The sequence below is a fragment of the Caulobacter sp. X genome (assembly GCF_002742635.1).
In the GTDB taxonomy this organism is placed as follows: Bacteria; Pseudomonadota; Alphaproteobacteria; order Caulobacterales; family Caulobacteraceae; genus Caulobacter.
Genome location: NZ_PEGF01000002.1, coordinates 1117132 through 1229112, shown reverse-complemented (window position 1 = coordinate 1229112; position 111981 = coordinate 1117132). Strand labels below are relative to the sequence as shown.

Here is a 111981-nt window from a genome sequence, read left to right as displayed (position 1 = left end):
CTCGAGCGTCCAGCATCCGCAAAAGAAATAGGCCGCCTGGCATGGGGTCCAGGCGGCCTGATCGCGGCCGTCGCGGCGGTGGGGCCGCGGGCGTGTTGAAGGCGGGGACCGCCCGTGGCTGAGGCGAGGGCCGCGAAACCCTGGATCGTTTCCGATCGGAAACGATCCAATCTCTTGCCTGAACGCATTTTCTGGCGACGAACCGGTATCCACTTCGTCGGAAAATGCTTGAGCGCGAAGGCTATTCCTCGTCGCCCTCCTCCGGGCCGCCGACCAGAAGCTCTTCCTCGATCTTCTGCGACGACTTGCGGACGGCCGCTTCGATGCTGCTGGCGATGTCCGGATTGTTCTTCAGGAACTCGCGGACATTGTCGCGGCCCTGGCCGATGCGCTGGCTGCCGTACGAGAACCACGAGCCGGCCTTCTCGATGATGCCGGCCTTGACGCCCAGGTCGATGACCTCGCCCAGCTTGGAGATGCCCTCGCCGTACATGATGTCGAACTCGACCTCGCGGAACGGCGGGGCCACCTTGTTCTTGACGACCTTCACGCGGACGTTGTTGCCGATGATCTCGTCACGAACCTTGACCGAGCCGGTGCGGCGGATGTCCAGGCGCACCGAGGCGTAGAACTTCAGCGCGTTGCCGCCGGTGGTCGTTTCCGGGCTGCCGTACATCACCCCGATCTTGTGACGGATCTGGTTGATGAAGATGACGATGGTGTTGGCCTTGTTGATAGAGGCGGTCAGCTTGCGCAGCGCCTGGCTCATCAGGCGCGCCTGCAGGCCCGGCAGGCTGTCGCCCATCTCGCCTTCGATTTCGGCCTTCGGGGTCAGGGCCGCCACGGAGTCGACGACGACGATGTCGACCGCGCCCGAGCGAACCAAGGTGTCGGTGATCTCGAGCGCCTGCTCGCCGTTGTCCGGCTGGGAGACCAGCAGGTTGTCGAGATTGACGCCAAGCTTGTAGGCGTAGGACGGGTCCAGCGCGTGCTCGGCGTCGACGAAGGCTGCGGTGCCGCCGGCCTTCTGCACCTCGGCCACGACGTGCAGGGCCAGGGTGGTCTTGCCCGAGCTTTCCGGACCGTAGACCTCGACGATCCGCCCCTTAGGTAGGCCGCCGATGCCGAGCGCGATGTCGAGACCGAGCGAGCCGGTCGAAACCGACTCCATCTCGACCTTGCCCTTTTCGCCCAGCTTCATCACCGAGCCCTTGCCGAACGCGCGGTCGATCTGGGCGAGAGCCGCCTCTAGCGCGCGTTGCTTATCGCCTTCTTCCTTGGCCACGAGTTTCAAAGCCGCCTGACTGGTCATTGTTGGTCCGCCCTCTATCCCATGATTCCGGTGGGTCGCCCGGCGCTTCCAGCGCCCTGTCGAAACGACCTGTGGAACACCCTTAATGCGTACCGCCTTTGTTCCATGTTCGCAAGATGTTCTCACACGCAGAAACGTCCGTTTCTGTCGTAGACCGCGCGCCCTTGAAAAAATGGGCTGGGGTTGAGCCCCTAAACCCAGGGTTTGCAACCGGTCCTTAAGCCAATTGTGGAAGCTTCCAGGTCAGTCTTGGAGAAGGCCGCCTTGTCGATCGATCCCCGCCGCTTGTTGGGCCTCGCCTTCGCCAGCGCCGACCTTCTGGTCGAGCTGCGGGACGGCCAGGTTCGCCTGGTGCTCGGCGCGGCGCAGCGGATCATGGGCCGAAGCGAAGCGGCCTTGACCGGCGCGGCCTGGACCAGCCTCTTCCATCCCGATGATCGCCCGCTGATGGCGTCCGTGCTGGCGTCCGCCGACGATGGCCAGCGTCGCGGTCCGATCGTGCTTCGCCTGGCCGACGACGAGACGCGCCATGTCGGCGTCATCCTGCGCGCGCTTCCCGAGAACGAAGGCCGCATCTCCTGCGCGGTCACCGTCGCCCACGCTTCGGCCCCGGCCCTGAAGCCTGGCGAACTGCAGCCGCGCGAGTCGTTCGACGACATCGCCAAGGGCCTGTTCGAGGCGGCCCGCGCCACCGGCATGGAGCTGGAGCTGGCGATGGTCGAGTTCGCTGGGCTCGGCGCCATGCGCGACGGCCTCTCGCCCAGCGAAGCGGCCGAGCTGGACGTCCGCGTGGCCGGCGCGGTGCGCGCGGAGGCCCACGGCGGCTCGGCGGCGACCCAGCTGTCGCAGGACCGCTTCGCTCTGGTGCGGTCTCGCGACGAGCAGTCCGAGACCATGCTCAAGCGTCTGAGCCAGATCGTGAACACCGAGGCCAAGGCGCATGTCGTGCCTCTGGACAACGCCTCGCCGCCGTCGCGAGCGCTGCGAGCGCTGCGCTACGCGCTGGATGATTTCCTGCGCGGCGGCCTGAAGGACGGCCCGCCCGCCAATCTCACCGAGGCGATGAACCGCTCGGTCAAGCGCACCCTGGCCCAGGCCGGCGCGCTGAGCGCGGTGATCACCCAGCGCCGCTTCAGCCTGGCCTTCCAGCCGGTCGTCGCCATGGCTACGGGCCTGGCGCATCACCACGAGGCCCTGGTCCGCTTCGAGGACGGCGCCAGCCCCTTCGCCATGATCCGCATGGCCGAGGAGTTCGACCTGATCGAGGAGCTCGACAAGGTCGTGGTGGAACAGGTGATCAAACGCCTGGCCAACGACTACGACGGCAAGCTGAAGCTGGCGGTGAACATCTCGGGCCGCACGATCGTCTCCGAGACCTTTGTCGATCATATCGACCGGATGCTGGCCCGCTTCGACGAGGTGAAGGGCCGCCTGATCTTCGAGATCACCGAAACCTCGGCGATCGACGACCTGCCGTTCGCCAACCAGAACATCCAGGCGCTGCGCTCGATGGGCTCGATGGTGTGCCTGGACGACTTCGGCGCCGGTTCGGCCTCGTTCGCCTATCTGCAGCAGCTGAACCTGGACATCGTGAAGATCGACGGGCGCTATGTCCGCGAGCTGGCCGACAACAGCCGCGACGGGGCCATGGTCCGTCACCTGGTGCAGATGTGCCGGGACCTCAAGATCCGCACCGTGGCCGAGATGGTCGAGACGCCGGAAGTCGAAGACATCGTCCGCAACGCCGGCGTCGACTTCGCTCAAGGCTGGCTCTACGGCAAGGCGGCGGAAAAGCCCTCCCCCGCCCTGCGAACCACCACCCCCGTCCGCGCCATGGCGCGGCGCGCGGGCGCTTCCGAGAGCTGGGGATAGAGGAGCGCCTCCCCTTTCGAGGAGGCGCCATACCCCTTAGGCCTTGCCGCCCTTGGAGACGATGTAGTTATCGACGACCTGTTCGAGCACGGTCAGCGGCGTGCTGCCCGATAGCAGCGCGGCGTCGTGGAACTCGCGGATATCAAACTTCTTGCCCAGCGCCTTCTGGGCCTTGGCGCGGGCGCGCAGGAAGACGATCTTGCCGATCATGTAGCTGCAGGCCTGGCCCGGCCACACGACATAGCGCTCGATCTCGGTGGTCGTGCCGCTTTCCTCGTCGCCCATCGTCTCAGCCATGTACTTGATGGCCTGTTCGCGGCTCCACTTCTTGTGGTGCATGCCGCTGTCGACGACCAGGCGCACGGCGCGGAACAGGGCGTCGTGCAGCATGCCGATCTGGCCGCGCGGATCGTTCTTGTAGATGCCCATCTCCACGGCGAGCTGCTCGGAATAGAGCGCCCAGCCCTCGGCGTAGCCCGAGAAACCGACGATCTTGCGGATCAGCGGCAAGCCCTGGGCCTCGTTGGACAGCGACAACTGCAGGTGGTGCCCCGGGACGCCTTCGTGCACCGTCAGGGTGGTCAGGGTGTACTTGGCCTGCTCCTTGGTGTCGCGCAGGTTGATCCAGTAGATCCCCGGGCGCTTCCCATCCAGCGAGGGCGAGTTGTAGTAGCCGCCCGGCGCGCCCGCCTCGATGGCCTTAGGCACGCGGCGGATTTCCAGCGGCGCCTTGGGCAGCTGGCCGAAATAGGCCGGCAGCTGCTTCTGGATCCAGGCGGCCTTGGCGTTGAGATCCTTGATCAGCTGCTCCTTGGCCTCGTCGGTGTTCGGATAGAAGTCCTCGCCCAGCTTGCGCATGCGGTCGCCGACCGTGCCCTTCGTCATGCCGATCTTCTTGAACAGCTTGTCGGCCTCGGCCTCGATCGACTTGACCATGTCGAGGCCCAACTGGTGGATCTCGTCCGGCGTCAGGGTCGCGGTCGTGTAGTTCTTCAGGGACAGGGCGTAGTAGTCCGCGCCGTCCTTCAGCCGCCAGACCCCCGCGTCATGCGTGGCCTTGGGACGGATGCTTTCCATCAGCGCTATCTGGCGCTTCAGGGCCGGCAAGACCGAGTTCTCATAGATCTTCGAGGCCTCGCCCGCCCAATCGCCGGCGATGTTCTTTTCCTTGGTCCGGCGCGCGATCGACTTGACCAGCGGCGCGTCGGCGGTCGGCGTGTTCGCGAAAGCCCGCATCTGGATCAGGGTCTTGTCGATGATGAAGTCCGGCGGGATCACGCCATCGGCGATGTCGCGCTTGGCGATCGCCGTCTCCTGGTCCATCAGCCGCGCGAAGCCTTCCATCCGCGCCAGATAGGCGTCGGCGTCGGCCTTGGTCTCGATGCTGTGCTGGGTGTCGAGGAAGTCGGGCATGTACTGGTAGCTGCCCGTCAGCTGGCTCAGCACATAAGGCGCGCCGGAGCCGCCGCCCGCATAGGTGAACTTCCGATTGCCTTCGTCCTGGACGGACATCACGAACTCGACCGTGTCGTAGTTCACCGCGTCCATGCCCTTCAGGGCGCGGCGGTCGATGGCGCGCAGGGCCGCCAGCTGCTTGCTGGTCATGGCCGCGCCCGCTTCGATCGCGGCGAACGAGCGGTCGCCCAGCAGCCCCTTGGTCCAGGCCAGATCGCCGCTGTCGAGGCCCAGGCCTGTGGCGGTCTCGGGCGACTGGCGAAGCTGGATCGCCATCATCTCGTCGAACAGGGCGTTCAGCTTGGCGACCTCGCCCTCGCGGGCAAGAGCCAGGGACGGCAGGCCGCCGGTCGCGGCGAAGCCCGCGGCGGCCGAGGCGAACATCATTTGACGGCGATTGAGCAAGGCTCTTCCTCCCCAGGACATATTTGGAGGACGAAGGCGTAAGGCCGCCGCCCAGCGCGGCGAAATTAATTCCGAGTCATGTGGCCGCGTCCAGCCTTGTTGGTCACGCCAGCGTCACGAAGAGCTCGTTCTCGATCACCCATTGGCCGGTGACCTTCTTCCAGGTCGCCAGATAGGTCCCCGACTGTTCGGGCGCGTCCGTCCACGACCCGACCCAGCGCCCGCGCTCGGCGGCGCGAGTCCCGTCGGCGTTCAGGGCGATGTCCTCGGTCGTGCGCACATAGGCCACGAATCCCCTCTCGGCGAACTGGCCGGCGAACGCCGCCAGGACGTCCTCGGCGCCCAGCAGCAGCGAGCCGTCGCCGGCGATCACCGTGACGCGCGGATCGAAGAAGGGCTTAAGGCGGGCGGCGTCCTTGGCGGCGATCAGCTTGTTGGTCAGCTTGCGGCGGGCGGCGATGGCGTCGACGGGCGAGGTCATGGGCTCTTTCCTGGAGGGTTGGTCCGTGTAGCTTGCGGCGCATCCGATCCGCAAACCCTACCGGCCGATGCCCGCTCCCACCCTGACCACCGCGCGCCTCACCCTGTCGCCGCCAACCCTGGCCGATTTCGAGGATAGCCGCGCCATGTGGGCCGATCCTATCGTCACGCGCCACGTCGGCGGCCGGCCCTTCACCGAGGAAGAGAGCTGGACGCGGCTGATGCGCGCGCGGGGCCTGTGGGAGGTGTTGGGCTTCGGCTATTGGGCCGTGCGCGAGACGGCGACCGGTCGCTATGTCGGCGAGGTCGGCTTCGCGGACCTGCGGCGCGAACTGGAGCCCAGCCTCTACGGCCTGCCCGAGATGGGCTGGGTGCTAGCGGCCTGGTCGCACGGACAGGGCTTTGGGACCGAAGCGGTCGAGGCGGGCCTCGCCTGGATCGACGAGGCCCTGGCGCCGCCATCTGTCCCCTGCATCATCAATGTCGAGAACGCGCCCTCGATCGCGCTGGCGACCAAGGTCGGCTTCCGCGTGAAAACCCACGCCACCTACAAAGGCTCGCCGATCCTTGTGATGGAGCGGCGACCCGGTCGGGGCTAGGCTGTCGCGGGTTCGCTCTCGACGCCGGCGGCGAAGCGCTTGGCCTGGGCGATCCAGGCGTCGCGTTCGGCGCGTCCCTTCAAGCCCAGCTTCAGGTCGATCTCGGCCAGCTCTTCCGGCGTCCAGGCGGCGATCTGGCTGAAGGTGGTGACGCCCAGTTCGGCCAGCGAGGCGGCCAGCTTCGGCCCTACCCCGACCAGACGCGTCAGGTCGTCGCCGGCGGAAATGAGCGCCTCGGTCACGGCCTCCGCCTCCGCGAGCGTCGCATCCGGCCCGGCTTCGACGGTCGGGAGTTCGGCGGGGGCGGCGTCAGCGGCCTGGACTTCGGCGATCAGGGGTTCGGCTTCCGCCTCGGCCACAGCGAGGACCTCAGCCGCCTCTTCGACCGCGACAAGCGTCGCGTCGTTGGCCGCCTCCGCCAGGGCGCTCGACGCTTCGGCGAGCGTCTCGACAGCGTCCTCGGCCGCGTCCAGCAACACCTCCGCCGTCTCGACCGCCTCGGCCACCGCTTCGACCACCGGCTCGGGAGGGGTCTCAAGGATCGCTTCCGCCTCGACGGCGGGCGCGACGGGTTCCGGCGCCAGGGCCAGCACGGCTTCGAGGTTCACCGCCTCGCGCCAGCGCGAGGCCCACCACCAGTAGGCCGCGCCGGCGGCTGCCGCGCCGCCGAACATCAGCCACAGCGGCGAGGCCGCGCCGACCACGAAGCGAGGCGCGGTCTGCGGCTCGATCTTGTCGGTATTGAAATCAGGAAAAAGGGAGGACGAGGAAACCATGGGGGCGCTCCTGGCTACCGCGATTTTGTGCATCGCAGCATAACACAGAAACCGCGTTCGCAAGCGCGAAAATAATAACGTTACGTCAACCTAGTCCGATCGCCCTCAGCAGCACCGCCGCGATGATCAGAACCGCGATCATCGCCAGCATCGGCAGGCGGCTCATCAAGGCCAAGGCCAGGGCCACGAGGCCCAGCGCCGCATAGTCCAGGCTCGCGAGATCGGGCAGAAGGATCCGCAGGAGCCCCGCCTCCAACGTGTGGCCCGAGCGGAACAGCAGGTGCAGGGCGAACCACAGGGCCAGTTGGCCGATGACGCCGACGGCCGCGGCCGAGATCAGCGCCAGGGCGCGCGCGGGACGCGGCCGACGGCCCCAGCGCTCGAACAGGGGCCCGCCCGCGAAGATCCAGAGGAACGACGGCGCGAAGGTGGTCCAGGCGGCCATCAGCCCGCCCAGCACCGCCAGGACCCAGGCCCACTCCGGCGGCGCGGTCTGGAAGGCGCCGACGAAGCCGACAAAGACGAAGACCAGGATTAGCGGCCCAGGCGTGGTCTCGGCCAGGCCCAGGCCGTCCAGCATCTGGGTCGCCGACAGCCAGCCGAACGCCCCGGCCGCCTGCCCCAGATAGGCCAAGGCCGCATAGGCGCCGCCGAAGCTGATCGCGGCGAGGCCGCCGAACGCCAGGCCCATCCAGGCCAGGGTCGAGCCGGGCGCCAGCAGCCAGGCCAGACCGATCGGCGCAAGCCACAGGACGAGGCAAGCCACGGCGGTGCGCCCCTGCCCCTTCCTCGGCGCCGCGGGCGCGGCGACGGGCTCGACGGCGTCCTTGGCCGTCAGCCAGCCCAGCAGGCCCGCGCACAGCACCACCAGGGGAAATGGCGCGGTCGTGAAGGCCAGCAGGGCGAAGGCCACGCCGCAGACGAAGGCCGACATCCGATCCTTTACCGCCCGCTTGCCGATCTTCAGCAGCGCTTGCAGCACCAGCGCCACCACCGCCGCCTTCAGCCCCAGCAACACGGGCGCGGCCCAGTCCGAACGGCCGTGGACGATGTAGAGGGCCGATAGCCCCAGCATCACCAGCAGCCCCGGCAGGACGAACAGCAGACCCGCCGCGACGCCGCCTCGGACGCCATGCAGACGCCAGCCCAGCCAGGTCGCCAGCTGTTGGGCCTCTGGCCCAGGCAGGAGCATGCAGAAACTCAGGGCCCGGGCGAACTCGTCCTCGTCGATCCAGTCGCGGGACTCGACCACCTCCTTATGAAGCAGGGCGATCTGGCCGGCGGGACCGCCAAACCCCAGCAGGCCGATCTTCAGCCAGACCGGCAGGGCTTCGGCGAAGCTGGGAGCGGCCCTGAGCTGCAAGTCAGGCGCGCCAGACGCGCGAGCGGCCGCCGGCCTCGCCGAGGCGCGCGGCGATCCAGTCGCCGGCTTCAGCAGCCGCCGCCTCGACGCTGGCGGGCGCTCCGACCATCACCATCGCGCTGCCGTTCATCTTCATCGGGTCGATCAGAGGCCTCAAGCGAAGCTCCGCGACTAGCAGGTCCTTGGTGACGGTTTCCATCGCGCGAATGAAGGCGTCGAACGTTTCGAGATCCTTGAGCGGCAGCCAGATCGCCAGGGCGGCGTCCGGCGCGCGCTTGAGGACGGCGCGGGTGGTCTCGGCGATCCGCGCATAGTCGTCCGGGCGCTCGAACGGCGGATCGATGATCACGAACGCCCGCCCGCCCCTGCCCGCCTGAGCCGCGGCGGTGGCGAAGCCGTCGGCCTCCAAAGCTTGGGCGTTGGCGTACGGAGCCAGAGTCTTGCTCAGCAGGACCGCGTCGTCGGGCCGCAGCTCGCAGCCCGCGTAGCGGTCGGCCTTGCGCAGCGCGCGCGCCATCAGCAGGGGCGAGCCCGGATAGAGATCGCCCGCCTGGCCGCTGTTGATCTTCAGCACCGCCGCCAGCAGCGGCCCGAACACCGCCGGCGCGTCGGTGGCCGCCTTCAATCGAAAGACGCCCGCCTGCGCCTCGCCCGAGCGCCGCGCCATCTCGCCGGAGAGGTCATAGGCGCCCGCGCCCGCATGGGTGTCGATGACCGACAAAGCCCCGCTCCGCTCCTGCAAGGCCGACAGCATGGCCAGCAGGATCGTATGCTTGTGCAGGTCGGCGAAGTTGCCGGCGTGGAAGGCGTGACGGTAGTTCATCCCCGTCCCTACCACGCCCCGTGCGCGCGGCCAGCCTCGCGCAGCTCCTGGATCATCATGTCCTTCAGGACCTGGGGCCCGACGATCTCGATGTCGCCGCCCCAGGTGAAGAGGTGCCAAGACAGTTCGCGCATACCGCCAGCGCGGAAGGTGACCACCACCGAGCCGTCCTCCTCCTGGATCACCTTCTGAGTGGCGTGGAAGCGCCAGCGCAGGGCGTCCTCGGCGCGGCGTTTGTCGATCCGCAGGATCACGTCCTGAATCTCGTCGTGATAGATGCCGAAGCTCTCGTCGGCGAAGGCCTGCAACGAGAAGTCCTCGGGCGGCGACGCGGGCCTGTCGAGCACCTTCAGGTCGCTCATCCGGTCAAGGCGCCAGGAACGCGGCTTGCCGCCCTTGCCCTCCATCGCCACCAGATAGTTGCTGCGGCCGAACAGGACGCCCAGCGGCGTCACCTCGCGCGTGCGGCCCGGCGTGCTGCCGCCTTCGTAGCGGAACGACAGCGCCTGAAGACCCTTGATGGCGGCGCGGATCGCGGCCAGCACGGCCTCGTCCTCGAACGGACGGGGGCCGGCGTGGATCGCGATGGTCTCGGCCTGGACCAGGGCCTCGACATCCGGAGCCACGCGTCTGCGCGCCGAGCCGCGCAGCGCGGCCAGCAGCTTGGCCTCGAGCGCATAAAGAGACGCCGCGCGCGCGTCGGCGCCGGAGGCCTTGTAGCCGTCGGCGGCCCCACGCAGGGCCGCCAGCTCCTCGGCGGTCGGGGTCTGGAACACGCCGTCCAGCCCAGACGGGATACGGAACCGCTTGGTCGGCGGATCGTCGATCGCCTCCATCTGCGGGAAAGCCGTCCAGACCGCGTCGCGCATCCGCTCGGCGGTGCGGCGCCCCACGCCCAGGGCATGGGCCATCTCATCCAGGGTCAATCCCTCGGCGGATCCGGCCAGCATCCGGGCCAGATCCAGCAGGCGGGTGGCTTTCTCGTGTCGCATCGCGTCAGCTTATACGACCGTTTCTGTCGCAGCGCGCGGACAATCTTCAAGCGTCGAGATTGGAGAGGAGCCCCTGATGTCGCGCTTCGCCTGTTCCCCCTGGGCCGTCGCCCCCGTCAACGCCGCCATGATCTCGGCCGTGCTCGACTATGCCGACATTCATCGCGACCTGGGCGGCGGCCGCACCCTGCGCCGGATCAGCCACGAGCGCGCCGCCAAGGCCGACATCTTCCTGCTTCTGGGCCGCGACGCCGAGCGGGTCACCGACATCGGCCTCGTCTGGAACGACCGCGAGGACCAGATCGTGCGCGTCACCGACGACGCCGAACTGCGCGATTCCCGCCTCACCGCGTGGGAAGAAGCCTTCGATTTGTTCGAGACCGAAGAGACCGACGAGATGGCCGAACCCATGCGCCTTTGCGCGTGAGCGGGTGGACCCGGACACGCTCCGCGTGACTTCCGGCCACGAACAAAAACGTCGTTCTGCCTAAAATCCGAGATTAACCGCCGCGCAAAACGGCGCCCGCTGGGCGTCGGCGCGGTTATCGGCGTTTCCGACCGCCCCCGCATTGCCGAACGCCGAAACTTCTCCCCCCATGAATAGATCGGCCAGTTGCCGGTGTTTTTCAGTGCCCGCGTCAAAAAATATAATCGTCGGGAGAAAATCGCCATGGATAAGGGAATCTAATCGCTTTAATAAACAGAATGAGGGGGTAGTTTATGAATCGGCGTTTTAAACCCGCACTGTTGGCGGGTATTTCCGCCCTGTCGGTTACTATCGGATACTCTGCCAGCGCCTTCGCCGCCGACGCGGCGGCCACGCCGCCCGACCAGACCGAGGTCGACACCATCATTGTCACGGGCACGCGCCAGACGGGCCTGCGCGTCATTGACAGCCCCGCCCCCGTCCAGGTCGTCGACACCAGCACGCTTGAGCGCACCGGCACGGTGGACCTGCGCCTCGGCCTCGCCAATCTGGTGCCGTCGTTCAACGCCCAGGCCTTCGGCGGCGACACCGCCAACCTGACCCTTTCGGCCCGCCTGCGCGGCCTTTCGCCCAACCAGGCCCTGGTGTTGGTCAACGGCAAGCGCCGCCACACCACCGGCAACCTCGCGGTCCTGTCGGGCGTCTATCAAGGCGCCGCCGCGGCCGACCTCGGCTTCATCCCGATGGCCGGCATCGGCCGGATCGAAGTGCTGACCGACGGCGCCGCCGCCCAGTACGGCACGGACGCCATCGCCGGCGTCGTCAACATCATCCTGAAGAAGAACGCCTCGGGCGGCTCGATCTCGGCCACGGGCGGCGAATACTTCGACGGCGGCGGCAAGACGGCCGGCGGGTCGGTCAACATCGGCATGGCGCCGACCGAGACCAGCTACCTGAACCTGACGGTCGAAGCCAAGTATCACGGCTTCTCGAACCGCGGCCTGCCTGACCAGCGGGTGTTCAACCCCGCCAGCCCCAGCTACTCGGCCGCCAACAACGCGATCGAGAGCAAGATCCCCGGCTATCCGAACCTGAACCTGATCTCGGGCGACGCCGAGTATCGGATGCAGAACGTGGCCTTCAACGCCGGCGCCGAGCTGCCCGCCGATTTCGAGCTCTATTCGTTCGGCACCTACGGCCACAAGGACGCCTCGGCCTACGAGAACTATCGCCGCTACAATCGCATCCAGGGCAAGCAGGGCGCGGCCGACCGTCCGTTCCCGCTGGGCTTCAGCCCTCGTGAGCGCATCATCGAAGACGACTACGCCCTGACCTTCGGCCTGTCGGGCAAGGTCGTCGGCTGGGACGTCGACCTGTCGTCGACCTACGGCAAGGACGCCATCGAGGTCCGCGTCGAAGACTCGGCCAACGCCAGCCTCTACGCCGACACCTCGACCCTGACGGCCAAGGGCTTCACCCCGACCTCGTTCCACGCCGGCAGCTGGGGCACCACCCAGTGGACCAACAACCTGGACGTCCGCCGCGGCTTCGACGTCGGCCTGTCCGCGCCGGTGGACGTCGCGTTCGGTTACGAGCAGCGTCGTGACACCTACCGCATCGGCGCGGGCGACGCGGCCTCGACCTACAAGGAAGGCTCGCAGTCGTATCCGGGCTTCTCGAAGACCGACGCCGGCGGCCACGCCCGCACCAGCTGGGCCGTCTATACCGACGTCGCCGCCACGCCGGTCACCGAGTGGAAGATCGACGCGGCCCTGCGCTACGAGAAGTTCAGCGACTTTGGCGACACCACCGTCGCCAAGCTGACCAGCCGCTATGACTTCAGCGAGAAGTTCGCCCTGCGCGGCACGGTTTCGACCGGCTTCCGCGCGCCGACCCTGGCGGAGTCCTTCTACTCGGCCACCAACGTCTCGCCGACCAGCGCCTTTGTGCAGTTGGCCCCGAACTCCAGCGCCGCGCGTCTGCTGGGCATCGACAAGCTGAAGCCCGAGAAGTCGACCAACCTCAGCCTCGGCGTCGTGGCCCATCCGCTGCCCAAGCTGACGGCCACGATCGACGCCTACCAGATCAAGCTCAAGGACCGGATCTTCGGCTCCAGCTCGGTCTACGGCATACGTAACGGCGTGATCGTCAACCCGAACGTCAACGCCGCGATCGCCGCCAACGGCAACGTGCTGGACAGCACGGTGACCAGCACCGGCATCAACATCTTCTCGAACGGCCTGGACACCCGGACCCAGGGCATCGACGTGGTGATCTCCTACCCCACCGAGCTTGGCGATTATGGCCGGATCGACTGGACCCTGAGCGGCAACGTCAACAAGACCAAGATCACCAAGGTCAAGTCGGCGCCGACCGCCCTGGGCGTCACCAGCACCGCCTTCCCGACCGGTCAGGTCCTGTTCGCCGGCAACGCCGCCTCGCTGCTCGAGAAGGCTGCGCCGAAGTACAAGGTCGGCCTGAACGGCCTCTACAGCTACCGCAAGCTGACCCTGAACGTGACCGAGACCTTCTACGGCAAGGCGTCGGCCCTTTCCGATCCCGGCACCGGTCCGCTCCTGAACACCGTGGCCAGCGCCACGGCGATCACCGACGCGGAGCTCTCGTACAAGTTCCCGAAGGGCGTCGTCGCCGCGATCGGGGCCAACAACCTGTTCAACAAGTATCCGGACAAGTTCACGGCCGCCTATCAGGCCGCTTGCGTCGCCTCCGGCGGCGGCTGCGTCACCCAATATCCGTCGTTCTCGCCCTACGGCATCAACGGCGGCTACTACTATGGTCGCCTGACCTTCTCGTTCTAAGCGAGAGTCCGGAAGCCAACGCGAAGGGGCGGATCGAAAGGTCCGCCCCTTTTGCTTTGGTGTCAGAGCGCCTTGCCCATCCGGATCAGCGGCACGCGGTAGCCGGACGAAGTCTCGGCCTCGAACGGCTCGATGTCGTGATAGCCGCAGGCGCGGTACAGCGGGACGCCGCCCATGGTCGCGGCCATCTCGGCGCGCGTAAAGCCTTCACTTCGCGCGGCGGTCTCGCAAGCGTCGAGGATCATCCGCCCGACGCCTTTCCGCGTGTGATCGGGGTGGGTGTACATGGCCCGCACCCGCGCCGCGTCCTTGGCGGGATCCAGCAGTGCCGCGTCGCGCCCCACCGAATGGTCGCCGCCGAACAACGTGGCCCGGCGGCTCCAACCGCCGCAGCCCGCGATTTCCTCGCCATCCTCCACGACGAAATAGGTCCCGTCGGCGATGAGCTGCGTGTCCAGCCCCATCACCTCATAGGACGCCTTGACGCCTTCGGGCGGCAGGAAGGCCGGCAGCAGTTCGCCGATCGCCCGATCCATGAGGGTCGACAAGACCGGCATGTCCTCGGGTCGGGCGAGACGCAGGCGAAGGGCGGGTGCGGACAAGATCATCAGGCTCCATGACGCGGCGCGGGCGCACGAGGAAAACAAGGATTCGGCGAGTCCGGCCCGATCTTTCCGCCTCGCCCATCGATCGCTCAAAGCCTGCCCCAGGCGCCCAATGGTCAGGCGTCCAAGATGTCAGTCCACGTCTCGACTGAAAACGGATTGCGCCGCGCAGGCGTGAATTTCGAGATACCGTCCGTTCCGGTCAGTGCGGCCGGCGCGACGCCGAACGCGGGATCGCCGTTCGGCCAAAGACAAGGGCGGGGATTGATGAGCGGATTGGATGCTGTAACGACGGGTGGCGTTCTCACGCGTCGGCGTTTCTTCGAAAGCCTGGCCGCGGTCGGCGGCATGTCGCTGGTGCTGTCGGGCATGGAGGCCCTCGGCTTCTCCCAAGCCTCGGCCACCGAGCTGCCGGCCGAGCTGAAGGGCGGTGCCAAGAACACCAAGATCATCATCCTGGGCGCGGGCCTGGCGGGCATGACCGCCGCCTATGAGCTCAGCAAGGCCGGCTATCAGGTGCAGGTGCTGGAGGCCCGCTCGTTCGCCGGCGGTCGCTGCCAGACCGCGCGCAAGGGCTTCAAGCACACCGACCTGATCGGCAACAGCCAGACCTGCGAGTTCGACGAGGGCCACTACATCAACCACGGTCCCTGGCGGATCCCGTATCACCACCGCTCGACCCTGCACTACACCAAGCAGTTCGGCGTGCCGCTGGAGAGCTTCGTCAACGACAACGACGCCTCCTACGTCTATTTCGAGAAGGCCTCGGGCCCGCTGGCCGGCAAGCCGGTGCGCAAGGGCGAGATCGCCGCCGACATCCGCGGCTATACGGCCGAGGTGGTCGCCAAGGCCGCCAGCCAGGGCCAGCTCGACGCCCCGCTCTCGGGCCTCGATCGCGAGAAGTTCATCGCCTACCTGGTCAACGAAGGTCGCCTGTCGAAGACGGACCTGACCTACAAGGGCACCGAAGGCCGCGGCTTCTCGGTGCACCCCGGCGCCGGCGTCGATCCGGGTCCCGGCAAGGAGCTGCCGCCGTTCGCCTTCAAGGACGTGCTCGACAGCAACGCCTGGCGCGTCCTGAGTTCGGTCACCGGCTACGAGCAGCAGCGCACCATGCTGCAGCCGATCGGCGGCATGGACCAGATCGCCAAGGCCTTCGAAAAGCAGGTCGGCCCGATGATCCGCTACTCGACGGTCGTCGAGAAGATCAAGCAGTCCCCCAGCGGCGTGACCGTCTCGTTCAAGGGCGCCGACGGCAAGGCTGGCGAGGTCACCGCCGACTACTGCCTGTGCACCATCCCGCTCAGCGTGTTGAAGCAGATCGACCTCGACGCCTCGGCCCCATTCAAGGCGGCGATGTCGGGCGTCTCCTATGCGCCGGTCAACAAGATCGGCCTGCAGATGAAGAACCGCTTCTGGGAAGAGAAGCACCACATCTACGGCGGCCACGTCTATACGGACCTGCCGGGCATCAACTCGATCACCCTGCCCTCGTACGGCTGGCAGGGGCAGAAGGGCGTGCTGCTGGGCTACTACGCGTTCGGCGGCGAAGCGGCCAAGATCAGCGCCAAGAGCCCCGCCGACCGCGCGGCTTTCGCCGTCGCCGCTGGCCAGAAGATCTTCCCCGAATACGCCGAGAGCTTCGAGAACGCCTTCTCGTTCAGCTGGCACCTGGCGGAGTACAATCTGGGCGGCTGGGCCGAATGGAGCCCGACTGGCCGCAAGGAAGCCTATCCCGTTCTCTGTGAGCCCGACGGTCGCCTCTATCTGGCCGGCGAGCACCTGAGCTACCTGGGCGGGTGGCAGGCCGGCGCGATCGAGTCGGCTTGGCAGCAGATCGCCAAGATCCACGCCCGCGTCCAGCAAGCCTAAGAAACCACCGGGGAAACGTATGACCTTCGCTTATCGCCTCGCCGCCTTGGCGCTCGTCGGTGGCCTCGCCGCGCCGGCCATGGCGTCCGCCGACGGCAAGTCGCTGTTCATGGACAACTGCTCGGCCTGTCACCAGGCCACCGGCAAGGGCGTCAAGGGCGCCTTCCCGCCGCTGGACGGTTCCGTGCTCGTGAAAGGTCCGCCCAAGGTGGTGATCACGACGGTGCTGAACGGCCGCGCCGGCATGCCCGCCTTCAAGGACGACCTGTCCGACGCCGACCTGGCGGCCATCCTGACCTATGTCCGCTCGTCCTGGAGCAACAAGGCCCCCGGGATCAAGCCGGCCGACGTCGCCGCCGCCCGCGCGGCCGCCAAGGCTCAGGCCAACGCGCGCGGCCTGCAGGCCCACTGACCTCATTCTAAAGGGAGAAGACCCATGAAACGCCTGATCGCCCTCGCCGCCGGCCTTTGCGCCCTCGCCGGCGCCGCCCACGCCCAAGACATCGTCCGCGGCGGCGACCCCAAGTCGCCGATCGCCAGCGTCGTCACCGTGCCGGCCGGCTATGACACCATCTATGTCTCGGGCATGACCCCGCCGGTCATCGACGACAAGGCCACGGGCGTCGCCAAGTTCGGCGACACCAAGACCCAGACCCTCGGCGTATTGGGCCGCATCGAGGCTGCGCTGAAGACCCAGGGCGCGACCATGGCCGACGTCGTGATGATGCGCGTTCTGCTGGTCGGCGACCCCGCCAAGGAGGGCAAGATGGACTTCGTCGGCATGATGGAGGGCTACAAGACCTACTTCGGCACCGCGACCCAGCCCAACAAGCCCGCCCGCATCACCAGCCAGATCACCTCGCTGGTCCAGGACGGCATGCTGGTCGAGATCGAGGTCCAGGCGGCGAAGAAGAAGTAAGCGGCTGAACTCTCATTCCGGATCGGCGAAACCAGACGCCGGTCCGGTGCCGGATGCGATTTCACCGTTCCGCGAAATAATTTTCCTGACAACGTTGTCGGGCGCGATTCAAACAGCTATATGGAACTCAGCCCTTTCGGGCGTTTCCTCCCAATGACTCGGCCGCCTTCTCCTCCTGGAAGGCGGCCGTTCTTTTTTGGGTCATGCGGTGAACACTCGCCCCTCCCGCGCCTCGACCGGCCAGGGCGCGAGCTTGGCCCCCACGCAAGGCCCGCCGACGCAGGCGCCCTCCTCCACCGTGAACACCGCGCCGTGCCAGGAGCAGGCGATCAGGCCGCCGTCAGGGGTCAGGTACTGATCCAACGCCTGCGCCAGCGGGAGGCCGGCGTGCGGGCAGCGATCGACATAGCCGAACACCGCCTCGCCCTTGCGCACCACGAAGCCGTGGAAACGCTTGTCGCCGATCTGCAGCACGTAGTTGCGCGCGCCGCCATCCTTGATCAGGTCCAGCGGGCCGAGATTGATCCCGGCGCGCGTCTCCCAAATCCTGCCGATGGCGATAGCGGCCTCCTCGCTCAAATCCGCTCGACCGTCTGTTCGATGGCGCCGAAGATCGAGTGGCCCTTGGCGTCCTTCATCTCAATGCGGATCGTGTCGCCGCCCAGCAAGAACGGCGTCTTGGGCGCGCCGTGCAGGATGGTCTCGACGGTGCGGAGCTCCGCCAGGCACGAATAGCCCAGCCCGCCCTCGCTGATCGGCTTGCCGGGGCCGCCGTCGGCGTCGCGGTTGCTGACCGTGCCCGAGCCGACGATCGTCCCGGCGCTGAGCGACCGCGTCTTGGCCGCGTGCGCCACCAGGGTCCCGAAGTCGAAGGTCATGTCGACGCCGGCGTCGGCGCGGCCGAAGTCCTTGCCGTCCAGCTCGACCAGAAGCGCGCCGTGCAACTTGCCGTCCTTCCACGCCTCGCCGAGAGCGCTAGGGGTCACGGCGACGGGCGAAAAAGCGCTGGCCGGCTTGGACTGCAGGAAGCCAAAGCCCTTGGCGAGCTCGGCGGGGATCAGGTTGCGCAAGCTGACGTCGTTGCAGAGCATGACCAGGCGGATGGCGGCCAGGGCCTCCTCGCGGCTGGCGCCCAGCGGCACGTCGCCGGTGATCACGGCCACCTCGCCCTCCAGGTCGCAGCCCCAGCTGGCGTCAGCCAGCGGGATCGGATCGCGCGGATTGAGGAAGCCGTCCGACGCGCCCTGATACATCAGCGGATCGGTCCAGAAGCTCTCGGGCATCTCGGCGCCGCGCGCCTTCCGCACCAATTGCACGTGGTTCACGTAGGCGCTGCCGTCGACCCACTGATAGGCGCGCGGCAAGGGGCTGGCGGCGTCGTGCTCGTGGAAGCGCTCGCGCGGCACGGCCCCGTGCTCGAGACTCTCGGCCAGGCCGCGCAGCAGCGGCTCGCAATGCTCCCAGTTGTCGAGGGCGGCCTGCAGGGTCGGCGCGACCGTGCCGGCGTCGGTGAACCAGGCGAGGTCGTTGGAGACCACCACCAGCCGGCCGTCGCGGCCGCCCTTGAGAGACGCGAGCTTCATCGGCGCTTCCTTCTTGTTGTTGTTAGACGAGGCGAGCCTTGGGGAAGCCCGACCAGCAGGCGTCATAGTCGTCCTGAAGCGCCGAAGTCTCCAGCGCGAACTTCGTCGGCCGGATCACCCAGCGGCTCTCGAACATGAAGGCCAGGGTCCCGTCGATCTTGTGCGGGGCCAGTTCGGCCTCGGTGGCCTTGCGATGGCTGGCGACGTCGGGGCCGTGGTCGCTCATGCAGTTGTGCAGGGACGCCCCGCCCGGGACAAAGCCGCCCTCCTTGGCGTCGTAGGCGCCGTGGACCAGCCCCATGAACTCGCTCATCACGTTTCGATGGAACCACGGCGGGCGGAAGGTGTGCTCGGCCACCATCCATCGCGGCGGGAAGATCACGAAGTCGCAGTTGGCCACGCCTGGCGTATCGCTGGGCGAGGTCAGGACCGTGAAGATCGACGGATCGGGGTGGTCGAAGCTGACCGTATTGATCGTGTTGAACCGCGACAGGTCGTAGCGGTAGGGCGCGAGATTGCCGTGCCAGGCCACGACGTCCAAGGGGCTGTGATCCCACTCGGCCGCCCAAAGCGCGCCCTGGAACTTCTGGATCACCTGCGTCGGCGCCTCCACGTCCTCAAAGGCCGCCACCGGCGTCTCGAAGTCGCGCGGATTGGCCAGGCCGTTGGCGCCGATCGGGCCCAGCTCCGGCAGGCGGAAGGGCGCGCCGTAGTTCTCGCAGACATAGCCGCGCGCGGGCCCCTCGACCTCGACCCGGAAGCGCACGCCGCGCGGGATGACGGCGATGTGACCCGGACCGGCGGTCAGCGCGCCGAACTCGGTGACCAGGGTCAGCACGCCCATCTGCGGCACGATCAAGAGCTCGCCATCGGCGTCGTAGAACACCCGGTTCTTCATCGAGGCGTTGGCCAGATAGACATGGACGCCGACGCCCGACAGCGTGGCGGCGTCGGCGTTGCCGGCCAGGGTGACGAGGCCGTCGACGAAGTCGGTCGGCGCGGCCGGGATCTCCAGCGGGCTCCAGCGCAGGCGGTTGGGCGTCACGGGCCCGGAAAAGGTCGAGACCAGCTTGTCCTGCGCATAGGGCCTGTAAGGCCCATGCCCGGCGCTCGGCCGAAGTCGATAGAGCCAGCTACGGCGGTTCTCGTGGCGTGGCGCGGTGAACGCCGAGCCCGACAGCTGCTCGGCATAGAGGCCGAAAGGAACCTTCTGCGGCGAGTTCTGGCCCACCGGCAGGGCGCCGGGATGCGCCTCGGTCTCGAAATAGGAGCCGAAGCCGGTTTGGTAGCGGAGGTCCATGTGCGTTCCCGTGCCTTGCTCAGCACTTATCCCATGTCATCCCGGAAGCCTCGAAGAGGCTATCCGGGACCCAGAAGTGGCGCGCGCGGCGCTCTGTCGCCCCTGGGTCCCGGCTCTACGCTACGCTTCGGCCGGGATGACGCCGAAGAGTATCTTCGAGGCTCGCCTCAAGCGTCGACCGTGATCACCCCGCGGCGGATCTGGTCGAGCTCGATGCTCTCGAACAGGGCCTGGAAGTTGCCGTTGCCGAAGCCTTCGTTGCCCTTGCGCTGGATGATCTCGAAGAAGATCGGGCCGAACAGGTTCTCGGTGAAGATCTGCAGCAGCAGGCCTTCCTCGCCCACCGCGCCGTCGATCAGGATGCGGTTCCTGCGCAGGCGCTCCAGGTCCTCGCCGTGGCCGGGGACGCGCTTGTCGACCAGCTCGTAATAGGTCTCGATCGTGTCCTGCAGCTTCACGCCCCGGGCGCGCAGCTTCTCGACGGTGTCGTAGATGTTGTCCGTGGTCAGGGCCAGGTGCTGGATGCCCTCGCCATTGTACTGGCGGATGAACTCCTCGATCTGGCTCTTGTCGTCCTGGCTCTCGTTCAGCGGGATGCGGATGGCCTTGTCGGGCGCGATCATCGCTTGGCTGAACAGGCCGGTCGCCTGGCCCTTGATGTCGAAATACTTCTGCTCCTCGAAGCCGAAGACCTGATTGTAGAACGTCGACCAGGTGCGCATCTGGCCGCGCTTCACGTTGTGAGTCAGGTGGTCCAGCAGGTCGAGGCCGACATTGTTCTTGGCCTCGGCCAGGGCCGCGCCCGGCACCTGCTCCCAGCTGTCATAGATGGTGCCGGCGTCGCCATAGCGGTCGACGAGGTAGAGCAAGGAGCCGCCGATGCCTTCCAGCACCTTGGCGCCCTCGCCCAGCAGCGAGCGGCTGGCGTCGGCGGGCTTGGCGCCGCGCTTGATCGCGTCGGCGTAGGCCTGCTCGGCGTTCTCCACGCGGAAGGCCATGCCGTTGGCCGAGGGACCGTGCCCGGCGCGGAAGTCGGCGACCTGGCCGGCCGCCTCCTCGTTGACGATCAGGTTGATGCGGCCCTGCTTGTAGCGGGTCGCGGCCTTGGTCGGGTGCTTGCTGGCGGCGACGAAGCCCAGTTGCTCGATCAGCGCCTTCATGGCGGCCGGATCGGGGCTGGTGAACTCGACGAACTCGAAGCCGTCGAGGCCCAGGGGGTTCTGGTCGGTGACGAGGGTCATGGCGGTTCTCTCCCTAGAGGCTTCTTATTTCGCCAGCGCCGTCGGCAAGGCGGCGATCAGGGCGTCGTTGTCGGCGGGGCGGCCGATGGTGATCCGGACCCAGCCGCCGGCGACCGGCGTCGGGCGGATGATCAGCCCCTCCTGCAACAAACGCGTGGCGGTCGCGTCGGGCCCCGCCGGCGCGCGCAGGAAGACGAAATTGGCTTCGCTGCGGGTGTGCTCCACGCCCAGGTCGGCCAGCGCGGCCTCGACGCGGCGGCGTTCGGCGATGGTGAGGGCGACGGTGCGGGCCAAGTGTTCCTGGTCGTTCCAGGCGGCCAGGGCGGCGGCCTGGCTGACGGCGGTGACGTTGAAGGCCGGGCGCAGGCGATCCAGATAGCCGACCAGCTCGGCCGACGAAGCGATCCCGTAACCCACGCGCATGCCAGCCAGGCCATAGGCCTTTGAGAAGGTGCGGGCCGACACCCAGGGACCGCCCCAGGCGTCCAGCAGGGCGAAGGTGTCGAAGGCCTCGTGATACTCGCGATAGGCCTCGTCGACGAAAACGAGGGTCGAGCGCGGCGTGACCGACAGGATGTCCTCGATGTCCGAGGCGCTCAGGGCGTTGCCGGTCGGGTTGTTCGGCGTGCACAGGACCAGCAGCTTCGGGCCCCGCGCCGCCGCGGCCTTGAAGGCGGGCACGTCGAGGTCGAAGTTGGCCAGGCGCGGCACATCGACAATCCGAGCCTCGGCGCAGCGGGCGAAGATGTCGTAGGCCGGGAAGGTCGGGCTGGACAGCAGGATCGCGTCGCCCGGGTGCAGCACCGCGCGGAACAGGTAGTCGATCAGGGCCTCGGAGCCCGGCGAGACCACGACACGCTGCGGGTCGACGCCCAGGCGGCCGCCGATCGCGGCGCGCAGCGTCTCGCAATAGGGATCCGGATAGAGCTCGGGCTCGGCGATGGCGGCCGCGACGGCCGCGGCGACCTCGGGGCTGGCGCCCAGCAGGTTCTCGTTGCTGGCCAGCTTTGAGAACTGGGACCGCCCCGTCCGCTTGCCCGCCTCGGCCAGGGTCATGCCGGACTTGTAGGCCTGGACGCCCTCGAGGGCCGGCCGCATGGGCGACGCCGGCGCGGCGGTGACGGGCTTGCGATCCAGGACGAGCATGCGGCCGCTCCAAAAAGACGAGAGCGGGCAGCTTATCGCGAAGGCGAAGTCAGAACGTGGCGATCATGACCGGCTTAAACGTCATTCAGGTCACATCATGCCAATATGGACGCTTGATTATCGTCAAAGTGATCAGTCGAGATAGTCCAGCGGCAGGGCCGTGGAATCCTTAAGCGTGTCGAGCACGAACGAGGAGCGGATGTCCTTGACCGCCGGCATCTTCAGCAGGCGCTTCATGGTGAAGTCGGCATAGGCGTCGAGATTGGGCACGGCGACCTTCAGAAGGTAGTCGTAGCCGCCGGTCATCACGTAGCAGCCGACCACCTCGGGCTCGCGCAAAACGGCCTGTTTGAAGGCCTCGGCGGCCTCCTCGCTGTGGCGGTCGACCTGCACCTCGACATAGGCCAGGACATCCAACTTGGCCTTTCGCCGGTCCAGCAGCGCGACATAGCCGCTGATCAGACCGGAAGCCTCCAGTTGTTTGACTCGTCGCAGGCATGGGCTGGGCGACAGCCCCACCCGCTCGGCCAACTCGACATTCGAGATCTTGCCGTCCTGCTGCAGGATCTGGAGGATCTTTCGATCGGTTCGCGTCAGCTTCATCGTGACCGGATTACGCCGAAAGTTGGCAGATGGCGCCAAGATACACCGCCTTCGGTGTGATGCGCAGCTTTCGAGTTCAGTTCGGCGCCGCCGGCGGCGTGTCATCACGCAGCCTGGCGCGGAAATCGTTCAGCCGGGCGCGATAGCCCTCGGCGTCGCCAAATTCCAGGAATTCGTAATAGCGCCGATGCGGGTCAGTGACCTTCACGGCATGCTTGATCGGGCACCAGTACTGCTCGGTCCGACTGGCCACCTCGCGCACATAGCCGATCACGCCGTTGGCGTAGCCGCAGAAGGTGCAATTGAGCCGCTCGATCACATTCAGATAGCCCAGCCGATCACGGTCGAGCGCGATGTAATCGCGACGCTGGACCCTCGGGATGCCATAGGCGCGAAAGCAGATCGCCTGATAGGCGCTGACCCATACGTCGACGAGCAGGAGCGGAATGATCAGCGAATAGATCACCGGCGCGGTCAATACGACGGCGGGCGAGGTGCGGCCAAAGAACTTGACCAGGTTCAGCCGCAACCGGCGATGCTGGGCCGCCACGCCCATTTCGAACTCGCCGATCTTCTCGGAAAGGGTCCAGCCTAGCGCCCTGCGCCGCCGCTCGATCTCGCGGTCAAGTTCCGCCTGGAGGCCGACGATCTCGTCGGCGATTTCCTTCATGCGCTGGGTCATGGACGGCTTCTTCCAGATGGCCGGCGAACAGTATGCGCGGCGCCGCTAAAGCAAAACGCCCCGGAGTTTCCTCCGGGGCGTTTGAGTTATCGAGGTCCCCGTTTGGGGTCCGCCTTTCAGTTGGCCAGGCGACGCAGGAAGGACGGGATTTCCAGGTCCTCGCCATCGTCGGTCTGCGGCGTTTCCACCGGCGCCAGCTGCGGGCGAACGCTCTGGGTGGTGCGGGCTTGCGGCTGCGGGGCCGAGGCCTGCTGCTCGTAGCGTTGACGACCGCCGCCGAACATCGAGAGCCAGCCGCCTTGCTTTTGCGGACGACGCTCTTCGTAGTAGTTGCCGGTTTCCGGGAACAGCGGCTCGTCGGCGACCTCATCGACCAGCGGGTCGACGATGCGGTTCACTTGCCGGGCCGCCGGCTGGGCCACGCGCGGTTCTTCAGCTACGGTCGGCTCCTCATAGTAGAGCTCGGCTTCCGGCTCCGGCTGAGGGGCCGACATGACGATCTCGGGCTCGGGAGCCGGGGCCGGCGCGGGTTCCGGGGCGAAGGCCGACGAGAACGCCGCGGAGGGACGCTCCGCGGGACGCGCGGCTTCGTATCGGGCGGTCGGACGGGCCGGTTCCGGCTGCGGCGCCGGACGGGTGGTGTCGGCGATCAGCGGCTGGGTGGTGGTGTTGCGGGTGACCGGCTTGGGCTCGATCTGGGCGATCGAGGCGCCGTCCATGCCGGTGGCGACCACCGACACGCGGATCACGCCTTCCAGCGACGGATCGAAGGCCGCGCCGAAGATGATGTTGGCTTCCGGATCGACCTGGTCCGAGATCGCGTTGGCGGCCTCGTCGACTTCCAGCAGGGTCATGTCCATGCCGCCGGTCACGTTGACCAGCACGGCCTTGGCGCCCTTCAGCGAGACTTCGTCCAGCAGCGGGTTGGCGATGGCGTTCTGAGCGGCCATCAGGGCGCGGTCTTCGCCGGTGCCCTCGCCGGTTCCCATCATCGCCTTGCCCATCTCGGTCATGACCGTGCGGACGTCGGCGAAGTCGAGGTTGATCAGGCCCGGCAGGACCATCAGGTCGGTGATCGAGCGGACGCCCGAGTGCAGGACCTGGTCGGCCATGCCGAAGGCTTCGGCGAAGGTCGTGCGTTCGTTGGCGACGCGGAACAGGTTCTGGTTCGGGATGACGATGAGGGTGTCGACGTAGCGCTGCAGCTCCTGGATGCCGCTATCGGCCAGGCGCATGCGGTGACGGCCTTCGAAGTGGAAGGGCTTGGTCACGACGCCGACGGTCAGGATGCCGCGCTCGCGGGCGCACTTGGCGATGATCGGGGCCGCGCCGGTTCCGGTGCCGCCGCCCATGCCGGCGGTGATGAAGACCATGTGCGCGCCGTCGAGGTGCTCGCCGATCTCCGGGAAGGACTCTTCCGCGGCGCTCATGCCCACTTCCGGGTGCGCGCCGGCGCCCAGGCCTTGCGTCACTTGCACGCCCAGCTGGATCCGCCGATCGGTCTTGGCGAACTGCAGCTGCTGAGCGTCGGTGTTGGCCACCACGAACTCGACACCCTCGAGGCCCGCCTCGATCATGTTGTTCACGGCGTTGCCGCCAGCGCCGCCGACCCCAAAGACCACGATGCGCGGCTTCAGCTCGGTCGTACGCGGCGCGGAAAGAGAAATAGCCATGGGACCCTCGCGTCCTTACGCCGAAATCGTCAAATTAGACCTCGGCGACACCCAATCGCCGGGGATGCCTCGACGATCGTGTTAACAGAACAACCACCATCGTTAATCGGCAGTTAACTGCATAATCTGAGTCGGGGTCTGGTCGAGCGCGGCCTTGGGATAAATTGTGGTCTATCAACAGAAAACCCAAGCGAACCAAGGGCCCGGACAGCGTCCACAGACATCTGCGACCGAACGCCGCTGAGTCTCTATTCTGGCGAATAGCCACGCTTTGAGCAGCAAAAAAGGCCCGTCCGAGGTGCTCGGAGGGGCCTTTAAAGTTAAACAGTAGAGTTAATCACGCTTAAGGTTTGAAGGTCGAAGCGGCCTCGACCTAGAGGTTGTCGCGCAGCCAGGCGGCGGCGCGCGAGATGGGGCTGGCGTTCGGATCCAGCGGACGCTTGCGGGCCACGCCGCCGGCCAGGGCCTTGGACGAGACGGCTTCGCGCGGACCAAAGGCCGTCCGGTGCAACGTGCCGGCGGCCGCGCAGAAGGCCGGGCCCGAGGCGGCGTCGGCCAGGTGCGGCACCCGACGCGGACGGCCCAGGCGAACCGGACGATCGAAGACGCGCACGGCCACTTCGCGCACGCCGGCCAGCTGGCTGGCGCCGCCGGTCAGGACGATGCCCGCGCCCGGCTCGACCGGCGCGCCCGAGGCCTTCAGGCGCTCGCGCAGCAGTTCCAGGGTTTCCTCGACGCGCGGCTGGATGATGCCCTTCAGCAGCGAGCGCGGCGCGATGACCGGACCCGCGCCCGGATCGTCGCCGCGCGGCGGGGCCTCGATCATCTCGCGGTCCTCGTTGGCCGAGGCGATGGCGCTGCCGTGCAGGGTCTTGATGCGCTCGGCGCCGACCACCGAGGTCTGCAGGCCGCGCGCGATGTCCTGAGTCACGTGCCCGCCGCCGACGGCCAGGCTGTCGACGTGGCAGAGCGCGCCGTTGTTGAACACCGCCACCGAGGTCGAGCCGCCGCCCATGTCGATGCAGACCGCGCCCAGGTCCATCTCGTCCTCTTCAAGCGCGGCGAGCGCGGAGGCAAACGGCGCGGCGACGATGCCCTCGAAGGACAAGTGAGCGCGTTCGACGCAGTGGGCCAGGGTGTGGAAGATGTTCTCGTTGACCGAGACGACCAGCAACTCCAGCCCTAGCGAGCGGCCGAACATGGCGCGCGGGTCGCGGATGCCGCGCTGGCCGTCGACCGACCAGGCGATCGGCAGCAGATGGATCGGCTTGCGGCCGGGGATGCGCACCTGGGCCAGGGCCGAGGCGATGGCGCGCGACAGGTCCCCGTCAGAGATCGGGCGGGCGCCCAGCGAGACCTGGGCGTGGACGCGGTGGCTGGCCAGCTGGCCGCCGGCGGTGCAGACGCTGACGCCCTGGACGTTAACGCCGGCCACGGTCTCGGCGCGCTCGACGGCCTGGGCGATGGCCTGGGCGGCTTCGTCGAGGTTGACGATCGCGCCGCCGCGCACGCCGCGCGACTGGACATAGCCGACGCCGGAGGTCGTCAGGGTGCGGTTCTCACGGTGGATGCCGTCGGGCTTCATGATGAAGCACGTCACCTTCGACGCGCCCAGATCGACGGCCGCGATGGCGGGCTGGCGCACAAGCGTCGCCTTCAGGCCCTCGCGAGCCTGTTTCCGGTCCTCCATTCGCGACATCGCTATCGTCACCTCAGCCCATCAAGTCCATTACGCCCCGCCGGCCGCGGGCTGCCCAGGCAGCGCCGCGTCGCGAGGTCTCACAGCCACCATTTCGGGGTCGCGCAGATCGATCCGCGCGAAACCCATGTCCAGGATTCTCTGCCGCTGGTCGAGCTGATCCAATTGAATCAGCGCGGATTCTTCGTCAATGGCCGGAAGCTGGATCAGCGATCCGTCCTTCAGCCGAAGATCCCAGCGGCGGTCGTCCACCCGCACCATCGCCTCAAGACGATCCCGAAGGCGCGGACGCGAGGCCACCGCCGGCAGGATCAGGCCCGCGGCCTGGTCGGCGCCCTGCCCGACCACCAGCGGCAGCTGCGGGAAGCGCGCGGGGTCGGCCTCGTTGATCACCCGCCCCTCGGCGTCGATCACCTTCATCCGGCCCTGGTTCTGCCAGACCGCCAGCGCCGGCCGCTCCTGGACGGAGATCAGCACGGTGTCGGGCAGCATGCGCACGACCTGGACGTCTTTCACCCAGCCCACGCCTTGCACCCGCTGGCGCACGCCCGCCAGATCCATGCCCAGCGTCGGCTGGTCGAGATAGAGGCCCGAGGCTTTCAGGATGTCGGCCTGGGCGGTCGAAGACGCCCCGCGGATGTGGACCGTCTTCAGCTTGAACCCGGCCGAGGCGAACGCGCCGTCGACGCCACGGGCCATCGACGCGCCGATACGCTCGGCGCGGTGTCCTGTAGCGAGCATCACCACCAGTCCGAGGCCCAGAGCCGCGCCCGCGACGCTCAGGGCGACCGTGGGCGAGAGGCCCACGCCCTTGGCGGCGTGCAGCTTGGCGGCCGGCTGCGCGCCTCGCGGCGCGGCCCGGCCCTTGCTCGGACTTGCGGGCGCTTCGGCCCGAGGTCGCCTAGGCTTAGGCGGTCCCCCCCGCGTTACGGCGGGCATAAGCGTCCTCCACGATCCATAGAACCAACTGATCAAACGGAATCCCGACGTGGGCGGCCTGCTCGGGAGCGAGCGAGGTCGGAGTCATGCCGGGCTGCGTATTGACCTCTAGAAGGACCAGAATGTCGTTAATGTCGTCATAACGAAGGTCGGACCGAGTCACACTTCGACAACCAAGAGCGGAGTGCGCCAACTCGGCCATCCGCATCGCGCGATCCCTTACGCCATCAGGGATTGGGGCCGGCAGGACGTGGATCGAGCCGCCTTCCGAGTACTTGGCCTCGTAGTCATAAAAACCTGTGGATGCACGAATATCGGTAACCGCGAGGGCTCTGGGACCATTCGCCTCACCCATCACGGCGACCGCCAGTTCCAGGCCGCGAATGTACGGCTCGACCATGACCTCCTCGCCGAAGGTCCACGACGGAGCGCCGACTTCCTCGGGCGGACGGTTGGCGCCTTCCTTGACGATGAACACGCCCACCGAGGAACCCTCGGCGTTCGGCTTGACCACATAGGGCGGCGGGATGACGTGGTCGCGGGCCACCTCGTGACGGTTGAACAGGCCGCCGCCGGGCACGACGACGCCGGCCGCCGCCAAGACAGCCTTGGCCTTGGCCTTGTCCATCGCCAGGGCCGAGGCCAGCACGCCCGAGTGGGTGTAGGGCAGCTTCAGCGTCTCCAGCACGCCCTGGACGCAGCCGTCCTCGCCCCATTCGCCGTGCAAGGCGTTGAAGACGAGGTCCGGCTTGGTCGCCGTCAGCACCTGGGCGATGTCGGGCCCTGCGTCGATCCGCGTGACCTTGGCCCCCAGCCGCTCCAGCGCGTCGGCGCAGGCGGCGCCCGAGACCAGGCTGACCTTGCGTTCCGACGAGGGACCGCCCAGCAGGACGGCGATGTGGCGGCCGGAGAGAGGCTGGTCGGTCATTTGGCGCTCTAAGAAGCCCTCCCCCTCGATGGGGGAGGGTTGGGTGGGGGTGATCGCGCCGCTTCGGACGCCTTAGCGCCCTTCCTAGAGAGGCGGACAGGCCGTGCCAACACCCCCAATCCCTACCCTTCCCCCATCGAGGGGGAAGGGAGAGCCTTGGTGGTAGACCTTAGTGCGACGCCGCCGGGGCCGGCGCGCCGGCCGGCTTCAAGGCGCGGAAGTCGATGTCGCTGTCGGCGACCAGATAGATCAGGCTGGTCCAGGCGGCGACGTTCTGGGCCAGTTCATTCGGGCGCACCTTGTTGAGGGTGTCATCCATGGTGTGGTGGTAGTCGAAGTAGCGGCTGGCGTCCTGGCGCATCTCGACCGACGGAACGCCGGCCTGCTCCAGGCCCGAGATGTCGGCGCCGCCGCCGCGGGCCGGATCGCGCGACACGATGATCTTCAGCGGCGACAAGACGTTGGCCACCGTGGTGGCGAACGGCGTGCCTTGCGCGCCGGCCGGCAGCTTCAGCGCGAAGATGTTGTCGGCGCCCTCGTCGCTCTCGCCGGCCAGCACGATCTTGGCGACCTCGTCCTTGTGCGCGGCCAGATAGGCTTCCGACGAACCGCCGCTTTCTTCCGAGCCGAACATCACGACGCGGATCGTGCGCTTGGGATGCTTCGGCAAATCGCCGATCAGCTTGGCGGTCGCGGTGGTGATGGCGATGCCGGTGGCGTCGTCGAGCGCGCCGGTGCCGACGTCCCAGCTGTCGAGGTGGCCGCCGATGACGATCACTTCGTCCGGCTTCTCCGAGCCCTTGATCTCGCCCGAGATGTTCCAGGCCACGTCGTTGGGATCGGTGGTCGAGGCCAGCTTCAGCTTGATGCGCAGCGGGCCCTTCTTGGCCAGACGCTCCAGCTGTTCGGCCTCCGGCACGCCGATGGCGGCCGACGGCACGGTGACGACGTCCGGGCCAAAGGCGGTGACGCCCGTGTGCGGCACGGTCGAGTCCGAGGTCGAGATCGAGCGGATCAGGATCGCGACCGCGCCGCGCTTGGCGGCCTCGGTCGGGCCGGCGCGACGCGAAATGCCCGCGACGCCGTAGCCCGAGGCGTCCTGGGTGCGGACCATCGGCTGGGTGATGACGACGATCTTGCCCTTCACGGCGCTTTCCGGCGCGGCGACCAGATCGGCGAAGGTGCGGAAGAGAGCGACGTCGGCCTCGATCCCTTCGGGCGGGGTCGGGACCGTCCGGCCCAGGCCCAGGACGTTCAGCTTCATCGGATAGGGCGCGACCAGCTCGCCGCTCTCCTCGCCGCGCGTCCAGGACGGCTTGGCGAACTGCTCGACCTTGATGTTGGTGAAGCCCAGCGCCTTGAACTTGGCGACGCCCCAATCCTTGGCGCGCTCCATGGCCGGCGAGCCGACCAGACGCGGACCGATCGTGGTGGTGAGATCTTCGGTGATCTCCCAGGCGGTGCGGTCCAGCAGCGCCTTGTCCCGCAGCGTTTCAGCGGTCTTGACGTCTTGAGCGTGGGCGGCGCCCGAAAGCAGGGCGAAAACGGCCGAGGCGGCCAGTAAGCGACGGTACATGAGCAAGGACTCTCCCCAATGGCATGGGAGTCATAGCACCGGTTCGCGCCACGGGGAGTCAGCAAAGGCGCTACGGGCGCCATAGGGCCTGCAAGCCTAGGAAGTGAACAGGCGCGCGACTTCGCCGCTTCACGCGGCGGGCCGCTGAAGGGTCGGAAGGGGATGCGGAGCGCCCGGACATTCGTCCGGATGAGGATAGAGTTGTTACCGTTTCGACGAAGCCTGAGCGCTCCGCGCGATCGTTATCCGGTGAGCCTTCGACGCGCGGGGTTTTAACCCGCTTCCGAAAGAGGCCCCCGGCGGGCGGGCCGGGCTGGCGACCCGGTCCCCGGACCGTCCGGGCGATTTCAGCCCGAACCTTGTCCCGCTCGACCACCCCCGACGGCCGTCGCGATCGCCGGCCGGACGTCCCTTCCAAGCCATCGGGTGAGGAAGAGTATGAGGCGGGATTCAACGCGGATCACAGAGCGGCGTGTAAAAGTGGGAAGTCTTTGAAATCGTTCGGTTCGATTCCGGATACGCGGATCATAGAGCGCCGCGAACGCTCGTACTTTTCCTCTCCTCCCCCTCTGGGGGAGGGGGACCGCCGAACGGCGGTGGAGGGGCCAGCCGAATTGGCGACGGTCTCAGTCAGTTCAAAGGCGCGAACTCAACAGCCCACAGGATGTAATCCCGCCGCACAGGGGCCCCTCCACCAGCTTCGCTGGTCCCCCTCCCCCGGTGGGGGAGGAGAGTTAAGCCCCTACCCCGCCCGCCCGATCCGCTTGATCTCCCAGTCCAGCTGGACGCCGGTCTTGGCCTTGACGTCGGCGCGCACCGCCTCGCCCAGGCCTTCCAGGTCGGCCGCCGTGGCCTCGCCGGTGTTGATCAGGAAGTTGCTGTGCAAGGGTGAGAACATCGCCCCGCCGAACAGTTTCCCCCGCCAGCCGGCCTCGTCGACCAGCTTCCACGATGAGTGGCCCGGCGGGTTCTTGAAGGTCGAGCCGCCGGTCTTTTCGCGGATCGGCTGGGTGGTCTCGCGCCGGGCGGTGATTTCGGCCATGCGGGCCTTGATCGCCTCGGGCTCGTCCGCCGTCCCCTCGAACACCGCGTCCAGCACGATCACCGTGTCGCCGTCCTGCAAGGCGCTGTGGCGATAGGTGTAATGCAGGTCCTCGACCGCCAGCTCGCGCACGACGCCGGCGCGGTCCATGACCCGCACCGACTTGACCACGTTGACCGTCTCGGAGCCGTAGCAGCCGGCGTTCATGATCACCGCGCCGCCGATCGTGCCGGGGACGCCGACATAGAACTCCAGCCCCGCGATGCCCGCCTCGGCCGCCTTGCGGGCCAGGATGGCGTCCGGCACGGCGCTGCCAGCCCGGATGCGGTTGCCGCCGAGCGGTTCGACCGCGTTGAAGCCCTTGCCAAGGCGGATGATCACGCCGTCGACGCCGGCGTCGCGGACCAGCAGGTTCGATCCCACGCCGATCGCCATCACCGGGACCGACGGGTCCAGCGCCTTCAGGAAGTCCGACAGGTCCTGCTCGTCGGCCGGCAGGAACACGACATCGGCCGGACCGCCGACCCGGAACCAGGTGAACGGCGCCAGCGGCTCGTCGATCAGCAGCTTGCCGCGGACGGTCGGGAGGTTGGCCTTCCAGCTCACTTGGACAGCGCTTCCAGCTGCCCCGGCAGCGCATAGGCCCAGGTGGTGATGTCGCCGGCGCCCAGCAGCACGACAAGGTCGCCGCTGGTCGCTTCGGCGGCGATCAGGCGCGGGAGGGCCGTCGGGCTTTCCAGCGGGATGGCGCGGCGGTGGCCGAACTTCTTGAGCCCCTCGACCAGGGCGTCGCGGCTGACGCCCTCGATCGGCTGCTCGCCGGCCGAATAGACGTCGGCCACGATCACCGTGTCGGCGTCGTTGAAGCAGCTGGAGAACTCGGTCATCAGGTCGCGCAGGCGGGTGTAGCGGTGCGGCTGGACCACGGCGATCACCTTGCCGGTCGACACCGCGCGGGCGGCCTTCAGCACGGCGGCGATCTCGACCGGGTGGTGGCCATAGTCGTCGACCACGCGGATGCCATTGGCGACGCCCGTGGTGGTGAAGCGGCGCTTGACCCCGCCAAAGCCGGCCAGGCCCTTGCGGATGGCCTCGGCGTCAACGCCCAGCTCGCGCGCCACGGCCACCGCGGCGGCGGCGTTCAGCACGTTGTGGTGGCCGGCCATCGGCATCTTCAGGCCGTCATAGCGGACGACCTCGCCGTCGCGCGGCGAGACCACGATGTCGAACTTGGCGCCGTCGGAGCCCATCTCGATGTTCGAGACTCGCACCTCGGCCTGCGGATTGGTCCCGTAGGTCACCAGGCGGCGGTTCTCGATCCGCGAGGTCAGGGCCTGCACTTCCGGATGGTCGATGCAGACGGCGGCGAAGCCATAGAACGGGATGTTCTGGATGAAGTCCTGGAAGCCCTTCTTCACCGCGTCGAAGTCGCCCCAATGGTCCAGGTGCTCGGCGTCGATATTGGTGACGATCGCCACCGTGGACTTCAGGCGCAGGAACGAGCCGTCGCTCTCGTCGGCCTCGACGACGATCCAGTCGCCCTCGCCGACCTTGGCGTTGGTGCCGTAGGCGTTGATGATGCCGCCGTTGACCACGGTGGGATCCAGGCCGCCGGCGTCCAGCAGGGCGGCGACCATCGAGGTCGTAGTCGTCTTGCCGTGCGTGCCGCCCACGGCCACCGAGAACTGCAGGCGCATCAGCTCGGCCAGCATCTCGGCGCGACGGACCAAAGGCAGGCGCTTGTCGCGGCCGGCGACCATCTCGGGGTTGTCGGCCTTCACGGCCGTCGAATAGACGATGGCCGAAGCGCCCTCGACGTGGGCGGCGTCATGGCCGATGAAGATGCGCGCGCCGAGCTTCTCGAGCCGTTCGGTGTTGGCGCTGGCCTTGGCGTCGCTACCCTGAACGGTGTAGCCGATGCGCAGCATGATCTCGGCGATGCCGGACATGCCAATGCCGCCGATGCCGATGAAGTGCACGGGGCCGAGTTCGAAGGGGACGGGGCGTCGACGCTGGATCATGACGAGCCGATTAGACCAATTCCGCGCGGCGCGAAACGCCCTGATCGCCCTCAGTTTGTGGACGGGGCCGGCTATGGCCCAAGCGCCCTCCCCGCTTGAGCTTCGGCTGGCCGACGTGGGGCGCTTCGCCGTGTTCGTCGACATGGGCGGCGTCCAGTGGACGGGCCGCGTGGCCAAGCTTCGCGTGCTGCAGGTCGCGGAGGGCGGCTTCAAGGCGGGCGCGGAGGAATTCTGGGGCGGCTGGCGTCACGAGGTGATCGACTGCCAGGCCCGGACGATCGCCCACGCGGGCTTTTCCAGTATCCGGGCCGGCGGCCGCGAAGGCCCTCTGACCGGCGACCAACGACCGGCTCAGCCGTTGCCGGCGGGAAGCACGGACGAGGCGGTCGCCAAGGTGATCTGCGACGGTTGGCGGCCGTTCGCCAAGGTCCCGGTGGCGACCAGCGTCGAACAGGCGGTCAACCTCGGCCGCCCTCTGATCGAGACCGGCGCCGAACCCTGAACACGAAAAAGCCCCCGCCAGCGGTCCGGCGGGGGCTCTTCATTTCGTAGGCTAGGCGACGCTTACGCGCCGGCTCGCCAACCTAAGCGATGCTTACGCGCCGCCCGGGAAGCGGAAGGGAACCTTCACCGAACCGGTCTTGGCGCCCATCGGCAGCTTTTCGGCGATGCACATGGCGGCCTTGTCGAAGCCCTTGCCGGCGGCGCTGTTGTCGACGACCTTGCAGTCCGACAGCTTGCCGTCGGCCGCGTTGCACTCCAGCATCACCTGGGCGGCGTCGCGGGTGTTGGCGAATTGCTGCAGGCAGCGGCCCATTTGGTCTTCGAAACCACCGGCGGCCGAAGCGGCCTGAGCGACGAAGAAGCTGCCGGCGAGACCCGCCGCGATCGCGATAGAGAATTTCATAAGACGCCCATCCCTTGTGTGCGGCGAACCAAACTGATGTGCGGTTTGTCGCAGAGAAGAGCTAATGAACGGCCAAGCATCGCGGTTAATTGTTCGCGAATATGGTGAATGGCGCGCGGACGTTAAGCTTAAGCCGCGCGCCGCCGGACCGGGCGTTTAGCGCGCCGCCTTTTCCACCAGATCCGCCAGGGCCTCGGCCGCGTCCGGCTTGGCGGCCGAGCGCGCGCCCGCCGCCATCCGGCCCAGGCGCTCGGGATCCTTGAGCAGGGCGTTGAGCGCGCCGGCCATGGCGTCGACCGTCAGCTCGTCCTCCAGGCACACCGCCGCGCCGCCCGCCTCCTCCAGGAGCTTGGCGTTGAAGCGCTGGTGGTCGTCGGCGGCGATCTTCAGCGGCACCAGGATCGAGGGCCGGCCGGCCACGGCCAGCTCGGTGCAGGTCGAGGCGCCCGAGCGGCCGATCACCAGATGCGACTGGCGCAGATAGCCGGCCATGTCGCGGAAGAACGGCGCGACTTCGCAATCGACCATGGCGTTGCGGTAGGTCTTGCGGGCCTGCTCCATGCTCTCGGGCCGGGCCTGCTGGAAGACCTTCAGGCGCGAACGCAGGTCCTCGGGCAGCTTGGCCACGGCCTCGGGGATCAGCTCGGACAGCAGGCGCGCGCCCTGGCTGCCGCCCGTGACCAGGATGCGCAGCTGCACCTCGGGCGGCATATACGGAACGTCGTAGAGCGCGCGAACCGGCGGACGGACCGGGTTGCCGACGACGTGGGCGCGGGCCTTCACGGCGGGCTTGGCCATCTCCAGGGTCGGGAAGGCGCAGGCGACCTCGTCGACCCGCGGGGCCAGGAAGCGGTTAACCCGACCCAGCACCGCGTTCTGTTCATGAATAACGGTGGGCCGTCCCTGGCTCAGCGCGCCCAGCAGGGCCGGCAAGGCGGGATAGCCGCCGAAGCCCACGACCACGGCCGGATCGAGACGCTTGAACGCCGCCCGCGCCTCGAGCACGCCTTGCAGCACGACAAAGCCGGCCTTGACCATGCCCAGAGGATCATTGGCCTTGGCGGTGGCGGCCGAAAGGGCCAGGCGCTCCTGGGCCGGGAACTTGTCGGCATAGAGCGCGCCGCGCTCGTCGGTGGCCAGCACGATGCGCCAGCCGCGGGCGGCGAGCGCCTCGGCCAGGGCTTGAGCGGGAAACAGGTGCCCGCCGGTACCTCCGGCGGCGACGACAGCAAGCTTGTTCATGTCAGGCGTAGGCGCCCTGAGGGGCGAGCTCGCCCGTCACGCCGTAAGCGCCGGGACGCTTTCGCACCAAGGCCAGGGCCATGCCCAGCGTCAAACCCATCGCGAGCATCGAAGAGCCCCCGTAACTGATGAACGGGAGCGTCATGCCCTTGGTCGGGATCATGTTCAAGTTCACCGCGATATTGATGATGGCCTGCTGACCCAAAAGCACGAAAAGACCGGCCGCCGCGACCTGTTCGAAGGGATCGTTCAGCTTCATGGCCTTGTAGAGGCCGCGCACCACGACGAAGGCGAACAGGGCGATCAGGGCCCAGGAGAACACCAGGCCATATTCCTCGGCCGCCACCGAATAGATGAAGTCGGTGTGCAAGTCGGGCACGTGGCGCTTCATCACCCCCTCGCCCGGCCCCCGGCCGAACAGGCCGCCGGCGCGGATGGCCTCGGCGGCGCGGGTGATCTGGTGGGTGTCGGCCTGGTCGGGGCTGAGGAACTTCTGCACGCGGGCGTGCACGTGGTCGAACAGGAAATAGGTCGAGCAGAGGCCCGCGATCGCGACGCCGCCCAGGCCCATGATCCACGAGATCGGCACGCCGGCCATCCAGAAGGCCGCGCCGAACGCCACGGTGATCAGCACGGTCTGGCCGACGTCCGGCTGCACCAGCAGCAGGGCCACGGCGATGAAATAGAGCAGGAAGGCGATCGAGACGCCCGGCACCCCCTCGCCCTTCTGGCCCTCGGCGAACATCCACGAGACCAGCACGATCAGCGCCGGCTTCATGAACTCCGAAGGCTGCAGGGTGAAGCCGCCGAACTGCAGCCAGCGGGTCGCGCCCTTGGCGTTGTGACCGATGAACGGCAGGGCGATCATGATCGCGATCGCGCCGATATAGATGAAGAAGGCCGCCCGCCGGATGCCCTTGGGCGACAGCATCGAGACGACCAGCATCAGCACCGACGAGGCGCTGGCGAAGAAGCACATGCGGATCGCGAAGTGGAACTGGTCGTCGATGCCGATGCGCTGAGCCGCCGCCGGACTGGAGGCGAACGACAGCAGCATGCCCAGGGTCGCCAGGATGGCGGTCGCGCCCAGCAGCCAGCGGTCCGTCGTCCACCACCACAGGCCGAGCGCGGTGCGGTCGGTGCGGGCGAAGGCGTGTGTCGCGTTGGAGGCCATGGGCGGAGAGTCGGATCGCAGGGTTAATCAAACCTTGCTTGACCAGAGTCATGCGGTGGAAAAGCGGCGGATAGGCGGGAGACTCCGCCCATCGCGGCTTCAGCGCAACTCGAAATAGGCCGTATCGCCGCCTTCGGTGTGAGCGATCACCGCCACCCGCAGCACGACGCCGTCATCCAGGGTCAGTCGGCATTCGCCGGCCCGAAACGCGCGCCTCAAGATCTCCGCCTCGGCGACGATGCTGCCCTTGCCGCCCTTCTTGGCGCTCTGGCCGTCGGCGAACAGGACCGAGAAGGCCACCGCTTGCTCCTCGCCCGCCAATCCCAGCGCGCCCTGCCCCGTGCGCGGCGTCTTGGGGATCTTGTTGAACGCCATCAATAAAAACCTCGAAATCGGAGGCGACTTCCTACACCCTTCGGAGAGCATTTCACAAAATATAAATCAGAAAAACGCCGCCACCTTTGAGCGAACTATTCGATCTCGGCGCCTAATTGATTAGCTCGCGCGGCGATTATCTGTTAGATTTCTCGAACGTGCGGCGCGCTTTTTCATGCTCGCGCCCCGAAATGCCGAACGAATTCCGTTCGCTCTCACGAAAGACCTCATGTTTTCATCGCAAGATATCGACCACTCGCAACGACAGAAGACGGCCGCTGACGCCAAGGCCGCTTTGCTGGCCAAGTTCAAGCCGCGCCCCGCCAATACAGACCCGCGCTTCGAGGAACGCGCCGCCCTGCGCGCGGCCGAACTGGCCCAGGTGCGGCAGGCGCGGAACGAAGCCCGCGACGCCCGCCGCCAGTCGGTCGCCGACGCCGCCCAGGCCGTGATCAACGCCGAAGCCGCCCTCGCGGCGGAAGCCCTGTCGGCCAAGCGCGGCGAGCGCAAGGAACGCAAGGCGCTGTCCGCCGCCGAAGCCAAGGCCAAGCGCGACGCGCGCTACGCCGCTCGCAAGGCGCGGTGATCCATGGCTCGCAAACCGAACTACGATTTCGAGCGCAAGGAGCGCGAGCGTCAGAAAGCCGCCAAGGCGGCCGAAAAAGCCGCCGCCAAGCGACCGCCGGCCAATGACGAAGACGCCTCCAACAGCGACGCCTAGACGGTGGAGCCTTGCTCTGGCGAACATCCGGGCAAGGCTTCGCTTGAATTCCCACACGGGAAGGTAATCATGCTCTCATAGCGGGAGCGATTTGTGGCCGACGGCGGATCTGACGAGACAATCCTCGAGGGCGCGGGCGCTTACTTCCTAAGCGTCATTGAGGCCAGCCAGGACTGCATCCGCGTGATCAGCGCCGAGGGTCATGTGGAATACATGAACGCCCGCGGCAAACAGCTGCTCGAGATCGAGGATTTCGAGGGGCGCAACCGCAACCGCTATTGGCCGGACATGTGGCCCCCCGAGAGCCGCCAGACCGTCGAGGACGCCCTGCGTTCGGCCCTGGCCGGCCGAGCGGTCTCGTTCCAGGCCTTCAACCCGACCGTGAAGGGCGCGCCGCGCTGGTGGGACACCACGGTCTCGCCCATCGTCGTCGAGGGCAAGGTCGTCCGGGTCCTGGCAACCTCGCGCGACGTGACCGGCGCGCGCCTGGCCGAGAGCCACCGCCAACTGCTGGTCAACGAGCTGAACCACCGGGTGAAGAACACCCTGGCCACGATCCAGTCGATCACCAAGCAGTCCCTGCGCAACGCCGGCGTCGACACCGCCGTGCGCGACGCGCTGGAAGGCCGGCTGATGGCGATCGCCGCCACCCACAACGTGCTGACCGATCAGAACTGGTCCGCCGCCAGCCTGCGCCAGATCGTCGACGGCTCGGTGATCCCCTATCGCTCGAACCCCGGCCAATTGACCGTCACGGGCCCCGACCTGAAGGTCTCGCCCAAGACGGCCGTGGTCATGGCCCTGGCCTTCCACGAACTGGCGATCAACGCGCTGAAGTACGGGGCTCTATCGACCCCGACGGGCCACGTGAACGTCGCCTGGACGATCGAGCCGGAAGATCGCCTGCACATCGAATGGCGCGAGAGCGGCGGCCCGCCCGTCCGCCCGCCCGAGCGACGGGGCTTTGGCGCGCGCATCATCGAGGCGGCCCTCCCCGGCGAACTGGCCGGAACCGTGTCGGTGAACTACCGCGCCGAAGGCCTGCGCTGCGCCATCGACGCCCCGCTGTCGGCGCTGGACAAGGCGGATGCGTTCATGCCGCTGGGGTGAGATCACCCCGTATCCCCCGTCAGCTCCCGCCGCGCCTTCTCGAGCTCTTCGGCGTAGCGCCGCGTCACGTGGGCTTCGGTGATCAGGCCGATGACCTCGCCGCCTTCATCGACCACGGCCAGTTCGTCCGCGCCGGTCTCGTCGAAGGCGGTCATGATCGCCTTGATCGACAGCTCCGGCGTCAGGGCCACATCGGCGTTGGCGGCCAGCGAGGCGAGCGGCGCTTCGCTCTCGGGCGGCTGGGCGTAGACGGCGGCGGTGGCGACGATCCCGGCATAGCGGCCGGTCTCGCCGGTCAGCACCGCCCGCTTGGTCGAGCCCAGCGGGAAGCGGCGGCGGAACTCGGCCAGGGTGGTGGCGGCGGGGATGGTCTTCACGTCGCGACGCATCATCCGGCCGGCGGTCAGGTTTCTCATCCACGACACATCGTGGGCGCTGCGGATGGTCTCGCCGCGCAGGTGCAGGCGCCAGGTCGAGAACGAATAGCCGAAGGTCTCGCGGACCACGGCGCTGGCGATCAGCGAGGCGGCCAGGGTCGCGGCCGTGATGGTGAAGTCGCCGGTCGCCTCCAGCACCAGGAACGACATGGTGAAGGGCCCGCCGACAATGGCCACGCCCAGGGCGCCCATGCCGACCAGCGAGGCGGCGATCGGGTCAAGTCGCCCCGCTCCGATGACCAGGTCCACCGCGTCCGAGAACGACTGGCCCATCAGCGCGCCCAGGAACAGGGCCGCGAAGAACAGGCCGCCCCGGAAGCCAAAGCTCAGCGAGATGATCGAGGCCACCGACTTCATCAGGATCAGGATCAGGATCATCTTCAGCGGCAGGTCGCCGTTGAGATCCAGGTGCAGCGCGCCGTGGCCGCCGGACAGGGTCTGGGGCGTGACCATCGCCATGGCCGCGAGCGCCAGGCCGCCGATCGCGGGGCGGGCCCAGCGGGGCGGCGCGGCCTTGGCGACCCAGCGGTCGGCGACCGCCACGGCCCGCATCAAGGCGACGCCGAACAGGGCCGCCACCAGGCCCAGCAGGCCGTAGAGCAGGTAGTCGGTCCAGGACGAGATGGCGACGACCGACGTCTTGATCAGATAGGGCGTCGAGCCCAGGGTCTTGGCCACCAGCACGCCCGCCAGGGCGGCGGCGGCCACGGGGGCGATGTTGGCGACAGTGTAGGCGCCGATGACGATCTCGAACGCGTAGAAGGCGCCTGTCAGCGGCGCGCCGAACGCCGCCGCGATCGCCGCTCCGGCGCCGGCGCCGACCAGGATGCGCAGGTCGCCCCGGCGCAGGCTCAGCTTCTGCCCCACCCACGAAGCCACCGCCCCGCCCGCCTGGGCGTAGGCCGCTTCCAGGCCCACCGAGGCGCCGCAGCCGTTGGAGATCAGCGTCTGGCCGCAGATGAAGGCGCTGTCGCGGACCGACAGCCGCCCGCCGTGCAGGGCGTTGGCCTCCACGGGGTCGACGGCGGGGCTGGGGCGGAAACGCAGCACCAGGGCGGTGAACAGGCCCAGCAGCAGGCCGCCCAACGGAATGGCCAAGAGGCGCCAGGGTTCGATCATGGCCTGGGCGGACAGGCGCTCGTTCGGGTCGAAGGCGAACAGCCAGACCTGGACGCCGTGCGCGATCTTCTCCAGCAGCACCGCCAGAGCGCCGGCGGTCGATCCCACGACCGTCGCCACGGCGATCAGCCAGAGTTCGGAGGAGCGCGTGCGGCGGCGCAGCCAGGCCAGCCACGGCAAGGCCTGGCGGCGAGCGTCGCGAAAGGCCGCGCGCTCGGTCAGGGCGGTGCGCAGCACCTGTCGCCAATGACGGGACTCGGCGGCGGGATCGGGCTTGGTCGTCTCCGCCGGCTCGGTCATGGGCGTCTAGGCCACGGCGGCCTTGCCGCCGGCCACCAGGCCGTTGACGGCGGCCCGGAACGCCTCGCCCCGCTGCTCGAAGTCGCTGAACTGGTCGAAGGAGGCGCAGGCCGGCGAGAGCAGGACGATGGCCTCCTCGTCGCTGGCCGCGGCGTCGGCATAGGCCTGCTGGACGGCGCGCTCCAAGGTCCCGCTCATGGCGACCTCGGCCTTGCCGGCCAGGGTCCACGAGAACGGCTCGGCCGCCTCGCCGATCAGATAGGCCTTGGCGACGCGCGGGAAGAGGTCCTTCAGGTCGTCGATGCCGCCCGCCTTCGCGACGCCGCCGGCGATCCAGTAGAACTTCGGATAGCTGGACATCGCCTGGCGGGCGGCGTCGGCGTTGGTGGCCTTGCTGTCGTTGACGAAGCGGACCTTGCCGATCTTGCCGACCGTCTCCATCCGGTGCGCCAGGCCCGGGAAGGTCATCAGGCCGTCGACGGCCTCCTGCATCGGGATGCCGATCGCCCGCGCGGCGGCGTAGGCGGCGGCGGCGTTCTGCCAGTTGTGGCGGCCCGGCAGGCTGCGGGCGCGCAGGAGATCGGCGACCTCGACCACGCGCTCTCCGGTCGCGTCATAGAGCACGCCCTGCAGCGCGTAGACGCCCCGGCCCATGGCCTTGCCCGAGCTGATCGGCCAGATGGTGCGGCGGTTGGCGGCGGTGATCTCGGTGCAGATCTGCTGGCACCAGGGATCGTCCACGCCGATGATCGCGGTGTCGCCCTTGCCCTGGTTCAGGAAGATCCGGCGCTTGGCGGCGATGTAGCCGTCCATGCCGCCATGGCGGTCCAGATGGTCGGGCGAGATGTTCAGCAGCACCACGGCGTCCGGGTGCAGGCTGGAGGTCAGGTCCAGCTGGTAGGACGACAGCTCCAGCACATAGACCGCGCCGCCGTGCATGTCTTCGAGACCCAGGACGCCCTGGCCGATATTGCCGCCGATCCGCGTGTCGCGGCCGGCCGAGGCGCACAGGTGGCCGATCAGGGCGGTGGTCGTCGACTTGCCGTTGGTGCCGGTGATGGCGATGATCTTCGGGCGCTTGTGGACCGGCGCGGCGGCGACCGTGCGGGCGAAAAGCTCGATGTCGCCCAGGATCTCGACGCCGGCGGCCTTGGCTTTCTGCACGGTCCAATGCGGCTTGGGGTGGGTCAGCGGCACGCCCGGCGACAGCATCAGCGCGTCGAACTGGCGCCAGTCGGCGGCTTCCAGATCGACGACCGGGAAGCCCTCGGCGGCCGCCGCCTCGCGGCTGGCGACCTTCTCATCCCAGAGGGCGACCTTCGCCCCGCCCGCGATCAAGGCGCGCGCCGCCGTAAGCCCGGTGCGGCCCAGGCCGAACACCGCGACGGTCTTGCCTTCGAAACCACGGACCGGGATCATCGCGCTCGCCTCCCCTACCGCAGCTTCAGGGTGGCGAGGCCGACGAAGGCCAGGATCATCGACACGATCCAGAAGCGGATCACGACGGTGGACTCCGGCCAGCCCAGCTTCTCGAAGTGGTGGTGGATCGGCGCCATCAGGAAGACCCGCTTGCCGGTCTTCTTGAAGTAGGCGACCTGGATCATGACGGAGAGCGCCTCGGCCACGAACAGACCGCCGACGATGCCCAGGACCAGCTCGTGCTTGGCGCAGACGGCGATCGCGCCCAGGGCGCCGCCCAGGGCCAGCGAGCCCGTGTCGCCCATGAAGATCTTGGCCGGCGGCGCGTTGTACCAGAGGAAGCCCATGCCGCCGCCGATGATGGCGCCGCACAGCACCGCCAGCTCGCCGACGCCCGGCGCGAAGTGCAGGTTCAGATAGTCGGCGAACTTGTAGTTGCCCACGAGGTAGGCGATCAGGCCGAAGGTCGAGGCGGCGAACATCACCGGCACGATGGCCAAGCCGTCCAGGCCGTCGGTCAGGTTCACCGCATTGGAGAAGCCGGCGATCGTGATCGCGGCGAACACCACGTAGAACCAGCCCAGATTGATCACCAGCGCCTTGAAGATCGGGAAGATCAGGCTGGTCTCCATGCCCGGCGTCATCGGCGACTTGGGCGCGAACAGGATCAGGATCACGGTGGCCGCGATCGCGACGATGAACTGGGCGATCAGCTTCTGGACACTGGAGAGACCGGCGGTGGTCTGCTTGGTGACCTTGGCGTAGTCATCCATGAAGCCGAGCACGCCATAGCTGCCGGTGACCAGCAGCACGACCCAGACATGGACGTTGCGCAGGTCGGCCCACAGCAGGGCGCCGACGAACAAGCCGGCCAGGATCATGAAGCCGCCCATGGTGGGCGTGCCGGCCTTCTCGGTGACGTGGCGGGCGATGCCGTCGGTGCGGATCGGCTGGCCCTTGCCCTGCTTGGTCTTCATCCAGCGGATGAAGCGCGAGCCCATGGCCACCGCGACGATATAGGCCGTCAGCATGGCCATGCCGGACCGGAAGGTCAGGTACTTCAACAGGTTGAGCATCGGCACATGCTCTTGCGAGCGCGCCAGCCATTCATACAGGAAGTACAACATCAGACCCGTTCTCCGAGATCGAGCGCCGCCAGGGCGCTGGCGAGCGCGCCAGCCCTGGAGCCGTTCGACCCCTTCACCATCACCACATCGCCAGGCCGGATCGCCCCCGCCAGCTCAGCCGTTAACTTTTCGGTAACCACCGCGTAACCGCCTCGCCGAGTCGGCGGAAGCTGCTCCCACAGCGATTTCATGTGGACGCCCGCGAGAAAAACCATGTCAACGTTTGCAGCCGCGATCGGCGCCGCAAGCTCCGCGTGAAAGCGCGCCGAGTCCTCGCCCAATTCGAGCATGTCGGTCAGCGCGACGATCCGGCGTCCGGCGACCTTGCGCGCGCCCAGCGTCTTCAGCGCCGCCTGCATCGAGACCGGATTGGCGTTGTAGCTCTCGTCGACCAGGGTGAAGGCGCCGCCGTCGATCCGGACGGTCTTCTCCGCCCCTCGCCCCTCGATCGGGGCGAACGCCGCCAGCGCCGCCAGCGCCGTCTCGCGCGGCACGTCCAGCGCTTCCAGCATCAGCAGCACGCAAAGGCTGTTGGGGCCCCAGTGCACGCCGGTCTGGCGGATCGGGAAGTTCAGCGCCTCGCCGCGCAAATCGACGGAGACGGTCGCCCCCTCGCCTTCCACGGCGAAACCCGTCAGGCGCGCCGTGGCGCCGGCGGCCTCGCCGAAGCTCCAGACGGTCGCGCCAACCTTTTCGGCCTCGCCCTTCAGGAAGTCGAACCAACGATTGTCGGCGTTCAGCACCGCGATCCCGCCTGGTAGCAGCCCCGCGAGGATCTCGGCCTTGGCGCGCGCGACGCCCGCCTCGCCGTCCGGGAAGTTCTCGATGTGCACCGGGCCGACCGTGGTGATCGCCACGGCGTGCGGCCGGACGAAGCCCGACAGCGGCGTGATCTCGTCGGCGTGATTCATGCCCACTTCGAACACCGCCCGCTGCGTGTCGCGCGGCATCCGCGCCAGGGTCAGCGGCACGCCGATGTGATTGTTGTAGCTCTTGACCGAGGCGTGGGCCTTGCCCGCCAGGCGCAGGCCTGCCTCGACCGCGCGGGTGACGCTGGTCTTGCCGACCGAGCCCGTCACCGCGCCGCGCTTGCACTGGGGGGCGCGCTCGCGGGCGGCGACGCCCAGGGCCTCCAGCGCCTTGAAGGTGTCGGCGACCATCACCGCGGGAGCGTCGACCGGCTTGGCGGCCAGCACGCCAGCCGCGCCGTTCGCCACGGCCTGCGGGACGAAGTCGTGACCGTCGCGCGCGCCGACCAGCGGCACAAAGAGGTCGCCCCGCTCCACCGAACGGGTGTCGATCGAGACTCCGGTCGCGGCGAAGTCGCCGGCGACCTGCCCGCCGGTGGCGGCGGCGATCTCGTCAGCGGTCCAGAGAACGTCAGGCATCGACACCCTCCAGCGCGGCGAGGGTCTCGGCGACGTCGTCGAACGGATGCACGACGCCGGCGACGATCTGCCCCTGCTCATGGCCCTTGCCGGCGACGACCAGCACGTCGCCCTCGGCCATCATTTCGACGGCGGCGCGGATGGCGGCGCGGCGGTCGCCGATCTCGCGCGCGCCCGGAGCGGCTTCGAGGATGGCGGCGCGGATCGAGGCGGGGTCTTCCGAGCGCGGGTTGTCGTCGGTGACGATGGCGATGTCGGCCAGCTTCGCGCCGATCGCGCCCATCAGCGGGCGCTTGCCCCGGTCGCGGTCGCCGCCCGCGCCGAACACGGCGATCAGCTTGCCGCGCGTGTGCGGGCGCAGGGCTTCCAGCACGGTTTGCAGGCCGTCGGGCGTGTGGGCGTAATCAACATAGGCCTCGCCGCCCTTGGGGCCACGACCCACGCGCTGCAGGCGACCGGCGGCGCCTTCCAGGCTCTCCAGCGCCTTCAGCACCTTGGCGACGTCCTCGCCGGCGGCCACGCACAGGCCGGCGGCGACGAGCACGTTCGAGGCCTGGAAGGCGCCCGCCAGCGGCAGACGGATCTCGTAGGTCTTGCCCTGGGCCTCGACGACCAGATCCTGGCCGGCCGGGGTCGGGGTGCGCGAGATCAGGCGCAGGCCCTGGCCGTCCTCGCCGACCGAGAACACGCTCTGGCCAGAGGTGACGGCGGTCGAGGCGAAGGTCGGGAAGGCCTCGCTGTCGGCGTTCAGCACCGCCGTCGCGCCGGCGGGCGTCAGGGTGTCGAACAGGCGCAGCTTGGCGGCGCGATAGGCTTCCATCGAGCCGTGATAGTCGAGGTGGTCCTGGGTGAAGTTGGTGAAGCCGGCGGCCTTGAGCTTCACGCCGTCCACGCGGCGCTGGTCGACGCCGTGCGAGCTCGCCTCCAGCGCAAGATGGGTGACGCCCATGTCGGCCAGGCGCGCGATCATCTCGGCGACATCGCCGGCGTCCGGCGTGGTCAGGCCGGGGGGCGTGAGTTGCTGGTCGGGCTGGCCGGCCTCGCTGACCACCACGCCCAACGTGCCCATGCTGGCGGCCTTGTGGCCCAGCTGAGCGAAGATCTGGCGGCAGAAGCCGGCGACCGAGGTCTTGCCGTTGGTGCCGGTGACGGCGACGCACATGGCCGGCTGCTTGCCCCAGAAGGCGGCCGAGGCCAGGGCGTAGGCGCGGCGGGCGTCCTCCGAGCGGACCACCGGCACGCCAATGCCTTCAAGGCCGCCCTCGGGGGCCAGGATGGCGGCGGCGCCCTTGGCGACCGCGCCCTGCGCGAAGTCGCGACCGTCGACCTTGGTCCCCGGCAGGGCGGCGAACAGCCAGCCGGCGGTGACCTTGCGGCTGTCGGCGGTGACGCCGGCGATCACCGGGTCGTTGGCGAAGGAGCGGTTGAACAGTTCGGACAGACGCTTGGTCATAGGCCCGCCTCCGGAGCGGCGTTCTTGTTAGGAGCGGCGAGGGTCACCAGGTCCTGCTTTCTCTGCACGCCAAGGAACGGCGCGATGCGCTCGATGACCTTGCCGGCCGCCGGCGCGCCGACCCAGCCGCCAGTCGAGAAGCCGTAAGAGGCGGCCGTGCCATGCGGCTCGTCCATCAGGATCAGGACAAAGTAGCGATCGGCCTCCAGCGGACCGTCGGTCGGGAACACCGCCGCGAACGACGAGACCTGGCGCTGGTGGTTGTAGCCGCGGATCGAGGGGTCGTACTTCTCGCCGGTGCCGGTCTTGCCGCCGACCGACAGGCCGGGCACGTCGGCCTTGCCGCCGCTGCCGCCCTCGCCCGGGATGACGTTGGCGCGCATGATCTTCAGCATCTCGGCCGAGGTGGCTTCCGAGAGCACGCGCGTCCCTTCCGGACGCACGCCGTCGGGCATCTTCTTGATGGTGAGCGGCAGCATCTTGCCGCCGTTCAGCAGTGCGCCCATCGCCTGGGCCAGGGCCAGAGGACTGACGTTCATGCCGTGGCCGAACGAGGTGGAGGCCACCGCGTCCATGTCCCACTTGCGCGGCGTCAGCGGGCGCGCGGACTCCATCAGCTCGACCTTGGCCGGCTTGGTCAGGCCCAGGGCCGTGAAGTAGCGCGACAGGCGCTCGCCGCCGATCTTCTCGGCCAGCATGGCGGTGCCAATGTTCGACGAGTGCTTGAACACCTCGACCAGGGTCAGGATGGCCTTGGCCGCGTGGTAGTCGTGGATCGTGCGGTAGCCCAGCTTGTAGGGCTCGCGGGCGTCGAAGGTCGAGGCGGGGGTCGCCACCCCGGTGTCCAGGCCGATCGCGACCGTGAACGCCTTGAAGGTCGAGCCCATTTCGTAGACCGAGGCCGCGGCGCGGTTGAGGCGCTGATCGTCGGTCGCCTCGCCGGCCTTGTTGGCGTCGTAGTCCGGCAGGCTGGCCAAGCCCAGGATCTCGCCGGTGTGGACATTGGTCACAAGGCCAACGGCGCCCTTCGGCGTGAACTCGGCGGCGGCCTTGCGCAGCTCGTCCTCGAGCGCGGCCTGCACGCGGACGTCGATCGACAGCTGGACCGGGCCGCCGCCGTCGCCGCCCACGGCCTTGCGGATCGGATCGTCCAGCGCGCGCTCGGCGCCGGCCAAGCCCTTGCCGCCGCTGTCGACGAAGCCGACCAGATGCGCGGCCGTCGGGCCCAGCGGATACATCCGCCGCTCCTGCTCCTCGAACGAGACGCCTGGCAGGCCCAGATTGAAGATGGCGTCCTTCTCGTCCGGCGTCAGGCCGCCGACGACGAAGGTGCGGTGATCGCCGAACACGATCTTGTCCAGGCGCTTGGCCGGCACCTGCGGCAGCGCGCGGCCCAGGGCGCGGCGAGTCTCCTTGGTGTCCCAGATCTCGCGCGGATCGACGTAAAGGGCGTAGTGGGCCAGGTCGACGGCCAGCAGCTTGCCGTTGCGGTCAACCAGATCGCCGCGCGCGCCGTCCGCGCCTTGGGCGTAGCCGTTGCCGCGCCCGGCGTTCGAGAACAGCGCCGCCCAGCCCGCGCCCAGGCCCACGCCGACGAAGCACAGCCCGAAGAACACCATCACCAGGAAGATGCGAATGCGGGTGTCGTCCTGCGGCTTGGCCGCGGCGCGCGAGCGCTCGAACGCGTGCTCCAGCCGCCAGACGCGCTCGACCAGCCAGCGCCAGGCCGGAGAATGGAAGCCGCCGGGACCGAGGTTCGACAGGCTCATCGCGGACCTCCGGCGGGAGGCGGCGGAGGCGGCGGGACCTCGTCCGGCAGAGCCTCGGGCGCGTCGGCGGCCAGGGCGTCGGTGGCTTCAGGAACCGCCGTGACGGGCGCGCGCGGCAGCTCGCGGCGGCGGGCGACGTCGATCAGGGCGTCCTCGGTGATCTCGTGATCCGGGGCGATAGGCTGCAGCTGCATCATCTGCGCCAGTTGCTCGATGCGGCGGGGCTGCTCCAGATGGGCCACCTCGGCCTCCAGCAAGCGCTTGCGCACCGCCTCGTCGTCGATCTCCTGCTGGATGCGGGCGATCTCCTGGCGCTCGCGGCCGGCGAAGGTCTTGGCCAGATAGACGCTGGTGACCAGGGTCAGCAGGATGCCGAGGCCGACGACCTCGACGACCCGAAAGCCGCGCACCCGCTTATTGAAGAGCTCCATGAAGCTCATGCGGCGGCCTCCCAGACGGGGGCTTCCGTGCGCACGGCCGCGCGCAGCTTGGACGAGCGCGCGCGCGGGTTTACCGCCAACTCCGCCTCGCCCGGCGCGATCGCCTTGTTCGAGATCAGCTGGAAGCTGGGCGCCGCGCCGGCCTGCACCGGCGGCGCGTGGCGCGAGCCGCCGGGCGTCTTCCCCGCCCGCTCGGCCAGGAACGCCTTGACGATGCGGTCCTCCAGCGAATGGAAGGTCACGACGACCAGGCGGCCGCCCGGCTTGAGCACTTTTTCGGCGGCGACGAGACCCGCCTCCAGCTCGCCCAGCTCGTCATTGACCGCGATCCGCAGCCCCTGGAACGAGCGCGTGGCCGGATGGACCTTGGCGCCCTTGCGGCCGCCGACGGCGCGCTCGATCACCTCGGCCAGGTCCAGCGTGCGCTCGAACGGCTTTTCCTCACGGCGACGGATGATGAAGCTGGCGATGCGGCGGGAGGCGTGCTCCTCGCCATAAACGTAGAGGATCTTGGCCAGCTCGGCGTGATCCAGCGTGTTGACCAAATCGGCGGCGGTCGGGCCCGCATCGCCCATCCGCATGTCCAGCGGCCCGTCGCGCATGAACGAAAAGCCGCGCTCGGCCTGGTCCAGCTGCATCGACGAGACGCCGAGGTCCAGCATCACCCCGTCGACCGACTCCGGACCCAGCTCGTCCAACATCTCGGAGAACCGGGCCTGGACCAGGCGGAAGCGGTCGGCGGGCAGGCCTTCGGCGAATTGGCGGACGGTCGGGTCGCGATCGAAGCCGATGACGCTGGCGCCCGTGGCCAGCACCGCGCGGGTGTAGCCGCCCGCGCCGAAGGTGCCGTCCACGACGACGTCGCCGGGACCGGCGCCCAGCGCCTCGACCACTTCGTCAAGCAGGACCGAGATGTGTGGCGCGGCGCTCACGACACGACGCCCAGTCGAGCGGCGCGCTGCTGGGCGCGCAGGGCGGCCAGACCTTCGCGCGCCAGGTCGCGCTGCGCCGCGCGATGGGCCTGGAAAGCCTCGCGGGACCAAATCTGGAAACGCTCACCCATACCGACGACAGCAACCCAGTCCGTGAGGCCGCACATTTCGCACAAATGGTCGGGTAAGGTAATGCGACCAGCCGTATCAAATGACAGCTTGGCCATGCCGCCCAGCACGCTGAGCTCCAGCGCCGAGCGCGTCGGATCGCCGAACGGCAGCTCCTCGATCACGCCCACATAGCGATCGAACAAGGCCTTGCCGCCCGCCTCCAGGCAGTCGGCCTCGATGGAGGGGAAGCAGAAGATGCCGTCGAACATGCCGGAGACGGCCGCGCGGAATTCCTGCGGCACAACAATGCGCCGCTTGCTGTCGAGCTGTTTCTCGAAGGTCGAGAGAAACACGAAGCCGAACCCCGCCAGATCCACGTCGGTCGGCGACCCGCCACATCGCCCCGACGCAATTGGGTTAACATGGGATGAATTGGGATACAATGACACCGAATGCCATTTCATCGAGATTTCAAAGGTGTCGCACCGGCGTTCCACTGAACCCGGAAGTTAATCAACAGAACATACACAGAACTGTTCAGTGAACGGCGTGCGCGGTATCAGTTGAGCCCATTGGGAGGCAAGGAAGAGCGATGCTCCCCCGCGATGCGGGGGAGCTGTCGCGGAGCGACTGAAGGGGCGAGCTGGGCGAACGCCGCGTTAGCCCCCTCCGACCCTCCGGGCCACCTCCCCCGCGTCGCGGGGAAGGAACTAAAAGGGGACCAGATGATCTGTAAGCCGGGTTCTGTTCCGCCCCCGAAAGGACGGCGACGATCATTCCTCTAGGCCGGCCATTGCTGGACGGCTCTCGCGACCTACCCGGACCCTCTCAGCCAGTGACGGCCTATCCGACGCGAGGTCGGCGCGGGGTCCCTATTCGGTCTTGCTCCAGGCGGGGCTTGCCATGCCGTCCCTGTCACCAGGTCCGCGGTGGGCTCTTACCCCACCCTTTCACCCTTACCGTCCTCGAAAGGAAGGCGGTTTGCTTTCTGTGGCGCTATCCCTGGGATCGCTCCCGGTGGGCGTTACCCACCGCCTTGTCACCGTGGAGCCCGGACTTTCCTCGGCGTCCGAAGACGACGCGACCGCCCGACCATCTGGTCCGGGACGGTGTTTGACGGGGGAACCGCCTCAGGTCAACCGCATCAGCTTGGCGATCGGATGCTTGCCCAGCCCCTTGGCCGCGCCCAGGCGGTCGGCGTCGGCCTTGTTCTGCGAGAGCTTGAAGGTCCCTTCCAGCCGCTCGACGAACAAGCGCCCGCCCATGATGCCGCGCAGCATCGCTTCGAACTTGCCGGCCTTCATCTTGTCGCGGGTCCAGGGCGTCTTCGGGAGAAGCCGCGCCTCTTCCTGGGCGGACAGGTCGTCGAGCAGAGCGATCAGCTCCGCCTCGTTCAGCGGCGCGACCGAGCCCTCGGCCTCGACGGACTGGTAATTCCAGGTCGGGACCTGGTCGGCGCTCTCGTACCAGTCGGGGCTGATGTAGGCGTCCAGGCCGCTCGCCAGCACCACCGCGCGAAAGCCCTGCGTCAGGTGCGGCGTCAGCACGTTGCCGCGCGACAGGTGGAAGTCGAGGGCGATCTCGCCGTCCAGCTCGCGGATCACGACCGGCGACTGGGCGACCATCGGCCGCCCGCCGACGCTGGCGGCGATCGTCACGAACGGATGCGCCCGCAGGAAGTCGAGCAGGACCGCGCGGTCCTCGACGTGGAAGGCCGGAGCGGGATGCATCAGTCGGCCGCCGCGCGCAGCAGGCCGACTAGGCGGGCCCGGGTCTCGCCGTCGGCGACGCCATCGAAGCGGCTTTGCAGCCAGTGGCGCTGGAAGGCCGCGACGACGGTCGTGGTCCATTCGTCGTACTGGCCGGTCGGGGCGCAGTCGAAGCCCAGGCGCGTCAGGCCGGCTTGCAGCGCGAAGACGCCGGTCCCCTCCTCGCCCTGGCCCAGCGGGGCGCCGGGCGAAGGCGCGGGCTCGATCCACAAGCCGTGGCCGCTCTCGGACAGGCGCTTCCAGGGGAAGAGCTCGCCGGGATCGACCTTGCGGGCCGGTGCGACGTCGGAGTGACCTAGGATGCGGCTGTCGGGGATCATCCAGCGCGAGCGCACGTCGGCCAGCAGGTTGATCACGGACGCGATCTGGGCGTCGGGGAACGGGCGATAGCCGAACTCGTGTCCGGGATTGACGATCTCGATGCCGATCGAGGCCGAGTTGATGTCCTTGACGCCCTTCCAGAAGGCCGCGCCGGCGTGCCAGGCCCGACGCTCTTCAGGGACCAGGCGGAAGATCCGGCCGTCTTCCTCGACGCAATAGTGCGCCGAGACCTTGGCGTCGGGATCGCGCAGCCGCTCGATCGCGCCCTCGCCGGTTTCCATGCCCGTATAGTGCAGGACGACCATGTCGGGCACGGCCTTGCGGGCGTCGAAGTTGGGCGACGGGGCCTCGATAAGGGACAGGCTCATTGGACGCGGTTCCGGATCGACATCAGCAGCGGCATGACCTGATTCCGCCGAAGCGCGATGATCAGAACGCCGAGCAGCGCCAGGGCCGCGCCGATCCCCATCCGCAGATCGAAGTGGTCGTGAGTGACCACCACGCCCATGCCGATCGTGAAGAGCGGCGTCATCAGGGTCAGCGGCGCGATCAGATTGGCCTCATAGCGCTGGATCAGGCCGTAATAGGCCGTATGGGCCAGGACCGAAACCACCAGGGCCGAAAACACCACCGCCGCGAGGAAGGGCCAGCCGGCGTGGAGGCCCGCCGCGATCTGTCCCGGCTCCATCACCGCGCTCATCAGCCCCAGCGGCCACAGCGAGGAAAAGCCCACCCAGGCCTGGAACTGCAGCGGTTTGACGCCCTCGATCTGCTTCATCATCACCGCGCCCAGCGAGCCGGTGAAGGCCGCCGCGACGATCAGCCAGAGGCCGGGCGACAGCTCAAAGCCATGCGGGCTCCACATCACCACGACGGCGCCCAGCAGGGTGAGCGCTATGCCGACGCCGCGCCGCCAGCGGATGCGCTCGCCCAGCATCAGCACCGACAGCACGGTGGTGAACGGCACGCCCAACTGGATCACCACCGCCGCCGCCGAGGGCGAGGCGGTGGTCAGGCCCATGAACAGCAGCGCGAAATTGCCGCCGCCCATCAAGAGGCCCACCAGCACCATGCGCCAGGTCGGCCTCGGCGCGGGCAACAGCCAAGGCAGCGTGATGGCCGCCACCAGCGCGAAACGGACAGCCGCGTAGTACAGCGGCGGCACGCCCCAGTGCGCCACGACCAGCTTCGAGACGATGTTGCTGCCCGCCCAGGCCAGGCAGATCAGGACCAGAAGGCCGAAGTCGCGCAAAGACATGAGTTACCGCTTAAGCCTCCGCCCCTTCCGTACGCAATCAAAACCCGCACGAGCCCCCAAGCTGAGGCGTCATGGCGGTTGACGTTCGGTCAAAACGGTCGTTTTGTTCCTGAACACTGTTCACCTATCGCCACGCCGGATCAACCGTCGGGCGTCGAACCGGGGCGGAAATCTGATGGAACACGTTGACGTGCTGATTGTCGGCGCCGGCCTCTCAGGCATCGGCGCGGCCTATCACCTTCGCAAGCACTGCCCCGGCAAGACCTACGCGATCCTGGAAGGACGCGAGGCGATCGGCGGCACCTGGGACCTGTTCCGCTATCCTGGCATCCGCTCCGACAGCGACATGTACACCCTGGGCTACAGCTTCAAGCCGTGGAAGGCGGCCAAGGCGATCGCCGACGGGCCCTCGATTCTGTCCTATGTGCGCGAGACCGCGCGCGAGAACGACATCGACCGCCACATCCGCTTCCAGCACAAGGTCAAGCGCGCCAGCTGGTCCAGCGAGACCGCCACCTGGACCGTCGAGGCCGAGCACGACGGCCAGATCGTCCAGTACAGCTGCGGCTTCCTCTACATGTGCTCTGGCTACTACCGTTATTCGGCGGGCTATACGCCGGAGTTCGCCGGGACCGAGCGCTTCAAGGGCCGCATCGTCCATCCGCAGCACTGGCCCGAGGATCTCGACTACGCCGGCAAGCAGGTGGTGGTGATCGGCAGCGGCGCGACCGCCGTGACGCTGGTGCCCGAGATGGCCAAGACGGCCGCCCACGTCGTCATGCTGCAGCGCTCGCCGACCTATGTGGTCTCGCGCCCGGCCGAGGACGGCCTGGCCAACTGGCTGCGGACCAAGCTGCCGGCCATGACCGCCTATGGCATCACCCGGTGGAAGAACGTCATCCTGCAGCTGCTGTTCTTCAACCTGGCCCGCAAGAAGCCGGAAAAGACCAAGGAGCGCCTGCTGGACCTGGTCCGCGAGCAGCTGGGCCCGGACTACGACGTCGCCACCCACTTCACGCCCAAGTACAATCCCTGGGACCAGCGCCTGTGCCTGGTGCCGGACGCTGACCTGTTCGACTCGATCAAGTCTGGCCAGAGCTCGGTCGTCACCGACCAGATCGAGAGCTTCACCGAGGACGGCATCCTGCTGAAGTCGGGCAAGACCCTGAAGGCCGACGTGGTCGTCACCGCCACCGGCCTGCAATTGCAGCTGCTGGGCGGCATGGAGGTCGTGGTCGACGGCAAGGTCGCGGACCTGTCGAAGGCCTTCAGCTACAAGGGCATGATGTTCAGCGACGTGCCGAACCTGGCCTCGGCGTTCGGCTACACCAACGCCAGCTGGACGCTGAAGGCGGACCTGACCAGCGAATACATCTGCCGCCTGCTCAAGCAGATGGACCGCACGCGCACGGACTACTGCGTCCCGCGCGTCGATGACCGGAACATGCCGATCGCGCCTTGGCTGGACTTCTCGTCGGGCTACGTCACCCGCTCCATCGGCATGTTCCCCAAACAGGGCCCCAAGGCCCCGTGGAAGGCGCATCAGAACTACGCGCTGGACCTGATGACCCTGCGCTTTGGCAAGGTGGACGACGGGGTGATGGAGTTCGGCCGCAAGACGGGCGCCGGCGCCGCGCCCCTGAAGGCCGCAGCCTAGTTTCCCTATCGGATCTGACAGGTTGCGGGGATGATCGCCCACGCCGACGTTCTTCCCTAAAGGAGATCGCGCATGGCCGAACCGTCCTCGTACCTGGGCTGGAAGATCGACTACGCCAACCCGCCGGGCGCGCCCGCCTATCTGGAGCCGAACTCGGTCCACTGGCGGGTCTACAAGAACCCGATCGCCCTGGCGGTCGGCGGCGTGGCCGCCGTTCTGCTGGAGTTCGCCGACGCCCGGATCCGCTCGGGGGTCTGGGATCACTCGACCTACAAGGCCGACCCGATCGGGCGCTCCAAGCGGACCGGCGTCGCGGCGATGGTCGGGGTCTACGGCCCGCAGGCGGCGGCGCGACGGGTCATCCAGGGCGTGACCAACATGCATGCGCGGGTGTCCGGCGACACCCCCAAGGGCGAGGCCTATCGCGCGCTGGACCCCGAATTGCTGGACTGGGTCAGCGCCACCGCCGCCTACGGCTTCCTCAACGCCTATGACCGCTTCGTCACGCCGCTGAGCGAGGCCGAGAAGACGCAATTCTATCTTGAGGCCCATCCGATCGCCCGGCTGTATGGCGTGCGCTATTCGCCCAGCTCCCAAGCCGATTTCATGGCGATGATGGAGCGGCTCGCGCCGCGCTTCGAGCCACACCCGATCGTCGAGGAGTTCCTGGGCATCATCCAGTCCGGCAAGGCCGCGCCCAACGCGCCGAAGATCCTGCACCGGGCCCTGGCGCGCGCCTCGGTCTCGCTGCTGCCGCCAATCGTCCGGCGGAAGCTGGCGCTGGGCCCGGAGTACGACCTTGGCCTGGCCGACGGCCTGGCGCTGAAGGCGGCCGGCAAGCTGGCCGACAGGATCGCGATCCGAAGTGCGCCGCCTTGCCAGGCCAGCGTCCGGCTGGGGTTGCCGTACGACTTCCTCTACCGCGGCGAGGCGGAGCGGAAGCGCCTGCTGGCGGCCGCGCAGCAGGCATTCGTTCCCGCGGCGGAATGAGGAGGACGCTCAGAGCGCTGGCGCCAAGAGCGGACTTCTCGGGCGTCTGAGATGGGTGGCGAGCGGCCGCGCTTCAGATCCTCCCCCTGTGGGGGAGGTGGTCGCGGCAGCGACCGGAGGGGGGCGTGGAGCTGAGATTCAGCTGCGCTCCCCTCTCCGTCGTCCCTTCGGGCCGACACCTCTCCCACAGGGAGAGGATTTGTCCGCAAAGGGTCGTGAGCGGAAGGCGGTCCCCTAACGGCAAGCGGACACAGATGTGGGTGACGTAGCTAGCGTTCCGCTATCGGAACGTGAGGGGGAAGCCCCGCCGTTTAGACGAGGCCTCAGTGGTCAGATCCGATACGGCGGCGGATCCAGGGCGGCGAACTCCTCACCGCTCACCATCCGGATACAGTTCGCCGGCTGGAGAGCCAGGTGGCGGTTTTTCGCGTCGACGACGCTAGGGGTAACTTCAGCGATCCAGCGCATCTGACTCCAGGTGTCCAGACAAAGGACGAAGGCTCCGGCTTGCCCACCGCGTCCCTCAAGTATGAAATCGAACATCGTCGTTCTTCCTCAAGCGCCCAGCTAAGTCGTGGGCGCAAGAAGTATCAACCCGGTAGACTGCGCCTCAGGCTGGCGCAGAAAGCCAGCAATTGCTCGGCTTTTAGCTCCGGCGTCGGCTCGCGCCACGAGTCAGTCAGTGATTCTCGTCCCTCTTCAGCAGGTCTCGACGCAGGGGTGATGGGGCTCTGGAAAGCTGACCCAAACGACTACCGCACCGGGTCGGAAGCGGACAGCCCCGCGCTCCTATCCGCCCTTGCGCCTGACGAACCGCAGCGCCGTGTGAGTCTGCGAGAACCCGCAGACCTTGGTGTCCGAGAACCCCATGCCGCGCGCGGCGGAGAGGACATCGGTGTCCTTCAACGGCGCGCCCTTGCCCTTGCGCGAGACGACCCAGATCGCGCCCTTCTCGGCCAGGGCGCCCTTCCAGTCCTCCATGCGATCGAGGTCGGCCAGATCCTCGGCGGCCAGGAACAGGATGTCGATCCCCTCCTCGGCCTCGACCGGCTCGACGCGGGCGCTGAGCTCCTCAAGGAAGGCCTCGTCCTCGACACCGTCGATCACCACCGTCATGCCGGGCTTCACCCCCAGCTTGTCGAGGCGCGAGGGCGGATTGAGGATCGCGTGGACCCACTTCTCGGCCTGGCCCGGGTCCAGGGTGAAGCGCGTGCCGTCGCTGAGCACCAGGTCGTCGCCCTCGGTGCGGACGTTCTTCAGGGCGTGGCCCTGATAGATGCCGCGATAGGCGCCGCGGAAGATCAGCTTCGGCGGCTCCCACAGCAGCTTGCCTTCGCTCTCGCCGTCGGACAGCTGGCCCCAGACGCCGCTGGCTTCCTTGCCCATCCTCAGGCGCCCTTGAAGACAGGCGCGCGCTTTTCGAGGATCGCCTCGACGCCTTCCATGTGGTCCTCGGTGTGGTGGGCGATGGCCTGGGCCGCGGCGCTCATCTCCATGAGGGTGTCGTAGCTGGCGGTCTGGCCGTGCTTGAGCAGGCTCTTGGCCATGCGCAGGGCGTGCGGCGGCTGCTGGGCGATCCGCTCGGCCAGCGCCAGGGCCTCGCCCATCAGGTCGGCGTGCGGCACGGCCTTGCTGACCAGGCCCCACTCGGCGGCCTTGGCCGCGTCGATCACGTCGCCGGTGAACAAGAGCTCGGCCGCGCGGCTCATGCCGATCGTGCGCGGCATCAGCCAGGCGCCGCCGTCGCCGGGGATCAGACCGAGCTTCAGGAAGGTGACGCCGAACTTGGCGGTGTCGGCGGCGATGCGGATGTCGGTCATGCAGGCCACGTCGCAGCCCAGGCCGATGGCCGCGCCGTTCACGGCCGCGATCGAAGGAACCTCCAGGCCGTAGATGGCGCGGACGATGCGGTGGATGTTCTTGCGGTAGCCGTCGCGCACGGCCACGCCGTTGCCGGCGAAGGCGCCCTCGCGGGCCTTCATCGCCTTGACGTCGCCGCCAGCCGAGAAGGCCTTGCCGGCGCCGGTCAGGATCACGCAGCGGATGTCCTGGTCGTCATTGATCGCCTCGCAAGCCGCCGCAACCTGGTCGCCGTCGCCCGGCGCGCCCAGGGCGTTCATCGCGTCCGGACGGTTCAAGGTGAGGATGGCGACGTGACCGCGCTTCTCGGTCAGGATCAAGGGTTGGGACATCGAGGTGGCGCTCCTGCGGGTTCTTGTCTGTTTGGCTTTCCATAGCGCGGTTTGGCGGTCCGTGCAGCCACGGCTGGAAGTCACTCAACTCGTGCGATATCGGCGATCACGAAAACGCGACTGGCGCGCGAGCGCGGCCCGTCATTGATATGTCTTGGGACTCGATAGAAAGCAGCGGCAATGACCGTGCACGCACAGGCCCGACATGTATTGATCATCGAGGATGAAATCCTCGTGGCCTTCGAGGTTGAGGCTCTTCTTGCGGAGCAAGGCTTCACCAGCTTCGACATCGCGGACTGTCCAGCCGACGCCTTGGCGATGGCTGTCGCCCACCCTCCGGACTTGATCACCGCGGACTATCGTATTGTCGGCGGCACCGGCGTCGAGGCGGTCGAAGCGATCCAGAACCAGCTGGGCCACATTCCGGTCGTCTATGTCACCGGCAACGCCGACCAACTGAAGGGCCGCGTCAGGCCGATCGTCGACAAGCCGATCTCGCCGCGCCACCTGGCCGAGGCCTGCGCGCGAGCCTTCGCCAACTGATTTGCCCGCCGCGCCGGTCGTCCGTAAGCTCGAACGGGGAGGACGCGGCATGGACATCACCACGATCGAGGCGCTGGAGGCGCTGTATCAGCCGGCGCCCCTGCCGGCCTCGACCGTCAAGGTCAGCGACCACATCACCCCGCATTATGCGGCGCTGATAGAGGCCTCGCCGTTCGTCGCCCTGGCCACGATCGGGCCGGAGGGCCTGGACTGCAGCCCACGCGGCGACCTGCCCGGCTTTGTCCGCATCGCCGATCCAAAGACGCTGATGCTGCCGGACCGGCGTGGCAACAACCGCCTCGACAGCCTGCGCAACATCGTCCGCGATCCGCGCGTGGCCCTGCTGTTCCTGATCCCCGGCTCGGGGACGACATTCCGCGTCAACGGCCGCGCCAAGCTCAGCGCCGATCCGGCCCTGCTGGACAGCTTCGCCATCGACGGCAAGGCGCCGCGCACGGTGACGGTGATCACCGTCGACGAGGCCTATTTCCAATGCGCCCGCGCCATCAGGCGCTCGGGCCTCTGGAAGGCCGAAAGCCAGGTCGATCCCAAGACCCTGCCCTCGCCCGGCGCCATGCTGGCGGCCTTCACCGCCGGCGAGGTCGGCGGCGAGGCCTACGATCAAGGCTGGCCGGAGCGGGCGGCCAAGACTCTTTGGTGAGACGCGCCTACTTGCCGCGCGGGGGTGAAGCGACGTCAGCGACCACCGGAAAGTGGTCCGATATCGCCAGGCCGTTGTCGGTGTCGGTCAGGGTCGCGAACCGCGTGACCTTCAGCCGGCGATCGACGAAGACGTAGTCGATCGGCCCCTTGGGCGGCGCGCCCGGCGAGAAGTCGTTGAAGGTGCCCGCCGGCCCGAACACGATCGGGCTGGCCTCGCGGGCGTCGCGGAGCGGCGAGCCCTCTCCCGTCAGGACCGCGTGCGGCGGCTCGCCCGGCGCGCTGTTGAAGTCGCCCAGCACGATCAGCCGCGATCCCGGCCAGGCGGCCTGGTCCAGGATCTGCCGGGCGCACAGCCGCCGCGACTCCGCGCCCACATGGTCAAGATGCGCGTTGCGGACGTCCCACAGCCGACCGCTGGACTTCTCCCTCAGCACCAGCCGCGTATAGGTCCGCGGCAGCGCCGCGTCATAGGCCTTGCCCGGTCGCTCGGGCGTCGGGGAACACCACCGCGTCTGCGCCAGCACCCGCTCGAAGCGGTCGGCGCGATAGAAGACGGTCGTCGACTCGCCCTTCGCGCCCCCGTCGTCGCGACCGACGCCAAAGTGAGCGTAGCCCGGCAAGGCGCCCGCCAAGTCATCGACCATCGGCGGGAGCGCTTCCTGCAGGCCCAGAATGTCCGGCGCGAAGAAGGCGACCTGTCGCGCCATCGGGCCGCGCCGCGCGCGCCAGTCGGGCCGGTCGTCGGGATTATCGTAGCGGATGTTGTAGCTCATCACCCGCAGCGTCGCCTGCTCCGCGCGGGCGGCGACGGGCGATGCGGCGGCGATGGCGATCGTCGCGGCGAGGGTCAGGTTCAAGAAGGTCCGGATCATGGCGGCCGTCTCTAGGGCGCGACGACAACGGTGGCGTGACGGAAGGCCTCCGCGAACGGCTCGTCCAGCGGCTTGTCGGTGACGACGATGTCGACCTCCTCGGGCGAGGCGGTGCGGATCAGGCCCAGGCGCCCGAACTTGGTGTGGTCGGCGGCCAGCAGCACCCGGTCGGCGCGCTCATAGACGATCCGGCTCATCGCCGCTTCGCGGGCGTGGCGATCGGTCAGGCCGTGCTCGGGATGCACGCCGCCCACGGTCAGGATGGCCAGATGCGGCGTGAACTGCGAGACGTAGGCCTGGGCCACGTGGTCCGAGAACGCCTTGTAGTCGTAGTCCAGCTCGCCGCCGGCCAGGAACAGGCTGTTGCCGTCGCGCCCGCCCAGGGTCTGGGCCACCACCAGGGAATTGGTGATCACCTTCAGTTCGCGGCGCGCGCCGGCCAGGGCCCGCGCCACGTAGCAGGCGGTCGTGCCGGCGTCGATGAACAGGGTGTCGCCATCGCGGACGAACGGCGCTGCGGCGGCGGCGATGCGGGTCTTCTCCGCCAGGTTCTCCTGCATGCGGCGGTCGTGCGGACCTTCGCTGGACACCGCCGCCAGCTGGACGGCCCCGTGCGTCCAGACCACCGCGCCCCGCGCCTCCAGCACGCGCAGCTCGCGCCGGATGGTCTCCTCCGAGACCTCCAGCTCCTGAGCCAAGCGGCCGATGGCGCAGCTTTCGCCGGGCTTGAGCTTGCGGAGGATCTCGCGCTGACGGTCCTGACGCCTGAGCATGGCCGCTTCTCCCAAACGCTCCCTACCCGATTGTGGGAATTCTGATGACTTGATGCGCGTTTGTCGAGCGAAGACGGTGGATATACGGAGAAACTCCGCAAGAATGTCACAGCCCTGTCTCAACGGCCACGTATGAGGCGCGCCGTCGCGAACAGCGAACCAAGTCAGGGGTGTGGTGATGAAAGAGTGGAATGGCGAAGGCGCCAAGCGCCGGCGCGGGCAAGCGGGCAAGTCGGTCAAGGCCGCCCTTCTGGCGGGCGTCTTCGGCCTGGCCTGGGCGAACGGGGCGTACGCCGACACGACGACGCCGGCGGCCGAGCCGTCCGACACGATCGACTCGCTGCTGATCGTCGCCAAGCGCAACGACGCGGCCAAGACCCAGATGCGGGCGGCCAACGCCATCGCGGTGCTGTCGGCCGAGGACCTCGAGCACACCGCCGTCCACAACGTCGCCGAGGCGCTCGGCATGATGCCCAGCGTCAATGTGATGAACACCGGCTCGTCGTTCTTCGGCGGCATCGACGGCGCCTCGCGCGGCGAAGGCATGTTCGTCTCGATCCGCGGCCTGAACGCCGAGTTCAACGTCAACATGATCAACGGCGTGACCGTGGCCCAGGGCATGCCCTACAGCCGCCAGGTGCAGCTCAGCCTGCTGCCGCCGTCGGGCCTGCACACGATCGTGCTGAACAAGACCTCGACCGCCGACATGGACGGCGACGCCATCGGCGGCACGGTCGACTTCCGCACGCCGTCGGCCTTCGACTTCCGTGACGATTTCTCGGGCTCGATCACGGCCTCGGGCCGCGTCGAGAGCCGCGCCCGCGACTATGGTGACGACGGCCTGGGCGGCGGCGTCTCGGGCGAGCTGGCCAAGAAGTTCGGCCCCGAGCAGAGCTTCGGCCTCTACGCCAGCGCCTTCTACGACAAGCGCAACTACGCCAACAGCGAGATGGCCGGCGTCATGGCCGCCCAGAACGACGGCGGCTGGAGCTATCTGGTTCGCAACGCGGCCGGCCAGAGCTATCCGGGCCTGGATCCCGAGAAGAACATCACCCAGACTGGCCTGAACATCGGGGTCTCGAACGGTTACACCGAGCGCTGGGGCGGCAACTTCACCCTGAACTGGCGTCCGGACGCCACGCTGGACGCCTATCTGCGCGGCTCCTACGCCTACGCCAAGACCCAGCAGAATTCGACGCTCAGCCAGTTCGTCAGCACCAGCAAGAGCTACAAGGAAACTCTCGCCGGCAGCGGCCGCTACGCCCTCAGCGTCGACGCCATCTCGACCCGCGTCTGGTACGAGACCAACCCCGAGGAGGCGGACCTCGCCACCCTGCAGGCCGGCTTCGACAAGACGCTGGGTGCCTGGACCCTGTCGCCGCAGGTCTTCTTCAGCGAAGGCAACAACGACCGCCCGAACCATATCGAGGCCTCGGCGCGGATCAATCAGAGCGACAAGTACAACAACGGCTCGAACCGCCCGCTGGGCGGCCTGTCGATCGGCTATGCCGACAACCTGCCCTATCCGCTGTTCACCAGCACGATCTATGACGACCTGAACAACGCCAACACCGCCCTCTTGGCCCGCCGGGCCGGCCAGCTGACCGAGCAGTTCAGCGGCCAGCAGAAGTACGGCTTCAAGTTCGACGCCAAGCGCGACTTCGAGGGCCGCGCGCTGCAGTGGATCAAGCTGGGCGCGAAGTATGTCGACAGCCACCGCCGCGTGACCAACCGCGACTGGACCAACGACCACTTCGCCAACCTGATCGGCCAGGGCGGCCTGACCTGGCAAAGCCTGGGCCTGTCGACCAGCTATTACGACGCGGTGTTCCCCGGCCAGTACAAGTGGCGCGTGCCCAAGGTGAACCAGGACAAGCTGTTTGAGTACTTCTACAAGTACAAGACCGCCGCCTCGTTCGACACCTGCGGCTCGAACGCCGTCAACAACTTCAACTGCAACACCCAGAAGGGCGATGAGGCCGTCGCGTCGGTCTACGCCGCGGCCGACTACCAGTTCGGCGATGTCGAGGTGCAGCCCGGTCTGCGCTACGAGCACACCAAGATCGACAACCTCTACTGGGCGATCCCGACCACCAGCGCCGGCGAGCAGACGGGTGCCTGGGGCAAGAGCAGCACCGAATACAACGAGGTGCTGCCCAGCGTGTTCGTGACCTGGCGTCCCGGCGACGCGGCGGTCTATCGCGGCTCGGTCTGGACCTCGTACACCCGTCCGGCCTTCATCCAGCTGGCCGGCGGCGAGCGCCGCGCGGTCAGCGACGACGGCAATGTCTCGATCAGCCGCGGTAATCCGGACCTGAAGCCGATCAAGGCGCTCAATGTCGACCTGTCGGGCGAGTGGAGCAACAGCAAGGGCGGCTACGCCATGCTGGGCGGCTTTTACAAGCACCTGTCGGACTACATGTACGACAATGGCTCCAGCTCGGTGAACACCGACACCTTCGCCGTGGGCAAGACCACGATCAGCCAGCCGACCAACGGCGGCAGCGGCGACGTCTACGGCCTGGAGCTGCAGCTGCGCCAGAAGTTCTCGGACCTGCCGGGCCTGCTGAGCGGCCTGGGCGCGGGCGTCAACGTCACCCGCCAGTGGACCAGCGTCGACCTGGGCGACGGCGTCGATAACCGTATCCAGAACGCCCCCGACTGGCTGGCCGACGCCCAGCTCTTCTACCAGAAGGGCGGCTTCAGCTTCGACGTGATCTACCACTACTCGGGCGCCTACGTGTCCGGGTACGACGTGCTGGACCAGCCCGGCGAGTGGGACAACCTGTGGGTCCGCCCGATGCGCAGCGTCGATCTGCATGTCGGCTACGCCTTCGACAACGGCTTCAAGCTGGACCTGTCGGTGGCCAACCTGCTGAAGAACTACAGCTACTGGTCGCACGTCGGCAAAGACAGCCTGGCCATTTCGGACGTCGTCGACTCCGGCCGGACCACGCTGCTGACGCTGAAGAAGAGCTTCTAAGAGCGCCCAGCGCTCGGAAGCGGCGATGCGCTCTCCTCCGGGGGAGCGCATCGTTGCGTTTTTCCGCCCTCGCCACGAAGGAGCCAGATCGTGTCCAGCCCGCGAACCCCGCGCCGCCTGGCGCAAGCCCTGCTCGCCTGCGCCGTCCTGGCCTGGGCGGGCGCCAGCGAGGCCCGCGCCCCCCGCGTCGAGCACGTCGTCGTCGTCATGCGCCACGGCGTCCGCGCGCCCATCGTCGGCGAAGCGCCCGAGGGCACGTTGACGGGCGATCCCTGGCCGGCCTGGCCTGTCCCGCCCGAGCACCTGACGCCGCGCGGCGCCGAGGCGCTGAGGGCGCTTGGCCGCTCGGACCGCGCCTGGCTCGCGGCGCTCGGCGTGCTGCCGGCGCGCGGCTGCCCCAAGGCCGACGAGGTCCGGATCTGGACCAACACGGCCCAGCGCACGATCGCCAGCGGCGAGGCCTTCGCCGAAGGCCTCGCGCCAGACTGCGATCTTCCTGTCGGCCATCGTCCGGCCAGCGACGTCGATCCGCTGTTCGAACCCCTACGCGCGGGCGTCGCGCCGTTCGATCCGGCCGCGGCGATCGCCTCGATCCAGGCCTATACCGGCGGCGTCGACAGGCTCGCCGCGCGGCTGAAACTGCAGTTGGAGGAGCTCGACCGCGTGCTGGGCTGCGGCGCGCCGAAGGGCTGCCAACCGGATCACGCCTCCGGCCTGAAAGCGTCCGGCGACGGTCACGGCGTCGATCTCAGCGGCCCGGTCCGCGACGCTTCCGGCACGGCCCAGGTGCTGCTGCTGCAATATGCCGAGGGTTTGTCGCCGGACGGAACGCGCTGGAAAGCGGTCACGCCGGCCGCCCTGAAGCACCTGGGCGCGCTGCACGCGGCCCTGTTCGATGTCTTCACCCGCCCGCCCTACATGACCGCGCGACAAGCGGGGCCGCTGGGGCGCCGGGCGATGGACACGCTGGAGAACGGACCGCGCGTCGACGTGCTGGTCGGCCACGACACCAATGTCACCGCCCTGGCGGCGGCGCTGGGCGTTCCGCTGGACGCGCCCGGCTACGCCGCCGGCGATGTGCCGCCTGGCGGGGCGCTGGTGCTGATGAGCCTGAGGGACGAGGCCGGCCGTCGCACGGTGCGCGTCTACTATCGGACGCAGTCGCCGGACGCGCTCCGACGCCTCGACAGCGACGTCACGCGCCGCGAGATCGCCCTGCCCGGCTTCACCGGCCCGCCCCCGCTGGAGCAATTCCGCCGGGATATCTCGGCCAAGCTGGCGCCCGACACCGCTCCCCGGAACTAAGCCCATGCGAAGCGGCCCCGGAGTCTCCTCCAGGGCCGCTCGAAACACATCAAAGACCGTTCGCTTAGTCGTCGCGATGGACGCGTTCGCGACGCTCGTGGCGTTCCTGGGCTTCCACGCTCATGGTCGCCGTCGGACGCGCTTCCAGGCGGGCGAGGCCGATCGGCTCGCCCGTCTCCTCGCAGTAGCCGTACGAGCCGTCCTCGACTCGGCGCAGGGCCTGGTCGATCTTGGAGATCAGCTTTCGTTGACGGTCGCGGGTGCGGAGCTCAAGGGCTCGGTCAGTTTCCGAGGACGCGCGATCGGCGAGATCGGCGTGGTTCTCGGTTTCCTTCTGGAGATGGGTCACCGTCTCGCGAGATTCGCGGAGGATCTCTTCCTTCCAGGCCAGCAGCTTGTTCTTGAAATACTCAAGCTGCCGCTCATTCATAAAAGGCTCGTCCTCGGAAGGACGGTAATCGGACTTCTCGACTAGAACAGTGGCCGTCTGCATCAACGCCTCACGCCCCAATGAACTCAGCCCTCAAAGGCCGAGCGCTTATACCAAAAGGTGAGCCGCGTTCAATGAACCTCGCATGAAGAGCGAAAGTTCGTCTCGAACGACGGCGAGCACAGACGTAAAACGCGCGGAAAGACCAAGCGCTGCGGGACCGACGATCATTTGCGCGTTCGATCCCCGTCATGTCAGCCGCCCCGGACCTGGAGCTTGGCCAGCTCGACCGCCGCGCGGGTCTCGATCTCGTTGAGCACGCCCTCCAGCCGAGGGTCGTCTGTCTGATCGCGCTGCTCGCGAATCGCGCGCGATAGCTGGTCCAGCGTGCTGTGCGAGATGTCGCCGTCGATCAGGGCGATGCGGATCTCGCCCAGGATGTCGAGGAGACGATCGGCGCGACGCACCGCGCGCTTCTTGCGCTCCAGGGGATCGCCCACCGCCCCGGCCGCCTGCAGGGCCAGAAGCGCATCGACCGAACCGACGCCCGACAGGCCGCCGACCGAGGCCGTGCTGGCCACGCCGCTGGCGGCGTTCACCGATGGCAGGGAGAAGCCCGAAGCCCCGCCCGAGGACTTGGCCCGAGACGGTCCCGCCGCCCCCACGCCCCCCGTGCTGGAAACCTTCATCCGACAAGCTCCAAAAGCTCAGACACGCGAGTCACTTGTCTCGTCGCACAATCATAGTCGGTTTGCGCGCTTGAAGTATGGTTAATGCCGGGCAGAATCTGCCTGGAGGCGCCGCCGGAACCCCTGCCGCGCCGAGAATCCCTTGAGTCACAACAGCTTGAAACTGGCCCGGTTCTGGCATGGCCGGACGCGGGGACGTCTCCCCGCAACGGGACTGCCATGCCGCGTTCATTCTTTCGCACCGTTCTTCGCTCAGGTCTGACCGCCCTGGTCGCCGCCTCCGCCCTCGTGGCGGCGCCGGCGTTCGCCAAGTCGCGCATCAAGGACATCGTCGCCTTCGAGGGCGTCCGCGAGAACCAGCTGGTCGGCTACGGCGTCGTCGTCGGCCTGAACGGCACGGGCGACTCGCTGCGCAACGCCCCGATGACCAAGCAGAGCCTGGAGGCGATGCTGGAGCGCCAGGGCGTCAACGTCCGCGACGCGACCCTGAACACCAAGAACACCGCCACGGTCATGGTCACCGCCAGCCTGCCGCCCTTCTCGGCCGCCGGTTCGAAGCTGGACGTCAACGTCTCGGCCCTCGGCGACGCCAAGAGCCTCTTGGGCGGCACCCTGCTGGTCACCAGCCTGCAAGGCGCCGACGGCCAGACCTACGCCGTCGCCCAGGGCACGGTGCAGACCGGCTCGGTCTCGGCCGGCGGCGCCTCGGGCAGCTCGGTCACCAAGGGCGTGCCGACCGCCGGCCGCATCGCCTCGGGCGGCATCATCGAGCGCGAGACCGGCTTTCAGATGGTCAATATGGACATCCTGCGCATGACCCTGCGCAATCCGGACTTCACGACCGCCCGCCGCATCGCCGACGCCGTCAACAAGAAGTTCCCCGGCTGCGCCCAGGCCCAGAACCCGACGATCGTCGCCGTCCGCGCCCCGCCCGGCATGGACATGATCAGCTTCGTCACCAACATCGAGAACCTCGAGGTCGAGCCCGACTTCCCGGCCAAGGTGGTGATCGACGAAGTGGCCGGCGTCATCGTCATGGGCGACGACGTCCGCATCAGCCAGGTGGCGATCGCCCAGGGCAACCTGACGATCACCGTCCAGGAGAGCCCCGCCGTCAGCCAGCCCGCGCCGTTCAGCCAGGGCCAGACCGCGGTCGTCCCGCAGTCGACCGTCAAGGTCGAGGAAGAAAAGGGCAAGCAGCTGCTCACCCTGGGCGGCTCGCCCTCGCTGAAGAGCCTGGTCGGCGGCCTGAACGCGCTGGGCGTCACCCCCCGCGACATGATCTCGATCCTGCAGGCGGTGAAGGCCGCCGGCGCCCTGCAAGCCGACATCGAGGTGATGTGATGAGCGCCTTCTCGACGATCTCGACCTTTGTCCCGCAGTTTGGCGCCACGGCCGCCGCCGTGAAGACCGCCGCCCAGGCGGTGAAGGGCGCGGCCGCCTCCATCGAGGACACGGCCAAGGACGCCGCCAAGCGCGCCAAGATCAAGGACACGGCCCAGAACTTCGAGGCCTCGTTCCTGTCGGTGATGATGCAGCAGATGTTCGAGGGCGTGAAAACCTCGGAACCCTTCGGCGGCGGCCAGGGCGAGGAGATGTTCAAGTCGGTGATGGCCGAGGCCATGGCCAAGCAGGTCACCCGGGCCGGCGGCATCGGCCTGGCGCCGACCGTCGAACGCGAAATGCTGAAGCTTCAGGGTCTGAAGGAGTAACCCATGGCCATCGCCGCCATCGACGCCGACGATCGCGTCAACCAGCTGATCCTGCTGACCGAGCGCCTGACCGACCTGATCGCCAAGGAAGCCCAGGCCTTCGAAAGCCGCCGCCCGCACGAGGCGGCGCAGTACGTCGAAGAGACCGCCAAGCTGGCCAATGTCTATCGGCACGAGTCGATGCGGGTGCGGGCCAATGTCGCCCTGATCGAGACGGCCCGCCCGGAACTGCGCCAGCGCCTCAAGCGCGCCACCGAGGCGTTCGACGCCGTGCTCGCTCGCCAGGCCCGCGCGGTCGACGCCGCCCGCACCGTCACCGAGGGCCTGGTCCGCGCCGTCGCCGAGGAGATCGCCAACCAGCGCGCCGCTCCGGCCACGACCTATGGCGCCGGCGGCATGGTCAATGACCGTCCCGCCATGGGCGCGGCGATCACCCTGAACCGCCGGGCTTAAGTTCAACACAAGGCCCAGGAAGGCAGGATCTGATCACTGCTTTCAACATCCGCTCTCCCTACGCCACCAGCGACAGGACGGCGGCGTTTCGCAAGACGCCGCCAGGATCGCCGAAGTCGGCGACCGGATATTCGGCGACGACGTTCAGCCCCTCGCGCGGCAGGTGGGCCCGCCAGGGATCGCCGATCAGCACGCCAACGCCCGCCGCCGCGCAGCGTCGCAGGAACGGCAGGACCGCGCTGGCGAGGTCGGCGTCATAGAAGAGATCGCCGACCAGCATCAGGTCGACGTTCGAGGGCGGCGCCCGCTCGGTGAGGTCCGCCCGCAAGGTCTCGATGACCACCGCATTGGCCTCGGCGTTGAGGCGCGCGGCCACCACGGCGTAGGGATCGACATCGACCGCCAGGGCGCTCGCCGCCCCGGCCTTCATCGCCGCGATCGCCACCAGGCCAGAACCCGCGCCAAGATCGAGCACGCGTTGACCGGCGACGCTTTCCGGATGGTCGAGCACGTGCCGCGCCAGCGCCAGGCCGCCGCCCCAGCAGCGCGCCCAGTACGGCGAACCGAAGTCTGGATCCGCCTCGGCCAGGCGCATCAGCCCGCTACGCGGCTCCGCCAGGTGCAGCCGGACTTCCGGAACGCCGGGCGCGGGCGTCAGCGGCAGGTTGGCCCGGATGAAGGTGTCGAGGTCCATGCGCCTCCTATAGGCGCCTCAAGGCTGTTCGTCGCCGATCAACCGTTTCTTGCGTCGGTGCAGGCTGGCGGCCACGGCGATCAGCACCAGCGGGACCAGCGCCGACAGCACTCGCTCGCTCCCGCCCGGCCAGCCGTGCAGCCAGGGCTTCAACAAGTAGCCCAGAAGGCCGAGCACGTAGTAGCCGACCGCGAAGATCGACAGCCCCTCGACCAGGCCCTGAAGCTTGGTCTGCAGCTGCAGGCTGGCGTCCATGCCGCGCAGGGTCTCCTGGTTCTGGCGATCCTGAGCCAGGCCCAGCTTGGCGCGCAACAGGTCGCCACAGCGCGCCACGCGCTCCGACAATCCGTCCAGCCGCCGGTCCGCCGCCTCCCGGGTGCGCATGGCGGGCAGCAGGCGGCGCGCGATGAACTCGCTCATGGTCGAGTGGCCCGGCAGCCGCCGCTCGCGCAGGGCCTCCAGCCGGTCCAGCGTCAGCTGGTGATAGGACTCGGTCGCTCCCCGCCGGAAGCGGCTGGTGGCCGCCCGCGCCTCGACCTCGGCTGACAGCCTCAAGAGATCGTCCAGCACGGCCTGGCTGTCCTCGCCCGCCGCCAGGTCGCCGGTGATGGCGGCCAGCCGCGCCTCGGCGCCGTCCAGCCAGGCCAGCGTCTCGCGGGCCGGCGCGAAGCCCAGCAGGGCCAGCTTCCGATAGTTGCCGATCTCCAGCAGCGTCTGAACGAGGCGCGAGACCTCGTCATTGGCCAGGCCCTGGTTATGGACGTGAATGCGCCCCGCCCCGCCCTCGCGCAGGCGGAAATCGGTCCAGATCCGCGCCGCGCCGTCGAACACCTCGCAAGAGACGCAGCGGCGCAGGTCGATGTGTCGGGAGAGCGCCGCCTCGCTGGGCGGCTCGGCGCCCAGCGCGCCGACCGAGATCTCGACGCCGCGGAACACCCGCCCCGGGGCGCCGTGCAGCCAGAAGAAGCTTTCCTCGGGCTCGATCTGGAAGCCGAGATCCTCGCCCAGCGAGCCATAGGCGAACCAGGTCCAGGTCGAGAACTCCTGATGTCGCTCCCACAGCCAGCCGCCGGCCTCGCCCACGCTGACCGCGCGTCCTAGCGCCGGGTCCTGGCCTGGCGCGAACAGGCCGACGAAGGCCGCCTCGGCGTCGCGATCGGAGGGCTCGACCAGGAACACCCACTGCCGCAGCCGGACCGGCGCCCCGGCCAGAGGCAGCTCTCGCAGGTGCATCAGCTCGCTCAACGTCACCCTGAGGGGGTGGTCCCGACGCTCGTCCATCTCGTCCTCGCCCTGCGCTCGGGTCATCGGATCGATGTCCGATGTTACCGGTCACATAGAGGTAACGAACTCCGGCCGTCGCGTCACGGCCTTTTCAGCGTGATGCGACGTTCGACGCCGATCGCCGCCAGGAAGTCCTCGTCGTGGCTGACCACCAGCAGCGCCCCGTCATAGCCGTCCAGCGCCGCCTCCACCGCCCGCACGGAGTCGAGGTCGAGGTGGTTGGTCGGCTCGTCCAAGATCAACAGCTGCGGCGGCGTCGCGGCGCACAGGACGCACGCCAGGGCGGCGCGCAGGCGCTCGCCCCCGCTCAACGTTCCGGCCCGTTGCAGGGCCGCGGCGTTGCGGAACAGGAACCGCGCCAGGACCGCGTGGGCGTCGTTGACGCTGGCGCCGGGGTTCAGGCGACGGAAGTTCTCCAGGATCGTCTGGTCGTCGTCGAGCACGGCCGCGCGCTGATCCAGCAGGGCGAACGGAACCTGAAGCCGAACCTCGCCCGCCGTCGGCGTCAGCTGGCCGGTCGCCAGGCGGATCAGGGTCGTTTTGCCGGCGCCGTTCGGTCCCAGCACCGCCAAGCGCTCGGGACCGGTCATCCGGAAGGACAGGTCCTCGAACACCGGACGACCATCCGGCCAGGCGAAACCGGCCGCCTCGAACGCCAGAACCATGCGCCCGTCCGGCAGGCCGCTGGACGGCAGGTCGAAGCCTAGCAGACGCGCCCGTTCAACACGGGTCTCGGCGGCGGCGCGCGCGTCCTCGGCCCGGGCGGCCAGCTTTACCGCGAGCTTTCCCGCCTTGGCCCCGCTGTTCTCGGCGCGCTCGGCCATCATGCCGAGCATGATCTTCGGCGTCCCGCCCCGGTCGGCGAAGCGGCGGCCGGCGGCGTCGCGTCGATCCTTGCGCTCGCGGGCGACCTGGGCCTCCCGAGCCACCCGGCGAACCTCGCGCTCGGCATGGTCCAGATCACGGCGCGCCGCCTCCGCCTCCAGCGCCTTGCGCTCGGCATAGAGATCATAGCCGCCGCCATAGGACCGCGCGCCCAGGGGCGAGAGCTCGACGATGCGATCCATCTCGCGCAGCACGGAGCGGTCGTGGCTGACCACCACCGCGCCGCCCCGCCAGCGCTTCAGCACGCGCAGCACGAAGGCCCGCGCCTCGGCGTCGAGATTGTTGGTCGGCTCGTCCAGCAGCAGCACGTCCGGCCGCGCGAGCAGCAGGCGCGCGAGGCCGGCGCGGGTCGCCTGGCCGCCCGACAGCGTCGTCGCCGGGCGCTCCGGCTCAAGGTCATGGAGGCCGACCTCGGCCAAGGCCTGCTCCAGTCGCCCCGGCAACTCCCAGTCCGCTTCGGAGAGATCGGTCTCGTCGCCTTCGCCGCGCGCGATGCGCGCCAGGCGGTCCCAGGCCTCGCCCACGTCCAGCAGGTCGACCAGCCGCGCGCCCGCGCGGAGATCAGGCGTCTGGTCCAGCATGGCGACGGCGCCTGTGCGCGAGACGACGCCGCCGTGCGGGGCGCGCGCGCCGGCGATCAGGGCCAGCAGGGTCGACTTGCCCACGCCATTGCGGCCCACCAGGCCGATGCGCTCGGCCCCGATGGAAAGGTCCAGGTTTTCGAGGAGAAGCCGGCCGTCAGGCGTGGCGGCGGAAACGGAATCCAGGGTGACGAAGGACATGCGACCCCACGGTCAGGGAAACGGAAAGGACGAAGCGGTCTTCCGTCTTGCTGATCATGGGAGCCTCCATCGGTGGAACGGCGAGGTGTCTACGCCGGCCTTGGCCCAGCGGCAAGCTGGGCCGAACCGCAAGGATCGGGTGTCTCGGGTAACCAGCGAGCGCGACAAGTCGGCGAACAAGGGAGTTCCACACATGTCCTACGCCGTGACCAGCCTATCGCCCGAGCCCTTCGCGCCCCTGTTTCAGCTCGATGACGAAACCCTGGCCGCGCGCGGCGCCCGGCGCGTCATCGCCGACGCGCCGCTGGGCTTTCCCTGCCGCGTCAGCCTGGACGACGCCCGTCCGGGCGAGACCCTGATCCTGGTGAACTACGAGCATCAACCCGCGCCAACGCCCTTCCGGGCCAGCCACGCGATCTTCGTGCGAGAAGGCGTCGAGGCGACCTCGACGATCGACGAGATGCCGCCGGCGCTACGGCGTCGCCTGTTGTCTTTGCGAGCCTTCGACGCCAGCGGGATGATGCGCGCCGCCGACGTGACCGAGGGCGCGACCGCGGACGCTCTGATCGCGATGCTGTTCGAGGATCCGGAGATCGCCTACCTGCACGCCCACTACGCCAAATGGGGCTGTTACGCGGCGCGCATAGACAGGGCCTAGTTCGGCGTCATGTGGCGCAGGACCCAGAGCAGCGATCCGATCCCGCCGATGAACACCAGGCCGTCGATGATCACCGAGCGCGGCTTGCCCGTGTTGAGCGCCCTGAAGGCGTCGCGCTTGGCGTCTTGTTTGGCGGTGTCCTGGGACATGGCGATCGGTTCCGGCTGTCTCGAGCCCCAGGCCCGATCGCAAACGTTTTCAGAAATCACGCTGAACAGCGGGCTTCGAAAGAAGGTTGAACAAAAGCGAACGCCCCCGAGTCGGGCCAACGGCGTTCTCTCCTAGAAGCAGCCGCCCTCGCGCAGACTGGGCGGTGGCGCGCCCGTAGAACTCAGATTTCGTTCAGAAAACCCGGGCGTTCGCCCCCGGTGATAGTCGCGACACCGCTGCTTGCGCGAGCCCTCCCCGTCGTACCGCGACTTGCTGTCGCGGGGCGGGGTCCGCCAGGGGACCTCGTCGATGGGACCGATGAAGGCGGGCGATGGGCGCTTGTCCCTCCGACCACCCCAGCCGCCGTAGCAGCGCTCCTTCTCGTCCGGCGTCATGTGCTCGCTGGAGAGGCCCTTGCAGGCTCGGTAGTACCGCCCCCATCCCCACTGCGGGACGCCCTCGGTCAGCTTCCACCGATTGACGGCCTTGGGGTCCATTCTCCAACGGTCTTCGATCTCGGGCGTCGTCTCCGCCACGGGCTGGCCCGAGACGCCCTCCTCCGCCGAGGCCGCCGGCGACGCGGGCGCGGCGCTTGGTCGGGAGAACGCTGAATGGCGGCCAGGTCTGGAACGGGAAGGGCCAGCCACGGCGCGTGATCGGGGCGTACGCTCAAGGTCGAGCAACAACACCGGCGCTTCGTCCGCCACCAGCGGCGGCGGCTCCAGCATGACGAGGGCGCCGAGGATCAGGCCGTTGATCAGCAGGCCGCCCGACACGGCGAGCCATCGCCTGGATCCCCTCCCCCGCGCCATCCGCTCTCCCCCGGCCAAGCTGGAGGACGAGGTCACGCCGGGATAACGCCGTTTTCGCGACCTTGGCGTGGCCCCGCGGCGCCGCGCAGGTAGGCGCGGTCTCGCGGACAGGCGACCGCCGAGCGGGTTTCTAGTTCGGAGCCATGTTGCAGAGAACCCAAAGCAGCGCCCCGACGCCGCTGACGAACACCAGTCCGTCGATGACCACCGACCGCGGCTTGGGCGGGCGAAGGGCGCTGAACGCGACCACCTTGGCGCCCTGCTTGGCGCTCTCGGCCTCCGTCTTGGCCATGGTTTCACTCCCTCACGCTGGGCCCCAACTCGGCCCAAGATTGAGCGGTAGACCACCTCGGCTTGAAGAACCCGCTTCCAAACACGGTTTAGGGAATACGAACGGCCAAGCTCGCCAGCGCGGCGACCGCGGGACCGCCGCGAAACTGGGCGCCAGGCGGCCATCCTGCTGACATCCGCTGTCAGCAGAAGCTTGGCCTCGCGCGCGCGACATTTGTTCGCATCTTGTTCTTGTGTTAATTCCCGGATCGAGCCCTACATATAGCCGCTGCGCCGCCACCAATCGGGCGGCCCAACGTTCCGGAAAACATGGCCGAGCAACTGAACTTCATCCGCGTTCGCGGCGCCCGTGAGCACAATCTGAAGGACGTCAGCGTCGACATCCCCCGCGGCGAGCTGGTCGTGCTGACCGGCTTGTCGGGCTCGGGCAAGTCGTCGCTCGCCTTCGACACGATCTACGCCGAGGGCCAGCGCCGCTATGTGGAGAGCCTGTCGGCCTACGCGCGCCAGTTCCTGGAGCTGATGAGCAAGCCGGACGTCGACCTGATCGAGGGCCTGTCGCCCGCGATCTCGATCGAGCAGAAGACGACGTCGCGCAACCCGCGCTCGACCGTCGGCACGGTGACCGAGATCCACGACTACATGCGCCTCTTGTGGGCGCGGGTCGGGGTGCCGTACTCGCCCGCCACCGGCCTGCCGATCGAGAGCCAGACCATCAGCCAGATGGTCGACAAGATCACCGCCCTGCCCGAAGGCACGCGTCTCTACCTGCTGGCCCCCGTCGTCCGCGACCGCAAGGGCGAGTACAAGAAGGAGATCGCCGAGTGGCAGAAGGCCGGCTTCCAGCGGCTGAAGATCGACGGCGAGTTCTATCCGATCGAGGACGCCCCGGCGCTCGACAAGAAGTTCAAGCACGACATCGACGTGGTCGTGGACCGCGTGGTCACCAAGCCCGACATGGAGCAGCGCCTGGCCGACTCCATCGAGCAGGCCCTGCGCCTGGCCGATGGTCTAGCGGTCGCCGAGTTCGCCACGATCGAGGAAGGCGAGAAGGAGCCCAAACGCATCCTGTTCTCGGAACGCTTCGCCTGTCCGGTCAGCGGCTTCACGATCGCCGAGATCGAGCCGCGCCTGTTCTCGTTCAACAATCCGGCCGGCGCCTGCCCGGTCTGTGACGGGCTGGGCGCGAAGCTCGCCTTCGACGCCGACCTCGTCGTGCCCGACAAGGACAAGAGCCTGCACAAGGGCGCGGTCGCGCCGTGGGCCAAGGGGCCTTCGCCGCTGTACACCCAGACCCTGCAGGCCCTGGCCCGCCACTACGGCTTCTCGATGGACGAGCCCTGGCACAAGCTGTCGGCCGACGCCAAGGACGTGGTCCTCAACGGCTCGCGCGGAACCAAGATCAAGTTCACCTACGACGACAACGCCCGGAAGTACGAGGTCGAAAAGCCTTTCGAGGGCGTGCTGCCGAACCTGGAGCGCCGCTGGCGCGAGACGGACTCCTCGTGGGTCCGTGAAGAGCTGGGCCGCTACCAGTCCGACACCCCCTGCGAGACCTGCCACGGCAAGCGCCTGAAGCCCGAAGCCCTGGCCGTGAAGATCGACGGCAAGGACATCGCCGAGGTCTCCAACCTGGCCATCCGCCCGGCCCGCGACTGGTTCAGCGCCCTCGAAACCAAGCTGACCGACAAGCAGATGGAGATCGCCCGGCGGATCCTGAAGGAGATCAACGACCGCCTGCGGTTCCTGGTCGATGTGGGCCTCGACTACCTGAACCTGTCGCGCGGCTCGGGCACGCTGTCCGGCGGCGAGAGCCAGCGCATCCGTCTGGCCAGCCAGATCGGCTCGGGCCTGACCGGCGTGCTCTATGTGCTGGACGAGCCGTCGATCGGCCTGCATCAGCGCGACAACACCCGCCTGCTGACCTCGCTGCAGGGCCTGCGGGACCTGGGCAACTCGGTGCTGGTCGTCGAGCACGACGAAGAGGCGATCCTGACCGCCGACTATGTGATCGACATGGGCCCGGCCGCCGGCGTCCACGGCGGCGAGATCGTCGCCGAGGGCACGCCCGAGCAGATCATGGCCAATCCCAAGAGCGTCACCGGCCAGTACCTGACCGGCGTGCGCGAGATCGAGGTGCCCGAACAGCGCCGGCCGATCAGCAAGAAGAAGGTGCTGAAGGTCGTCGGCGCCACGGGCAACAACCTGAAGGGCGTCACGGCCGAGATCCCCGTCGGGACCTTCACCTGCATCACCGGCGTGTCGGGCGGCGGCAAGTCGACCTTCACGATCGAGACCCTGTACAAGGCCGCCGCGCGCCGGCTGAACAACGCCAGCGACGCCCCCGCCCCGCACGAGCGGATCGAGGGACTGGAGCACTTCGACAAGGTCATCGACATCGACCAGTCGCCGATCGGCCGCACCCCGCGCTCGAACCCGGCCACCTATACCGGCGCCTTCGGCCCGATCCGGGACTGGTTCGCGGGCCTGCCGGAAAGCAAGGCGCGCGGCTATGGCCCCGGGCGCTTCAGCTTCAACGTCAAGGGCGGCCGCTGCGAGGCCTGCCAGGGCGACGGCGTCATCAAGATCGAGATGCACTTCCTGCCCGACGTCTACGTCACCTGCGACGTCTGCAAGGGCAAGCGCTACAATCGCGAGACCCTGGACGTGGTGTTCAAGGGCAAGACGATCGCCGACGTCCTGGACATGACCGTCGAGGAGGCCGCCGACTTCTTCAAGGCGGTGCCGCCGATCCGCGACAAGATGGAGACGCTGAAGCGCGTCGGTCTCAGCTACATCAAGGTCGGCCAGCAAGCCACGACCCTGTCGGGCGGCGAGGCGCAGCGCGTGAAGCTGTCCAAGGAGCTGTCGCGCCGGGCCACGGGTCGGACGCTGTACATCCTCGACGAGCCGACCACGGGCCTGCACTTCGAGGACACCAAGAAGCTGCTCGAGGTGCTGCACGAGCTGGCCGATCAGGGCAACACGGTGGTCGTCATCGAGCATAACCTCGACGTCGTGAAGACCGCCGACTGGCTGCTCGACTTCGGCCCCGAGGGCGGCGACGGCGGCGGCGAGATCGTCGCGACCGGCTCGCCTCAGGACGTCGCCAAGGTCGAGGCCAGCTGGACCGGCCGCTATCTCAAGGAGCTGCTGGACCGCCACGAAGAGCGCCGCAAGGCGCGGGTGGCGGAGTTGAAGAAGGAGGTGAAGAGAGCCTAGCTCTTTTTGCCTTCCCAGGCCTTGCGCCTAGGACCCAGACTTCAGGATTTGCTGAAAAGATGGGGCGCGCGCCAAGGCTGGCCGCGCCCTATTCCTTGCGCCGTGCCTGGCGGAGCCATGGGTCCTCGCCACGAGGGCGAGGAAGGCGGTGTGCTTGAGCGGACGAGTTCTCGCTACCAGCCGCCGGTGGTCGGCGCATCCGGCGCGCCGCCCTTCAGCGCGCGATAGATCGTCGGCGCGGGGGCGAATACGATCAGCGTGGTCAGGATCGAGATCAGCCCCGAGAACAGAGCCTGGACGATGCCGGCGGGCGTGAAATAGGCCTGCAGCGAGCTGGTGTCGGCCCGCAGCATCTTGCCGGTGGCCGAGAGGTCGCCCGAGGCGATCAGGCCGATGGCTGAAACGATCGTCCAGATCAGCAGCACGACGATGATGCTCATCACCACCGCCAGCAGGTAGGCGCCCAGCAGCGGCCAGAAGAGCCCCTTGGTCTCCGGCAGCGACTTGAAGATCGTGATCCTGTCGTTCTCGAACGTGACCGCCGGCGCGAACGACAGGCGCACCGCCAGATAGATCACCACGCAGAAGGCGCCGAGCAGGCCCAGCAGCGCCAGGAACGCGCCCGTCGGCCCGCCCATGGCGCCCAGGAAACCCGCGATCAGCGAGCCCGCGAACAGCACGCCCATCAGGATCAGGGTGGACAGCACCCAGACGGCCGCCTGGCGGAGTTCCTGCTTGCCCAGGCGCAGATAGGCGAAGCGGCTGTCCTGCGGACGAAGCACCAAGCGGTTGAGGGCGGCGAAGATCACGCCGTTCACGACCAGGCTGTAGGGCAGCGACCACAGCATCAGCGGCGTCAGGTCCGAGATGAGCCGGAAGGTCTCCTCCGGATCCGGATTGCTGTTGTCGGAGAGGTAGGACATCAGGGCCTCGAGCTCTCGCCCGAAGTACTGGATCGCCAGCACGTTGGAGATGATCGACAGCACCGTCATCGCCGCCGCCCAGATGGCGATGGCCCTCAAGTTCTCCCGCACCAGTCGAAAGCCGGAGAAGGCGGCGTCGGAGGCCGAGAACCTGGACATGTCGTACTCTTGCTTTGCGGACAGGCCCTAGCCCTAACAAGGTTCGCGCCGCTTCGACAGGGCCAGCGCGGGCTTTTTCACGCAAGCTTGCGGCTAGGCCGCCTCGACCTCTAACATTCGTTTGAATTGGGAGAGGACACATTCATGAAGCTGTATGGCGAGGCCATGCCCGCGCCCAATCCGCGCCGGGTGCGGATCTTCTTGGCCGAAAAGGGGATCGAGGTGCCCGAGGTCCAGATCGGCCTGCGCCAGGGCGGCCATCGCCAGCCCGAGCACCTGGCCCGCAACAGCCTTGGCCAGGTGCCCGTGCTGGAGCTCGACGACGGGACGACGATCAGCGAGACCGTCGCCATCTGCCGCTATTTCGAGGCGCTGCATCCGACGCCGCCGCTGTTCGGCGTCACGGCGCTGGAACAGGCCCAGGTCGAGATGTGGAGCCGCCGCATCGAGCTGCGCCTGATGGTCCCGATCGGCATGTTCTGGCGCCACGCCCACCCGTTCACGGCGCATCTGCTGAAGCAGTACAAGGAGTTCGGCGAGTCCAATCGCGAGACCGTCGACAAGACCTTGATGTGGCTGGACCGCGAGCTGTCCGACGGCCGCCCCTACGTGGCCGGCGACACCTATACGATGGCCGACATCGTGGGGCAGACCACGCTGGACTTCGCCGACTTCATCGGCCTGCCGACGCCGGCCGAGGCGAAGAACGTGCTGGCTTGGCGCGAGCGGATGGCCGCCCGGCCGAGCGCCGCGGCCTAGCTAGTCGTGCAGGCCGGCGTCGATCTCGTCCTGGTTCAAGTGCGCGAAGGCCTTGGCCGGGGCCGAAGCCAGGATCACCGTCTGCAGCGTCAAGACGATCGGCGCCAGCAGCATGTTGGCCAGCAGGAACAGGATCAGGCGCGGGTGGCTGGCGATGACGCCGCCCGCTTCCGGCTCCACGCCGCCGCTGATCAGGCCGCCCAGCACGCTCGACACCATGGCGCCCAGGACCGACACGATCGCGGTCAGGGCGATGGTCATGGCGAACATCGCCAGCAGGCGGAAGAACTGCCCGTGGGTCTGGATCCAGGCGGCGCGGACATCGATGTGATGATGCGAGAAGGCGTGCGGCCCCAGCAGGGACAGGCGCACGGCGACCCATAGGGACAGGCCGATGACGGCGAGCGCGCCGAGGGTGGCGAACCAGCCGGCCGCGGCTCCCGACAACAGCGCCGCGCCCAGCACGACCGCGCCGGACGGAATGACCGTCACGCCCAGCGCCGCCGCCCAGGTGATCAGCGAGACGATCAAGAGCTGCACCTCCTCGCGCCCCAGGCGCAGATAGGCGAGCCGATCGTTGTCGGGCTCGATCACCGACCGGATGATCGCGGCCTGCAGCACGGCGCCCAGCACCAGGGCCAGGGCGATCAGCAGCACCATCGCCCCGCCGAGATGGGTGACCAGGTCCAGCAGCTCGCGCGGATCGGCCGAGCCGACGCGGCCAGCCAGCGCCGTGCGGCCCTCGTCGCCCAGCACGATCTTGGCGATCAGACCCAGGATCGGCAGCATGACCAGCGAGAACGCCGCCCATGCCAACACCGTCAACGGCTTGCGCCGCATGGTGCGAAGACCTTCGAGAGCCGCGTCGGTGGGGCGAACAGACATCTAAGCGTCCTGAGAGACCGCGCTTTGGCGGTAGAGATAGGTCATCATAACCGACCAGATCGGCGCCATCACGACATAGGCCAATATGGCGGAGCCCGCCGTCGAGACGACGCCGCGGGGCGGCGCGAGGGCGTAAAGCAGGTTGGCCGCCATGGGCAGCGCAAAGACGCCCGGAAGCAGCAAAATCGGAACCTTGCCCTTGGTCAGCGGAAAGGCGCTGAGCACCCGGATTCCGGACTCGGCGATCGTGGCCGGCGCGGTGAAGGACAGGCGCAGGGCCAGCCACGCCAGGATCGCCAGGGCCACCAGCGGCGCCAGCCCCGCGACAAAGCCCGCCGGCCCGGCGTTGGCCAGCGCCGCCCGCCAGGCCTGGGCCGAGCCGACATCCAGCTGAGGCGCGCTGGCCCGAGCCACGCCCAGCGTGATCGCGCCGATCACGATCAGCAGGATCGAGCCGATCAGCACGAAGAGGCCCAGCCCCATCAGGTGCGCGCCCAGCAGCCGCCACTCGTCTCGCCCCCAGCGCAGGCCGGCGAACCCCGAGGCGCGGCCGAAGGCGTGGCGGTACAGCGCGCCTTGGGCGATCACGATGGCGACCAAGGCGACCAGCGGGCGGAGCGCCAGCGGCAAGGCGTTCGTCGAGACGGTCAGGACCACCGCCACGACCAGGGCGGCCAGGCATGACGCCTGCGCCGCGCCCATGCGCGAGATCGCCGCCTTCAGCAAGCTTCCGACGCTCGCCGATCCGTCCGCCATCCGATCAATTTCCCTTCCGCGCGCCCGCCGCCGAGTCGGCGCGGGCCCTGACAATCTAAGGCCTTGGCTAGGCCTCGGCGGTCAAGGCCTTATGCGCGGCGGCCCACGGCGCCCAGAACACCGCCTGAAGCACGGCGCTGAACACGGCCGACAAGGCGCCCAATCCCAGCAGCCACGGCCACAGCGCCGTCAGCAGCGTGATGGGCGGCCGCGAGATGAAGGCCTCCAGCGCGCCGGGACCGCGGATCGCCTCCAGCGAGCCGCCCGCCGCCACGAGCACGCCGAACGCCGCCGCTCCGACCAGCACTTCCATCAGCAGGATGAAGATCACGACCAACAGGGCCATGCCCAGCAGCCGCCAGCCCTGGCCGCGCGTCAGGGTCCACGACTCGAACAGGCGGAACTGGGCGTCGGCGAAGGTCATTGGCGCGGCCAGCGACAGGCGCAGCGCCACCCAGATCAGGACTCCCGCCGCGATCGCCGTCGCCGAGCAGCCCACGATGATCGCCGTCGTCTTCGCCTGCTCACCGCCGCTGACGGCGACCACCGCGATCAGGACAACGATCAGCAGGGCGATGATGAAGATGACGATCATGGCCAGCACCTGCTCGACGACGAACAGCAGGGTCATCCAAAGCTCGCGGCCGCTGATCCGCAGGAAGGCCCAGGCCGAGGCTTCCGGCATCAGCACCGCGCGGAACACCGCGCCGCACAGCACCGCCCGCACGAACGAGGACCACAGCCAGTAGAGGATGTTCAGCGCGGTCATGCTCGACTGCGCCCGCATGAAGTCTTCGAACATGCCTGGATCGGTCGCGCCGGTCTTCTGGGTCAGCGCCATCTGGATCAGGCGCGCGAACTCCGGGCCAAGCCAGAACAGGCCGACAATGGCCGGGACGATCAGTCCCACCACCAGGGCCAAGGCCCAGCCGCCCACCGCAAGGGGATGCCGCACGACCACGCCAAAGCCCGACGTCGCCGCCTCGCCCACCGCAAATCTCGCCATGTCCCCTCCCCGGGCCGACCAAGGCGCGAACCACGCGCCGCGAAGCAGTCAGCCTACACGAGGTTTCGCCGAGCGACAGCCGGGGGTATAGGGCGCGCCATGACCACGAATTCGACCTATCAGCCTGTCCGCGTCATTGGCGGGGGCCTCGCCGGTTCCGAAGCTGCCTGGCAGATCGCCCAGAGCGGCGTGCCGGTGATCCTGCATGAGATGCGCAAGGATGACGCCACCGGCAAGATCACCACCGACGCCCACCAGACCGACGGCCTGGCCGAAATGGTGTGCTCCAACTCTTTCCGCTCGGACGATTGGCAGTTCAACGCCGTGGGCCTGCTGCACGCCGAGATGCGCAAGCTGGACAGCCTGATCATGGCCTGCGCCGACCAGCACCAGGTGCCGGCCGGCGGCGCTCTGGCCGTCGATCGCGACGGCTTCTCGGCCGAGGTCACCAAGCGCCTGTCGCAGCACCCGCTGGTCACGATCGTCCGCGAGGAGATCGCCGGCCTGCCGCCGGCGGAGTGGGACAACGTCATCGTCGCCACCGGCCCCCTCACCTCGCCCGCTCTCGCCCAGGCGATCCTCGACCTGACCGGCGAGGGACAGCTCAGCTTCTTCGACGCCATCGCGCCGATCATCCACTACGAGTCCATCAACATGGACGTCGCCTGGCGCCAGTCGCGCTACGACAAGGAAGGCCCCGGTGGCGACGCGGCCGCCTACATCAACTGCCCGATGAACAAGGAGCAGTACGAGGCTTTCATCGACGCCCTGCTGGCCGGTCCCAAGTCCGAGTTCAAGGAGTGGGAGAACGTCCCCTATTTCGACGGCTGCCTGCCGATCGAAGTGATGGCCGAGCGCGGTCGCGGGACCCTGCGCCACGGCCCGATGAAGCCGGTGGGCCTGACCAATCCGCGCGATCCGCTGGTCAAGGCCTACGCCATCGTCCAGCTGCGCCAGGACAACGCCCTGGGCACGCTGTGGAACATGGTCGGCTTCCAGACCAAGCTGAAGCACGGCGTCCAGGCCGAGACCTTCCGCATGATCCCGGGCCTGGAGAACGCCCAGTTCGCCCGCCTGGGCGGCCTGCACCGCAACACCTTCATCAACTCGCCCAAGCTGCTCGACAAGTCGCTGCGGATGAAGGCCCAGCCGCGCCTGCGCTTCGCGGGCCAGGTGACCGGCGTCGAGGGTTATGTCGAGAGCGCGGCCATGGGCCTGCTGACCGGCCGCTTCGCCGCCGCCGACCGCAAGGGCGCGCCCCTGGACGCCCCGCCCCCAACCACCGCCCTGGGCGCGCTCGTTGAGCACATCACAGGCGGGCACCTGGAAGGCGGCAGCTTCCAGCCGATGAACATCAACTACGGCCTGCTGCCGCCCTTGGAGACGCCCAAGATCGACGAGGACGGCAAGAAGATCCCTCTGAAGGAACGCGGCCGGGCCAAGAAGCGGCTGATGAGCATCCGGGCGCTGAACGACCTCGACGCCTGGACCAAGGCCTGACGCGAAAGGATCGCCGCTCATACCCATCCGCGGACGTTGTCCCCTCGTAGCTGTGAAGGCTAGCGAGGGAGAACGGTCGATGAGCTTGGTGAAGGCGGCGATCCACGCGTTCGAGGACGCGCCCATGCCGGACGTGGTCTCGCGCGCGGCGATCGATTTCCTGGTCGGCGACGCCCGCCGCCGCTTGGGCAAGGCCCCTCCCGGCGTCTCGGCCGCGTTCGCGCGGGAGATGGAGGCGCGGCCGATCGCGACCCATACCGACGCCGCCAACGCCCAGCACTACGAGCTGCCCGCGCCTTTCTTCGAGGCGGTGCTGGGCCCGAACCTGAAATATTCCAGCGGCCTCTATCCGCCCGGCGCGACCACCCTGGCCGAGGGCGAAGCCGCCGCCCTGCGCGAGACCGCCGAGCACGCCGACCTGCGCGACGGCCAGACGATCCTGGAGCTGGGCTGCGGCTGGGGTTCGCTGTCGCTGTGGATGGCCGCCCGCTACCCCAAGGCCCAGATCACCTCGGTCTCGAACTCGGCCTCGCAACGCGCCTTCATCGAGGCCCGGGCCTCCGCGCGCGGCCTTGAGAACCTGACGGTCGTCACCGCCGACATGAACGACTTCCAGACCGACCAGCGCTTCGATCGCGTGGTCTCGGTCGAGATGTTCGAGCACATGTCCAACTGGCGCGCCCTGCTGACCCGCGTGCGCGGTTGGCTGAAGCCTGACGGCCTGCTGTTCCTGCACGTGTTCACACACAGGAACACGCCCTACCGCTTCGAGGTCGATGATCCGGCCGACTGGATCGCCCAGTACTTCTTCAGCGGCGGGGTGATGCCTAGTCACGACCTGCCGCGTCAGTTCCCGGACCTGTTCACGGTCGAGACCGACTGGCGCTGGAGCGGCGAGCATTACGCCCGCACCGCCCGCCAGTGGCTGGAGAATTTCGACGCCAAACGCGCCACGATCGATCCCATCCTGGCGGAGGTCTATGGTCCCCACGCCACGGTCTGGCGTCGTCGTTGGCGACTGTTCTTCCTGGCCACGGCCGGCCTCTTCGGCCATCGCGGCGGCGAGGAATGGGGCGTCAGCCACTATCGCATGCGTCCCGTCGCCCAGGAGAGCGGACAATGATCAAGATCCTCGCCGCCTATCTGGGCGCGGCCCTGACCATGCTGGCGCTGGACGCGGTCTGGCTGACCCAGATGAGCCCCCGCCTCTACCAGCCGCGCATCGGCGAACTGCTGGCGGCCAAGCCGTCCCTGCCGCCGGCGGTCGTCTTCTACCTGCTCTACGTCGCCGGCATCGTCCTGCTGGCCGTCCTGCCCGCGCTGCGCGAGGGCGGCTGGAAGCGGCTGCTGATCCACGCGGCCGCGTTCGGCCTGGTCGCCTACGCCACCTACGACCTGACCAACCAGGCGACGCTGAAGACCTGGTCGACGACCATCACCCTGGTCGACATGGCCTGGGGAACCTTCATCACCACCGTCTCGGCCAGCGCCGGCTTCGCGGCGGCGCGCTGGGCGTTGAACCGGTAATTTCAGGGAGCCATGCCGGGCGACGCGCGTTCGCCTGAGCATGCAAGACTTCTTCACCTGGCTCGCGGCGTCCGCCGCCTGGGCGCCGCCGTGGCTGGTCAGCCTGGTTCTGATCGCCATAGCTCTGGTGCTGGCGCTGCTGTTCCACGCCGTGGCGGTGCGGCTGGTCCGCCGCACTCTCTCCAAGCGTGAGGCCTTTTGGCAGGCCCTGCTCGCCCGGACGCGGCGGCCGACGCGGCTGGCGATCATCGTCGCCGCCCTGGGCCCCGCCGTCTCGGCCGCGCCGCTGACCGGCGGCCAGGCTGACGCGGCCCGACACGTCTTGCTGGTGCTGTTCATCCTGCTGTTGGGCTGGATGTGCCTGACCGCGCTCGACATCGGCGCGGCGCTCTACCTGCGCGGCTTCAGGGTCGACGTGGAGGACAACCTCCTGGCGCGCAAGCACGTGACCCAAGTGAAGATCCTGCGGCGCGCGGTAGCGATCCTGGTCGGCATCGTCACCGTGGCCCTGGCCCTGATGACCATTCCGGGCGTTCGGCAATGGGGCGTCAGCCTGCTGGCCGCCGGCGGCGCGGCCAGCGTCATCGTCGGCCTGGCCCTGCAGCCGCTGCTGACCAACCTGATCGCCGGCATCCAGATCGCCGTCACCCAGCCCATCCGCATCGACGACGCCGTCATCGTCGAAAAGGAATGGGGGAACATCGAGGAGATCACCGCCACCTATGTGGTGGTGCGGCTGTGGGACTGGCGGAGGATGGTGCTGCCGCTCAGCTACTTCATCCAGACCCCGTTCCAGAACTGGACCCGCGAAAGCTCGGCCCTGATCGGCACGGCCATGCTCTATGTCGACCCGGCCGCGCCGGTGGACCGGTTGCGGGAAAAGCTCGCCGAGATCGCCAAGGCCTCGAAGCTGTGGGATGGCAAGGTCGTGAACCTGGCCGTCACGGACCTGACGGCCGAGGTCATGGAAGTCCGCTGCCTGGTCAGCGCCCGCAACGCCGGCCAGGCCTTCGACCTGCGCTGCGAAGTCCGCGAAAAGATGATGGCCTTCCTGCGCGACGAGCTGCCGGAAGCCTTTCCGCGTCGCCGCCTGGCCCTGGCGGCTGGCGAGGCCTGAACGGTCCAGCCCTTCCGTAAGTAAGCAAATTATGACTTATGAAGAGGCGCCGCTAGCTCGACATGGCGCGCGGGCGGGCGCCTGGGCGACAAGGTCGCGCCAGAAGCGCTTGTCGCGACGAGAGGGCGGGCGCAGCCTGCTAAGGTTTGGGGATGGAGGCCAAGGCGGACTTGACCTGGGGTATCGACATCGGCGCGAGGGCGAAGGCGCGCTGCGACCTGCTGGGCGCGCCGCCCTATAGCGAGGTCGACGGCCAGCTGACGCGGCGCTTCCTGACGCCGGCCCACGCCGCCGCCCTGACTACGCTCGAAACCTGGATGGCCGAAGCCGGCATGAGCGTCCGCCGCGACGCCGCCGCAAACCTGATCGGCCGCTACGAAGGCGAGACGCCCGGGGCCAAGGCGCTGATCATCGGCTCGCACATCGACAGCGTCCGCAACGGCGGGCGCTATGACGGGCCGCTTGGGATCATGCTCGGGATCGACGTGGTCGAGGCGCTGCACCGCGCCGGCCGCCGCCTGCCCTTCGCGATCGAAGTCGTGGCGTTCGGCGACGAGGAGGGCTCGCGCTTTCCCGCCTCGATGAGCTGCAGCCGGGCGATCGCCGGAACGCTGGACGCCCTGGCCCTGGAGATGAAGGACGCCGACGGCCTCTCGGTCGCCAAGGCCCTGGCGGCGTTCGGGGGCGATCCGGCTGGCATTGGCGGGGCGGCTCGCAAGCCGGAGGAGATCCTGGCCTTCCTCGAAGCCCACATCGAGCAAGGTCCGGTGCTGGAGGCCGAAGGCCTGCCGCTGGGCGTCGTCACCGCCATCGCCGCCCAGAAGCGGATCATGGTCAAGATCGTCGGGACCGCCGGTCACGCCGGCACGACGCCGATGGCGCTGCGCAAGGATCCTGGCCCCGCCGCCGCCGAGTGCGTGCTGGCGCTGGAGCGGATCTGCCGCGCCGGGACCGACGGCCTGGTCGGCACCGTCGGCCGGATCACCGCCCTGCCCGGCGCCTTCAACGTCATTCCGGGCGCGGTCGAGTTCTCGATGGACATCCGCGCCGAGACCTCGGCCACGCGCGACGCCGCCGTCGACGCCATCTGCGCCGAGATCCACGCGATCGCCGCCGCGCGGGGCCTAAGCGCCGAGATCCACCTGATGCAGGCCCTGGCCGAAAGCCCCTGCGCCCCGTCGCTGATCGGCCTGCTCGAAGAAGCCCTGGCCGAGCTCTCGCTCCCCGCCCGACGCCTGCCCAGCGGCGCGGGTCACGACGCCATGGTGATGGCCGACCTCTGTCCCACCGCCATGCTGTTCATCCGCTGCGAGGGCGGGATCAGCCACAACCCGGCCGAGGCCGTGACCGAGGCCGACTGCGCCCTGGCCGCCCGCGCCATGCTCACCTTCATCGACAAGCTAGAACGACGCGAACGCGCATGACCGAAACCTTCCACGAGCTCGACCACCCCGCCCGCCTGCTGATGGGTCCCGGCCCGATCAACGTGCACCCGCGCGTGCTGCGGGCCATGTCGGTGCAACTGCTGGGCCAGTTCGACCCTGAGTTCACCGGCTACATGAACGAGGTCATGGCCCTCTATCGCGGCGTGTTCCAGACCAAGAACCGCTGGACCTTCGTGATCGACGGCACCTCGCGCGCGGGCATCGAGGCGGCCCTGGTCTCGACGCTGCAGCCTGGCGACGATGTCGTGGTGGTCAACGCCGGCCGCTTTGGCCTGCTGCTGGCCGAGATCGCCGAGCGCTGCGACGCCAAGGTGACCTTCGTCGAGGCTCCATGGGGAACGGTCGTCGATCCGCAGGCGGTCGAGGACGCGGTGAAGCGCGTGAAGCCGCGCCTGGTCGCCTGCGTGCACGGCGACACCTCGACGACCATGGCCCAGCCGCTGGAGGCGATCGGCGCGATCTGCCGCGCGCACGGGGCGCTGATGTATGTCGACGCCACCGCCACCCTGTCGGGCATGGACGTTCCCGTCGACGCCTGGGGCGCGGACATCGTCACCGCCGGCCTGCAGAAGTGCCTGGGCGGTCCCTCGGGCTCGGCGCCGATCACGATCAGCGACCAGGCCGCCGAGCACATCTTCTCGCGCCGCCATGTCGAGAAGGGCCTCGTCGGAACCGGCGGCGCGGCGGGCAGCGGCCGCCGCATCGCCTCCAACTACTTCGATCTGGCGATGATCATGGACTACTGGTCCGAGAAGCGCCTGAACCACCACACCGAGTGCGCCCCGATGCTGTTCGCGGCTCGCGAATGCGCGCGGCTGGTGCTGGAGGAAGGCCTGCCAGCGCGGTTCGAGCGTCACGCCAAGGCCGGCGCCGCGATGACCGCGGGCCTCGAGGCGATGGGTCTGTCGATCTACGGCGACAAGGCTCACAAGATGACCAATGTCACCGGCGTCTGGGTCCCCGACGGCGTCGACTACGACCGGGTGAAGGCCCGGATGCGCACCGACTTCGAGATCGAGATCGGCTCGGCCTTCGGTCCCCTGACCGGCAAGATCTGGCGCATCGGGACCATGGGCGTGAACGCCCGCAAGCACGCGGTGCTGCAGACCCTGGCGGCCTTCGAGGCCGTGCTGCGCTGGGAGGGCTTCGGCGCGCCCACCGGCGCCGGAGTCGACGCGGCGGCGAAAGCGTACGCATGACCTACCCCCGCGACCTCATCGGCTATGGCGAGCATCCGCCGCACCCGCGTTGGCCGAACCACGCGCGAGTCGCCGTGCAGTTCGTGCTGAACTACGAGGAAGGCGCCGAGCGATCGGTGCTGCACGGCGATCCCGTCTCCGAGTTCTTCCTGTCGGAAATGATCGGCGCCCAGCCCATCGCGGACATGCGCCACATGTCGATGGAGAGCCTCTACGAATACGGCTCGCGCGCCGGCTTCTGGCGCATCCGGCGGCTGTTCGACGCGTTCCGCCTGCCGCTGACCGTGTTCGGCGTCGCCCAGGCCATGGAGCGCAACCCCGACGCCGTCGAGGCGATGATGAAGTCCGGCTGGGAGATCGCCAGCCACGGCTATCGCTGGATCGACTACCAGCACTTCACGGCCGACCAGGAGATGGAGCACATCCAGCGCGCCATCGAGATCCAGACGCGGCTGACCGGCGAGCGTCCGCTGGGCTGGTACCAGGGCCGCACCAGCCCCAACACCGCGCGTCTGGTCGCCCAGGAAGGCGGCTTCGTCTACGACTCCGACAGCTACGCCGACGACCTGCCCTATTGGGACGACCAGCATGGCCGACCGCAGTTGATCGTGCCCTACACGCTGGAAGCCAACGACATGCGCTTCACGGCGGCCCAGGGCTTCAACACCGGCGAGCAGTTCTTCACCTATCTGCGCGACGCCTTCGACGCGCTCTACCTGGAGGGCGAGACCTCGCCGAAGATGATGAGCGTCGGCCTGCATTGCCGCGTGGTCGGCAGGCCCGGCCGCATCGGCGCCCTGCGGCGGTTCCTGGAGCACGTCACGAACCACAACCACGTCTGGGTGGCCCGCCGCATCGACATCGCGCGGCACTGGATCAAGGAACACCCATACGAAGGGAGCAACGCATGAGCGGCGCGCCGCCCCTGACCCTGGCTCGGCTGAACAGCATGAACCAGACCGGTTTCGCGACCGCCCTGGGCTTCGCCTTCGAGCTTTCCCCCTGGGTGGTCGAGCGCGCCTGGAGCGAGCGTCCGTTCGCCAGCGTCGAGGCGATGCACGACGCGATGATGGCGGTGCTCGAGGCCGCGACCACCGCCGACAAGCTCGCTTTGATCCGCGCGCACCCCGAGCTGGCCAGCAAGGCCGCGATCGCCAAGACGCTGACGGCCGAGAGCAACGCCGAACAGGCCAGCGCCGGCCTTGATCGGCTGACGCCCGAGGAGTTCGCCCGCTTTCACGACCTGAACGCCGCCTATCGCGACCGCTTCGGCTTTCCGTTCATCATCTGCGTGCGGCTGAACGACAAGGCCTCGATCCTGGCGGCCATGCACGCGCGCCTTTCCAACGACGAGGCGAGCGAGATCGCCGAGGCCATCCGCCAGATCGGCCTGATCTCCAAGCTTCGACTGCTCGACGCGGTGACCGATTGATGGACTACGATTTCGCCGGTTGGGCCAGCATGGCCCTGCGCTGGCTGCACGTGATCGCGGGCGTGGCCTGGATCGGCGCTTCCTTCTACTTCGTCTGGCTGGACAACAATCTGCGCGACCCGAACCCGCCCAAGGACGGCGTGAAGGGCGAGCTGTGGGCCGTGCACGGCGGCGGCTTCTACCATTCGCAAAAGTACATGGTCGCCCCGGCGCACATGCCCGAGCATCTGCACTGGTTCAAGTGGGAGGCCTACACCACCTGGCTGTCGGGCTTTGCTTTGCTGACGGTGCTCTACTATGTGGGCGCGCCGGTCTATCTGATCGACCCGGCCAAGCACGCCTTCACCCAGGCCCAGGCGATCGGCGTGGGCCTCGCCTTCATCTTCGGCGGCCTTCTGACCTACGAAGCGCTATGCCGCTCGCCGCTGGGCAAGAACGGCAAGCTGTTCGGCGTGGTCTGGTTTTCGATCCTGACCGCCGCGACTTGGGCGCTGACCCAGCTGTTCTCGGACCGCGGCGCCTTCATCCACGTGGGCGCGATCATCGGCACCTGCATGGTCGGAAACGTGTTCCTGGTCATCATCCCCAACCAGCGCAAGATCGTCGCCGACATGCTGGCCGGCCGCCCCGTCGACCCGCGCCTGGGCGCGATGGGCAAGCAGCGCTCGGTGCACAACACCCACATGACCCTGCCGGTCATCTTCATCATGATCAGCAACCACTATCCGGCGATCTCGGGACATCCCAAGGCCTGGCTGCTGCTGGCCCTGATCAGCGCCGGCGCCATCGCGATCCGCTATTTCTTCATCCAGCGGCACTTCGGCAGAATCCGGCATGAACTCCTGTTCGTCGGCGCGCTGCTGATCTTCGGCGCCACGGCGATCGCCTCGATCAAGCCCAAGGACAGGGTCGAGGTCAGCGGCGAGGTCCCGTTCTCGGTCGCCCAGGGAATCATCCAGAAGCACTGCGTCATGTGCCACGCCGCGACGCCCACCCACGCCGGCTTTTCCGCCCCGCCTTTGGGCGCGACCTTCGACAACCCTGCGCATATCCGGACCTACGCACCGAAAATCAACGAACGCGCGGTCCTCTCGACCAGCATGCCTCTTGGCAACGAGACCGGCATGACCGATGAGGAGCGCGCCCAGCTGGGCGCCTGGATCAAGCAGGGAGCCAAGACCCCGTGACCGACGCCGTCCTGGATGCGACCACCAAGGCCGAGAGCGAGACCGCCCCGCGCAAGCGCAACGCCGAGCGGACCCGCAAGGCGATCCTCGCCGCGGCCCTGAAGGAGTTCGCCCAGGCGGGGTTCGCGGGGGCCCGGATCGAGAAGATCGTCAAGGCCGCCAAGTGCAACATCCGGATGCTGTACCACTACTTCGGGGACAAGAAGGGCCTGTACATGGCCGTCCTCGAAAGCGCCTACATGGACCTGCGGGCGCGCGAGGCCGAGCTGAAGATCGACTTCGACAAGCCGCTGGAAGGCTTCCTCGAACTGCAGCGCTTCACCTTCGACTATTTCGAGAAGAACCCGCGTTTCGAGGGCCTGCTGCGCAACGAGAACCTGCAGCACGGCAAGTTCGCCGCCCAGTCGCGGGTCGTGACCGAGACCGCCTTCCCGCTGCGCCGCACGATCGAGCGCCTGATCAAGAGCGGCCAGGATCAGGGGCTATTCGGTCCCGATCTCGATCCCGTGCAGATCTACGTGACCATCGCGGCCATGAGCCGCTTTCACCTCGCTAACGGCTACTCGCTGTCGGCGACCCTGGACACCGACATGAGCGCGCCCGAGTGGCGCAAGGCGCGGCTGGACCACGCCCTGGCGCTGCTGGAAGGCTATCTGACGCGCGGGGCGCGGCAGGGCTGATTACGCGGGCGGCTGCGCCGGCGGCGCGTTGACCAGCGGCGGTCCCGTGAACTCGGCCTCGATCTGGACCTCGACCTCGTCGCTGACGCCCATGGTCGTGCCGGGCGCGGGAACCCCATAGGCGATCCCAAAGTCCGAGCGCTTGAAGACGCCCTTGGCCGAGAAGCCGACCCGCGCGTGCGGATCCATCGGATGGCCGGCATAGCCGCCGTTATAGGTGACGTCCAAGGTGACGGGCTTGGTCACGCCGTGCAGGGTGAGATCGCCGGTGACCTTGCCCGTATCCGGACCGGTGACCTCGATCTTGGTCGAGCGGAAAGTGATCGACGGATAGGTCCCGGTGTTCAGCCACTGGGGCCCGATCAGGTCCGCCAGGAAGCCCTCGGGCGGCGACGGCAGGGTCAGCGACTTCGGATCGATCGTCGCCTCCAGCGCGCTGGCGCCGGCGTTGTTCTGGTCGAACCGCAGCTTGGCGTCGAAGGTCGCGAAGGCGGCCGTGTAGTGCGAGAAGCCCAGGTGGCTGACCCGGAACACCAAGGTGGCGTGGTGCTTGTCGAGCACATAGTCGCCAGCGGGAATGTTGGCTTTCGGCGGCTTCAGCGCGGGAGCGGCCGGCGGCGCCGCCACCAGCGGCGGCTCGGCGGCCTTCTTGTCGTCGGAAGACGGAGAGCAGGCCGCCAGGGCCAGGAGCGCCGCGATAGGCAGGATCGTCTTCATGCGTCTTCCCTCCCACCCCTTGATCGGGGCGCGCGACGCAGAAGGCCCCTACGCCGACGATGCGTCAACGTAGGGGCGCGATGGAAGTTGCCTCAGACGGGCGTCAGAGGCCGAGGATCGAACTGGCGTCGATGGCCGAGAGGTTGGCGCCCGCGAGGAGGACAACCTGGTCGTAGGTCGCGTCTTCAGCCCCGGTGTCGGCGAAGAGCATCACGCCGCCACCAACCGCCATCGCCACGTAACGAACGCCCTCGCCGGCGAATAGAATGTCGACGGCAAGCATGTCGACCGTCTCAAGTTCCGCGTAGTTGCTGGCGTCGCCAGCCGGGCCGTCCGTGAACAGGATGTGGTCTTCAGCCGTGAGGTCGTTGATGGTGTCAGGGGCGCTGGCGTCGCTGTCCCCGGCGGCGAACACAAAGGTGTCGGCCCCATCGCCCCCCCGTAGGCCATCTTGGCCCGCGCCGCCGACGATGTAGTCCGCCCCCTCCACGCCGTTGATCCCGTCGTTGCCGGCTCCACCGTAGATCGCGTCGTCGCCGCCCCAGCCGTAGATGATGTTGGCGTTTGCATCGCCGATCAGCGTGTCGCCCGCCTCGGTGCCGTTGAGGTTCTCCACACTCGTCAAGGTGAGCGCCACGCCGGGCGCTATGGTTTGGCTCGTGAGGCTCAGATCGACGGTCACACCGGCAGAAAAGCCGGAGGAGAACGCCAGCAGGTCGGTCCCGTCGCCGCCGTCCACAACGCGCATCGTGGCGTCGTTCCCGACCGAGAAGGTGTCGTTCCCGGCTCCGCCCAGCATCGTGTCGTTGGAGTTGCCGCTCTGGAGCGCGTCGTCACCATTTCCTCCGATCAGCAACGAGCCCGGCGCGGCGGCCCCAAAGATGCCGCCCGTCACGATCAGGTCGTTGCCGTCGCCGCCGTCGAGAACGTCAGCGCCGCCCTTGCCCTCGATGGTGTCGGCGCCGTCGCCGCCTGACAGGTGATTGTCGCCCGCTGTCCCGACCAGCCAGTCCGCGCCGGACGATCCGATCGCGTTCTCGATGGAGACCAGGGTGTCCAGCAGACCGCCATTCGGACCGATCATGGAGGCGTACTGCCCCAGCAGATTGACCAGCAGGAAGCCGAACATCCCAGCCGGCTCGGCGTCCTCGTAGCTCACCGTGTCGTTGCCCGCGCCGCCGTCCAGGATATCCGTCCCGGGCCCGCCCATCAGCAGGTCATCCCCCTCGCCGCCCTGCAGCGTATCGTCGCCGCCGAGCCCGACCAGGGTGTCGGCGTCCGCGCCGCCGACCAGCAGATCATCACCCTCTGTGCCCACCAGATACATGACTAGCCTCCCGCTCCGGAAGTGGAGCGCGGCCATTGGCGGACAACCTCAGATTTATCTCAAGTGAATTTTTCCACTTTTGGAGCAGTAACCAAGCGACACAACCTGGCGGCAACCATGACGACCAATGTCAGAACAGCAGCCCCTTCTTCAGCAGCGCATGCACCCCCTTCTCGCCATTGACGGTCTGGGTGACGCGGAAGTCCACGGCCAGCGAGCAGAATTGATAGGCTTGAACGCGGCTCAGGGACGAGCGGGCGGTGATGAAGTCGATCGTCTGGCGCAGGGCCTGTTTCATGGCCAGGTCCAGATCCTCGTTGAAGCCCATCAATATGTAGTGGGTCGGCGTCTCGGCGCGCGGCCAGGCGAAGGCGCCGACGTCGGCGGCCCCATTGGCTTTCTTGTGCAGGACGAAGGTGAAGGTCCCGGTCAGGCCCATCTCCAGCGCGTTGACGCAAACCTCGCCGTCGCCTTGGCGGCCATGGCCGTCGCCGACCGAGAAGTTCGCGCCGGGGACCCAGACCGGCAGATAGAGGGTCGAGCCGGCGACCAGCTCCTTGTTGTCCATATTGCCGCCGTGCTCGCGCGGCTCACGGCTGGAGAGGCGGCCATAGCGCGCCGGCGGCGCCACGCCCATGGTGCCGAAGAACGGCGCCAGGGGCAGCTCCGGCCCCCACTCCGGCTTGCAGACGCCACGCGCGCGATCGACGGCGATGTGGCTGACATAGCGTTCGGGGAAGTCCTCGGGGATCGTGCCGGCCAGGGGACGGACGGCGCAGTAGCCCCAGTCGTTGTTCGGCTCGATCGCTTCGATGCGGACCTCCAGCGTGTCGCCCGGCTCGGCGCCGGCGATGGCGACGGGGCCCGTGAGAATGTGCGGGCCGATGCGCTCGGGCTTGCTGTCATGGATCGCCCGCAGCGCCGGCGGCACAGCGTAGGGCGAGCCGGCCGGCGGCATCACCTCGACGCCGCCGGAAACGCACTCGAAGGTGACGCTGTCGCCCGACGACACCGTCAGCACGGGATCGAACGCCGCGTCGAACATGCCAAAGCGGATCGTGTCGGGGGCCGAGGCCAGTCGGTGATGCGCCATCAAGTAAGCCTTCTATTACTCGACCATCTGGCGCTGGCGCGCGCGCGATCCCAAGCGCGCCCCGCCTCGGCGGAGCACGATTGGACCGCCCTGCCCTCGCGGCGGGCGAAGGGCGGGTGAAAGTGGCGCGCGCTTGGGCGATCATCGGCGCGTCAGCCGCCGGGACTGGCGCGGCCGGCGAACCCCGGTGTATGAAGTTTTTTATTACTTATGGAGCTCGGCCGGATGGCGCTCGACACGGAGACACAAGCCTTCCTCGACCTGGCCGAGGCCGAGATCGCGCCCTGGACGGCCGCGCGCGCCGCCGAGCGCGACCTGACGATCCCCGGCGAAGCGCTGGCCGGCGTGATCGACAACGTCGCCCTGCTCCGCGCCCAGACGCGGCTATTCGCCCACGCCCTGGGCGAGGCCGCCGGCCAGACGCCGGAGCCGTTCCAGCCGTGAGCTTCGCCAGCGCCCTCCAGATCGCCGAAGATGTCCGCGCCGGTCGCGCCACCGCCCGGGAGACCACCGAAGCGGCCCTGTCCCGCATCGCCCGGCTGAACGGTGAGCTCAACGCCTTCACCGCCGTGACCGCCGAACGCGCCCTCGCCGCCGCCGACGCGGTGGACGCCGACCGCGCGGCGGGCCGTTCGCTCGGCCCGCTGGCCGGCGCGCCGTTCGCCGTGAAGAACCTGTTCGACATCGCGGGCCTGCCGACCCTGGCGGGCTCGAAGATCCGCCGCGAGGCCGCCTCGCCCTCGCGCGACGCCACCCTCGTCCAGCGCCTGACGGCCGCCGGGGCGATCCTGGTCGGCGCGCTGAACATGGACGAGTTCGCCTATGGCTTCGTCACCGAGAACGCCCATGACGGACCGGCGCGCAATCCGCACGATTCGACGCGGATCGCCGGCGGCTCGTCCGGCGGTTCGGCCGTCGCCGTGGCGGCGGGGCTGGTTCCGCTGACCCTGGGCTCGGACACCAACGGCTCGATCCGCATCCCGGCTGGCCTGTGCGGGGTCTTCGGCCTCAAGCCTACCTATGGCCGCCTGTCGCGCCAGGGCGTCTTCCCGTTCGTCGAGAGCCTGGACCATGTCGGCCCCTTCGCCCGCACGGTCGAGGAGCTGGCCCTGGCCTATGACGTGCTGCAGGGCCCCGATCCCGAGGGTGATCCAATCTGCGTCCGGGATGCCCAGCCTGTTTCCGATCGCCTCGACGTCCTCGCCAAGCAGCCGCTGCGCGTCGGCGTCCTCGGCGGCTGGTTCCGGCAAGGCGCTTTCCCCGAGGTGCTAGAAGCGTTGGAGCGCGTCGCTCAGGCTCTGTCGGCCGACCGCGAGGTGATCCTGGACGGCGCCCAGGCCGCCCGCGCCGCCGCCTTCTGCCTCACCGCCTTCGAGGGCGGCGAGCTGCACCACGACGACCTCGCCGCTCGCGCCATGGACTACGACCCAGCCGTCCGCGACCGCCTGCTGGCGGGCGCCCTGTTGCCCGAGGGCGTGGCGCAGGCCGCCCGCCGCTATCGCACGATCTTCCGCGACCAGGTCGCCCAGGTCTTCCAGCGCTATGACGTCCTGCTGGCGCCGGCCTCGGTCTGCCCCGCCCCGCCGATCGGCCAGGCGACCATGGAGATGGACGGGGTCCCAGTCTCGGTCCGCAAGAACCTCGGCGCCTTCACCCAGCCGATCAGCTATATCGGCCTGCCGGTGGTGGCCGCGCCGGTGAACCGTCCGGGCCAGCTGCCGATCGGCGTGCAGATCATCGCCCCGCCCTGGCGCGAGGACCTGGCCTTCGCCGCCGCTCTTCGACTGCAGCGCGCCGGCGTCGTCGCCGCCCACGCCCCGAAGGTCGCCGCATGATCATCAACGATCCCGCCACCCTGGCCGAGGTCACGGCCCTGGTCGACGCCTACGAGACCGCGCTGATGACCAACGACGTCGCGGCGCTGGACGGCGCGTTCTGGACCTCGCCGCATACCGTGCGCCTGGGCGTGGCCGAGAACCTGTGGGGCTTCGAAGAGATCGCCGCCTTCCGCGTCGGCCGGGCCGGTGGCTCGCCGCCCCGCACGCGCCTCCGCACCGAGATCACCACCTTCGGGTCGGACTTTGCGATCGCCAACGTGCTGTTCCAGCGCGACGACACCGGCCGCCTCGGTCGCCAGAGCCAGACCTGGGTCCGCGTCGAAGACGGCTGGAAAATCGCCTCGGCCCACGTCTCCCTGATGCAGGAGGGCGTCGATCAACGGCTCGCCTCCCCGAGCGAAAAGCGCTAGAGCCCGCCCCCATGACTGCCCAGACCCCGACCAAGATCATCTTCGACACCGATCCCGGCATCGACGACGCGATGGCGCTGCTGTTCATCGAGGCGAGCCCCGCCCTCGAGCTGATCGCGGTGACGACCATCTTCGGCAACGCCGACATCGACACCACCACGCGCAACGCTCTCTATCTGAAGCGGCGCTTTGGCCTGACCGCGCCGGTCTACAAGGGGACCGACAAGCCGCTGGTCCGCCCGCGCAACCCCTCGCCGACCTTCGTCCACGGCGAGAACGGCCTGGGCGACGTCGAGCTGACGGGCCATGTCCCCGAACAACCGGAAGCCAAGCCCGCCCACCAGGCGATCATCGACCTGGCCCGCCAGTATCCCGGTGAAGTCGTGCTGTGCGCGGTCGGCCCGCTGACCAATCTGGCGCTGGCGCTGCAGGCCGATCCCGAGGTCGCCACCTTGCTCAAGTCCGTGGTGATCATGGGCGGCGCGTTCGGCGTGGCCGGCAAGCCGGGCAATGTCACGCCCGTCGCCGAGGCCAACATCTGGAACGACCCCGAAGCCGCCGACCAGGTCTTCACCGCGCCTTGGAAGCTGACCGCCGTCAGCCTGGACGTGACGACCCAGGTCGTGATGTCGCCGGACTACATGGAGGCCTTGGCGGCTGGCGGCAGCGACGCCGGCGGCTTCCTGAACGCCATTTCCAAGCCTTACGCCGCCTTCTACGGCGGCCGTGACGGCATCGTCGGCTGCTGCGTCCACGACGCCGCGGCGGTGGCCTATGTGATCGATCCGACGCTGTTCACGGTGCGGCGCGGCTCGGTCCGCGTGGTGACCGAGGGCGTGGCGCTCGGCCAAACCTGCCAGAAGGTCGAAGGCGAACTGTTCGGCCCGTCGGCCTGGGACGACCAGCCGATCCAGGCGGTGACGGTGGCGGTGGATGGCGAGCGGCTCCTGAAGCTGTACGCCGAGACGATGGCGGCCAAGCACGGGTGATGCCTGAAATTCCTCCCCCGCGCGCGGGGGAGGTGGCCCAGAGGGCCGGAGGGGGCTAACGCGACAGGCGTCCAGCTCGCCCCCTCAGTCGCTCCGCGACAGCTCCTCCGTATTACGGGGGAGCATCTTTATGCGCCTCTTCGCCACCGCTCCACGCCGGCCAGATAGGTCCGCGCCACCACGCGGTCGTCGCCCAGCACCGTCAGCGCGAACAGCTTGTCCTCGAGCGTCTTGGCCGCCGCCAGCCGTCGCGCGATCAGCGGCGTGGCCGCCAGGTCCAGCACCAGGAAATCGGCCTCCTTGCCGGGCGCGAGGTTGCCGATCTTGTCGTCCAGATCCAGCGCCCGCGCCCCGCCCAGCGTGCCGAGATAGAAGGCGTGGAACGGGTCCAGCGCGTCGCCGCGCAGCTGGCCCACCTTGTAGGCCTCGCCCAGCGTATGGAGGATCGAGAAGGTCGTGCCGGCCCCGACATCGGTGCCCATGCCGACCTTCACGCCGTGGGCGCAGGCGTCCTTCAGCGGGAACAGCCCCGAGCCCAGGAACAGGTTCGAGGTCGGACAGAACGCCACCGCCCCGCCCTTGGCCGCCATCCGCTGGAACGCCTCGCCCTGCAGGTGGACGCAGTGGGCGAAGACCGAGCGCTGGCCCAGCAGGCCGAAGCGGTCATAGACGTCGAGATAATCCTTGGCGGCCGGGAACAGCCGCGCCGTCTCCGCGATCTCGTGGGCGTTTTCCGACAGGTGGGTCTGCATCCAGACGCCCGGGTGGGCGGCCAGCACCTCGCCCGCCATGGCCAGCTGTTCGTCGCTGCAGCTGATCGCGAAGCGCGGCGTGACCGCGTAACCGAGGCGCCCCTTGCCGTGCCAGTCGGCGATCAGGGCCTCCATGTCGGCGCGGCTGCTCTCGACGGTGTCGGTCAGCCCCTCCGGCGCGTTGCGGTCCATCAGCGTCTTGCCGGCGATCAGCCGCATATCGCGCGAGAGCGCCTCGGCGAACAGGGCCTCGACCGAAACCCTGTGCACCGAGCCGAACACCAGGGCCGTGGTCGTGCCGTTGCGCAGCAACTCGTCGAGGAAGAAGGTCGCGGTCTGGGCGGCGTGCTTCGGATCCGCGAAAGCCGCCTCGGCCGGGAAGGTATGCTGCTCCAGCCAGTCCAGCAATTGCGCGCCATGGGCGGCGATCACGTCGACCTGCGGGAAGTGGATGTGGGTGTCGACGAAGCCCGGCGTGATCAGATGGCCAGTCAGGTCCTCGACCGGCGTATCGCCCAGGCGCGGCGCGAGATCGGCATAGGCGCCGCAGGCGGCCACGCGGCCGTCCTCGACCAGCAGCAAGCCGTCTTCGTGGAAGGCGACCGCCTCCGCGCGCGAGATCTGGGTGGGGTCGTCCAGCAGGTGCAGGATCGACCCACGATAGGCTTTCACGTCTTGGAACTTTCGTCGTTGCGCACGCGCGCGGCTTCCTGGCGCATCAGGAGGTCGGCGGCCACCGAAACGGCGATCACCTCCGGCGCCTTGCTCTTCAGGCCCGGCAGGCCGATCGGACAGGTCAGGCGGGTCAGCACGGCCTCCGAGAAACCATCATCGCGTAACCGGCTCATGAACCGGGCGCGCTTGGTCTTCGAGCCGATCACCCCGAAGTAGCCGAAGCCGCCGCCCGCCAGGCCCGCCGAGACCAGGGCGTAGTCCAGCGCGTGGTCGTGGGTGAGGACGAGGCCGTAGGCGTCGGGCGGCGCGCCCATGGCCTTGGCCGCCATCTCCGCGGGCTCCAGCACGGTGACGCCGGGGATCTCGGCGGTCTCGGGCCGGCTGTCGCACCAGAACAGGCGGAACGGCAGGGGCTCGAACGCCCGCGCGATCGCCTGGCCCACGTGGCCCGCCCCGAACAGCAGCAGCGGCGGTCGCGGCGCGTCGGCGCGCTCGACCAGCTCGTCGCCCAGCTCGGGCCGCGCGCCGCGCGCGCTGGCGGGCGCGCCGGCCAGGGTCACGGTCGGGGCGTCGCTGGCGGTCGCCAGGATCGGCGCGATGGTCTTGCCCAGGGCGCCGGGGTCGAAGCGGGTGCGAACCTCGAACGGCTGGGCGGCGTCCATGCGCCGGGCCGCCTCGGTCAGCCAGTCGCGGCTATTGTCGTTCAGGCGCTCGAGGAACAGACGCACCCGGCCGCCGCAGCACTGGGCCAGCAGCGGGCCCAGCGGATAGTCCTGGATCGCGAAATGCGCCTGGCTTCCATCCAGCATCCGTCGCGCCTGGTCGGCGACTCTGTACTCCAGATTGCCGCCGCCGATCGTGCCGGCCTGGCCGTCTCGCCAGACGACCATCTTGGTCCCGGCCTCGCGCGGCGCCGAGCCTTCGGTGGCGAGGACGGTAACCAGGGCGGCCTCGTCCTGGGCGTCGAGACGCGCGAGCGCGGCGCGGGCCCAGTTACGCATCAGCCCGCCTCCGCACATCCTCGCACGCCATCAGGATCGCCTCGGGCGTCGCGGGCGCGTTGAGGCTCGGGAACACCCGGTAGTCGCCGACGCTGGCCACCGCGTGATTGATCGCCGAGTGCGCCGAGATCGCCAGCATGAATGGCGGCTCGCCGACCGCCTTGGAGCGATGCACCGTGGCCTCGACATTGCGGCCGGCCTTCCACAGGCGGATGTCCAGATGCGCCGGACGGTCGCCGCAGGTCGGGATCTTGTAGGTCGAGGGCGCGTGGGTGCGCAGGCGGCCTTCCGCGTCGTAGACCAGCTCCTCGGTGGTCAGCCAGCCCATGCCCTGGATGAAGCCGCCTTCGATCTGGCCCAGGTCGATGGCCGGGTTCAGCGACTTGCCGACGTCATGGAGAATGTCGGCGCGGACCACCTTCATCTCGCCGGTCAGGGTGTCGATCAGCACCTCGCTGCAGGCCGCGCCATAGGCAAAATAGTAGAACGGCCGGCCGGTATGGGTGGCGCGGTCGTAGTGGATTTTCGGCGTGGCGTAAAAGCCCGTCGCCGACAGCGAGATCCGCGCCAGATAGGCCTGGCGCGCGAACCAGCCGAACTCGAACGTCTTCTCGCCCACCCGCACGCCGTCCGGCGTGAAGGCCACCGCTTCCGGCGCGACGCTCCACTTGGCGGCGGCGAAGTCCACGAGCCGCGCCTTGATCGTCTCCGCCGCGTTCAGCGCCGCCATGCCGTTCAGGTCCGCGCCCGACGAGGCCGCCGTGGCCGAGGTGTTGGGCACCTTGTCGGTGACGGTCGAAGTGATCTTCACCCGCGCGACATCGACCTGGAAGGCCTGGGCGACGATCTGGGCGACCTTGGTGTTCAGCCCCTGCCCCATCTCGGTCCCGCCGTGGTTCAGCATGATCGAGCCGTCGGCATAGAGGTGCAGCAGCGCCCCGGCCTGGTTCAGGTGGGTCGTCGTGAACGAGATGCCGAACTTCACGGGCGTCAGGGCGATGCCCTTCTTCAGCACCGGGTTCGCCCGATTGAACGCCTCGATCTCGCGGCGGCGAGCCTCGTAATCGCAGGAGGCCGACAGTTCGTCGATCAGCTGCGGCGCGACATTGTCCTCGACCACCTGATGGTAGGGCGTGAGATTTCGCCCCTCGCCGCCATAGAGGTTGCGGCGGCGCACCTCCAGCGGGTCGAGCCCGACGTCGGCGGCGACCGCGTCCATCACCCGCTCGATCGCGAGCATCCCCTGCGGGCCGCCAAAGCCCCGGAAGGCGGTGTTCGACACCGTGTGCGTCTTGAACCGATGCGACAGGATCTCGACCGCCGGCAGGTAGTAGGCGTTGTCGGCGTGGAACATCGCCCGGTCGTTGATGGCCATCGACAGATCGGTCGTCGCCCCGCAGCGCGAGGCCAGCTCCAGCGACAGCCCCGTCAGGCGTCCTTCGTCGTCGAAGCCGACGTCGTAGGCGACCTCGAAGTCATGCCGCTTGCCGGTCATGACCATGTCCTCGTCGCGGTCGGGCCGGCACTTGGCGGGACGGCCGGTCTTGACCGCGACCAGGGCGGCGGCGGCGGCGAACAGCGAGGCCTGCGTCTCCTTGCCGCCAAAGCCCCCGCCCATGCGGCGCACCTCGACGGTGACGGCATGGTCGGGCTTGCCCAGCACGCGGGCGATCAGGTGTTGGACCTCGCTGGGGTGCTGGGTCGAGGACCAGACGTGGACGTCGCCGCCCTCGCGCGGCGTGGCCAGGGCGACCTGCCCCTCCAGGTAGAAGTGATCCTGGCCGCCCATCGAGAACCGACCTTGGACGCGGCGCGGCGAGGCGGCCAGCGCGGCGTGGGCGTCGCCCCGCGCCATGCGCTGGGAGGCCTCGATCTTCAGGTCCATGGCCCGCGCGGCGGCGATGTCGATGGCGGTCGGCAGGTCCTCATACGCGACGATCGCCTTGGCGGCGGCGGCGCGGGCGGCGGCGATCGAGGTGGCGGCGACGGCGAACAGGCTCTGACCGACGTGCACGACCTCGCCGTCAGCAAACAGACGGTCGTCATGGATCACCGGGCTGACGTCGTTCTCGCCCGGAATGTCCTGCGCGCTCAGCACGATCACGACGCCGGGCGAGGCGCGCACGGCGGATAGGTCGAGCTTGAGAATCTTGGCGTGGGCCCGCGCGCTCATGCCCAGGTGGACATGCAGCAAACCCGGCGGCTCGGGCAGGTCGTCGATATAGATGGCCGAGCCGGCCACGTGCCGCTCGGCGCTGTCGTGCGGCAGCGGCGCATGGACGCCACGAGGCGCCGTGATCGGGGGAGCGATTCCGGAGTCAGCCATGGGCGCTCTCCGGCGTGACACGCGTTTCGACGTCCGGCGAAGCGGTCTCCAGATACGCCTTGCGCAGCATGTTGCGCGCCGCGAGGGCGCGGTAGGTCGCCGAGGCGCGCATGTCGCTCATGGGCGCGTAGTCGCTATCGAGCGCCGCCATCGCCGCCGCGACCGTCGCCTCGCTCCAGGGTTGGCCGACCAGCGCCGCCTCGCAGGCGAAAGCGCGCTTGGGCGTCCCGGCCATGCCGCCGAACGCGACGCGCGCGTCCAGCACGACGCCGCCCTCGACCGCGAGGGAAAAGGCCCCGCAGACGGCCGATATGTCCTGGTCGAAGCGCTTGGACAGCTTGAAGACCTTGAAGATCCGCTCCTCGGCCAGCTTCGGGACCACAACGGCCTCGACGAACTCGCCGGGCCGTCGATCCTGCTTGCCGTACTCCAGGAAGAAGGCCTCCAGCGGCAGCTCGCGCCGGGCCTCGCCGCATCGCAGGACCAGGGTCGCGCCGGCCGCGATCAGGGCCGGCGGCATGTCGCCGATCGGCGAGCCGTTGGCGATGTTGCCGCCGATCGTGCCGCTGTTGCGCACCTGGGTTGAGCCCAGCCGTCGCATCATCGCGCCGAGGTCCGGATAGAGCCGAGCGAACGCATCGATCGCGTCGACATAGCGAACGCCCGCGCCGATGCGCAGGGCTTCGGGCGTCTCCTCGATCGCCTTGAGCTCGGCGACCTCCGACACGCTGATCAGGGCCGGCAGCGGCCGCCGCTGCTTGGTGACCCAGAGGCCGACATCGGTCGCCCCGGCGACGATCGTGGCGTCGGGATGCGCCAGATAGGCCTCAGCCAGCTCGTCCGCCGTTCGTGGCGAAAGCCAAGTCCGGGTGACGCCATGAACCTCGTCCTCGAAGCTCAGCGCCAGCATGGTCTCGTCGCGCACGGCCGACAGGTCGACCGCCGGCGCGGGCTCGGCGGCCACGCCCTTGGCGACCTCGATGATCGGTCCATAGCCGGTGCAGCGGCACAGATTCCCGGCCAGCACCTGGCCCACGGGCGCGTCCGCGCCCTTGGCCCCGACCGCGCGGCCATACAGCGACATGACGACGCCCGGCGTGCAGAAGCCGCATTGCGAGCCATGCTTGTCGACCATGGCCTGCTGGACCGGATGCAGCGCCTCATCCTTCGCCAGGCTCTCGACCGTCATCAGCGCCTTGCCATGCAGCATGGGCAGGAACTGGATGCAGGCGTTGACCGCCCGCCAGGCGACGCCCTCGCCCTCCGCCTCGCCGACCAGCACGGTGCACGAGCCGCAGTCGCCTTCGGCGCAGCCCTCCTTTGTCCCGGTGCGACGCCGCGGGCCGCGCAGGTGCTCCAGCAGGGTGGTGGCGGGATTGGCCCCACGCACCTCCTGCACCTGGCCGTCCAGCAGGAAGCGGATCACCTCGCCCATCAGCTGCCCCGATAGGTGGAATAGCCGTAAGGCGAGACCAGCAGCGGCACGTGCCAGTGCTGCTCGGTGTTCGACACGGAAAAGTCGATCACCACCACGTCCAGGAACGGCGGGTCAGAAACTGGCAGGCCCGAGGCCTTGAAGTGCTCGCCGATCGAAAATTCCAGCCGGTAGCCGCCGGCCTTCAGGTCCTCGCCCTCGATCAGGCGAGCGCGTCCATCGGCGTCGGTGCGGAGCTCGGCGACCGGCGACAGGGCCTCGCCTTCGCGCCGAAAGACCCGCACCGCGACGCCCGCCGCCGGCTTGCCGGCCGCCTGGTCGAGGATGTGGGTCGTCAGTCCGCTCATGGTCCGTACTCCGATCGAGTCGATGCTCGGCCGCCCTCGCCGCCGTGTCCAGCGTTCCGGGACAGCCGAGAAGCCCGATCGCCGGAACCGCCAACGAAGGCGGCGAACGGCGCCCGAAGCACAGGCATTATATAATAGATTTATTACTTACGAGAGCTCTCTCGCGACGCTCCGAATGTTACCGCTATCACAAATGAGCGCATTCCCCGGTCGCACAGGGTTGGAAAAGCCGGTCATCCCCGGTAGCTAGACGCATGAACGGCCCGCGCTCGAGACGGGCCGCGCGAAAACGCGCAGAGCTTCTAGAGGAAGACCGATGGACGAGGATTTCCGCAAGGCGGCGTTGGACTATCACCGCCTCCCGCGGCCCGGAAAGCTGGCGATCGAAGCCACCAAGCGGATGGCCACCCAGCGCGACCTCGCCCTCGCCTATTCGCCCGGCGTCGCCGCGCCGTGCCTGGCGATCGCCGACAATCCCGACACCGCTCGCGACTACACCGCGCGCGGCAACCTGGTCGCGGTGATCTCGAACGGCACCGCCGTGCTGGGCCTGGGCGACATCGGCCCTCTGGCCTCCAAGCCGGTGATGGAGGGCAAGGCCGTCCTCTTCAAGAAGTTCGCCGGCATCGATGTTTTCGACATCGAGGTCGACGCCAAGGATCCCGATCGCTTCATCGAGGTGGTGGCGGCGCTGGAGCCGACCTTCGGCGGCGTGAACCTGGAAGACATCAAGGCCCCCGAGTGCTTCGTCATCGAGCGCGCCCTGCGCGAACGGATGAATATCCCAGTCTTCCACGACGACCAGCACGGCACCGCCATCGTCTGCGCCGCGGCGGTCCGCAACGCCCTGCTCGTCCAGGGCAAGACGCTGAAGGACGTCAAGCTGGTGACCTCGGGCGCCGGCGCCGCCGCCCTGGCTTGCGTCGACTTGCTGGTCTCGATGGGCCTGCCGGTCGAGAACGTCACGCTCACCGACATCAAGGGCGTGGTGCACGCCGGCCGTGAGCCGGACATGCCCGAGAACATGGCCCGCTACGCGCGAGCGACCGACGCCCGCACCCTGCCCGAGGTGCTGCCCGGCGCCGATATCTTCCTCGGCCTCTCGGCCCCGCGCGTCTTCAAACAAGAGTGGCTGCCGCTGCTGGCGCCAAACCCGCTGATCCTGGCCATGGCCAATCCGGATCCGGAGATCCTGCCCGAACTGGTCTACGCCGCGCGTCCCGACGCGATCATGGCCACCGGCCGCAGCGACTACGCCAACCAGGTCAACAACGTCCTCTGCTTCCCGTTCATCTTCCGGGGCGCGCTCGACGTCGGCGCCTCCGAGATCAACGAAGCGATGAAGGTCGCCGCCGTCGAGGCGATCGCCGAACTGGCCCGCGCCGAGGCCTCCGAGGTCGTCGCCAGCGCCTATGGCGGCGCCGCGCCCGTCTTTGGTCCGCAGTACATCATCCCCAAGCCCTTCGATCCGCGCCTGATCCTGCAGATCGCCCCGGCCGTCGCCAAGGCGGCCATGGACAGCGGCGTCGCCACCCGGCCGATCGCCGATTTCGACGCCTATCGCCAGGAGCTGGAGCTCTTCGTCTATCGCTCGGGCCAGCTGATGCGGCCGGTCTTCGAGCGGGCCCGCAAGGCGCCGGTCAAGGTCGCCTACGCCGAGGCCGAGGACGAACGCGTGCTGCGCGCGGTCCAGACGGTGGTCGACGAAGGCTTGGCCGCCCCGGTTCTGGTCGGCCGCCGCGAGGTGATCAAGGCCAAGATCCAGGAGATGGGCCTGCGCCTCGACGTCGGCGGCGCGGTCGAGATCGTCGATCCCCAGGCCGACAAGGAGCTGTTCGGCCCGCTGGTCGCCGACTACCAGAAGCTGGTCGGCCGGCGCGGCGTGCCGCCCACGGCGGCCGAGCGCCGCGTCCAGGGCCGGCGCACCGTCGCCGCCTCGATGCTGCTGTCTTCGGGCTATGTCGAGGCCGCCCTGGTCGGCGGCAGCGGCGACTGGTGGCAGCACCTGAAATACGCCCTGCCGATCATCCCCAAGCGCGACAACGTCAGCCGCGTCTACGCCTTGTCGTCGCTGATCCTCGACAACGGCACGCTGTTCTTCTGCGACACCCACGTCAATGTCGACCCGACCGCCGAACAGATCGCCGAATGCGCCCAGTTGGCCGCCGAGGCTGTCCGGCGCTTTGGCGTGACGCCCAAGGCGGCCCTGCTCTCGCACTCCTCGTTCGGCGCCAGCAATTCGCCGACCGCCCGCAAGATGCGCGAGGCCCTGGCTATCCTGCGCGAGCAGGCGCCGGAGCTCGAGGTCGACGGCGAGATGCACGCCGATGCGGCCCTCAGCCAGCATCTGCGCGATCGCATGGTCGCCGACAGCCCGCTGAAGGGTTCGGCCAACCTGCTGGTCATGCCCACCCTGGACGCGGCCAATATCGGCCTGACCCTGCTGAGCGCGGCCACGGAGTCGCTGCTGGTCGGCCCGCTGCTGCTGGGCATGGCCAAGCCCCTGCACGTGCTGATCCCCAGCGTCACCGCGCGGGGCATCGTCAACCTTACCGCCCTGGCGGTGAGCCAGGCGGCCGCGGATCGGGCTCGCACGGCCAGCTAGGCGCCCTCTGGAAACGACAAAAGGCCCCGGCCGACGCGTCAACGTCGGGCGGGGCCCTCGAAAGTCTTGCGAAAAGGCCGTCCGTCCGGGCGGCCTTTTCTATTCCGCGCCTTAGAGGATGCGCAGGTTGCCGGCCGAGGTCTTGCCCGAGCGGCGGTCCTGTTCAAGCTCGTAACCGACTTGCTGGCCTTCGTTCAGGCCGCGCAGGCCGGCGCGCTCCACGGCCGAAATGTGCACGAACACATCGCCGCCGCCGTTGTCCGGCTGGATGAAGCCAAAGCCCTTGGTCGTGTTGAACCACTTCACGACGCCGGTGCCGGACTCGCCGGTGCCGCTCGAGAAGTTGTTGCGCGGGGCGCTGTCGAAGCCGCCACGCGCCGGACGCGGACCGCCGCGGCCAGCGCCGCCGCCGGCCGGAGCCGGGCCATGGCCCGTCACGCGCAGTTGACCAGCCGAGGTCTTGCCCGAGCGACGGTCTTCTTCCAGTTCGTACGCGACTTGATCACCTTCGTTCAGGCCCGACAGACCCGAGCGTTCAACCGCGGCGATATGGACGAACACGTCCTGGCCGCCGTCCTCGGGCTGAATGAAGCCAAAGCCCTTGGCCGGGTTGAACCACTTAACGACACCGTTCGCCATATTATCCTCAAACACCTCAATCGACGGGCTGATAGTCGGCCCGCGTCCTTCCAAGGGAAGTCATGACGCAAAACCGCGCCACGCGCTATGGGCTTTGAGCGGAGAAAATCGGCTGGAAGGCGGCGATCGCCAGAAAAAGTCGCGGATCGGACGGCGAGCGTGGCGCCAATGCCACTCTAAATTGCGCGCCTGGATATAGAAAAACCCCGGCCTCAATCGGACGGGGTGGACATTCGCCCCCTGCGGCGGGGACCCTTGGGTGCGGGGACAGGATTTGAACCTGTGACCTTCAGGTTATGAGCCTGACGAGCTACCGGGCTGCTCCACCCCGCGTCAGGGTGTTTTGTATTGTGAGGGAGGGTTCGTGGACTTTGGTTTGATATCCTTTTGGCGGACCTGGCGGCGACCTACTCTCCCGCGCCTTGAGACGAAGTACCATTGGCCCAGGGGGACTTAACGACCGAGTTCGGAATGGGATCGGGTGGGGAACCCCCGGCAAAGCCACCAGGTCAGCGAAAAGGATATCAGTCGCTCCATTGCTGGAGCGATGATTGTGAAGAAGACATCAGTGTCTGAAGTAGAGCCATGCTTTGTGCATGGGTTTGACTGAAGAACGATCAAGCCTATCGAGCTATTAGTACCGGTAAGCTCCATGCGTCGCCGCACTTCCACACCCGGCCTATCAACGTGGTGGTCTTCCACGGCTCTCAGCGAGACCTTGTTTTGAGGTTAGTTTCCCGCTTAGATGCTTTCAGCGGTTATCTATTCCACACTTAGCTACCCTGCTGCACAGCTGGCGCCATGACAGGTCCACCAGAGGTGTGTCCATCCCGGTCCTCTCGTACTAGGGACAGATCCTCTCAAGTCTCGTACACCCACGGCAGATAGGGACCAAACTGTCTCACGACGTTCTGAACCCAGCTCACGTACCACTTTAATCGGCGAACAGCCGAACCCTTGGGACCTGCTCCAGCCCCAGGATGTGATGAGCCGACATCGAGGTGCCAAACTTTGCCGTCGATATGGACTCTTGGGCAAAATCAGCCTGTTATCCCTAGAGTACCTTTTATTCGTTGAGCGATGGCCCTTCCACGCAGGACCACCGGATCACTATGGCCGACTTTCGTCTCTGCTCGACTTGTCAGTCTCGCAGTCAGGCGGGCTTATGCCATTGCACTCGACGACCGATTTCCGACCGGTCTGAGCCCACCATCGCGCGCCTCCGTTACACTTTGGGAGGCGACCGCCCCAGTCAAACTGCCCGCCACGCCATGTCCCGGACCCGGATAACGGGCCGCGGTTAGACGTCAGCAACAATAAGGGTGGTATTTCAAGGATGGCTCCACAGGAACTGGCGCCCCTGCTTCATAGTCTCCCACCTATCCTACACATGTTGCTGCTAACGCCAAGGCGAAGCTGCAGTAAAGGTTCATAGGGTCTTTCCGTCTGACCGCGGGAACCCCGCATCTTCACGGGGAATTCAATTTCGCTGAGCCTATGCTGGAGACAGTGGGGAAGTCGTTACGCCATTCGTGCAGGTCGGAACTTACCCGACAAGGAATTTCGCTACCTTAGGACCGTTATAGTTACGGCCGCCGTTTACCTGGGCTTCAATTCAGAGCTTGCACCCCTCCTTTTAACCTTCAGGCACCGGGCAGGCGTCAGACCCTATACGTCGCCTTGCGGCTTCGCAGAGCCCTGTGTTTTTGATAAACAGTCGCTACCCCCTGGCTTGTGCCACTCTTTACTGGTTGCCCAATGAAGAGTCACGCTTATCCCGAAGTTACGCGTGCAATTTGCCGAGTTCCTTCAGCATAGTTCTCTCAAGCGCCTTGGTATACTCTACCTGCCCACCTGTGTCGGTTTCGGGTACGGTCTCCGTTGGAGTTATTTCCAGGGACCTGTTCACTGCCAGGAGCAATCCAATAAGCCCTGACAATTTACCAGATCCGTCACTTCCAACTGGTTCAGGAATATTCACCTGATTCCCATCGACTACGCCTTTCGGCCTCGCCTTAGGGGCCGACTAACCCTGCGCAGATTAGCTTTACGCAGGAACCCTTGGGCTTTCGGCGAGAGGGTCTCTCACCCTCTTTATCGCTACTCATGTCAGCATTCTCACTTCCGATACCTCCAGCAAGGCTCACGCCTCACCTTCACCGGCTTACGGAACGCTCCGCTACCGCGTGCTTACGCACACCCATACCTTCGGCGTCTGGCTTGAGCCCCGTTACATTTTCCGCGCAGGTTCGCTTGACCAGTGAGCTGTTACGCTTTCTTTAAATGATGGCTGCTTCTAAGCCAACATCCTGGTTGTCAAAGCAAACCCACATCGTTTCCCACTTAGCCAGAACTTGGGGGCCTTAGATGATGGTTAGGGTTGTTTCCCTTTTCACGACGGACGTTAGCACCCGCCGTGTGTCTCCCGGATAGTTCTCTTGGGTATTCGGAGTTTGATTAGAATTGGTACAGCTCGCGCCGCCCGCATCCATTCAGTGCTCTACCCCCCAAGGAATACGTCCGAGGCACTACCTAAATAGTTTTCGCGGAGAACCAGCTATGTCCAGGTTTGATTGGCCTTTCACCCCTATCCACAAGTCATCCGAGAATTTTTCAACATTCACCGGTTCGGTCCTCCAGTAAGTGTTACCTTACCTTCAACCTGCTCATGGATAGATCACCTGGTTTCGGGTCGTCATGCGACGTACTTATTCGCCCTATTCAGACTCGCTTTCGCTGCGCCTACACCTAACGGCTTAAGCTTGCACGGCACATGAAGTCGCTGACCCATTATACAAAAGGTACGCCGTCACCACGCGCGGTGGCTCCGACTGCTTGTAGGCTTCCGATTTCAGGTTCTGTTTCACTCCCCTTGTCGGGGTGCTTTTCACCTTTCCCTCACGGTACTTGTTCGCTATCGGTCATTGAGGAGTACTTAGGCTTGGAGGGTGGTCCCCCCATGTTCAGACAGGATTTCACGTGTCCCGCCCTACTCGAGTCTGTCGCTATTTGACGCTTACGGGGCTATCACCCACTATGGCGGACCTTCCCAGATCCTTCAGCTTTATGTCACGACAGCACTGGCCTGGTCCCGGTTCGCTCGCCACTACTACGGGAGTCTCGGTTGATGTCCTTTCCTCCGGGTACTGAGATGTTTCAGTTCCCCGGGTTTGCTTAATGAACCCTATGTATTCAGGTCATTATACCTTGTCTGATCAACCGATCGTCGCCTTGCCCGAAGGCAAAGCAAAGTCGGGTGACCATAAAGGTGGGTTTCCCCATTCGGAGATAGCCGGATCAAAGGGTGCTCGCGCCTCCCCGGCTCTTATCGCAGCGTGCCACGTCCTTCATCGCCTCTCAATGCCAAGGCATCCGTCAGAAGCCCTTATGCGCTTGATCGTTCTCAGCAAAACCCATGCTTAAATCAGCCCTCGCCGCATCGCGCGGGGAGGCCTGAGCATGAGCTCTACCTTTAGTCAGACAATGATGTCTTCTTAAGTCCGCCCTTAAACCGGATCCGCATCCCAGGGGTGAGCTGCGGTCGGCGGGAGAACCCTGCCTTCACAATGTCATTTCGCATCAGCGCCAGGCGCTGCTGCAAACTTGTCATCCAATCGCGAGATAGCCATCTCGGCGGTCCTACCAGCTGGCCTCGCTCAAGCAGCGAAGCGGTAGCGAGGACAGCGAACCAAAATGGTGGAGCCAGACGGATTCGAACCGACGACATCCTGCTTGCAAAGCAGGCGCTCTACCAACTGAGCTATGGCCCCTCTCTTTCAAGAGATCTGGGTTAGCCAGGAGAGCTGGTCGTGATCCGAAGTTCAGGAGAAGAGTGGTAGGCCTGGGCAGACTCGAACTGCCGACCTTACGCTTATCAGGCGTACGCTCTAACCACCTGAGCTACAGGCCTATGACGGCCTTCGGGGCATCCGCTCCGGGCTCGCGATCGCACCTTGATCTCGTTCGATCAAAGTGAGTGGAAAGAGAAACGAAGACGGCGGCGATCCGCTCTTTGTGGTGCGTCAAGCGCACCGTGTCTGGAGCTTCAATAGCTTCGTGAGAAGCTGGAGAAGCATCCTTAGAAAGGAGGTGATCCAGCCGCAGGTTCCCCTACGGCTACCTTGTTACGACTTCACCCCAGTCGCTGACCCTACCGTGGTCGCCTGCCTCCTTGCGGTTAGCGCAGCGCCTTCGGGTAAAGCCAACTCCCATGGTGTGACGGGCGGTGTGTACAAGGCCCGGGAACGTATTCACCGCGGCATGCTGATCCGCGATTACTAGCGATTCCAACTTCATGCTCTCGAGTTGCAGAGAACAATCCGAACTGAGACGACTTTTAGGGATTGGCTCCCCCTCGCGGGATTGCAGCCCTCTGTAGTCGCCATTGTAGCACGTGTGTAGCCCACCTTGTAAGGGCCATGAGGACTTGACGTCATCCCCGCCTTCCTCCGGATTAACTCCGGCAGTATGATTAGAGTGCCCAGCCAAACCTGATGGCAACTAATCACGAGGGTTGCGCTCGTTGCGGGACTTAACCCAACATCTCACGACACGAGCTGACGACAGCCATGCAGCACCTGTGTCCCAGTCCCCGAAGGGAAAACCACATCTCTGTGGCGGTCCAGGCATGTCAAAAGGTGGTAAGGTTCTGCGCGTTGCTTCGAATTAAACCACATGCTCCACCGCTT

The 111981-nt window shown here is 67.9% G+C and carries 104 protein-coding genes, 3 tRNA genes, 3 rRNA genes, 1 other RNA gene and 1 pseudogene (1 of these 112 only partly in view); 38 read left to right on the top strand and 74 right to left on the bottom strand.

The annotated features are described in order from the left end of the window. Window positions 1-241 precede the first annotated feature (241 nt). A complete protein-coding gene (gene recA / locus CSW60_RS18140) occupies window positions 242-1312 on the bottom strand; it encodes a recombinase RecA (RefSeq protein ID WP_099538578.1) in 1071 nt (356 codons plus the stop codon). Between the two features lie 264 nt (window positions 1313-1576). On the opposite strand from recA, the gene CSW60_RS18135 reads away from it, so the two are divergent. Next, the gene (locus CSW60_RS18135; protein WP_099539179.1) at window positions 1577-3184 is read left to right on the top strand and encodes an EAL domain-containing protein; all 1608 of its coding nucleotides are present in this window, start codon (window positions 1577-1579) and stop codon (window positions 3182-3184) included. A 36-nt stretch (window positions 3185-3220) separates the two neighbouring features. On the opposite strand, the gene CSW60_RS18130 is transcribed toward CSW60_RS18135, so the two are convergent. Both CSW60_RS18130 and CSW60_RS18125 read right to left on the bottom strand, forming a co-directional pair. Further along, on the bottom strand, window positions 3221-5044 hold the full coding sequence (locus CSW60_RS18130) for a DUF885 family protein (RefSeq protein ID WP_099538577.1): 1824 nt from the start codon (window positions 5042-5044) through the stop codon (window positions 3221-3223). Between the two features lie 103 nt (window positions 5045-5147). Beyond that, a complete protein-coding gene (locus CSW60_RS18125; RefSeq protein ID WP_099538576.1) occupies window positions 5148-5525 on the bottom strand; it encodes a nuclear transport factor 2 family protein in 378 nt (125 codons plus the stop codon). 67 nt (window positions 5526-5592) lie between these two features. Between CSW60_RS18125 and CSW60_RS18120 the strand changes: the two genes are divergently transcribed. Then, complete coding sequence (locus CSW60_RS18120; protein ID WP_099538575.1) at window positions 5593-6123, top strand: GNAT family N-acetyltransferase; 531 nt, start codon at window positions 5593-5595, stop codon at window positions 6121-6123. Here the strand turns inward: CSW60_RS18120 and phaH are convergent. The 4 genes from phaH to CSW60_RS18100 all read right to left on the bottom strand — a co-directional run bounded on the left by phaH (window position 6120) and on the right by CSW60_RS18100 (window position 10077). Further along, a complete protein-coding gene (gene phaH / locus CSW60_RS18115; RefSeq protein WP_099538574.1) occupies window positions 6120-6899 on the bottom strand; it encodes a phasin PhaH in 780 nt (259 codons plus the stop codon). The genes CSW60_RS18120 and phaH overlap by 4 nt on opposite strands. A gap of 85 nt (window positions 6900-6984) precedes the next feature. Next, window positions 6985-8262: a chromate efflux transporter gene (chrA, locus tag CSW60_RS18110; protein ID WP_099538573.1), complete on the bottom strand. Its 1278-nt coding sequence runs from the start codon at window positions 8260-8262 to the stop codon at window positions 6985-6987. A 1-nt stretch (window position 8263) separates the two neighbouring features. Continuing rightward, window positions 8264-9085: a 23S rRNA (adenine(2030)-N(6))-methyltransferase RlmJ gene (gene rlmJ, locus CSW60_RS18105; RefSeq protein WP_099538572.1), complete on the bottom strand. Its 822-nt coding sequence runs from the start codon at window positions 9083-9085 to the stop codon at window positions 8264-8266. A gap of 8 nt (window positions 9086-9093) precedes the next feature. Further along, complete coding sequence (locus CSW60_RS18100) at window positions 9094-10077, bottom strand: YafY family protein (RefSeq protein ID WP_099538571.1); 984 nt, start codon at window positions 10075-10077, stop codon at window positions 9094-9096. Between the two features lie 76 nt (window positions 10078-10153). Here CSW60_RS18100 and CSW60_RS18095 point away from each other — a divergent pair, with 76 nt between their 5' ends. Beyond that, a complete protein-coding gene (locus CSW60_RS18095; protein ID WP_099538570.1) occupies window positions 10154-10504 on the top strand; it encodes a hypothetical protein in 351 nt (116 codons plus the stop codon). Window positions 10505-10824: 320 nt separating this feature from the next. Next, window positions 10825-13323, top strand: a complete 2499-nt coding sequence (locus tag CSW60_RS18090; RefSeq protein WP_236634310.1) for a TonB-dependent siderophore receptor — start codon at window positions 10825-10827, stop codon at window positions 13321-13323. A gap of 62 nt (window positions 13324-13385) precedes the next feature. Here CSW60_RS18090 and CSW60_RS18085 read toward each other — a convergent pair whose 3' ends face one another. After that, entirely contained in the window at window positions 13386-13931 is a 546-nt protein-coding gene (locus CSW60_RS18085) for a GNAT family N-acetyltransferase (protein WP_099538568.1), read from the bottom strand. A 264-nt stretch (window positions 13932-14195) separates the two neighbouring features. Between CSW60_RS18085 and CSW60_RS18080 the strand changes: the two genes are divergently transcribed. From CSW60_RS18080 to CSW60_RS18070, 3 genes are read left to right on the top strand one after another with little or no spacing between them, the layout of a single operon-like run. Then, entirely contained in the window at window positions 14196-15800 is a 1605-nt protein-coding gene (locus CSW60_RS18080; RefSeq protein ID WP_099538567.1) for a flavin monoamine oxidase family protein, read from the top strand. 19 nt (window positions 15801-15819) lie between these two features. After that, window positions 15820-16212 (top strand): c-type cytochrome, encoded by a 393-nt coding sequence (locus CSW60_RS18075; protein ID WP_099538566.1) that lies wholly within the window; start codon window positions 15820-15822, stop codon window positions 16210-16212. Window positions 16213-16236: 24 nt separating this feature from the next. Then, a complete protein-coding gene (locus CSW60_RS18070; RefSeq protein WP_099538565.1) occupies window positions 16237-16719 on the top strand; it encodes a RidA family protein in 483 nt (160 codons plus the stop codon). Window positions 16720-16920: 201 nt separating this feature from the next. Here CSW60_RS18070 and CSW60_RS18065 read toward each other — a convergent pair whose 3' ends face one another. From CSW60_RS18065 to murC, 15 genes are all read right to left on the bottom strand, one after another. Beyond that, a complete protein-coding gene (locus CSW60_RS18065) occupies window positions 16921-17298 on the bottom strand; it encodes a Rieske (2Fe-2S) protein (RefSeq protein WP_099538564.1) in 378 nt (125 codons plus the stop codon). After that, on the bottom strand, window positions 17295-18302 hold the full coding sequence (locus CSW60_RS18060; protein WP_099538563.1) for a fumarylacetoacetate hydrolase family protein: 1008 nt from the start codon (window positions 18300-18302) through the stop codon (window positions 17295-17297). The genes CSW60_RS18065 and CSW60_RS18060 overlap by 4 nt, the downstream gene beginning before the upstream one ends. Before the next feature lie 22 nt (window positions 18303-18324). Continuing rightward, window positions 18325-19602, bottom strand: a complete 1278-nt coding sequence (hmgA, locus tag CSW60_RS18055) for a homogentisate 1,2-dioxygenase (protein ID WP_099538562.1) — start codon at window positions 19600-19602, stop codon at window positions 18325-18327. A 167-nt stretch (window positions 19603-19769) separates the two neighbouring features. After that, window positions 19770-20843: a 4-hydroxyphenylpyruvate dioxygenase gene (hppD, locus tag CSW60_RS18050; protein WP_099538561.1), complete on the bottom strand. Its 1074-nt coding sequence runs from the start codon at window positions 20841-20843 to the stop codon at window positions 19770-19772. Window positions 20844-20867: 24 nt separating this feature from the next. Beyond that, window positions 20868-21989, bottom strand: coding sequence for a histidinol-phosphate transaminase (gene hisC / locus CSW60_RS18045; RefSeq protein WP_099538560.1), 1122 nt, complete (start codon window positions 21987-21989; stop codon window positions 20868-20870). A gap of 132 nt (window positions 21990-22121) precedes the next feature. Further along, complete coding sequence (locus tag CSW60_RS18040) at window positions 22122-22592, bottom strand: Lrp/AsnC family transcriptional regulator (RefSeq protein ID WP_099538559.1); 471 nt, start codon at window positions 22590-22592, stop codon at window positions 22122-22124. Between the two features lie 76 nt (window positions 22593-22668). Then, entirely contained in the window at window positions 22669-23274 is a 606-nt protein-coding gene (locus CSW60_RS18035) for a hypothetical protein (RefSeq protein ID WP_099538558.1), read from the bottom strand. A 116-nt stretch (window positions 23275-23390) separates the two neighbouring features. Then, complete coding sequence (gene ftsZ / locus CSW60_RS18030) at window positions 23391-24947, bottom strand: cell division protein FtsZ (RefSeq protein ID WP_099538557.1); 1557 nt, start codon at window positions 24945-24947, stop codon at window positions 23391-23393. A 34-nt stretch (window positions 24948-24981) separates the two neighbouring features. Then, the gene (locus tag CSW60_RS23235) at window positions 24982-25047 is read right to left on the bottom strand and encodes a hypothetical protein (RefSeq protein WP_024265820.1); all 66 of its coding nucleotides are present in this window, start codon (window positions 25045-25047) and stop codon (window positions 24982-24984) included. 273 nt (window positions 25048-25320) lie between these two features. Then, complete coding sequence (gene ftsA / locus CSW60_RS18025) at window positions 25321-26646, bottom strand: cell division protein FtsA (RefSeq protein ID WP_099538556.1); 1326 nt, start codon at window positions 26644-26646, stop codon at window positions 25321-25323. Window positions 26647-26676: 30 nt separating this feature from the next. Further along, complete coding sequence (ftsQ, locus tag CSW60_RS18020) at window positions 26677-27585, bottom strand: cell division protein FtsQ (protein WP_099538555.1); 909 nt, start codon at window positions 27583-27585, stop codon at window positions 26677-26679. Further along, the gene (locus CSW60_RS18015) at window positions 27554-28513 is read right to left on the bottom strand and encodes a D-alanine--D-alanine ligase (protein ID WP_099538554.1); all 960 of its coding nucleotides are present in this window, start codon (window positions 28511-28513) and stop codon (window positions 27554-27556) included. The genes ftsQ and CSW60_RS18015 overlap by 32 nt, the downstream gene beginning before the upstream one ends. 169 nt (window positions 28514-28682) lie before the next feature. After that, on the bottom strand, window positions 28683-30095 hold the full coding sequence (locus tag CSW60_RS18010) for a M28 family peptidase (protein WP_099538553.1): 1413 nt from the start codon (window positions 30093-30095) through the stop codon (window positions 28683-28685). A gap of 736 nt (window positions 30096-30831) precedes the next feature. Then, window positions 30832-31737, bottom strand: coding sequence for a UDP-N-acetylmuramate dehydrogenase (gene murB / locus CSW60_RS18005; protein WP_099538552.1), 906 nt, complete (start codon window positions 31735-31737; stop codon window positions 30832-30834). After that, a complete protein-coding gene (gene murC / locus CSW60_RS18000; protein WP_099538551.1) occupies window positions 31734-33152 on the bottom strand; it encodes a UDP-N-acetylmuramate--L-alanine ligase in 1419 nt (472 codons plus the stop codon). Before murC ends, murB begins: the two co-directional genes overlap by 4 nt. On the opposite strand from murC, the gene CSW60_RS17995 reads away from it, so the two are divergent. After that, the gene (locus tag CSW60_RS17995) at window positions 33151-33654 is read left to right on the top strand and encodes a hypothetical protein (protein WP_099538550.1); all 504 of its coding nucleotides are present in this window, start codon (window positions 33151-33153) and stop codon (window positions 33652-33654) included. The two genes, murC and CSW60_RS17995, sit on opposite strands and share 2 nt — an antisense overlap. 93 nt (window positions 33655-33747) lie before the next feature. Here CSW60_RS17995 and CSW60_RS17990 read toward each other — a convergent pair whose 3' ends face one another. The 4 genes from CSW60_RS17990 to CSW60_RS17975 all read right to left on the bottom strand — a co-directional run bounded on the left by CSW60_RS17990 (window position 33748) and on the right by CSW60_RS17975 (window position 36850). Continuing rightward, complete coding sequence (locus CSW60_RS17990; RefSeq protein ID WP_099538549.1) at window positions 33748-34059, bottom strand: hypothetical protein; 312 nt, start codon at window positions 34057-34059, stop codon at window positions 33748-33750. Window positions 34060-34215: 156 nt separating this feature from the next. Beyond that, window positions 34216-35301: an undecaprenyldiphospho-muramoylpentapeptide beta-N-acetylglucosaminyltransferase gene (murG, locus tag CSW60_RS17985; protein ID WP_099538548.1), complete on the bottom strand. Its 1086-nt coding sequence runs from the start codon at window positions 35299-35301 to the stop codon at window positions 34216-34218. A 1-nt stretch (window position 35302) separates the two neighbouring features. After that, window positions 35303-36475, bottom strand: a complete 1173-nt coding sequence (gene ftsW / locus CSW60_RS17980; RefSeq protein ID WP_099538547.1) for a putative lipid II flippase FtsW — start codon at window positions 36473-36475, stop codon at window positions 35303-35305. Window positions 36476-36574: 99 nt separating this feature from the next. Further along, entirely contained in the window at window positions 36575-36850 is a 276-nt protein-coding gene (locus tag CSW60_RS17975; RefSeq protein WP_099538546.1) for a hypothetical protein, read from the bottom strand. Window positions 36851-37079: 229 nt separating this feature from the next. Here CSW60_RS17975 and CSW60_RS17970 point away from each other — a divergent pair, with 229 nt between their 5' ends. The 3 genes from CSW60_RS17970 (at window position 37080) to CSW60_RS17965 (ending at window position 38681) form a co-directional block, all read left to right on the top strand. Then, window positions 37080-37436 (top strand): DUF6481 family protein, encoded by a 357-nt coding sequence (locus CSW60_RS17970; protein WP_099538545.1) that lies wholly within the window; start codon window positions 37080-37082, stop codon window positions 37434-37436. Between the two features lie 3 nt (window positions 37437-37439). After that, window positions 37440-37571: a hypothetical protein gene (locus CSW60_RS24265; RefSeq protein WP_255409005.1), complete on the top strand. Its 132-nt coding sequence runs from the start codon at window positions 37440-37442 to the stop codon at window positions 37569-37571. Between the two features lie 93 nt (window positions 37572-37664). After that, on the top strand, window positions 37665-38681 hold the full coding sequence (locus tag CSW60_RS17965) for a sensor histidine kinase (protein WP_099538544.1): 1017 nt from the start codon (window positions 37665-37667) through the stop codon (window positions 38679-38681). Window positions 38682-38683: 2 nt separating this feature from the next. On the opposite strand, the gene CSW60_RS17960 is transcribed toward CSW60_RS17965, so the two are convergent. The 13 genes from CSW60_RS17960 to CSW60_RS17895 form a co-directional block, all read right to left on the bottom strand. Continuing rightward, window positions 38684-40537 carry a chloride channel protein gene (locus CSW60_RS17960; RefSeq protein WP_099538543.1) on the bottom strand — a complete coding sequence of 618 codons (1854 nt, stop codon included), beginning with the start codon at window positions 40535-40537 and terminating at the stop codon, window positions 38684-38686. A gap of 6 nt (window positions 40538-40543) precedes the next feature. After that, entirely contained in the window at window positions 40544-41956 is a 1413-nt protein-coding gene (murD, locus tag CSW60_RS17955; RefSeq protein ID WP_099538542.1) for a UDP-N-acetylmuramoyl-L-alanine--D-glutamate ligase, read from the bottom strand. Window positions 41957-41970: 14 nt separating this feature from the next. Beyond that, a complete protein-coding gene (gene mraY, locus CSW60_RS17950; RefSeq protein WP_099538541.1) occupies window positions 41971-43083 on the bottom strand; it encodes a phospho-N-acetylmuramoyl-pentapeptide-transferase in 1113 nt (370 codons plus the stop codon). Further along, complete coding sequence (gene murF, locus CSW60_RS17945; protein ID WP_099538540.1) at window positions 43083-44471, bottom strand: UDP-N-acetylmuramoyl-tripeptide--D-alanyl-D-alanine ligase; 1389 nt, start codon at window positions 44469-44471, stop codon at window positions 43083-43085. Before murF ends, mraY begins: the two co-directional genes overlap by 1 nt. Beyond that, complete coding sequence (locus CSW60_RS17940; protein ID WP_099538539.1) at window positions 44464-45924, bottom strand: UDP-N-acetylmuramoyl-L-alanyl-D-glutamate--2,6-diaminopimelate ligase; 1461 nt, start codon at window positions 45922-45924, stop codon at window positions 44464-44466. Before CSW60_RS17940 ends, murF begins: the two co-directional genes overlap by 8 nt. After that, entirely contained in the window at window positions 45921-47693 is a 1773-nt protein-coding gene (locus CSW60_RS17935; RefSeq protein WP_099538538.1) for a penicillin-binding protein 2, read from the bottom strand. Before CSW60_RS17935 ends, CSW60_RS17940 begins: the two co-directional genes overlap by 4 nt. Continuing rightward, a complete protein-coding gene (locus CSW60_RS17930; RefSeq protein ID WP_099538537.1) occupies window positions 47690-48133 on the bottom strand; it encodes a cell division protein in 444 nt (147 codons plus the stop codon). The genes CSW60_RS17935 and CSW60_RS17930 overlap by 4 nt, the downstream gene beginning before the upstream one ends. Further along, on the bottom strand, window positions 48130-49065 hold the full coding sequence (gene rsmH, locus CSW60_RS17925; RefSeq protein ID WP_099538536.1) for a 16S rRNA (cytosine(1402)-N(4))-methyltransferase RsmH: 936 nt from the start codon (window positions 49063-49065) through the stop codon (window positions 48130-48132). The genes CSW60_RS17930 and rsmH overlap by 4 nt, the downstream gene beginning before the upstream one ends. Beyond that, the gene (locus CSW60_RS17920) at window positions 49062-49529 is read right to left on the bottom strand and encodes a division/cell wall cluster transcriptional repressor MraZ (protein WP_099539178.1); all 468 of its coding nucleotides are present in this window, start codon (window positions 49527-49529) and stop codon (window positions 49062-49064) included. Before CSW60_RS17920 ends, rsmH begins: the two co-directional genes overlap by 4 nt. Window positions 49530-49893: 364 nt before the next feature. After that, window positions 49894-50276, bottom strand: an RNA gene (gene rnpB / locus CSW60_RS17910) — RNase P RNA component class A. A gap of 30 nt (window positions 50277-50306) precedes the next feature. Next, window positions 50307-50906 (bottom strand): FMN-binding negative transcriptional regulator, encoded by a 600-nt coding sequence (locus tag CSW60_RS17905; RefSeq protein WP_099538535.1) that lies wholly within the window; start codon window positions 50904-50906, stop codon window positions 50307-50309. Continuing rightward, entirely contained in the window at window positions 50906-51634 is a 729-nt protein-coding gene (locus CSW60_RS17900) for an N-acetylmuramoyl-L-alanine amidase (RefSeq protein WP_099538534.1), read from the bottom strand. The genes CSW60_RS17905 and CSW60_RS17900 overlap by 1 nt, the downstream gene beginning before the upstream one ends. Further along, window positions 51631-52524, bottom strand: coding sequence for a DMT family transporter (locus tag CSW60_RS17895; RefSeq protein WP_099538533.1), 894 nt, complete (start codon window positions 52522-52524; stop codon window positions 51631-51633). The genes CSW60_RS17900 and CSW60_RS17895 overlap by 4 nt, the downstream gene beginning before the upstream one ends. A 175-nt stretch (window positions 52525-52699) precedes the next feature. Between CSW60_RS17895 and CSW60_RS17890 the strand changes: the two genes are divergently transcribed. Together CSW60_RS17890 and CSW60_RS17885 are read left to right on the top strand one after the other, a co-directional pair. Continuing rightward, window positions 52700-54181, top strand: coding sequence for an NAD(P)/FAD-dependent oxidoreductase (locus CSW60_RS17890; RefSeq protein WP_099538532.1), 1482 nt, complete (start codon window positions 52700-52702; stop codon window positions 54179-54181). Window positions 54182-54253: 72 nt separating this feature from the next. Continuing rightward, a complete protein-coding gene (locus tag CSW60_RS17885; protein ID WP_099538531.1) occupies window positions 54254-55171 on the top strand; it encodes an oxygenase MpaB family protein in 918 nt (305 codons plus the stop codon). Window positions 55172-55501: 330 nt separating this feature from the next. On the opposite strand, the gene CSW60_RS17880 is transcribed toward CSW60_RS17885, so the two are convergent. The 3 genes from CSW60_RS17880 to CSW60_RS17870 form a co-directional block, all read right to left on the bottom strand. Continuing rightward, entirely contained in the window at window positions 55502-55714 is a 213-nt protein-coding gene (locus CSW60_RS17880; RefSeq protein WP_099538530.1) for a hypothetical protein, read from the bottom strand. A gap of 246 nt (window positions 55715-55960) precedes the next feature. Beyond that, window positions 55961-56557: a DUF3052 family protein gene (locus tag CSW60_RS17875; protein ID WP_099538529.1), complete on the bottom strand. Its 597-nt coding sequence runs from the start codon at window positions 56555-56557 to the stop codon at window positions 55961-55963. Between the two features lie 2 nt (window positions 56558-56559). After that, entirely contained in the window at window positions 56560-57363 is an 804-nt protein-coding gene (locus tag CSW60_RS17870; RefSeq protein WP_066683558.1) for a crotonase/enoyl-CoA hydratase family protein, read from the bottom strand. Between the two features lie 180 nt (window positions 57364-57543). Between CSW60_RS17870 and CSW60_RS17865 the strand changes: the two genes are divergently transcribed. Next, window positions 57544-57906 (top strand): response regulator, encoded by a 363-nt coding sequence (locus CSW60_RS17865; protein WP_099538528.1) that lies wholly within the window; start codon window positions 57544-57546, stop codon window positions 57904-57906. 49 nt (window positions 57907-57955) lie between these two features. After that, entirely contained in the window at window positions 57956-58567 is a 612-nt protein-coding gene (locus CSW60_RS17860) for a pyridoxamine 5'-phosphate oxidase family protein (RefSeq protein ID WP_099538527.1), read from the top strand. A 7-nt stretch (window positions 58568-58574) separates the two neighbouring features. Here CSW60_RS17860 and CSW60_RS17855 read toward each other — a convergent pair whose 3' ends face one another. Beyond that, on the bottom strand, window positions 58575-59441 hold the full coding sequence (locus CSW60_RS17855; protein WP_099538526.1) for an endonuclease/exonuclease/phosphatase family protein: 867 nt from the start codon (window positions 59439-59441) through the stop codon (window positions 58575-58577). A gap of 11 nt (window positions 59442-59452) precedes the next feature. Then, a complete protein-coding gene (locus CSW60_RS17850) occupies window positions 59453-60214 on the bottom strand; it encodes a DeoR/GlpR family DNA-binding transcription regulator (protein WP_099538525.1) in 762 nt (253 codons plus the stop codon). A 178-nt stretch (window positions 60215-60392) separates the two neighbouring features. Here CSW60_RS17850 and CSW60_RS17845 point away from each other — a divergent pair, with 178 nt between their 5' ends. Together CSW60_RS17845 and CSW60_RS17840 are read left to right on the top strand one after the other, a co-directional pair. Continuing rightward, on the top strand, window positions 60393-63197 hold the full coding sequence (locus tag CSW60_RS17845) for a TonB-dependent receptor (RefSeq protein ID WP_099538524.1): 2805 nt from the start codon (window positions 60393-60395) through the stop codon (window positions 63195-63197). A gap of 90 nt (window positions 63198-63287) precedes the next feature. After that, the gene (locus tag CSW60_RS17840; protein ID WP_236634309.1) at window positions 63288-64502 is read left to right on the top strand and encodes a histidine-type phosphatase; all 1215 of its coding nucleotides are present in this window, start codon (window positions 63288-63290) and stop codon (window positions 64500-64502) included. 64 nt (window positions 64503-64566) lie between these two features. Here the strand turns inward: CSW60_RS17840 and dksA are convergent, their stop codons facing one another. Together dksA and CSW60_RS17830 are read right to left on the bottom strand one after the other, a co-directional pair. After that, window positions 64567-64995, bottom strand: coding sequence for an RNA polymerase-binding protein DksA (gene dksA, locus CSW60_RS17835; RefSeq protein ID WP_099538523.1), 429 nt, complete (start codon window positions 64993-64995; stop codon window positions 64567-64569). A gap of 191 nt (window positions 64996-65186) precedes the next feature. Then, window positions 65187-65621 (bottom strand): flagellar assembly protein FliX, encoded by a 435-nt coding sequence (locus tag CSW60_RS17830; protein ID WP_099538522.1) that lies wholly within the window; start codon window positions 65619-65621, stop codon window positions 65187-65189. A gap of 219 nt (window positions 65622-65840) precedes the next feature. On the opposite strand from CSW60_RS17830, the gene CSW60_RS17825 reads away from it, so the two are divergent. The 3 genes from CSW60_RS17825 to CSW60_RS17815 are packed head-to-tail and all read left to right on the top strand — an operon-like array spanning window position 65841 to window position 67786. Beyond that, a complete protein-coding gene (locus tag CSW60_RS17825; RefSeq protein WP_099538521.1) occupies window positions 65841-66965 on the top strand; it encodes a flagellar basal body P-ring protein FlgI in 1125 nt (374 codons plus the stop codon). After that, on the top strand, window positions 66965-67333 hold the full coding sequence (locus CSW60_RS17820) for a rod-binding protein (protein WP_099538520.1): 369 nt from the start codon (window positions 66965-66967) through the stop codon (window positions 67331-67333). Before CSW60_RS17825 ends, CSW60_RS17820 begins: the two co-directional genes overlap by 1 nt. A gap of 3 nt (window positions 67334-67336) precedes the next feature. Beyond that, on the top strand, window positions 67337-67786 hold the full coding sequence (locus tag CSW60_RS17815; protein WP_099538519.1) for a flagellar basal body protein: 450 nt from the start codon (window positions 67337-67339) through the stop codon (window positions 67784-67786). Window positions 67787-67844: 58 nt separating this feature from the next. Here the strand turns inward: CSW60_RS17815 and CSW60_RS17810 are convergent, their stop codons facing one another. The 4 genes from CSW60_RS17810 to CSW60_RS23230 are packed head-to-tail and all read right to left on the bottom strand — an operon-like array spanning window position 67845 to window position 71501. Continuing rightward, complete coding sequence (locus CSW60_RS17810) at window positions 67845-68480, bottom strand: methyltransferase (protein WP_099538518.1); 636 nt, start codon at window positions 68478-68480, stop codon at window positions 67845-67847. Between the two features lie 18 nt (window positions 68481-68498). Then, window positions 68499-69788 (bottom strand): DUF3422 domain-containing protein, encoded by a 1290-nt coding sequence (locus CSW60_RS17805; protein WP_201723085.1) that lies wholly within the window; start codon window positions 69786-69788, stop codon window positions 68499-68501. A gap of 56 nt (window positions 69789-69844) precedes the next feature. Continuing rightward, a complete protein-coding gene (locus CSW60_RS17800) occupies window positions 69845-71431 on the bottom strand; it encodes an ABC-F family ATP-binding cassette domain-containing protein (protein ID WP_099538516.1) in 1587 nt (528 codons plus the stop codon). Continuing rightward, window positions 71388-71501, bottom strand: a complete 114-nt coding sequence (locus tag CSW60_RS23230) for a hypothetical protein (protein WP_143324206.1) — start codon at window positions 71499-71501, stop codon at window positions 71388-71390. Before CSW60_RS23230 ends, CSW60_RS17800 begins: the two co-directional genes overlap by 44 nt. Window positions 71502-71624: 123 nt before the next feature. Between CSW60_RS23230 and CSW60_RS17795 the strand changes: the two genes are divergently transcribed. Then, window positions 71625-72089 carry a DUF1203 domain-containing protein gene (locus tag CSW60_RS17795; RefSeq protein ID WP_099538515.1) on the top strand — a complete coding sequence of 155 codons (465 nt, stop codon included), beginning with the start codon at window positions 71625-71627 and terminating at the stop codon, window positions 72087-72089. Here the strand turns inward: CSW60_RS17795 and CSW60_RS23725 are convergent. The 3 genes from CSW60_RS23725 to CSW60_RS23720 all read right to left on the bottom strand — a co-directional run bounded on the left by CSW60_RS23725 (window position 72086) and on the right by CSW60_RS23720 (window position 73343). Beyond that, window positions 72086-72238: a hypothetical protein gene (locus tag CSW60_RS23725; protein ID WP_099538514.1), complete on the bottom strand. Its 153-nt coding sequence runs from the start codon at window positions 72236-72238 to the stop codon at window positions 72086-72088. The genes CSW60_RS17795 and CSW60_RS23725 overlap by 4 nt on opposite strands. A gap of 132 nt (window positions 72239-72370) precedes the next feature. Beyond that, the gene (locus CSW60_RS17785; RefSeq protein WP_143324205.1) at window positions 72371-73015 is read right to left on the bottom strand and encodes a hypothetical protein; all 645 of its coding nucleotides are present in this window, start codon (window positions 73013-73015) and stop codon (window positions 72371-72373) included. A gap of 166 nt (window positions 73016-73181) precedes the next feature. Continuing rightward, a complete protein-coding gene (locus tag CSW60_RS23720) occupies window positions 73182-73343 on the bottom strand; it encodes a hypothetical protein (RefSeq protein ID WP_099538512.1) in 162 nt (53 codons plus the stop codon). A 308-nt stretch (window positions 73344-73651) separates the two neighbouring features. Between CSW60_RS23720 and uvrA the strand changes: the two genes are divergently transcribed. Further along, window positions 73652-76564, top strand: a complete 2913-nt coding sequence (uvrA, locus tag CSW60_RS17775; protein ID WP_099538511.1) for an excinuclease ABC subunit UvrA — start codon at window positions 73652-73654, stop codon at window positions 76562-76564. 173 nt (window positions 76565-76737) lie between these two features. Here uvrA and CSW60_RS17770 read toward each other — a convergent pair whose 3' ends face one another. Continuing rightward, entirely contained in the window at window positions 76738-77646 is a 909-nt protein-coding gene (locus CSW60_RS17770) for a hypothetical protein (protein WP_099538510.1), read from the bottom strand. Between the two features lie 144 nt (window positions 77647-77790). On the opposite strand from CSW60_RS17770, the gene CSW60_RS17765 reads away from it, so the two are divergent. Then, complete coding sequence (locus tag CSW60_RS17765; protein WP_099538509.1) at window positions 77791-78405, top strand: glutathione S-transferase family protein; 615 nt, start codon at window positions 77791-77793, stop codon at window positions 78403-78405. On the opposite strand, the gene CSW60_RS17760 is transcribed toward CSW60_RS17765, so the two are convergent. From CSW60_RS17760 to CSW60_RS17750, 3 genes are all read right to left on the bottom strand, one after another. Further along, entirely contained in the window at window positions 78406-79290 is an 885-nt protein-coding gene (locus CSW60_RS17760; RefSeq protein WP_099538508.1) for a hypothetical protein, read from the bottom strand. It lies immediately after the preceding gene. Then, complete coding sequence (locus CSW60_RS17755) at window positions 79291-80046, bottom strand: hypothetical protein (protein WP_099538507.1); 756 nt, start codon at window positions 80044-80046, stop codon at window positions 79291-79293. Window positions 80047-80113: 67 nt separating this feature from the next. Continuing rightward, the gene (locus CSW60_RS17750; RefSeq protein ID WP_099538506.1) at window positions 80114-81052 is read right to left on the bottom strand and encodes a hypothetical protein; all 939 of its coding nucleotides are present in this window, start codon (window positions 81050-81052) and stop codon (window positions 80114-80116) included. Window positions 81053-81151: 99 nt separating this feature from the next. On the opposite strand from CSW60_RS17750, the gene trmFO reads away from it, so the two are divergent. From trmFO to CSW60_RS17700, 10 genes are all read left to right on the top strand, one after another. After that, the gene (gene trmFO, locus CSW60_RS17745) at window positions 81152-82552 is read left to right on the top strand and encodes a methylenetetrahydrofolate--tRNA-(uracil(54)-C(5))-methyltransferase (FADH(2)-oxidizing) TrmFO (protein WP_099538505.1); all 1401 of its coding nucleotides are present in this window, start codon (window positions 81152-81154) and stop codon (window positions 82550-82552) included. 79 nt (window positions 82553-82631) lie between these two features. Continuing rightward, on the top strand, window positions 82632-83675 hold the full coding sequence (locus CSW60_RS17740; RefSeq protein ID WP_099538504.1) for a cyclopropane-fatty-acyl-phospholipid synthase family protein: 1044 nt from the start codon (window positions 82632-82634) through the stop codon (window positions 83673-83675). Further along, window positions 83672-84079, top strand: coding sequence for a DUF2177 family protein (locus tag CSW60_RS17735; protein WP_099538503.1), 408 nt, complete (start codon window positions 83672-83674; stop codon window positions 84077-84079). Before CSW60_RS17740 ends, CSW60_RS17735 begins: the two co-directional genes overlap by 4 nt. A gap of 40 nt (window positions 84080-84119) precedes the next feature. Continuing rightward, window positions 84120-85196 carry a mechanosensitive ion channel family protein gene (locus CSW60_RS17730; RefSeq protein ID WP_099538502.1) on the top strand — a complete coding sequence of 359 codons (1077 nt, stop codon included), beginning with the start codon at window positions 84120-84122 and terminating at the stop codon, window positions 85194-85196. Window positions 85197-85366: 170 nt separating this feature from the next. Then, window positions 85367-86620: an allantoate amidohydrolase gene (locus CSW60_RS17725; RefSeq protein WP_099539175.1), complete on the top strand. Its 1254-nt coding sequence runs from the start codon at window positions 85367-85369 to the stop codon at window positions 86618-86620. Continuing rightward, the gene (locus CSW60_RS17720) at window positions 86617-87840 is read left to right on the top strand and encodes an alanine--glyoxylate aminotransferase family protein (RefSeq protein ID WP_201723084.1); all 1224 of its coding nucleotides are present in this window, start codon (window positions 86617-86619) and stop codon (window positions 87838-87840) included. The genes CSW60_RS17725 and CSW60_RS17720 overlap by 4 nt, the downstream gene beginning before the upstream one ends. Further along, a complete protein-coding gene (gene puuE, locus CSW60_RS17715) occupies window positions 87837-88751 on the top strand; it encodes an allantoinase PuuE (RefSeq protein WP_099538501.1) in 915 nt (304 codons plus the stop codon). The genes CSW60_RS17720 and puuE overlap by 4 nt, the downstream gene beginning before the upstream one ends. Then, complete coding sequence (gene uraD, locus CSW60_RS17710) at window positions 88748-89272, top strand: 2-oxo-4-hydroxy-4-carboxy-5-ureidoimidazoline decarboxylase (protein WP_099538500.1); 525 nt, start codon at window positions 88748-88750, stop codon at window positions 89270-89272. Before puuE ends, uraD begins: the two co-directional genes overlap by 4 nt. Continuing rightward, window positions 89272-90459 carry a urate hydroxylase PuuD gene (locus tag CSW60_RS17705; RefSeq protein ID WP_099538499.1) on the top strand — a complete coding sequence of 396 codons (1188 nt, stop codon included), beginning with the start codon at window positions 89272-89274 and terminating at the stop codon, window positions 90457-90459. Before uraD ends, CSW60_RS17705 begins: the two co-directional genes overlap by 1 nt. Beyond that, the gene (locus CSW60_RS17700; protein ID WP_099538498.1) at window positions 90456-91139 is read left to right on the top strand and encodes a TetR family transcriptional regulator; all 684 of its coding nucleotides are present in this window, start codon (window positions 90456-90458) and stop codon (window positions 91137-91139) included. Before CSW60_RS17705 ends, CSW60_RS17700 begins: the two co-directional genes overlap by 4 nt. Here CSW60_RS17700 and CSW60_RS17695 read toward each other — a convergent pair whose 3' ends face one another. From CSW60_RS17695 to CSW60_RS17685, 3 genes are all read right to left on the bottom strand, one after another. Beyond that, window positions 91140-91856, bottom strand: a complete 717-nt coding sequence (locus CSW60_RS17695) for a YceI family protein (RefSeq protein WP_099538497.1) — start codon at window positions 91854-91856, stop codon at window positions 91140-91142. Window positions 91857-91959: 103 nt separating this feature from the next. Then, entirely contained in the window at window positions 91960-93183 is a 1224-nt protein-coding gene (locus tag CSW60_RS17690) for a calcium-binding protein (protein WP_099538496.1), read from the bottom strand. 130 nt (window positions 93184-93313) lie between these two features. Next, entirely contained in the window at window positions 93314-94279 is a 966-nt protein-coding gene (locus CSW60_RS17685; protein ID WP_201723083.1) for an acetamidase/formamidase family protein, read from the bottom strand. Window positions 94280-94501: 222 nt separating this feature from the next. Between CSW60_RS17685 and CSW60_RS17680 the strand changes: the two genes are divergently transcribed. Genes CSW60_RS17680 through CSW60_RS17665 form a run of 4 tightly spaced genes read left to right on the top strand, consistent with a single transcriptional unit; the run spans window position 94502 to window position 97513 of the window. Beyond that, complete coding sequence (locus CSW60_RS17680) at window positions 94502-94720, top strand: hypothetical protein (protein ID WP_099539173.1); 219 nt, start codon at window positions 94502-94504, stop codon at window positions 94718-94720. Continuing rightward, a complete protein-coding gene (locus CSW60_RS17675) occupies window positions 94717-96111 on the top strand; it encodes an AtzE family amidohydrolase (protein ID WP_099538495.1) in 1395 nt (464 codons plus the stop codon). Before CSW60_RS17680 ends, CSW60_RS17675 begins: the two co-directional genes overlap by 4 nt. Continuing rightward, the gene (gene hpxZ, locus CSW60_RS17670) at window positions 96108-96524 is read left to right on the top strand and encodes an oxalurate catabolism protein HpxZ (RefSeq protein WP_099538494.1); all 417 of its coding nucleotides are present in this window, start codon (window positions 96108-96110) and stop codon (window positions 96522-96524) included. The genes CSW60_RS17675 and hpxZ overlap by 4 nt, the downstream gene beginning before the upstream one ends. A gap of 11 nt (window positions 96525-96535) precedes the next feature. After that, complete coding sequence (locus tag CSW60_RS17665; RefSeq protein WP_099538493.1) at window positions 96536-97513, top strand: nucleoside hydrolase; 978 nt, start codon at window positions 96536-96538, stop codon at window positions 97511-97513. Window positions 97514-97641: 128 nt separating this feature from the next. Here the strand turns inward: CSW60_RS17665 and guaD are convergent, their stop codons facing one another. Genes guaD through uraH form a run of 5 tightly spaced genes read right to left on the bottom strand, consistent with a single transcriptional unit; the run spans window position 97642 to window position 104049 of the window. Further along, complete coding sequence (guaD, locus tag CSW60_RS17655) at window positions 97642-98937, bottom strand: guanine deaminase (protein ID WP_099538492.1); 1296 nt, start codon at window positions 98935-98937, stop codon at window positions 97642-97644. Further along, on the bottom strand, window positions 98934-99944 hold the full coding sequence (xdhC, locus tag CSW60_RS17650) for a xanthine dehydrogenase accessory protein XdhC (protein ID WP_099539172.1): 1011 nt from the start codon (window positions 99942-99944) through the stop codon (window positions 98934-98936). The genes guaD and xdhC overlap by 4 nt, the downstream gene beginning before the upstream one ends. Beyond that, a complete protein-coding gene (gene xdhB, locus CSW60_RS17645) occupies window positions 99934-102267 on the bottom strand; it encodes a xanthine dehydrogenase molybdopterin binding subunit (RefSeq protein ID WP_099538491.1) in 2334 nt (777 codons plus the stop codon). Before xdhB ends, xdhC begins: the two co-directional genes overlap by 11 nt. Further along, a complete protein-coding gene (xdhA, locus tag CSW60_RS17640) occupies window positions 102260-103702 on the bottom strand; it encodes a xanthine dehydrogenase small subunit (RefSeq protein WP_099538490.1) in 1443 nt (480 codons plus the stop codon). Before xdhA ends, xdhB begins: the two co-directional genes overlap by 8 nt. Beyond that, window positions 103702-104049, bottom strand: coding sequence for a hydroxyisourate hydrolase (gene uraH / locus CSW60_RS17635; protein WP_099538489.1), 348 nt, complete (start codon window positions 104047-104049; stop codon window positions 103702-103704). Before uraH ends, xdhA begins: the two co-directional genes overlap by 1 nt. 316 nt (window positions 104050-104365) lie before the next feature. Between uraH and CSW60_RS17630 the strand changes: the two genes are divergently transcribed. Beyond that, window positions 104366-106654, top strand: a complete 2289-nt coding sequence (locus tag CSW60_RS17630; protein WP_099538488.1) for an NADP-dependent malic enzyme — start codon at window positions 104366-104368, stop codon at window positions 106652-106654. Window positions 106655-106765: 111 nt separating this feature from the next. Here the strand turns inward: CSW60_RS17630 and CSW60_RS24135 are convergent, their stop codons facing one another. The 8 genes and pseudogenes from CSW60_RS24135 to CSW60_RS17595 all read right to left on the bottom strand — a co-directional run. Continuing rightward, window positions 106766-106960, bottom strand: coding sequence for a cold-shock protein (locus tag CSW60_RS24135; RefSeq protein WP_035017693.1), 195 nt, complete (start codon window positions 106958-106960; stop codon window positions 106766-106768). Between the two features lie 129 nt (window positions 106961-107089). Continuing rightward, a pseudogene (locus CSW60_RS24130) lies at window positions 107090-107293 on the bottom strand (cold-shock protein); the annotation flags it as partial. A gap of 256 nt (window positions 107294-107549) precedes the next feature. Further along, a tRNA-Met gene (locus tag CSW60_RS17620) sits at window positions 107550-107626 on the bottom strand. A 61-nt stretch (window positions 107627-107687) separates the two neighbouring features. Further along, window positions 107688-107802, bottom strand: a 5S ribosomal RNA gene (rrf, locus tag CSW60_RS17615). Between the two features lie 104 nt (window positions 107803-107906). After that, window positions 107907-110692: ribosomal RNA gene (locus CSW60_RS17610) — 23S ribosomal RNA — on the bottom strand. A 295-nt stretch (window positions 110693-110987) separates the two neighbouring features. Beyond that, window positions 110988-111063 (bottom strand) — tRNA-Ala (locus CSW60_RS17605). A 63-nt stretch (window positions 111064-111126) separates the two neighbouring features. Continuing rightward, window positions 111127-111203, bottom strand: a tRNA-Ile gene (locus CSW60_RS17600). 172 nt (window positions 111204-111375) lie between these two features. Beyond that, a 16S ribosomal RNA gene (locus tag CSW60_RS17595) occupies window positions 111376-111981 on the bottom strand (it continues 878 nt past the right edge of the window). Together the 16S, 23S and 5S rRNA genes with 3 tRNA genes alongside form the textbook arrangement of a ribosomal RNA operon.

What these genes read in the sequence shown, in the direction of transcription:
- recA (WP_099538578.1), bottom strand. Translation starts at nt 1,312, where the DNA reads ATGACCAGTCAGGCGGCTTTGAAACTCGTGGCCAAGGAAGAAGGCGAT.
- CSW60_RS18125 (WP_099538576.1), bottom strand. Translation starts at nt 5,525, where the DNA reads ATGACCTCGCCCGTCGACGCCATCGCCGCCCGCCGCAAGCTGACCAAC.
- CSW60_RS18120 (WP_099538575.1), top strand. Translation starts at nt 5,593, where the DNA reads ATGCCCGCTCCCACCCTGACCACCGCGCGCCTCACCCTGTCGCCGCCA.
- phaH (WP_099538574.1), bottom strand. Translation starts at nt 6,899, where the DNA reads ATGGTTTCCTCGTCCTCCCTTTTTCCTGATTTCAATACCGACAAGATC.
- rlmJ (WP_099538572.1), bottom strand. Translation starts at nt 9,085, where the DNA reads ATGAACTACCGTCACGCCTTCCACGCCGGCAACTTCGCCGACCTGCAC.
- CSW60_RS18100 (WP_099538571.1), bottom strand. Translation starts at nt 10,077, where the DNA reads ATGCGACACGAGAAAGCCACCCGCCTGCTGGATCTGGCCCGGATGCTG.
- CSW60_RS18095 (WP_099538570.1), top strand. Translation starts at nt 10,154, where the DNA reads ATGTCGCGCTTCGCCTGTTCCCCCTGGGCCGTCGCCCCCGTCAACGCC.
- CSW60_RS18085 (WP_099538568.1), bottom strand. Translation starts at nt 13,931, where the DNA reads ATGATCTTGTCCGCACCCGCCCTTCGCCTGCGTCTCGCCCGACCCGAG.
- CSW60_RS18080 (WP_099538567.1), top strand. Translation starts at nt 14,196, where the DNA reads ATGAGCGGATTGGATGCTGTAACGACGGGTGGCGTTCTCACGCGTCGG.
- CSW60_RS18075 (WP_099538566.1), top strand. Translation starts at nt 15,820, where the DNA reads ATGACCTTCGCTTATCGCCTCGCCGCCTTGGCGCTCGTCGGTGGCCTC.
- CSW60_RS18070 (WP_099538565.1), top strand. Translation starts at nt 16,237, where the DNA reads ATGAAACGCCTGATCGCCCTCGCCGCCGGCCTTTGCGCCCTCGCCGGC.
- CSW60_RS18060 (WP_099538563.1), bottom strand. Translation starts at nt 18,302, where the DNA reads ATGAAGCTCGCGTCTCTCAAGGGCGGCCGCGACGGCCGGCTGGTGGTG.
- hmgA (WP_099538562.1), bottom strand. Translation starts at nt 19,602, where the DNA reads ATGGACCTCCGCTACCAAACCGGCTTCGGCTCCTATTTCGAGACCGAG.
- hppD (WP_099538561.1), bottom strand. Translation starts at nt 20,843, where the DNA reads ATGACCCTCGTCACCGACCAGAACCCCCTGGGCCTCGACGGCTTCGAG.
- hisC (WP_099538560.1), bottom strand. Translation starts at nt 21,989, where the DNA reads ATGCTCGTCCTGGATCGCAAGCCCGTCACCGCCGCGCCGGCGTCGCCC.
- CSW60_RS18040 (WP_099538559.1), bottom strand. Translation starts at nt 22,592, where the DNA reads ATGAAGCTGACGCGAACCGATCGAAAGATCCTCCAGATCCTGCAGCAG.
- CSW60_RS18035 (WP_099538558.1), bottom strand. Translation starts at nt 23,274, where the DNA reads ATGACCCAGCGCATGAAGGAAATCGCCGACGAGATCGTCGGCCTCCAG.
- ftsZ (WP_099538557.1), bottom strand. Translation starts at nt 24,947, where the DNA reads ATGGCTATTTCTCTTTCCGCGCCGCGTACGACCGAGCTGAAGCCGCGC.
- ftsA (WP_099538556.1), bottom strand. Translation starts at nt 26,646, where the DNA reads ATGTCGCGAATGGAGGACCGGAAACAGGCTCGCGAGGGCCTGAAGGCG.
- ftsQ (WP_099538555.1), bottom strand. Translation starts at nt 27,585, where the DNA reads ATGCCCGCCGTAACGCGGGGGGGACCGCCTAAGCCTAGGCGACCTCGG.
- CSW60_RS18015 (WP_099538554.1), bottom strand. Translation starts at nt 28,513, where the DNA reads ATGACCGACCAGCCTCTCTCCGGCCGCCACATCGCCGTCCTGCTGGGC.
- CSW60_RS17995 (WP_099538550.1), top strand. Translation starts at nt 33,151, where the DNA reads ATGACGAGCCGATTAGACCAATTCCGCGCGGCGCGAAACGCCCTGATC.
- murC (WP_099538551.1), bottom strand. Translation starts at nt 33,152, where the DNA reads ATGATCCAGCGTCGACGCCCCGTCCCCTTCGAACTCGGCCCCGTGCAC.
- CSW60_RS17990 (WP_099538549.1), bottom strand. Translation starts at nt 34,059, where the DNA reads ATGAAATTCTCTATCGCGATCGCGGCGGGTCTCGCCGGCAGCTTCTTC.
- murG (WP_099538548.1), bottom strand. Translation starts at nt 35,301, where the DNA reads ATGAACAAGCTTGCTGTCGTCGCCGCCGGAGGTACCGGCGGGCACCTG.
- ftsW (WP_099538547.1), bottom strand. Translation starts at nt 36,475, where the DNA reads ATGGCCTCCAACGCGACACACGCCTTCGCCCGCACCGACCGCACCGCG.
- CSW60_RS17975 (WP_099538546.1), bottom strand. Translation starts at nt 36,850, where the DNA reads ATGGCGTTCAACAAGATCCCCAAGACGCCGCGCACGGGGCAGGGCGCG.
- CSW60_RS17970 (WP_099538545.1), top strand. Translation starts at nt 37,080, where the DNA reads ATGTTTTCATCGCAAGATATCGACCACTCGCAACGACAGAAGACGGCC.
- CSW60_RS24265 (WP_255409005.1), top strand. Translation starts at nt 37,440, where the DNA reads ATGGCTCGCAAACCGAACTACGATTTCGAGCGCAAGGAGCGCGAGCGT.
- CSW60_RS17960 (WP_099538543.1), bottom strand. Translation starts at nt 40,537, where the DNA reads ATGACCGAGCCGGCGGAGACGACCAAGCCCGATCCCGCCGCCGAGTCC.
- murD (WP_099538542.1), bottom strand. Translation starts at nt 41,956, where the DNA reads ATGATCCCGGTCCGTGGTTTCGAAGGCAAGACCGTCGCGGTGTTCGGC.
- mraY (WP_099538541.1), bottom strand. Translation starts at nt 43,083, where the DNA reads ATGTTGTACTTCCTGTATGAATGGCTGGCGCGCTCGCAAGAGCATGTG.
- murF (WP_099538540.1), bottom strand. Translation starts at nt 44,471, where the DNA reads ATGCCTGACGTTCTCTGGACCGCTGACGAGATCGCCGCCGCCACCGGC.
- CSW60_RS17940 (WP_099538539.1), bottom strand. Translation starts at nt 45,924, where the DNA reads ATGACCAAGCGTCTGTCCGAACTGTTCAACCGCTCCTTCGCCAACGAC.
- CSW60_RS17935 (WP_099538538.1), bottom strand. Translation starts at nt 47,693, where the DNA reads ATGAGCCTGTCGAACCTCGGTCCCGGCGGCTTCCATTCTCCGGCCTGG.
- CSW60_RS17930 (WP_099538537.1), bottom strand. Translation starts at nt 48,133, where the DNA reads ATGAGCTTCATGGAGCTCTTCAATAAGCGGGTGCGCGGCTTTCGGGTC.
- CSW60_RS17905 (WP_099538535.1), bottom strand. Translation starts at nt 50,906, where the DNA reads ATGCATCCCGCTCCGGCCTTCCACGTCGAGGACCGCGCGGTCCTGCTC.
- CSW60_RS17900 (WP_099538534.1), bottom strand. Translation starts at nt 51,634, where the DNA reads ATGAGCCTGTCCCTTATCGAGGCCCCGTCGCCCAACTTCGACGCCCGC.
- CSW60_RS17895 (WP_099538533.1), bottom strand. Translation starts at nt 52,524, where the DNA reads ATGTCTTTGCGCGACTTCGGCCTTCTGGTCCTGATCTGCCTGGCCTGG.
- CSW60_RS17890 (WP_099538532.1), top strand. Translation starts at nt 52,700, where the DNA reads ATGGAACACGTTGACGTGCTGATTGTCGGCGCCGGCCTCTCAGGCATC.
- CSW60_RS17885 (WP_099538531.1), top strand. Translation starts at nt 54,254, where the DNA reads ATGGCCGAACCGTCCTCGTACCTGGGCTGGAAGATCGACTACGCCAAC.
- CSW60_RS17880 (WP_099538530.1), bottom strand. Translation starts at nt 55,714, where the DNA reads ATGTTCGATTTCATACTTGAGGGACGCGGTGGGCAAGCCGGAGCCTTC.
- CSW60_RS17875 (WP_099538529.1), bottom strand. Translation starts at nt 56,557, where the DNA reads ATGGGCAAGGAAGCCAGCGGCGTCTGGGGCCAGCTGTCCGACGGCGAG.
- CSW60_RS17870 (WP_066683558.1), bottom strand. Translation starts at nt 57,363, where the DNA reads ATGTCCCAACCCTTGATCCTGACCGAGAAGCGCGGTCACGTCGCCATC.
- CSW60_RS17865 (WP_099538528.1), top strand. Translation starts at nt 57,544, where the DNA reads ATGACCGTGCACGCACAGGCCCGACATGTATTGATCATCGAGGATGAA.
- CSW60_RS17860 (WP_099538527.1), top strand. Translation starts at nt 57,956, where the DNA reads ATGGACATCACCACGATCGAGGCGCTGGAGGCGCTGTATCAGCCGGCG.
- CSW60_RS17855 (WP_099538526.1), bottom strand. Translation starts at nt 59,441, where the DNA reads ATGATCCGGACCTTCTTGAACCTGACCCTCGCCGCGACGATCGCCATC.
- CSW60_RS17850 (WP_099538525.1), bottom strand. Translation starts at nt 60,214, where the DNA reads ATGCTCAGGCGTCAGGACCGTCAGCGCGAGATCCTCCGCAAGCTCAAG.
- CSW60_RS17845 (WP_099538524.1), top strand. Translation starts at nt 60,393, where the DNA reads ATGAAAGAGTGGAATGGCGAAGGCGCCAAGCGCCGGCGCGGGCAAGCG.
- dksA (WP_099538523.1), bottom strand. Translation starts at nt 64,995, where the DNA reads ATGCAGACGGCCACTGTTCTAGTCGAGAAGTCCGATTACCGTCCTTCC.
- CSW60_RS17830 (WP_099538522.1), bottom strand. Translation starts at nt 65,621, where the DNA reads ATGAAGGTTTCCAGCACGGGGGGCGTGGGGGCGGCGGGACCGTCTCGG.
- CSW60_RS17825 (WP_099538521.1), top strand. Translation starts at nt 65,841, where the DNA reads ATGCCGCGTTCATTCTTTCGCACCGTTCTTCGCTCAGGTCTGACCGCC.
- CSW60_RS17820 (WP_099538520.1), top strand. Translation starts at nt 66,965, where the DNA reads ATGAGCGCCTTCTCGACGATCTCGACCTTTGTCCCGCAGTTTGGCGCC.
- CSW60_RS17815 (WP_099538519.1), top strand. Translation starts at nt 67,337, where the DNA reads ATGGCCATCGCCGCCATCGACGCCGACGATCGCGTCAACCAGCTGATC.
- CSW60_RS17810 (WP_099538518.1), bottom strand. Translation starts at nt 68,480, where the DNA reads ATGGACCTCGACACCTTCATCCGGGCCAACCTGCCGCTGACGCCCGCG.
- CSW60_RS17805 (WP_201723085.1), bottom strand. Translation starts at nt 69,788, where the DNA reads ATGACCCGAGCGCAGGGCGAGGACGAGATGGACGAGCGTCGGGACCAC.
- CSW60_RS17800 (WP_099538516.1), bottom strand. Translation starts at nt 71,431, where the DNA reads ATGTCCTTCGTCACCCTGGATTCCGTTTCCGCCGCCACGCCTGACGGC.
- CSW60_RS23230 (WP_143324206.1), bottom strand. Translation starts at nt 71,501, where the DNA reads ATGGAGGCTCCCATGATCAGCAAGACGGAAGACCGCTTCGTCCTTTCC.
- CSW60_RS17795 (WP_099538515.1), top strand. Translation starts at nt 71,625, where the DNA reads ATGTCCTACGCCGTGACCAGCCTATCGCCCGAGCCCTTCGCGCCCCTG.
- CSW60_RS23725 (WP_099538514.1), bottom strand. Translation starts at nt 72,238, where the DNA reads ATGTCCCAGGACACCGCCAAACAAGACGCCAAGCGCGACGCCTTCAGG.
- CSW60_RS23720 (WP_099538512.1), bottom strand. Translation starts at nt 73,343, where the DNA reads ATGGCCAAGACGGAGGCCGAGAGCGCCAAGCAGGGCGCCAAGGTGGTC.
- uvrA (WP_099538511.1), top strand. Translation starts at nt 73,652, where the DNA reads ATGGCCGAGCAACTGAACTTCATCCGCGTTCGCGGCGCCCGTGAGCAC.
- CSW60_RS17770 (WP_099538510.1), bottom strand. Translation starts at nt 77,646, where the DNA reads ATGTCCAGGTTCTCGGCCTCCGACGCCGCCTTCTCCGGCTTTCGACTG.
- CSW60_RS17765 (WP_099538509.1), top strand. Translation starts at nt 77,791, where the DNA reads ATGAAGCTGTATGGCGAGGCCATGCCCGCGCCCAATCCGCGCCGGGTG.
- CSW60_RS17760 (WP_099538508.1), bottom strand. Translation starts at nt 79,290, where the DNA reads ATGTCTGTTCGCCCCACCGACGCGGCTCTCGAAGGTCTTCGCACCATG.
- CSW60_RS17755 (WP_099538507.1), bottom strand. Translation starts at nt 80,046, where the DNA reads ATGGCGGACGGATCGGCGAGCGTCGGAAGCTTGCTGAAGGCGGCGATC.
- CSW60_RS17750 (WP_099538506.1), bottom strand. Translation starts at nt 81,052, where the DNA reads ATGGCGAGATTTGCGGTGGGCGAGGCGGCGACGTCGGGCTTTGGCGTG.
- trmFO (WP_099538505.1), top strand. Translation starts at nt 81,152, where the DNA reads ATGACCACGAATTCGACCTATCAGCCTGTCCGCGTCATTGGCGGGGGC.
- CSW60_RS17740 (WP_099538504.1), top strand. Translation starts at nt 82,632, where the DNA reads ATGAGCTTGGTGAAGGCGGCGATCCACGCGTTCGAGGACGCGCCCATG.
- CSW60_RS17735 (WP_099538503.1), top strand. Translation starts at nt 83,672, where the DNA reads ATGATCAAGATCCTCGCCGCCTATCTGGGCGCGGCCCTGACCATGCTG.
- CSW60_RS17730 (WP_099538502.1), top strand. Translation starts at nt 84,120, where the DNA reads ATGCAAGACTTCTTCACCTGGCTCGCGGCGTCCGCCGCCTGGGCGCCG.
- CSW60_RS17720 (WP_201723084.1), top strand. Translation starts at nt 86,617, where the DNA reads ATGACCGAAACCTTCCACGAGCTCGACCACCCCGCCCGCCTGCTGATG.
- puuE (WP_099538501.1), top strand. Translation starts at nt 87,837, where the DNA reads ATGACCTACCCCCGCGACCTCATCGGCTATGGCGAGCATCCGCCGCAC.
- uraD (WP_099538500.1), top strand. Translation starts at nt 88,748, where the DNA reads ATGAGCGGCGCGCCGCCCCTGACCCTGGCTCGGCTGAACAGCATGAAC.
- CSW60_RS17705 (WP_099538499.1), top strand. Translation starts at nt 89,272, where the DNA reads ATGGACTACGATTTCGCCGGTTGGGCCAGCATGGCCCTGCGCTGGCTG.
- CSW60_RS17695 (WP_099538497.1), bottom strand. Translation starts at nt 91,856, where the DNA reads ATGAAGACGATCCTGCCTATCGCGGCGCTCCTGGCCCTGGCGGCCTGC.
- CSW60_RS17690 (WP_099538496.1), bottom strand. Translation starts at nt 93,183, where the DNA reads ATGTATCTGGTGGGCACAGAGGGTGATGATCTGCTGGTCGGCGGCGCG.
- CSW60_RS17680 (WP_099539173.1), top strand. Translation starts at nt 94,502, where the DNA reads ATGGCGCTCGACACGGAGACACAAGCCTTCCTCGACCTGGCCGAGGCC.
- hpxZ (WP_099538494.1), top strand. Translation starts at nt 96,108, where the DNA reads ATGATCATCAACGATCCCGCCACCCTGGCCGAGGTCACGGCCCTGGTC.
- CSW60_RS17665 (WP_099538493.1), top strand. Translation starts at nt 96,536, where the DNA reads ATGACTGCCCAGACCCCGACCAAGATCATCTTCGACACCGATCCCGGC.
- xdhB (WP_099538491.1), bottom strand. Translation starts at nt 102,267, where the DNA reads ATGGCTGACTCCGGAATCGCTCCCCCGATCACGGCGCCTCGTGGCGTC.
- xdhA (WP_099538490.1), bottom strand. Translation starts at nt 103,702, where the DNA reads ATGGGCGAGGTGATCCGCTTCCTGCTGGACGGCCAGGTGCAGGAGGTG.
- uraH (WP_099538489.1), bottom strand. Translation starts at nt 104,049, where the DNA reads ATGAGCGGACTGACGACCCACATCCTCGACCAGGCGGCCGGCAAGCCG.
- CSW60_RS17630 (WP_099538488.1), top strand. Translation starts at nt 104,366, where the DNA reads ATGGACGAGGATTTCCGCAAGGCGGCGTTGGACTATCACCGCCTCCCG.